This is a genomic window from Paraglaciecola sp. 2405UD69-4 (assembly GCF_047525415.1).
Taxonomy (GTDB): Bacteria; Pseudomonadota; Gammaproteobacteria; order Enterobacterales; family Alteromonadaceae; genus Paraglaciecola.
In genome coordinates this window covers 57,672-173,014 of record NZ_JBLIXM010000005.1, presented here as the reverse complement: position 1 = coordinate 173,014, position 115,343 = coordinate 57,672, and the positions used below count along the sequence as shown (strand labels likewise).

The 115,343-nt window shown below is 40.5% G+C and carries 94 protein-coding genes, 1 tRNA gene and 1 pseudogene (1 of these 96 only partly in view); 46 read left to right on the top strand and 50 right to left on the bottom strand.

What is annotated here, in order from left to right:
- The 7 genes from katG to ACMUMK_RS16085 all read left to right on the top strand — a co-directional run.
- A protein-coding gene (gene katG, locus ACMUMK_RS16115; protein WP_414702171.1) for a catalase/peroxidase HPI crosses the window boundary here: on the top strand, positions 1–1,926 show its 3' portion. Its footprint begins 234 nt before the window's first position; only the last 1,926 of its 2,160 coding nucleotides appear in the window; the start codon falls outside the window, past its left edge; the stop codon is at positions 1,924–1,926.
- Positions 1,927–2,460: 534 nt separating this feature from the next.
- Complete coding sequence (locus tag ACMUMK_RS16110; RefSeq protein WP_414702170.1) at positions 2,461–4,071, top strand: catalase; 1,611 nt, start codon at positions 2,461–2,463, stop codon at positions 4,069–4,071.
- Between the two features lie 172 nt (positions 4,072–4,243).
- Positions 4,244–4,825: an ankyrin repeat domain-containing protein gene (locus tag ACMUMK_RS16105; RefSeq protein ID WP_414702169.1), complete on the top strand. Its 582-nt coding sequence runs from the start codon at positions 4,244–4,246 to the stop codon at positions 4,823–4,825.
- A gap of 211 nt (positions 4,826–5,036) precedes the next feature.
- Positions 5,037–6,062 (top strand): HlyD family secretion protein, encoded by a 1,026-nt coding sequence (locus ACMUMK_RS16100; RefSeq protein ID WP_414702168.1) that lies wholly within the window; start codon positions 5,037–5,039, stop codon positions 6,060–6,062.
- A gap of 14 nt (positions 6,063–6,076) precedes the next feature.
- A complete protein-coding gene (rbbA, locus tag ACMUMK_RS16095) occupies positions 6,077–8,857 on the top strand; it encodes a ribosome-associated ATPase/putative transporter RbbA (RefSeq protein ID WP_414702167.1) in 2,781 nt (926 codons plus the stop codon).
- Positions 8,858–9,985: an ABC transporter permease gene (locus ACMUMK_RS16090; RefSeq protein WP_414702166.1), complete on the top strand. Its 1,128-nt coding sequence runs from the start codon at positions 8,858–8,860 to the stop codon at positions 9,983–9,985. It abuts the gene before it with no gap.
- Positions 9,986–10,301: 316 nt separating this feature from the next.
- Positions 10,302–10,508 carry a cold-shock protein gene (locus tag ACMUMK_RS16085; protein ID WP_414702165.1) on the top strand — a complete coding sequence of 69 codons (207 nt, stop codon included), beginning with the start codon at positions 10,302–10,304 and terminating at the stop codon, positions 10,506–10,508.
- Between the two features lie 234 nt (positions 10,509–10,742).
- Here ACMUMK_RS16085 and ACMUMK_RS16080 read toward each other — a convergent pair whose 3' ends face one another.
- The 3 genes from ACMUMK_RS16080 to arfA form a co-directional block, all read right to left on the bottom strand.
- Positions 10,743–12,503: a hypothetical protein gene (locus tag ACMUMK_RS16080; RefSeq protein ID WP_414702164.1), complete on the bottom strand. Its 1,761-nt coding sequence runs from the start codon at positions 12,501–12,503 to the stop codon at positions 10,743–10,745.
- A gap of 352 nt (positions 12,504–12,855) precedes the next feature.
- Positions 12,856–13,107 (bottom strand): hypothetical protein, encoded by a 252-nt coding sequence (locus ACMUMK_RS16075; RefSeq protein WP_414702163.1) that lies wholly within the window; start codon positions 13,105–13,107, stop codon positions 12,856–12,858.
- Positions 13,108–13,191: 84 nt separating this feature from the next.
- Positions 13,192–13,395: a ribosome alternative rescue factor ArfA gene (gene arfA / locus ACMUMK_RS16070; RefSeq protein ID WP_289027767.1), complete on the bottom strand. Its 204-nt coding sequence runs from the start codon at positions 13,393–13,395 to the stop codon at positions 13,192–13,194.
- A gap of 132 nt (positions 13,396–13,527) precedes the next feature.
- Here arfA and ACMUMK_RS16065 point away from each other — a divergent pair, with 132 nt between their 5' ends.
- Positions 13,528–13,935 (top strand): hypothetical protein, encoded by a 408-nt coding sequence (locus tag ACMUMK_RS16065; protein WP_414702162.1) that lies wholly within the window; start codon positions 13,528–13,530, stop codon positions 13,933–13,935.
- A gap of 33 nt (positions 13,936–13,968) precedes the next feature.
- Positions 13,969–14,751 carry a phytanoyl-CoA dioxygenase family protein gene (locus tag ACMUMK_RS16060; protein ID WP_414702161.1) on the top strand — a complete coding sequence of 261 codons (783 nt, stop codon included), beginning with the start codon at positions 13,969–13,971 and terminating at the stop codon, positions 14,749–14,751.
- A 15-nt stretch (positions 14,752–14,766) separates the two neighbouring features.
- Here the strand turns inward: ACMUMK_RS16060 and ACMUMK_RS16055 are convergent, their stop codons facing one another.
- Entirely contained in the window at positions 14,767–14,928 is a 162-nt protein-coding gene (locus ACMUMK_RS16055; protein WP_414702160.1) for a hypothetical protein, read from the bottom strand.
- A gap of 223 nt (positions 14,929–15,151) precedes the next feature.
- On the opposite strand from ACMUMK_RS16055, the gene ACMUMK_RS16050 reads away from it, so the two are divergent.
- On the top strand, positions 15,152–15,949 hold the full coding sequence (locus ACMUMK_RS16050) for a DUF1223 domain-containing protein (RefSeq protein ID WP_414702159.1): 798 nt from the start codon (positions 15,152–15,154) through the stop codon (positions 15,947–15,949).
- Here the strand turns inward: ACMUMK_RS16050 and ACMUMK_RS16045 are convergent.
- A complete protein-coding gene (locus ACMUMK_RS16045) occupies positions 15,946–16,539 on the bottom strand; it encodes a DUF6624 domain-containing protein (RefSeq protein WP_414702158.1) in 594 nt (197 codons plus the stop codon). The two genes, ACMUMK_RS16050 and ACMUMK_RS16045, sit on opposite strands and share 4 nt — an antisense overlap.
- 126 nt (positions 16,540–16,665) lie before the next feature.
- Here ACMUMK_RS16045 and ACMUMK_RS16040 point away from each other — a divergent pair, with 126 nt between their 5' ends.
- Positions 16,666–17,433: a substrate-binding periplasmic protein gene (locus tag ACMUMK_RS16040; protein ID WP_414702157.1), complete on the top strand. Its 768-nt coding sequence runs from the start codon at positions 16,666–16,668 to the stop codon at positions 17,431–17,433.
- Positions 17,434–17,520: 87 nt separating this feature from the next.
- Here the strand turns inward: ACMUMK_RS16040 and ACMUMK_RS16035 are convergent, their stop codons facing one another.
- From ACMUMK_RS16035 to ACMUMK_RS16025, 3 genes are all read right to left on the bottom strand, one after another.
- Positions 17,521–19,632 carry a S9 family peptidase gene (locus tag ACMUMK_RS16035; RefSeq protein WP_414702156.1) on the bottom strand — a complete coding sequence of 704 codons (2,112 nt, stop codon included), beginning with the start codon at positions 19,630–19,632 and terminating at the stop codon, positions 17,521–17,523.
- 365 nt (positions 19,633–19,997) lie between these two features.
- The gene (locus ACMUMK_RS16030; protein ID WP_414702155.1) at positions 19,998–20,651 is read right to left on the bottom strand and encodes a dUTP diphosphatase; all 654 of its coding nucleotides are present in this window, start codon (positions 20,649–20,651) and stop codon (positions 19,998–20,000) included.
- Positions 20,652–20,665: 14 nt separating this feature from the next.
- Positions 20,666–21,895: a multifunctional CCA addition/repair protein gene (locus tag ACMUMK_RS16025; protein ID WP_414702154.1), complete on the bottom strand. Its 1,230-nt coding sequence runs from the start codon at positions 21,893–21,895 to the stop codon at positions 20,666–20,668.
- Positions 21,896–22,075: 180 nt separating this feature from the next.
- Between ACMUMK_RS16025 and ACMUMK_RS16020 the strand changes: the two genes are divergently transcribed.
- From ACMUMK_RS16020 to ACMUMK_RS15995, 6 genes are all read left to right on the top strand, one after another.
- On the top strand, positions 22,076–22,987 hold the full coding sequence (locus ACMUMK_RS16020) for an ExeA family protein (RefSeq protein WP_414702153.1): 912 nt from the start codon (positions 22,076–22,078) through the stop codon (positions 22,985–22,987).
- Positions 22,980–24,014, top strand: a complete 1,035-nt coding sequence (locus ACMUMK_RS16015; protein ID WP_414702152.1) for a general secretion pathway protein GspB — start codon at positions 22,980–22,982, stop codon at positions 24,012–24,014. Before ACMUMK_RS16020 ends, ACMUMK_RS16015 begins: the two co-directional genes overlap by 8 nt.
- A gap of 176 nt (positions 24,015–24,190) precedes the next feature.
- Complete coding sequence (locus ACMUMK_RS16010; RefSeq protein WP_414702151.1) at positions 24,191–24,979, top strand: substrate-binding periplasmic protein; 789 nt, start codon at positions 24,191–24,193, stop codon at positions 24,977–24,979.
- Positions 24,980–25,090: 111 nt separating this feature from the next.
- A complete protein-coding gene (locus ACMUMK_RS16005) occupies positions 25,091–26,467 on the top strand; it encodes an MFS transporter (protein WP_414702150.1) in 1,377 nt (458 codons plus the stop codon).
- Positions 26,454–28,838: a GH36-type glycosyl hydrolase domain-containing protein gene (locus ACMUMK_RS16000; RefSeq protein ID WP_414702149.1), complete on the top strand. Its 2,385-nt coding sequence runs from the start codon at positions 26,454–26,456 to the stop codon at positions 28,836–28,838. The genes ACMUMK_RS16005 and ACMUMK_RS16000 overlap by 14 nt, the downstream gene beginning before the upstream one ends.
- A 365-nt stretch (positions 28,839–29,203) precedes the next feature.
- Complete coding sequence (locus tag ACMUMK_RS15995) at positions 29,204–29,974, top strand: substrate-binding periplasmic protein (RefSeq protein ID WP_414702148.1); 771 nt, start codon at positions 29,204–29,206, stop codon at positions 29,972–29,974.
- Positions 29,975–30,011: 37 nt separating this feature from the next.
- Here ACMUMK_RS15995 and leuD read toward each other — a convergent pair whose 3' ends face one another.
- The 4 genes from leuD to leuA form a co-directional block, all read right to left on the bottom strand.
- Complete coding sequence (leuD, locus tag ACMUMK_RS15990; RefSeq protein ID WP_414702147.1) at positions 30,012–30,635, bottom strand: 3-isopropylmalate dehydratase small subunit; 624 nt, start codon at positions 30,633–30,635, stop codon at positions 30,012–30,014.
- Positions 30,636–30,652: 17 nt separating this feature from the next.
- Entirely contained in the window at positions 30,653–32,065 is a 1,413-nt protein-coding gene (gene leuC, locus ACMUMK_RS15985; protein WP_414702146.1) for a 3-isopropylmalate dehydratase large subunit, read from the bottom strand.
- 77 nt (positions 32,066–32,142) lie between these two features.
- Positions 32,143–33,231, bottom strand: coding sequence for a 3-isopropylmalate dehydrogenase (gene leuB / locus ACMUMK_RS15980; RefSeq protein WP_414702145.1), 1,089 nt, complete (start codon positions 33,229–33,231; stop codon positions 32,143–32,145).
- Positions 33,232–33,237: 6 nt separating this feature from the next.
- Positions 33,238–34,812, bottom strand: coding sequence for a 2-isopropylmalate synthase (gene leuA / locus ACMUMK_RS15975; protein ID WP_414702144.1), 1,575 nt, complete (start codon positions 34,810–34,812; stop codon positions 33,238–33,240).
- Between the two features lie 381 nt (positions 34,813–35,193).
- Between leuA and ACMUMK_RS15970 the strand changes: the two genes are divergently transcribed.
- The 3 genes from ACMUMK_RS15970 to ACMUMK_RS15960 all read left to right on the top strand — a co-directional run bounded on the left by ACMUMK_RS15970 (position 35,194) and on the right by ACMUMK_RS15960 (position 38,616).
- Positions 35,194–37,080, top strand: a complete 1,887-nt coding sequence (locus ACMUMK_RS15970; protein ID WP_414702143.1) for a GNAT family N-acetyltransferase — start codon at positions 35,194–35,196, stop codon at positions 37,078–37,080.
- Positions 37,080–38,003, top strand: coding sequence for a histone deacetylase family protein (locus tag ACMUMK_RS15965; protein ID WP_414702142.1), 924 nt, complete (start codon positions 37,080–37,082; stop codon positions 38,001–38,003). The genes ACMUMK_RS15970 and ACMUMK_RS15965 overlap by 1 nt, the downstream gene beginning before the upstream one ends.
- A 145-nt stretch (positions 38,004–38,148) precedes the next feature.
- On the top strand, positions 38,149–38,616 hold the full coding sequence (locus ACMUMK_RS15960) for a YHS domain-containing (seleno)protein (RefSeq protein WP_414702141.1): 468 nt from the start codon (positions 38,149–38,151) through the stop codon (positions 38,614–38,616).
- 101 nt (positions 38,617–38,717) lie between these two features.
- On the opposite strand, the gene ACMUMK_RS15955 is transcribed toward ACMUMK_RS15960, so the two are convergent.
- Together ACMUMK_RS15955 and ACMUMK_RS15950 are read right to left on the bottom strand one after the other, a co-directional pair.
- Entirely contained in the window at positions 38,718–39,365 is a 648-nt protein-coding gene (locus ACMUMK_RS15955) for a GDSL-type esterase/lipase family protein (protein WP_414702140.1), read from the bottom strand.
- A complete protein-coding gene (locus ACMUMK_RS15950) occupies positions 39,362–41,086 on the bottom strand; it encodes a DUF885 domain-containing protein (RefSeq protein WP_414702139.1) in 1,725 nt (574 codons plus the stop codon). Before ACMUMK_RS15950 ends, ACMUMK_RS15955 begins: the two co-directional genes overlap by 4 nt.
- Before the next feature lie 208 nt (positions 41,087–41,294).
- On the opposite strand from ACMUMK_RS15950, the gene ACMUMK_RS15945 reads away from it, so the two are divergent.
- Entirely contained in the window at positions 41,295–41,651 is a 357-nt protein-coding gene (locus ACMUMK_RS15945) for a hypothetical protein (RefSeq protein ID WP_414702138.1), read from the top strand.
- 762 nt (positions 41,652–42,413) lie between these two features.
- Here the strand turns inward: ACMUMK_RS15945 and ACMUMK_RS15940 are convergent.
- Positions 42,414–42,605: a hypothetical protein gene (locus tag ACMUMK_RS15940; protein WP_414702240.1), complete on the bottom strand. Its 192-nt coding sequence runs from the start codon at positions 42,603–42,605 to the stop codon at positions 42,414–42,416.
- A 1,294-nt stretch (positions 42,606–43,899) separates the two neighbouring features.
- Between ACMUMK_RS15940 and ACMUMK_RS15935 the strand changes: the two genes are divergently transcribed.
- The 3 genes from ACMUMK_RS15935 to ACMUMK_RS15925 all read left to right on the top strand — a co-directional run bounded on the left by ACMUMK_RS15935 (position 43,900) and on the right by ACMUMK_RS15925 (position 50,049).
- Positions 43,900–46,716, top strand: coding sequence for a TonB-dependent receptor plug domain-containing protein (locus ACMUMK_RS15935; RefSeq protein ID WP_414702137.1), 2,817 nt, complete (start codon positions 43,900–43,902; stop codon positions 46,714–46,716).
- A 32-nt stretch (positions 46,717–46,748) separates the two neighbouring features.
- Positions 46,749–48,350, top strand: coding sequence for a peptidase dimerization domain-containing protein (locus ACMUMK_RS15930; protein ID WP_414702136.1), 1,602 nt, complete (start codon positions 46,749–46,751; stop codon positions 48,348–48,350).
- 100 nt (positions 48,351–48,450) lie between these two features.
- Complete coding sequence (locus ACMUMK_RS15925; protein WP_414702135.1) at positions 48,451–50,049, top strand: amidohydrolase; 1,599 nt, start codon at positions 48,451–48,453, stop codon at positions 50,047–50,049.
- Positions 50,050–50,142: 93 nt separating this feature from the next.
- Here the strand turns inward: ACMUMK_RS15925 and ACMUMK_RS15920 are convergent, their stop codons facing one another.
- Together ACMUMK_RS15920 and ACMUMK_RS15915 are read right to left on the bottom strand one after the other, a co-directional pair.
- Positions 50,143–50,997 (bottom strand): LysR family transcriptional regulator, encoded by an 855-nt coding sequence (locus ACMUMK_RS15920; RefSeq protein WP_414702134.1) that lies wholly within the window; start codon positions 50,995–50,997, stop codon positions 50,143–50,145.
- A gap of 575 nt (positions 50,998–51,572) precedes the next feature.
- Entirely contained in the window at positions 51,573–53,945 is a 2,373-nt protein-coding gene (locus tag ACMUMK_RS15915; protein WP_414702133.1) for a family 16 glycosylhydrolase, read from the bottom strand.
- Between the two features lie 810 nt (positions 53,946–54,755).
- On the opposite strand from ACMUMK_RS15915, the gene ACMUMK_RS15910 reads away from it, so the two are divergent.
- Complete coding sequence (locus ACMUMK_RS15910) at positions 54,756–55,673, top strand: LysR substrate-binding domain-containing protein (protein WP_414702132.1); 918 nt, start codon at positions 54,756–54,758, stop codon at positions 55,671–55,673.
- Positions 55,674–56,135: 462 nt separating this feature from the next.
- Here the strand turns inward: ACMUMK_RS15910 and ACMUMK_RS15905 are convergent, their stop codons facing one another.
- The gene (locus ACMUMK_RS15905; protein WP_414702131.1) at positions 56,136–56,750 is read right to left on the bottom strand and encodes a hypothetical protein; all 615 of its coding nucleotides are present in this window, start codon (positions 56,748–56,750) and stop codon (positions 56,136–56,138) included.
- Positions 56,751–56,948: 198 nt separating this feature from the next.
- Here ACMUMK_RS15905 and ACMUMK_RS15900 point away from each other — a divergent pair, with 198 nt between their 5' ends.
- Positions 56,949–57,506, top strand: a complete 558-nt coding sequence (locus ACMUMK_RS15900; protein ID WP_414702130.1) for a zf-TFIIB domain-containing protein — start codon at positions 56,949–56,951, stop codon at positions 57,504–57,506.
- Positions 57,507–57,568: 62 nt separating this feature from the next.
- On the opposite strand, the gene ACMUMK_RS15895 is transcribed toward ACMUMK_RS15900, so the two are convergent.
- The 3 genes from ACMUMK_RS15895 to ACMUMK_RS15885 form a co-directional block, all read right to left on the bottom strand.
- Entirely contained in the window at positions 57,569–58,510 is a 942-nt protein-coding gene (locus ACMUMK_RS15895; RefSeq protein ID WP_414702239.1) for an exopolyphosphatase, read from the bottom strand.
- A gap of 191 nt (positions 58,511–58,701) precedes the next feature.
- Complete coding sequence (locus ACMUMK_RS15890; RefSeq protein WP_414702129.1) at positions 58,702–59,214, bottom strand: shikimate kinase; 513 nt, start codon at positions 59,212–59,214, stop codon at positions 58,702–58,704.
- Between the two features lie 65 nt (positions 59,215–59,279).
- Entirely contained in the window at positions 59,280–59,903 is a 624-nt protein-coding gene (locus ACMUMK_RS15885; RefSeq protein WP_414702128.1) for a glycerol kinase, read from the bottom strand.
- A 364-nt stretch (positions 59,904–60,267) separates the two neighbouring features.
- Between ACMUMK_RS15885 and ACMUMK_RS15880 the strand changes: the two genes are divergently transcribed.
- Complete coding sequence (locus tag ACMUMK_RS15880) at positions 60,268–60,615, top strand: hypothetical protein (protein WP_414702127.1); 348 nt, start codon at positions 60,268–60,270, stop codon at positions 60,613–60,615.
- A 60-nt stretch (positions 60,616–60,675) separates the two neighbouring features.
- Here ACMUMK_RS15880 and ACMUMK_RS15875 read toward each other — a convergent pair whose 3' ends face one another.
- Together ACMUMK_RS15875 and ACMUMK_RS15870 are read right to left on the bottom strand one after the other, a co-directional pair.
- Positions 60,676–61,200, bottom strand: a complete 525-nt coding sequence (locus tag ACMUMK_RS15875; protein ID WP_414702126.1) for a hypothetical protein — start codon at positions 61,198–61,200, stop codon at positions 60,676–60,678.
- Positions 61,201–61,405: 205 nt separating this feature from the next.
- A tRNA-Ile gene (locus ACMUMK_RS15870) sits at positions 61,406–61,482 on the bottom strand.
- A 366-nt stretch (positions 61,483–61,848) separates the two neighbouring features.
- Here ACMUMK_RS15870 and ACMUMK_RS15865 point away from each other — a divergent pair.
- The 4 genes from ACMUMK_RS15865 to ruvX all read left to right on the top strand — a co-directional run bounded on the left by ACMUMK_RS15865 (position 61,849) and on the right by ruvX (position 64,652).
- Complete coding sequence (locus ACMUMK_RS15865; RefSeq protein ID WP_414702125.1) at positions 61,849–62,178, top strand: hypothetical protein; 330 nt, start codon at positions 61,849–61,851, stop codon at positions 62,176–62,178.
- 498 nt (positions 62,179–62,676) lie between these two features.
- Positions 62,677–63,636: a glutathione synthase gene (gshB, locus tag ACMUMK_RS15860; protein WP_414702124.1), complete on the top strand. Its 960-nt coding sequence runs from the start codon at positions 62,677–62,679 to the stop codon at positions 63,634–63,636.
- A gap of 6 nt (positions 63,637–63,642) precedes the next feature.
- Positions 63,643–64,200 (top strand): YqgE/AlgH family protein, encoded by a 558-nt coding sequence (locus ACMUMK_RS15855; RefSeq protein WP_414702123.1) that lies wholly within the window; start codon positions 63,643–63,645, stop codon positions 64,198–64,200.
- Positions 64,201–64,223: 23 nt separating this feature from the next.
- Positions 64,224–64,652 carry a Holliday junction resolvase RuvX gene (ruvX, locus tag ACMUMK_RS15850; protein WP_414702122.1) on the top strand — a complete coding sequence of 143 codons (429 nt, stop codon included), beginning with the start codon at positions 64,224–64,226 and terminating at the stop codon, positions 64,650–64,652.
- Positions 64,653–64,733: 81 nt separating this feature from the next.
- Here the strand turns inward: ruvX and ACMUMK_RS15845 are convergent, their stop codons facing one another.
- The 4 genes from ACMUMK_RS15845 to ACMUMK_RS15830 all read right to left on the bottom strand — a co-directional run bounded on the left by ACMUMK_RS15845 (position 64,734) and on the right by ACMUMK_RS15830 (position 69,815).
- Positions 64,734–65,630 (bottom strand): tetrahydrodipicolinate N-succinyltransferase N-terminal domain-containing protein, encoded by an 897-nt coding sequence (locus ACMUMK_RS15845; RefSeq protein ID WP_414702121.1) that lies wholly within the window; start codon positions 65,628–65,630, stop codon positions 64,734–64,736.
- A 100-nt stretch (positions 65,631–65,730) separates the two neighbouring features.
- Positions 65,731–66,891 carry a tetratricopeptide repeat protein gene (locus ACMUMK_RS15840; protein WP_414702120.1) on the bottom strand — a complete coding sequence of 387 codons (1,161 nt, stop codon included), beginning with the start codon at positions 66,889–66,891 and terminating at the stop codon, positions 65,731–65,733.
- 1 nt (position 66,892) lies between these two features.
- Positions 66,893–68,941: a DUF3857 domain-containing transglutaminase family protein gene (locus tag ACMUMK_RS15835; protein ID WP_414702119.1), complete on the bottom strand. Its 2,049-nt coding sequence runs from the start codon at positions 68,939–68,941 to the stop codon at positions 66,893–66,895.
- 58 nt (positions 68,942–68,999) lie between these two features.
- Positions 69,000–69,815: a hypothetical protein gene (locus tag ACMUMK_RS15830; protein ID WP_414702118.1), complete on the bottom strand. Its 816-nt coding sequence runs from the start codon at positions 69,813–69,815 to the stop codon at positions 69,000–69,002.
- A 194-nt stretch (positions 69,816–70,009) separates the two neighbouring features.
- Here ACMUMK_RS15830 and ACMUMK_RS15825 point away from each other — a divergent pair, with 194 nt between their 5' ends.
- Complete coding sequence (locus ACMUMK_RS15825) at positions 70,010–71,536, top strand: FG-GAP repeat domain-containing protein (RefSeq protein WP_414702117.1); 1,527 nt, start codon at positions 70,010–70,012, stop codon at positions 71,534–71,536.
- Positions 71,537–71,572: 36 nt separating this feature from the next.
- Here ACMUMK_RS15825 and ACMUMK_RS15820 read toward each other — a convergent pair whose 3' ends face one another.
- Together ACMUMK_RS15820 and ACMUMK_RS15815 are read right to left on the bottom strand one after the other, a co-directional pair.
- The gene (locus ACMUMK_RS15820; RefSeq protein WP_414702116.1) at positions 71,573–72,325 is read right to left on the bottom strand and encodes an SDR family oxidoreductase; all 753 of its coding nucleotides are present in this window, start codon (positions 72,323–72,325) and stop codon (positions 71,573–71,575) included.
- A gap of 1 nt (position 72,326) precedes the next feature.
- Positions 72,327–73,601 carry a nitrate- and nitrite sensing domain-containing protein gene (locus tag ACMUMK_RS15815; RefSeq protein WP_414702115.1) on the bottom strand — a complete coding sequence of 425 codons (1,275 nt, stop codon included), beginning with the start codon at positions 73,599–73,601 and terminating at the stop codon, positions 72,327–72,329.
- 256 nt (positions 73,602–73,857) lie between these two features.
- Here ACMUMK_RS15815 and ACMUMK_RS15810 point away from each other — a divergent pair, with 256 nt between their 5' ends.
- The 3 genes from ACMUMK_RS15810 (at position 73,858) to ACMUMK_RS15800 (ending at position 79,538) form a co-directional block, all read left to right on the top strand.
- On the top strand, positions 73,858–74,712 hold the full coding sequence (locus ACMUMK_RS15810) for a PA4780 family RIO1-like protein kinase (RefSeq protein WP_414702114.1): 855 nt from the start codon (positions 73,858–73,860) through the stop codon (positions 74,710–74,712).
- 467 nt (positions 74,713–75,179) lie between these two features.
- Positions 75,180–78,641, top strand: coding sequence for a chondroitinase-B domain-containing protein (locus tag ACMUMK_RS15805; protein WP_414702113.1), 3,462 nt, complete (start codon positions 75,180–75,182; stop codon positions 78,639–78,641).
- Positions 78,642–78,848: 207 nt separating this feature from the next.
- Positions 78,849–79,538, top strand: coding sequence for a hypothetical protein (locus ACMUMK_RS15800; protein WP_414702112.1), 690 nt, complete (start codon positions 78,849–78,851; stop codon positions 79,536–79,538).
- 31 nt (positions 79,539–79,569) lie between these two features.
- Here the strand turns inward: ACMUMK_RS15800 and ACMUMK_RS15795 are convergent, their stop codons facing one another.
- The 10 genes from ACMUMK_RS15795 to ACMUMK_RS15750 all read right to left on the bottom strand — a co-directional run bounded on the left by ACMUMK_RS15795 (position 79,570) and on the right by ACMUMK_RS15750 (position 88,265).
- A complete protein-coding gene (locus ACMUMK_RS15795) occupies positions 79,570–81,021 on the bottom strand; it encodes a sulfite reductase subunit alpha (protein ID WP_414702111.1) in 1,452 nt (483 codons plus the stop codon).
- A gap of 25 nt (positions 81,022–81,046) precedes the next feature.
- On the bottom strand, positions 81,047–81,871 hold the full coding sequence (locus ACMUMK_RS15790; protein ID WP_414702110.1) for a DUF4198 domain-containing protein: 825 nt from the start codon (positions 81,869–81,871) through the stop codon (positions 81,047–81,049).
- 74 nt (positions 81,872–81,945) lie between these two features.
- Positions 81,946–82,458, bottom strand: a complete 513-nt coding sequence (locus tag ACMUMK_RS15785) for a DUF2271 domain-containing protein (protein ID WP_414702109.1) — start codon at positions 82,456–82,458, stop codon at positions 81,946–81,948.
- A 21-nt stretch (positions 82,459–82,479) separates the two neighbouring features.
- Positions 82,480–83,187, bottom strand: coding sequence for a PepSY-associated TM helix domain-containing protein (locus ACMUMK_RS15780; RefSeq protein ID WP_414702108.1), 708 nt, complete (start codon positions 83,185–83,187; stop codon positions 82,480–82,482).
- Positions 83,177–84,667 (bottom strand): tetratricopeptide repeat protein, encoded by a 1,491-nt coding sequence (locus ACMUMK_RS15775; RefSeq protein WP_414702107.1) that lies wholly within the window; start codon positions 84,665–84,667, stop codon positions 83,177–83,179. Before ACMUMK_RS15775 ends, ACMUMK_RS15780 begins: the two co-directional genes overlap by 11 nt.
- A 9-nt stretch (positions 84,668–84,676) precedes the next feature.
- Positions 84,677–85,330, bottom strand: coding sequence for an energy transducer TonB (locus ACMUMK_RS15770; protein ID WP_414702106.1), 654 nt, complete (start codon positions 85,328–85,330; stop codon positions 84,677–84,679).
- Positions 85,330–85,737, bottom strand: coding sequence for an ExbD/TolR family protein (locus ACMUMK_RS15765; RefSeq protein WP_414702105.1), 408 nt, complete (start codon positions 85,735–85,737; stop codon positions 85,330–85,332). The genes ACMUMK_RS15770 and ACMUMK_RS15765 overlap by 1 nt, the downstream gene beginning before the upstream one ends.
- A 7-nt stretch (positions 85,738–85,744) precedes the next feature.
- The gene (locus ACMUMK_RS15760) at positions 85,745–86,134 is read right to left on the bottom strand and encodes a MotA/TolQ/ExbB proton channel family protein (RefSeq protein WP_414702104.1); all 390 of its coding nucleotides are present in this window, start codon (positions 86,132–86,134) and stop codon (positions 85,745–85,747) included.
- Positions 86,131–87,459 carry a MotA/TolQ/ExbB proton channel family protein gene (locus ACMUMK_RS15755; RefSeq protein ID WP_414702103.1) on the bottom strand — a complete coding sequence of 443 codons (1,329 nt, stop codon included), beginning with the start codon at positions 87,457–87,459 and terminating at the stop codon, positions 86,131–86,133. Before ACMUMK_RS15755 ends, ACMUMK_RS15760 begins: the two co-directional genes overlap by 4 nt.
- Positions 87,459–88,265 carry a DUF3450 family protein gene (locus tag ACMUMK_RS15750; protein WP_414702102.1) on the bottom strand — a complete coding sequence of 269 codons (807 nt, stop codon included), beginning with the start codon at positions 88,263–88,265 and terminating at the stop codon, positions 87,459–87,461. Before ACMUMK_RS15750 ends, ACMUMK_RS15755 begins: the two co-directional genes overlap by 1 nt.
- Positions 88,266–88,502: 237 nt before the next feature.
- Between ACMUMK_RS15750 and ACMUMK_RS15745 the strand changes: the two genes are divergently transcribed.
- Together ACMUMK_RS15745 and ACMUMK_RS15740 are read left to right on the top strand one after the other, a co-directional pair.
- Positions 88,503–90,707 (top strand): TonB-dependent receptor, encoded by a 2,205-nt coding sequence (locus ACMUMK_RS15745; protein ID WP_414702101.1) that lies wholly within the window; start codon positions 88,503–88,505, stop codon positions 90,705–90,707.
- A 135-nt stretch (positions 90,708–90,842) separates the two neighbouring features.
- Positions 90,843–91,523: a Fe2+-dependent dioxygenase gene (locus tag ACMUMK_RS15740; RefSeq protein ID WP_414702100.1), complete on the top strand. Its 681-nt coding sequence runs from the start codon at positions 90,843–90,845 to the stop codon at positions 91,521–91,523.
- Positions 91,524–92,323: 800 nt separating this feature from the next.
- Here ACMUMK_RS15740 and ACMUMK_RS15735 read toward each other — a convergent pair.
- The 3 genes from ACMUMK_RS15735 to ACMUMK_RS15725 form a co-directional block, all read right to left on the bottom strand.
- Positions 92,324–94,393: a S9 family peptidase gene (locus ACMUMK_RS15735; protein ID WP_414702099.1), complete on the bottom strand. Its 2,070-nt coding sequence runs from the start codon at positions 94,391–94,393 to the stop codon at positions 92,324–92,326.
- A gap of 413 nt (positions 94,394–94,806) precedes the next feature.
- A complete protein-coding gene (locus ACMUMK_RS15730) occupies positions 94,807–96,831 on the bottom strand; it encodes an amidohydrolase family protein (RefSeq protein WP_414702098.1) in 2,025 nt (674 codons plus the stop codon).
- Positions 96,832–96,871: 40 nt separating this feature from the next.
- Positions 96,872–98,002: a dipeptidase gene (locus ACMUMK_RS15725; RefSeq protein WP_414702097.1), complete on the bottom strand. Its 1,131-nt coding sequence runs from the start codon at positions 98,000–98,002 to the stop codon at positions 96,872–96,874.
- A 388-nt stretch (positions 98,003–98,390) separates the two neighbouring features.
- Between ACMUMK_RS15725 and ACMUMK_RS15720 the strand changes: the two are divergent.
- Positions 98,391–98,804, top strand: a pseudogene (locus tag ACMUMK_RS15720) (Fe2+-dependent dioxygenase); the annotation flags it as partial.
- Between the two features lie 31 nt (positions 98,805–98,835).
- Here ACMUMK_RS15720 and ACMUMK_RS15715 read toward each other — a convergent pair.
- Genes ACMUMK_RS15715 through ACMUMK_RS15705 form a run of 3 tightly spaced genes read right to left on the bottom strand, consistent with a single transcriptional unit; the run spans position 98,836 to position 101,152 of the window.
- Entirely contained in the window at positions 98,836–99,975 is a 1,140-nt protein-coding gene (locus tag ACMUMK_RS15715; RefSeq protein ID WP_414702096.1) for a TIGR02281 family clan AA aspartic protease, read from the bottom strand.
- 11 nt (positions 99,976–99,986) lie between these two features.
- The gene (locus ACMUMK_RS15710; protein ID WP_414702095.1) at positions 99,987–100,424 is read right to left on the bottom strand and encodes an acyl-CoA thioesterase; all 438 of its coding nucleotides are present in this window, start codon (positions 100,422–100,424) and stop codon (positions 99,987–99,989) included.
- A 5-nt stretch (positions 100,425–100,429) separates the two neighbouring features.
- Complete coding sequence (locus ACMUMK_RS15705) at positions 100,430–101,152, bottom strand: CBM9 family sugar-binding protein (protein ID WP_414702094.1); 723 nt, start codon at positions 101,150–101,152, stop codon at positions 100,430–100,432.
- A gap of 127 nt (positions 101,153–101,279) precedes the next feature.
- On the opposite strand from ACMUMK_RS15705, the gene ACMUMK_RS15700 reads away from it, so the two are divergent.
- From ACMUMK_RS15700 to ACMUMK_RS15690, 3 genes are read left to right on the top strand one after another with little or no spacing between them, the layout of a single operon-like run.
- Positions 101,280–101,879: an elongation factor P hydroxylase gene (locus ACMUMK_RS15700; protein WP_414702238.1), complete on the top strand. Its 600-nt coding sequence runs from the start codon at positions 101,280–101,282 to the stop codon at positions 101,877–101,879.
- Positions 101,866–103,038: an ATP-NAD kinase family protein gene (locus ACMUMK_RS15695; protein WP_414702093.1), complete on the top strand. Its 1,173-nt coding sequence runs from the start codon at positions 101,866–101,868 to the stop codon at positions 103,036–103,038. Before ACMUMK_RS15700 ends, ACMUMK_RS15695 begins: the two co-directional genes overlap by 14 nt.
- Positions 103,035–103,328: a YfcL family protein gene (locus ACMUMK_RS15690; protein ID WP_414702092.1), complete on the top strand. Its 294-nt coding sequence runs from the start codon at positions 103,035–103,037 to the stop codon at positions 103,326–103,328. The genes ACMUMK_RS15695 and ACMUMK_RS15690 overlap by 4 nt, the downstream gene beginning before the upstream one ends.
- Positions 103,329–103,390: 62 nt before the next feature.
- Here ACMUMK_RS15690 and mnmC read toward each other — a convergent pair whose 3' ends face one another.
- Positions 103,391–105,382, bottom strand: coding sequence for a bifunctional tRNA (5-methylaminomethyl-2-thiouridine)(34)-methyltransferase MnmD/FAD-dependent 5-carboxymethylaminomethyl-2-thiouridine(34) oxidoreductase MnmC (gene mnmC, locus ACMUMK_RS15685; RefSeq protein WP_414702091.1), 1,992 nt, complete (start codon positions 105,380–105,382; stop codon positions 103,391–103,393).
- A gap of 342 nt (positions 105,383–105,724) precedes the next feature.
- Here mnmC and fabB point away from each other — a divergent pair, with 342 nt between their 5' ends.
- The 4 genes from fabB (at position 105,725) to ACMUMK_RS15665 (ending at position 110,916) form a co-directional block, all read left to right on the top strand.
- A complete protein-coding gene (fabB, locus tag ACMUMK_RS15680) occupies positions 105,725–106,939 on the top strand; it encodes a beta-ketoacyl-ACP synthase I (protein ID WP_414702090.1) in 1,215 nt (404 codons plus the stop codon).
- A 328-nt stretch (positions 106,940–107,267) separates the two neighbouring features.
- Positions 107,268–108,326, top strand: a complete 1,059-nt coding sequence (locus ACMUMK_RS15675) for a hypothetical protein (protein ID WP_414702089.1) — start codon at positions 107,268–107,270, stop codon at positions 108,324–108,326.
- A gap of 17 nt (positions 108,327–108,343) precedes the next feature.
- Positions 108,344–108,871 carry a YfiR family protein gene (locus ACMUMK_RS15670; protein WP_414702088.1) on the top strand — a complete coding sequence of 176 codons (528 nt, stop codon included), beginning with the start codon at positions 108,344–108,346 and terminating at the stop codon, positions 108,869–108,871.
- The gene (locus ACMUMK_RS15665) at positions 108,868–110,916 is read left to right on the top strand and encodes an EAL domain-containing protein (RefSeq protein WP_414702087.1); all 2,049 of its coding nucleotides are present in this window, start codon (positions 108,868–108,870) and stop codon (positions 110,914–110,916) included. The genes ACMUMK_RS15670 and ACMUMK_RS15665 overlap by 4 nt, the downstream gene beginning before the upstream one ends.
- A gap of 56 nt (positions 110,917–110,972) precedes the next feature.
- Here the strand turns inward: ACMUMK_RS15665 and ACMUMK_RS15660 are convergent, their stop codons facing one another.
- Positions 110,973–111,452, bottom strand: a complete 480-nt coding sequence (locus ACMUMK_RS15660) for a hypothetical protein (RefSeq protein WP_414702086.1) — start codon at positions 111,450–111,452, stop codon at positions 110,973–110,975.
- A gap of 313 nt (positions 111,453–111,765) precedes the next feature.
- On the opposite strand from ACMUMK_RS15660, the gene ACMUMK_RS15655 reads away from it, so the two are divergent.
- On the top strand, positions 111,766–112,458 hold the full coding sequence (locus tag ACMUMK_RS15655; RefSeq protein ID WP_414702085.1) for a cupin domain-containing protein: 693 nt from the start codon (positions 111,766–111,768) through the stop codon (positions 112,456–112,458).
- A 52-nt stretch (positions 112,459–112,510) separates the two neighbouring features.
- Here the strand turns inward: ACMUMK_RS15655 and ACMUMK_RS15650 are convergent, their stop codons facing one another.
- The 3 genes from ACMUMK_RS15650 to ACMUMK_RS15640 all read right to left on the bottom strand — a co-directional run bounded on the left by ACMUMK_RS15650 (position 112,511) and on the right by ACMUMK_RS15640 (position 115,326).
- A complete protein-coding gene (locus ACMUMK_RS15650; protein WP_414702084.1) occupies positions 112,511–113,482 on the bottom strand; it encodes an HNH endonuclease in 972 nt (323 codons plus the stop codon).
- 260 nt (positions 113,483–113,742) lie between these two features.
- Entirely contained in the window at positions 113,743–114,612 is an 870-nt protein-coding gene (locus tag ACMUMK_RS15645) for a nuclease-related domain-containing protein (RefSeq protein ID WP_414702083.1), read from the bottom strand.
- 246 nt (positions 114,613–114,858) lie between these two features.
- On the bottom strand, positions 114,859–115,326 hold the full coding sequence (locus ACMUMK_RS15640; protein WP_414702082.1) for a MarR family winged helix-turn-helix transcriptional regulator: 468 nt from the start codon (positions 115,324–115,326) through the stop codon (positions 114,859–114,861).
- Positions 115,327–115,343: the final 17 nt, after the last annotated feature.

Here is a 115,343-nt window from a genome sequence, read left to right as displayed (position 1 = left end):
GACTGGGGGCACTATGGCGGCTTGATGATCAGAATGACATGGCATGCTGCTGGTTCGTACCGTATTGCCGACGGTCGTGGAGGAGCGGCAACCGGTAACCAAAGGTTTGCCCCACTAAATTCTTGGCCTGATAACGCTAACTTAGACAAAGCTCGCCGCTTGCTTTGGCCCATTAAGAAAAAATACGGCAATAAGTTAAGTTGGGCAGATTTAATTGCCTATGCCGGTACGATAGCATATGAATCTATGGGGCTGAAAACCTTTGGCTTCGCTTTTGGCCGTGAAGATATTTGGCACCCAGAGAAAGACATATATTGGGGTTCTGAAAAAGAATGGCTAGCGCCCAGCGGTAGTGAAGGTTCACGTTATTCAGGACAAAGAGATTTAGAGAACCCATTAGCAGCGGTAATGATGGGATTAATATATGTTAACCCAGAGGGAGTTGATGGTAATCCTGATCCACTTAAAACTGCCCAAGACATGCGAGCGACCTTTGAGCGTATGGCGATGGATGACGAAGAAACCGTTGCCTTAACAGCGGGTGGACACACAGTAGGTAAAACCCATGGTAATGGTGATGCTGCGCTATTAGAAGCTGATCCTGAAGGTGCGGGTATTGAAGAGCAGGGTTTTGGTTGGATGAATAATACCAAGCGTGGTATTGGTCGAAATACTGTAACCAGTGGTATTGAAGGGGCTTGGACTACCCATCCAACTCAATGGGATAATGGTTTCTTTAAAATTCTACTGAATCATGATTGGGAGTTAAGAAAAAGCCCCGCAGGTGCTTGGCAGTGGGAGCCTATCGATATTGCAGAGGAAGACAAGCCTGTTGATGTGGAAGACTTAACTACACGTTATAACCCCATCATGACAGATGCGGATATGGCTTTGAAGATGGATCCTACTTACCGTGAAATTTCAGAAAAATTCAGTAAGGATCAAGCTTATTTTTCAGAAGTGTTTGCGCGAGCTTGGTTTAAATTGACGCACCGTGATTTAGGGCCTAAAGCGAGATATATAGGTCCAGATGTGCCAGCAGAAGATTTAATTTGGCAAGATCCTATTCCAGAAGGAACAAGCGATTATGATATCGACGTGGTCAAAGAAAAAATCATTGAAAGTGGTTTAAGTGCCAGTGACATGATCTCTACCGCTTGGGATAGCGCCAGAACCTACAGGGACTCTGATAAGCGCGGTGGTGCAAATGGTGCCCGTATTCGCCTTGCTCCCCTTAATCAATGGGAAGGAAACGAGCCTGCTCGCCTTGGCACTGTATTAAGTGTACTTGAAACCATAGCCTCTGAAACCGGTGCAAGCGTGGCAGATGTAATTGTGCTCGCTGGTAATCTTGGTGTAGAGCAAGCCGCTAGAGCCGCCGGTTTTGATGTGCTTGTGCCCTTTACTCCAGGTCGTGGTGATGCTTCTTTGGAGATGACAGATGTAGAAGCATTTGAAGTGCTTGAGCCACTACATGATGGTTTCCGTAATTTCTTGAAAGGGGATTTTGTGGTTTCAGCTGAGGAGTTGTTACTTGAAAAAGCTCAGTTACTTGGTTTAACCGCACCAGAAATGACGGTATTAGTCGGTGGTATGCGAGTGTTAGGTACAAACTTTAATGGCACCAAACATGGCGTGTTTACCGATAACGAGGGGGCATTAACTAATGACTTTTTCGTTAACTTGACTGATATGAATTATTCGTGGAAACCAAGTGGTAAAAATACCTATGACATTTGCGACCGAGCAACGAACGCTTTTAAGTGGACTGCAACCCGAGTTGACTTAGTATTTGGTTCAAATTCAATCTTACGCTCATATGCAGAAGTTTATGCCCAAGACGATAATAAAGAAAAATTTATAAAAGACTTTATTGCTGCATGGACTAAAGTTATGAATGCTGACCGCTTTGATGTTTCAGCTTAGTTTCTAATTAGTGTCTTAGACGTATTGAATAGCCCCTTTGCTAAGGCAAAGGGGCTTTTTTATTTTAAAACTAATACCAATTCGTATGTAAAGCTCGCCTAAAGGAATGCCTCGGCGGTTCTTGCCCTGCGTTGCCGGTGTTTAAAAGAGTACAATTATTCCAGCACACAGGCGTCTTGTTCATAAACCGCTGGTTGAATTCTGATAGAGCAATTATCAATCTGGATTGCTATTAAATAGCTTCGCACTGCCTCTCTTACCTAATTCTATTTTTTTAAACCTTAGTTCATAAATCTAGAACATCACCTTCGATTTAATTCAATTTATCAATTTAATGTTTCTACGCATAATTCTTTCAAGCCACGGGATAGGCCGCAAAAAAATTACAACTAGATTAGTGAAAAATTCGAATTGTGAAATGTTTGCGACAAACGACAAAGTGAATTGTTGCAACTTATAACGAAAGAAATAGCTTAATTTCACTCGATTTTGTAGATGAACTTAGGCCACATAAAACTAAATTGGAGAAGTATTATGAAATTTAAAGCATCCATTATGATAGCCGCCACGCTTTTTAGCGTTGCAACTATGTCAAGTGCCGACACGCTTACCCGTCAAAACGGTGCGCCAGTGGGCGATAATCAAAATTCACAAACTGCAGGCCCTTGGGGACCTGTATTATTACAAGACAGCCATTTAATTGAAAAGTTAGCTGCCTTTGACCGTGAACGTATTCCTGAGCGTGTGGTTCACGCCCGTGGTGTTGGTATTTATGGTTACTACGAAAACTACGAAGATTTATCTGACGAAACCATTGCTGCACCTTTCCAAGAAAAAGGTAAGAAAACAGATGTATTCGTACGTTTCTCTTCAGTAGTACACGGACACCTTTCGCCAGAAACTTTACGTGATCCTCGTGGTTTCGCGGTTAAGTTCTACACAGAGCAAGGTAACTGGGATTTAGTGGGTAATAACTTCCCTGTTTTCTTTATTCGTGATGCGATTAAATTCCCAGACATGGTTCATGCTTTTAAACCATCTCCGGTAACGAATAAGCAAGATGCTAAGCGTGTATTTGATTTCTTCTCGCATGTTCCAGAAGCAACGCACACTTTAACTATGCTTTTCTCTGATTACGGTACGCCTGCAAGTTATCTAAACATGGACGGTTCTGGTGTTCACGCATTCAAATTTATCGATAAAGAAGGTAATCACAAATATGTGAAATTTACGTGGAAATCGAACCAGCCTATTAAAAACTTCACTGCTGAAGAAGCAATGAAAGTACAAGGCATGGACTTCCAGCCACATACTACTGACGTTTATACCCGTATAGGCGAAAAAGGTGAAACAGCTTCTTGGGATTTATATTTACAAGAACTTGAGCCAGAGCAATTAGATGACTTTGATTTCAACCCGTTAGATACAACAAAAATTTGGCCTGAGTCGTTAGTTTCTTCTCGTAAAATTGGTCGCATGGTACTAAACCGTGTTCCTGATAACTTCTTTGAAGAAACTGAGCAAGCTGCATTTGCACCAAGCAACTTGATCCCAGGTATTGAGCCGTCAGAAGACAGAATGCTACAAGGCCGTTTGTTCTCTTACGCTGATACGCAGCGCTACCGTTTAGGCGTTAATGCATACCGTATCCCAGTAAATGCACCTAAAAATGCTGAAATTAAAAACCATGAGCAACATGGCCAGTTACGTACAACATCGTCTAACAGTGATGTTAATTACCAGCCTAGCCGTCGCTTGGACTTGAATGAAGATCCTGCATTCCGTTACTCAAGCAAAATGCTTGCTGGAATGACGCAACAAATTCCTTTCTACAAGGAACAGAACTTCAAACAAGCGGGTGAGTTCTACCGTAACCTTGACAGAAAAGGTCGTAAGAACTTAATCAACAACATGGGGGGTGCGTTAGCATCGGTACCTGAAGAAGAGATTCGCGTCATCATCAGTGCTTTCATGTACAACGCTGATAAAGACTATGGTACTGGCGTAGCGAAACTAGCTAAGGTATCTATCTCTAAAGTACGTGCAGAAGCTAAAGCACTAATGGAAGAGCAAGCTGCCCGCGCTGCAAAAGCGAAGAAAGTAGCGGAAGAGTTTAGCCGTATTGCATCTAACACTAACTTTTAAGCCACTTATAGTAGCTAACGTTAGTACCGACAGTGTCTGACCGCATTCAGTTAACAATAACAGAGTAGCGGTTAGACCTAAATTTAAGAGCGGCGTGTGATACAAATTTTTAGTAAGCACGCCGAATTTTATTTCACAACTTTCATAGGTTTACTGTTAAGAGGATTCAACTATGACGAATATCATGCAATTACCGAAAAAAACGTTAATGACATTGTTGTTTCTAACCGTGGCATTTTTCAACCACGCAGAAACGGTGGACAATGAACAATTAAAAACGATTTACTTTGATGCCGCTAGAGAAGGCGATATCGATACCTTAAAAGCTTATTATGCTGCAGGGTTAAGCCCAAACGTAGCAGATAAAAAAGGCTACACAGCTTTGATACTAGCTGCTTATCACGGCGAAACTGATGCCGTTAACTATTTAATTGATGAAGCTAACGCCAATGCTTGCCAAGAAGATAATTCAGGTAATACAGCACTAATGGGGGCAATCTTTAAAGGTAACTTTGGTGCGATAAAATCATTAATTGGCGCTGATTGTGATATTGACCAAGCTAACCAAAATGGCCAGACCGCAGCTATGTTTGCCACTCTTTTCAATCGTACAGAGACCATTGCTGCTTTAACAGAAGCTGGCGCAGACTTAGATGCAAAAGATAGTTCAGGCAATAGCTTAGTGGATATTGCACTTAGCCAAGGTAATTATGAGTTGGCAGAAAAGTTAACTGAAAAACCTGAAACTAAATAAACGCATTTCTTTATCTATAAAGTACCAACAAAAATCCTTAATAGGGAGCTAGGCAGAGCCTTTTGGCTATGTGAATATGATACCTGCCAGCTCCGACACTTCTTTTTGTTATTTTAAATAGTATCAACCAACCTTTGCTTGACCCACATCAATGACTTTTTTTTAACCAGAATCATAATAGGCTTCAGTTATTACTGGAGAGTTTTCAATTATGGCGACTGGCTTAAAAAAATTATTGGTGGCCGTATTCGCCACTCTTGTTGTCATTGTGGGCTGGCAGTTGTGGCAAAAGATGCAAGCACCGGCTGTACCCGATGGCATAGCATTTGGTAATGGCAGTGTAGAGGCAGTACAAACCGATATTTCCACTAAAATTGCAGGGCGTGTCGACTCTATTTTGGTCCAAGAAGGTGACTTAGTGGAGGCAGGGCAAGTAGTTGCAACCATTGAAACCAGTCAATTACGGGCCATGTTACTCCAAGCTCAAGCCGCAGTGGCCAGTGCAGAAAGTTTAGTTGCATCCGCTCAGGCTGCTATAGCACAAAGCCAAGCGCAGCAAGTACTGGCAGAGCAAGAACTGGCTCGCTCCAAAGAGTTAATGAAAAAACAACTAACCAGCACTGAAGATTACGACACTAAAGTTAGTCAGCTGGCCGTCGCTAAGGCCAATGTGGCAGCAGCCGAAGCTATGTTAGTGTCTAAATTACGTAATGTGGATGCAGCAGAAGCTAACGTACTAGAAATTCAGACCCAAATAGATGACTCCACTTTAGTTTCGCCCAGCAAAGGGCGAGTCTTATATCGTCTCTCCGAACCAAGTGAAGTGTTAGGTAGTGGTGGCAAGGTATTAACCTTATTGAATTTGACAGATATCTACATGGAAGTGTATTTGCCATCCTCTGTGGTGCAGCGAATTTCAATTGGTGCGCCAGCGCGTATTCAGTTGGATTTTATGGACACTATCATTCCTGCAAGTGTTAGCTTTGTCTCACCTGAATCCCAATTTACCCCTAAATCCGTTGAAACCGCTACCGAGCGAGAAAAGCTGATGTTTCGCGTGAAAGTAAGAGTTCCCCAAGCTTTGGTGCAAGAACATATCGAGATAGTGAAAACGGGTGTACGAGGGGTGGCATATATTCAACTGGCTCCAGAAGCTGGAGAGTCAGCAACGCCTTGGCCAGAATTTTTACAAAACTTGCCATTAGGGTATCAGTCAGCCACAGATACATCACAATAGGGTAACCACAGCATATGGCTGATGATAAACAACCACTTGTATGTATTAACAACCTTTCTCATGGCTATAAAAAGGTACAAGCTCTAGATAAGGTGAATTTATCTATACCCAAAGGCTTAATGATAGGTTTACTTGGACCTGATGGCGTAGGTAAGTCTACCTTGCTAGGCCTTATTTCTGGGGCCCGCAAACTGCAAGAAGGTAAGCTTGAGGTTTTGGGGGGAGACATGACTTCCGCTAAACATAGAGAGCAAGTTAGGCATAAAATTTCTTATATGCCCCAGGGGTTAGGTAAAAACCTCTACGCTGATCTTAGCGTAAATGAGAACCTCGATTTTTTTGGAAAGCTGTTTGGCCAAGGTTCACCGGAGCGTAAAGAGCGAATTGAACGTCTAACTAAAGCCACGGGTTTGTATCCTTTTTTACCACGCCCAGCAGGAAAATTATCTGGGGGCATGAAACAAAAGCTTGGTTTATGTTGCTCACTTATCCACGACCCTGATTTACTTATTTTAGATGAGCCTACCACTGGGGTTGACCCATTATCCCGCCGTCAATTTTGGCAGTTAATTGATTCTATTCGCCAAGAAAAACCTGATTTAAGCGTGATTGTATCAACGGCTTACATGGATGAAGCTGACGGTTTTGATTGGTTGGTGGCTATGGATGCAGGGCAAGTTTTAGATACAGGTAGCCCCCAGGAATTAAAAAACAAAACAGCCACAGATAATCTTGAAAGTGCCTTTGTTAAGCTATTACCTAAAAGTAAGCGGGGCGACAGTCATTCACTAACTATTCCGCCATTAGCAAAAAGTAATGGGGTTCCAGCCATAGTTGCCAAGGGAATGACTCGAAGGTTTGATGAATTTGTTGCTGTGGATAATGTGAGCTTTGAAATACAGGCAGGGGAGATATTTGGCTTTTTAGGATCGAATGGTTGCGGTAAAACCACCACAATGAAAATGCTAACAGGTTTGTTACCTTTGTCTGAAGGTGAAGCTAAATTATTTGGTAAGCCATTGAATGCAGACGATTTAGACACCCGCAAGCGGGTGGGGTTTATGACTCAGGCATTCTCGCTTTACGGAGAGCTTACGGTAAAACAAAACCTAGTTTTGCATGGACGTTTGTTCCATATGAGTTCTAAAAAGTGCCAAGAGCGAATAGCAAGTTTAGTGGAGCGATTTGACTTACAGGCACAATTAGATGAAAAAGCTGATGAGCTGCCTTTGGGGATGCGACAACGTTTGTCTTTAGCTGTAGCTGTGATCCACGAGCCAGAAATGCTAATTCTTGATGAGCCAACCTCGGGTGTTGACCCTGTTGCTCGAGACGGTTTTTGGGAGCTGCTTATTGAGTTGTCCCGTAAAGATAAGGTCACTATTTTTATATCAACGCATTTTATGAATGAGGCTATGCGTTGTGATCGTATTTCTTTGATGCATGCAGGCCAGGTACTTGTCTATGACACTCCCCAACAAATCATTGAAGCTAAGCAGGCCGATTCACTTGAGCAGGCGTTTATTCATTACCTAGAAGATGCCAGTAATGCCTCAAAGCAACAATCAGAAACGCTAGATGCCACAACTGAAATTCAAGGGGCTTTGAAGGCACCGGCCCTTGAGTCTACTAATGCAGTGCATCCTTCATCTAAAAAGGCAGTACAAGGCTTTAGTTTTACGCGACTTTTGGCTTACAGTTATTTGGAAATTATGGAAGTAATGCGTGACCCAGTGCGTCTCGCCTTTGCCTTTTTCGGAAGTGCTATTTTGTTACTTGTGGTGGCTTACGGTATTTCATTAGATGTTGAAAATTTACGTTATGCGGCATTAGATAATGATCAATCCCCAGAGAGTCGCCAATATCTGAGTCACTATTCTGGCTCTTATTATTTTCTGGAACAAGCTGAGTTACATAGTGCCGCAGAAGTTGAGCGACGCTTAAAAGCCAATGATATATCCTTGGCTATTGAAATACCGTCAGGTTTTGGGCGTGATTTAAAAGCTGGCCACACGCCAGTAGTATCAGTGTGGATAGATGGTGCCAATACCTTGCGCTCAGGCACCATTGAAGGTTATGTGGAAGGAAGTCATTCTCGATACTTAACACAACTTGCAACAGATGCTGGTACTGATGCCAGTGCAGCACTGAAAGTCTCATTGCAGCCTAGGTATGTATATAACCCTTCTTTTGAGTCTATTTATTCTTTTGGTCCAAAAACGCCAGCTTTATTGCTGTTAATGTTCCCAGCCATTTTGATGGCAGTGAGTATTGCTAGAGAAAAAGAAATTGGCACCATTACTAACTTCTATGTAGCGCCAACACGGCCTTTAGAGTTTTTACTAGGTAAGCAGTTACCTTATTTAGGCATAGGTTTGGCTAACTTTTGTATTTTAACTTTATTAGTGGTGTTTGTGTTGCAGGTGCCCATTAAAGGTAGCTTAGCTGGATTGACGCTTGGGGCTTTTTTATATGTGTTTGCAGCGACTGGTTTTGGTTTATTAGTGTCTTCTATTACTAAGTCACAAGTGGCAGCTGTCTTTGCTACAACCATTCTTACCGCTATGCCGACTCTTTCTTTTTCTGGATTACTACAGCCAATTTCTACCTTAGAGGGAAGCGCTTATTTTATTGGTTCAATTTGGCCCGCCACTTATTACTTACATTTAAGTGTGGCAGCTTTCACTAAGGGCTTAAGTTTTTATGAATTGGGTTACGACTTAATTATTCTCGCTATTATGGGGCCCATATTAGTCACAATCGCCACCTTGTTTTTAAAGAAGCAGGAGACCTAAATGTTAAAAACATGGTTGAATATTTTTTGGCTAGGAACCAAAGAGCTGCGCAGTATTGTGAGTGACAAAGGTATGGTGGCACTGATTATTTACTCATTTACCTTAGCCATTTATGGTCAAGCTACTGCAACCAGTGAAACTGTCAATAATGCTTCGGTAGCTATAGTAGATGAAGATCATTCCGCACTGTCAGGTATTATTGCTAATGCCCTGTATCCACCTTATTTTAATGTGCCTGAATTGATTACAGCGGATCAAGTTAATGCTGCAATGGACCAAAGTAGGTTTATGTTTGTGGTTGAAATCCCGCCTAATTTTGAACGTGATGTGCGCGAAGGTCGTCAGCCAAATGTGCAAATTAATGTGGATGCTACGGCAGTGTCACAAGCGAGCCTTGGCAGTAGTTACATACAAAGCATTATCACCAAAGAGGTAAACCTGTTTGTCAATCGCACCGATACCAGTACCGAAAGCTCTGTTGAATTGGTTAAGCGGTTTGCGTTTAACCCTAATGCTACTGGCATGTGGTTTGGTGCTATTAATGCCTTAATTAATCAAATATCTATCATCACCATAATTTTAACCGGCTCGGCATTATTACGGGAGCGCGAGCACGGTACTATTGAACATTTAATGGTGATGCCGTTAACTGCATTTCAAATTGTCATGGCTAAAGTATGGGCTAATGGCTTAGTTATATTGTTGGCTTTTGGGGTGTCTTTGTATTTTGTGGTTAGTTGGGCATTAGATGTTCCGTTAGCTGGGTCTAGGTTATTGCTTATCACTGGAACGACTTTGTACCTGTTTGCGGCTGCCGCTATTGGAATATTTTTAGGGACGATTGCCAGAACCATGGCCCAATTTGGTTTATTGGTAATGATGGTTATTATTCCCTTGATGACTTTATCGGGAGGTATGTCGCCAATTGAAAGCCAGCCCCAATTAATACAGCCAGTCACTTGGTTTTTACCATCCCGGCATTTTGTGGCCTTTTCTCAGGCTGTTGTGTTTCGTGGTGCTGATTTTACTATTATCTGGCCCCAATTGGTGACTATGGTAAGTTTAGGAAGTTTATTTTTTGGGGGCAGTTTGTTGCTGTTTCGACGCTCTCTTGCAACAAGCAATTAAAGCAGTTGCTAGTAAAGCGTCATTTTTGAGCAATATTTTACCGTTTTTCGTTTATTTGTAGTATTTCTTAGTTTGTTTGCCTTGAATGTGTAGTTATCCTGTTAGATGTCTAGTTAATCTGTTAATCTCTGCGCACTTAATCAGACATTTAGTTAATGAGTTAGCTAAATACATGAACAATAAGCCGTTAAAACCTTATAAAAAATAAAGGTTTGGCTTACATATAAGGTCTGGTAGCTGCGATTCAAAAAACTAAGCACGTCATGGTGATAGCGAGTTTAGTCATTAAATTTCACCGATTAAAGAAGACATTAATATGAGTAAAGGTACAGTTAAGTGGTTTAACGCTGACAAAGGTTTTGGTTTTATAACTCCTGAAGATGGCGGCAAAGATTTGTTCGTACATCACTCAGAGATCCAAGCTGGTGGCGGATACGCTACTTTAGCCGACGGTCAAGCTGTTGAGTTTGAAATAGGCCAAGGTCAAAAAGGTCCATGCGCTAACAAAGTTATCGCCCTTTAAGTTAAATCTACATAACAAGATACTTAACCTGAAATTGGTTATCGTTATTTTTAAGTTTTAAACCTTAAAAGTCTAAACCGAACTCAATCTAGTACAAGGTTATGTACTTTAAGTTAAATTGAATATCCAGAGGCTGAGCTAACCATTAGGTTGCTCAGCCTCTTTCTTTTATAGCTTAAAAAAATATCCCACCCCTAAAATAGAAGTGGGTTCTTAGCCGCTTTTTATCTAAGGTTACTCGGTTTCATCGTCTTGTTCGTTTATGGTATCCACCATAGCTTTGAAGCGATTCTGCATATCCTCTAAATCTATATCTAATTCGGTTTGCCAGGTATCACCTAAGTCTTTAGTGCTGACAATTTCACCTTTGTCGCAAAGAAAGAATACAGTGGTGTTATTGGTTAGCTCAGGAAGAATAGTGTAACAGGTGTCTTGGGTTGCTCCGTGTGTCTTCCAGTTGGCTCTTTTGTCGCTTTTATCAGCTGCTGCAGAAACGATTCTGAGCTGGCTTTTTTTACTTCCTTTGGTTTTCACTCTGGCAACGGTAACTATAGTGTTATCGGCTAGCATTGTAGGAAGACTGGTATCACTTTTTGCATCACCGAATATACTTAAATTACGGTTTATATCATGCCATGTCTTACCATCATCTAAGCTGTATACTTGGTCGCCAATTCCATCCCATTGGCTTACTTCAAGGCCAACTAAAGCGCCGTGATGTAACTTAGCAAGCTTAACTAATGGGCTGGCTTTAGCTGAACTCCAACTAGCCGTTACAGTGTCATAATCATAAACTTTATTATCGTTAATAACCCTCAAAGCTCCACCTTGGGTAATCCAAGGAAAGAGACCGCCATTTTGGATTAACCAGTCATTTTTATCTTTCTTTTTAAATTGTCCAACTTGTGTCCATGGGGCTGATATGGATTCGAATTCATATACTTGATAATTTTTAGCTTCGCTGGTGAGTGCATAGTGTTTATTGTTACCTTTTCCAAACCACACGATAGCTTCTTTAGCGGATACAGGTTGCATCTCACGCCACTGTGTTGTGCCATTTTCTTGAACGAAAACTAGCCCTCTTTCGCTGCCTACTATTAGGGTATTGTCTAGTTCGATTGCCGATGAAAGCTGACCATTTGTAGGTAAGTTGTTTTGCACCCAATTTCCATCTTTTTGTAATCGCTTTAATTGTCCAAATCTAGAGGCGATTGCTCCTTGAGCATTGTCTTCTAAGTGCAGGGCTATTTCACCATATGCATTTTCACGTGATAGTTGGCTGAGTTTTTCTCGGAAGCTGTCTAGCACATCTGGGGTCCAGCCTATGGTTTCATTAAAATCAATATTGTCACTTAAGTTAGGGTAATGGCTGAGTATAAAGCGAGTAAAGTCTTGCTCATCATTGAGGCGAGTGACATAAGCCTTCAAAGAGGATCTATTGTTCCAGAATGATGTTTCTTTCACGTTTAAAAGTGGTTGAAATACCATGCTACCTAAGTTTGTTAGCCTGTTACTGTCTACTTCAAAGTTACCTGCCGCTTGAAATACAGGCATACTTAACCAAGAGCTAACATCTCCATTTGAAAAGAAACTATACAAACTGGAAATCATATAGGTGCCTTTGGGCATACTGCCAACAAATAATTGGCTATCTATTACACCCATGTCGTTAGGTGATAAAGAGTATATTTCTGGATCCCAGTCTAGTTTTTCAGGATCAAACACCTTTCCTTTCGCCTTGGCTTTTGCTTTGGCTCTCTCTATTGCCTTTTGTTTCATTTCTTCCATGTTATCGGTACGAACCACGATTATTTCGGTCCAACCTTTGTGCAAAGCAGCCAGTCTATCTGTGTTATTAATCATCTGCACAGCGACTATGCCGTGCCCAGCAGGCAGAGCGCTGGTAGCTGATATATTAGTGGATTTGATAGTGGTGGAACCACAACCAGTTAAGAATAAAAGGGTAACAATTATCTTGGCTATCAAGTAACGCATTGATATTCCTTGAGTTATAGAATTCTAATTAGGCTGCGATACTGACTGATAATGAAGTGAATTTCTAGTGCTTTAAGTCATAGTTGCACCATATGAGATTTACTCACAATAGGAAATTCCTTAACCTGATTTATGGATAAGAAGTATCGTTAAAGCTAATTTTAATGATATACATCAATGGCTTGCTGCTACCCACCTAAATCTCTTTACGTAAAGGTTCACTCGATGGCGAAATTTTTAGTGTATAGCGAGGCGGGTTGTTGTGCGTAATAAGGTGGTATTGCTAGACAATCCAACCTAGATAGGCACAAAAAGAGCCTTAGCGAGAGGTTCGGCTTATCCAGTATTCAGGTTATTTAGATATAACTTTGCCGCCAATCAATTTGAATGCAGGCGTGCCTCGAATTAAAGTATCTCTGGCGAAAACTGTATGGCAATGGGGGCAAGTGCATGGCGTGACAGTGTAGTCTTTAGTAATACGTTCTTTAAAGCATTTCACTAAAGCCCTTTTACCACCTTTGCGGTATTTAAATAGCTGGGTTTTACATTGGCGACAATGAATATTAACGGCAGTGTCTGGGGCTTTTTTATTAGGCTTAGCCATAGGAGCCCTGTGGGGATATGAGGGCTCGGTTAAAATTAATATTCATGTGTAAAAAGTCTTATTTAATGAAAGCTCAGATAAATACTAAGCAGCCATTAAATAAGACTCTTGTCTTAGATTTTTAGCTTTACGTTGATAAGAGCCTTTGCCTTTTTTAGGTTTGACTATCTGCATCTTGTATACTTTAGAGGTGACTAACGCAGCTAAAAAGTTGTCTTTAATCTCTCCTCGTCCTAGCTCGGTTTTGTTACCATTAGCTTTTGCTAATTGTTTTTTGGTTTTGCTCATTTTTATATCCTTAAAGGTTAGGTAAGCATTACTATGCATTAGCAATGCGTGGCTATTATATAGGCAAATTACTTTAATAAAATAGCGTTCTTTCATGCCTGCAACAAATTATTTTAAGGCAGTTATAAACACATGATTTCTAAAAAAGTCCGCGAGCTTTTTAGCTCAATGATGGAAGCTCAAGGGGAAGGTACGCCTGTAACCTATGATGTGGAAACCGAGCAATACACAGGATATTTTAACCATACTGTGGTGAATAAATTTATTGATGCTGGGTTACTTGAGCTGGTTGAAAATAATGATGGTTTGATTTGCGTTATCATGAACGAACGGGATGATTTTATCAGTAGTTTTGCCTCTGGAGTCAATGAAGCACGCCTTGGACGAGACCAGTATTATGCTGACTATAACGCTAACCCTTTTGCTTTTTCTGTTGGCTACGAGCACTTCTTACATGTAAGCAAAAAGCCTAAATTGTTAGTTGGGTATGTATGCCATGGATTTATAAACGATGAAACTGGTGAGTTACATGTCCAATAAGTGTAACCAAGCATATTTTTTGGTGAATGTTTAGTGAAAGCGCTGCAAACAAGTTGGGCAACCCAATATGAAGACCAGGGGTATTTTGTAATTCGCAACTATTTTTCTGAATCGGAAATGTCTGCTCTTAGAGATGTTATTTCGGTATTTCATGAAAAATGGAAGCAAGATAACGCCAAGTTCTATGAAGAGGTGGCATTTAACTCTTCTTTGGTTACTGGCAGCCAGTACCTTGGGGCAACAGATAGAATGACGCTATTTAACTTCATTAGCTCCCCCAAAATGATGCAGGTCATCGAGTCTTTGATCCCCACACAAGCTGCTTTTATGAATACCCAGTTATTTTTTAATCCAATAAACCCAGAGTTAAAGGATTTTTGGCATCGAGATTGTCAATATGATCACGATCTTGCTGGTCAAAAAAAGGCGATTGCAGAAACCCAAGTGGTGCACTTGCGAGTGCCTTTGTTCGATGAACTAGGGATGGAGTTAATACCTGGTACTCACAAACGTTGGGATACCCAAGAAGAGCTAGATGTCCGCGAAGAGGAAAATGGCAGACGCAGTAATGATAGTTTACCCGGTGCTACAAGCATTCCTCTTGCAGCTGGGGACGTATTGGTGTTTTCTGCTGATATGATTCATCGTGGTTTATACGGGTTAGACCGCCTAGCATGGGATATTTTGGTTTTCGATGCTACCGCCGATTTTGCAGACTATGTTGACCCTGACTGCTTACCCACTCCCGCTATGTTATCCAAAATCCATGACCCTCGTTTATTTGCTAAAACGCTCTCGTTAACGTCTGGCAACTAAAGTCTGTAGGTTATTTTAATCTTTAGATTGGGAGGTATTGAAGGACTGGGCGTACTGACGTTCGTGACGCTCGTTTTTATGGCCTGAGCCCTTATGTCCAAAAAAGGCACAAGAGCTAGTTAAAACCGCTATTACGGCTAGGGTTGCTACTAATTTTACACCTTGTATATTTTTCATCACTTACTCACTGGTTAATCTTGGATATCATTTTATCTTTATGGTCTTTCGAGGGAAAGACTGCAGATAAGTTCACTCAATCTAGCATGAACATGGCTAATATTTGGGTTTCACCTGCTTGTTTACCTGTCCACAATGACATGAAAATGTGATTTTTGTTGTGATGATACTGTGATACTTGGGTCTTATAGTTAGTTGATGATTTCGCTTTTGATGGTTAAGCATGAATAATTATTTTTTGATAGGTAGTGGAGCTAGGGGGGCGGCGTTACGTCAATTTATCTGGGTAATGTTAGTGGTTTTATCTAGTTTTACTGCCCATAGCTTTGAAAAAATTGAATTTACGTCTTCTTCACAGCGCCCTCTATTGTTAGAGCTATACTCTTCACAAGGTTGCAGTAGCTGTCCTCCAGCTCAAAAGTGGGTGAATAGTTTTACTGAGTCTCCTGATTTGTGGAGTAAGTTTATACCTATTGTTTTTCATGTGGATTATTGGGATTACATTGGGTGGAAAGACCCGTTTTCATCTGCTGAGTTTTCAAACAGGCAAAGGAGCTTTAAGAGTGCTGGGTTAATAAATTCGGTATACACCCCAGGGTTTGTGGTAAATAGCCATGAGTGGAAAGGATGGTTTACTGGCAATGCTATAGACACAAGTAAACTTGTACGAACATCTAATATCACTTTAACAGTAAGCGCGGATCAAGATAGGGTAAGAGTCAATTATGATTATATTGATCCAAAGAAAGCAGAAGAGGGGCGTATCCATGTTGCCGTTTTAGGTTTTGATGTTGAAACCCAAGTTAAAGCCGGTGAAAACGCCCACAGGACCTTGCGTGATAATTTTATGGTACTAGGTTACCAGCAGCAAAAAATGCACAGCGGTCAGCATGTCATTCAATATCCTAAACTATCTGCTACAGCTAAAAAATATGCCTTGGTAGTATGGACAAGCAAACCCAATGGGTTAGTGCCAACTCAAGCTGTAGGAGGGTATTTACCACAAGGTTTTAAGTTTTAGGGTAACTTGGTTAACTCCAGCTGCTTTTTAAACTCTGCGAATGGCGGTAGGTTCAGCTCAGCCCTTAATTGGTCTAAGGAGTGGACATTCTCAATAGGGCTAAAAACAAGCTTACCATGTGTAATTTGGTATTGAGTACCAAACACTTGCTTTTGCCCTTTTCTAATAGCCACTAAGTCTGTGATATCAGCGACACTTTGCCCTGTTACCCCTTGGCCGTTCATATAAGATTGAATAATAAGTGGCAGCATGTTTTGTTGAAACTTTAAGTCTTCAGAATACTTCACTATAGTCACAGCTGCATTTACCCCTTGGCTGCCTACTAAGGATTGGCTAGGCCAGCCGTGAAGAGATACGATTTCTTCAAGAGTTTGGGTGTGCAGATTCAATATATCCGTTTGTAATTGCTGTAGCACTTGGTTATCTATGGCGCTTTGCTGGGTTATTTCTAAGGCTTGCTGCGCCATTTGTATTAAGCGACTTTGTAAGCCTTGATTTAGCTCTGCGTGGGCTGTTTGACTGATAGTCAATAAACATGAAAAAACGAATATGTAGTGAAAAGAGAAGAGGTGTAAATAGTTTTTTAGCATAGGTCTCTATTTTTATAAGGTTGTAAAGGGTATCTTTATACTCATTACTGAGCATTTTACACCTTAACCTTAAAGCTTGGCTAACTCAAAGTGATAGTTGCTTGCTCCTTCGCTTAGGAACGAAAAATGAAAACAAAGAGATTACTAAAGGAGGTAAGTTTACAGTTTGAAATAAAGCTGGCCGTGTTCTTTTTCTGTAGTTTTAGTATTTCAGTGGCCGCATCAGATACTATTTCTATAGCCGTTGGCCTAAATAAACCTCCCTATGTTATTCAAGCTGAAGATAGTGGTTTTGAGGTAGAGATAATTCGTAGTGTTTTTTCAAAAATGGGAAAGCAGGCAAAATTTAACTACGTCAACTATGGCCGCGCTTCTAAAATGCTTACCATGCCAAATATTGATGCTGTTATGACCACAAACAGTAATGTTTTCACTGACACAACTGTGTTATCTGATAGTTATATTACTTATCAAAACGTGGCGATATCTCTTAAAGAAAACAATTTCGACATTACACAAATATCTGATTTATCACATTATTCCATAGCAAGTTTTCAGATTGCTCACAAAGTGCTAGGTCCTGAGTTTGAAGACGCAGCACTTAGCAGCCCACTGTATGTGCAAATTCCCCAGCAAAAAAATCAACACGTTTTGTTAATGAAAAAACGTATCGATACTTTGATTATGGAAAAAGAAATCTTCAAATACTTCCTACGAAACAGTGAATGGGCAGATCAAATCGACAAGATTCGTTTTCATGCTGTCTTTCCTGTTACTTACCTTAACGTGGCATTTAAAGACAAAAGTAATATTGAACCCTTTAATCAGGCGCTAAAAATATTTGTAAAGTCAGCTGAATATAAAGAGCTTAAACTCAGATTTAATATAGATTAAGTGAACTCGCTTGTTGCTACAGATCTAATAACCAAAAAAAGGGCATCAACAAGTGATGCCCTTATCAATATCATAGTGAGCGGTTAATTATTCGGTGTCGTCAGCCTCTTGTTTCGCTGGGTCGTATTTGGCAAACCAACCCATAATGTTATCGGTTTTGCTGACCAAACGACTGGGGCGAGAGGCTATGTAATGGGGGGCACTGGGTACCCGTATTAAGGCCGTATCTACCTTTAACATCTTTAATGCTGTGTAAAATTGCTCAGCTTCCCATGCTGGAGTTCGGTAGTCTTCTTCACCCACCATCAACAAAGTAGGTGTGGTGACTTTATCTACATAGCTGATGGGAGAGCGTTTTAAATATACCTCAGGTTCAGACCAAGGATCAGCTCGTACCCAATGTTTTCTAACAAACTGACCAATATCTGCTGCTAATGCCATAGTCATCCAGTTAATCACTGGTTTTATGGACGCAGCTGCGGCAAAGCGTTTGGTCTTGGTGGTGATCCAAGCTGTTAAAATTCCGCCTCCTGAGCCACCTGTTACAAACAAGCGTTCTGGGTCTGCATATTTCTTAGTTACTACTTCATCTACTACTGTCATAAGATCATCGTAGTCGTACCCTGGATAGGCTAAATCTATACTTAGTGCAAAGTCTTCACCATAACCTGTTGAGCCTCTAGGATTAACCCAAACTGTTACATAACCTTCAGCTGCATAACGTTGTATTTCGCTAGCAAAGAAAGGCCCATACATGGCATAAGGGCCGCCATGAATCTCCAAAATCATTGGGTAGCTTCCATCTGCTTTAAAGTTAGGAGGGAAAGCCACCCAAGCTTCTATCTCTAGCCCATCGTGGGAAGATTTAACTTTAATTTCTTCTACTGGTGCCATATCTAAGTAGGGCAGTACGTCGTCATTCAGCGCAGTGAGTATTTGTTGATCTTTACCCTTTATAGTGGCAACACCGACTTCAGCGGGGCGATCGCTAAAGCCGGCGGTATAGGCAACCATAGGCTTTTTATTGTGGCTAACTGAAAAGCTACCTGCTGCGTAGGGGCGGCCAATTGATGTACCACCTATATTGGTGATGAGCTTGGTGACTTTGCCTTTTAAACTAATATTAAACAGACTTAATACACCATGGTCTTCTGATAAAACTAATAAGCTTTTACCATCAGGAGCCCAAAGTGTTTGACCTATGCTACCAGCAAAGTCTGCAGCCAATGGTTTAACATTGCCGCCATCTGCATCCATTACATACAAGTCAGTTTGTTGATAAGACAAGACTTTATCGTCATAGCCTAAAAACGCGATAGTTTTGCCATTTGGTGAAACAAGGGGGGAGTGATCTGGCCCATCTCTACTGGTTAATGCCGTGATATCTAGCGTGCTTAAATCTAGTTTATAAATTTCACTTTCGATGAAATCTAGGTATCCGTCCTCAGCTAAATTTCCAGTGACTAGTAGGGTTTGATTGTCGAGCCATTCTGGGTTTGATAGTCCGGATTCTTCAAAGGTTACTTGTCTTGGGGTTCCGCCATTTACAGGGAGTGTAAAGGTTTGGTTTGCACCTTCTGGTAGGTAGCCTGCGCCATCAAAACGAAAAGTGAGTTCATCTATTACATTGAAAGGTTTATTCCACTGTGCGCCTTTGGGTTGTTTTGGTGGGTTAGCAAATGAGGTTTTCTTTGCTTCTACAAACATATTAAAGGCTAAGTGACTGCCATCTGGTGACCAAACTATGCCAGATGCGCCGGCAAACAATTGAGCCAATGAGTAGCTTATGCCCGTATCAATAAAAACACGCTTTAGTTCAGGTGTACCATTATGATAGCTGGTAAATACTAAGCTTTTTCCATCCGGAGACCACACTGGAGAAGAGGCGTATTGGTCTGCAATTAGAGGTCGATTTTGACCTGATTTAATATCTAATATCCATAATTTACCAGCGTCTTTGTCGGTGGTTTTATCCATGCTTTGACGCAAATAAACAATGGTTTTACCGTCTGGAGAAATTTGCGGGTCTTTTGCGTATTCCATATCGAATACACGTTCTGCGGTAAATCGCTTAGAAGGTGTTTTAGTATCACTGGCTGCCAATATTGAAGTTGGCAGTAGCGTAGCAGACACTACTGAACAGGTAATAACTGCCCGTAGCATTTTTATATTGACGAACTTTTCAAACAAGTTCTGCATAGTATTATCCCTTGTAATCATTATTGTAGTTTTATGAGGTGCCTATTATCAGAGCGAAACACCAGTCTAAACTGTATCACGATAACTAGAAGCTAGGTTAAGTCAGCTTGGTTTGCATAGGGGATTTGGTCAAATTATTTGTAAGAAAAAATGTGGTAAGTTGGCTGGTAGCAAAGGAGTGAATACTGCGTCTGAATTAGGATGCATTACTAGGTATAAGTATAGGCAGTCACAGCAAATAGAGGGGGTTGTAGCCAAAACAATCATTGCTGCCTTAGTGTTAAACTAAAAAACTGCACCAAGGTACAGTTTTTTAGGAATGAATTTCAATTCGTATAGGAATACTTTTTTAACTAAGGTTAGGTTTAACTAGGATAACGCTCACTGAGACCAGTATAAACTTGGTCGCTGTAGTCAGCTAAGCTGATATCCAAACTATTCAACACCTCTACTAAATGTTCATTGTCTTCTTGGCCATTCCACACCTTAATGTAACTGCCGTCTTTGTAGCCATGATCTTGGCGGAAAAAATTTAAAATGTTTTTCCCCACATATTGGCGATACAACTCGTCTGAGTCCATTTCAGCTTGTTCTACTATTTTGATAAATAGTGGTACATCAAAGCGTTTAGCTGCACATAAACCTGTCATCAGTTCTAAATTATCTAAAATATCCAAGGTACTGAAATCGTAATCTTTACCGTCAAAGGTCACGGCCGTTTTAGTTGATGTGAGCTGCTCCGCTATGGTATTTGCAGATAACTGTACGTCGCCTTTAAAACTAATGAGTATTTCTGACAGTGCAAAATGCCAAATATCCACTAACTCCATTTGCAATTGTGGTAAGTCTTTTTGCTGTGCTTTCCACCATTTCCAGCCGTGATGCTCAATGCCTTCAACTGACTCAATCATAGCGGCTCGTAAATATCCATAACCGGCGTTTAGCCAGTCAGGGTTTACTTTTGCATTCATATTGCCTTGTAACGTTAACATAGTGGCTAGTTGCGTGGGTGTAAGCATAATGGAGCGGATCCTTATTTGTTGTCGCTATTTTTAAGTTCGTTGATAATACGTATACGTTCTTGGTTTACTTGTTCTTTAATGGCAGGGCCCTTGTAGCCTTTGGCAACTATGGCTTTTACATCAACCTTAGCGGCTCGAGAGTATGCTTGCCAAATATAATCCGCATTTGCATAAGGGATATCTTCAAAGGTGGTTCTACCTCTAGCATCAGCCTTGCAGGCTAATAAAAAGTCTGCAAAGCGTTCTGGCTTACGCCAAGCATCACATGCGTTTAACATGGCTAAAATCGTACTGGCTTTAAGCTCATAAGCTTTATGCACATGGGTATGGTATTCACTTACCATCAAGCCTAGATCTCGGCATTCATTAGGCACTTTTAGGCGAGCGCTCAGGGCTTTGATTGCATCTAGTCCTAGTTTTTCATGGCCACGGTGTGAAGGCCACTTTTCAGAAGGGGTGAGGCCTTTTCCTAAATCGTGTACTAGCGCGGCGTAGCGTACTGATAATGTTTTTGAAAGCCGAGTTACTTGTTGCAAAACCATCATTATATGCACGCCCGTGTCTATTTCTGGGTGCCATCTAGGTGGATTGGGAATACCCCAAAGTTTATCTAATTCTGGAAACCAATGTGCTAGTGCGCCACATGATCTTAAGGTTTCAAAATACACTTCTGGATGATCTTCTAACAAGGCTCGAGCGGTTTCTTGCCAAACCCTTTCAGCACTAAGTGCCGTAAGCTCTCCTGATGATACTATGTCTTGCATCATAGTTAAGGTTTGCGGAGCAATAGTAAACCCTAAATAATGATATCGCGCAGCAAATCTAGCCACACGTAATACTCTTAAGGGATCTTCTATAAATGCATCGGAGACATGGCGTAGCAGTTTATTATTTAAGTCTTGTTGGCCGTTAAAGGGATCAACGATTTTTCCTTGTTCATCCATCGCCATAGCGTTAATGGTAAGGTCGCGTCGTAGTAAATCTTCTTCTAAGGTTACTTTGTTGGAAGCATCACAGCTAAAGCCTGTGTATCCGCTACCTATTTTGCGTTCTATACGGGCTAATGCGTATTCTTCTTTACTTTTAGGATGCAAAAACACAGGAAAGTCAGCCCCAACGGCCACAAACCCTTGCTGTAACATTTGTTCAGGCGTTGCGCCAACCACCACCCAATCTTTGTCTTTTATTGGGCGCTTTAATAGTTGGTCGCGAACCGCGCCACCCACTAAATAAGTTTGCATATTAAGCTCATTTTTTTCATTCTAGGTATTATGCCTTAGCCCAGTTAATTGCAGAAGCTAACTTTCACGAAAATACAATTAAAAACTACCATAGTGTCTTTGACAATATCTAGTTAACTGGTTAGTTTACGTGGGCTAATTTAATCCGTTATTTAAACACCACGAGCGCCTGCCGAACTTATGTATTTAAGCTATTTTGGATTAACCGATAATCCTTTTTCAATTGCACCTAACCCAGACTATTTATTTATGAGCCCTAGGCATAAAGAAGCCTTGGCCCATTTAATTTTTGGGCTCCGTGAAAGTGGTGGCTTTGTGATGTTAACCGGCGAAGTTGGCACGGGGAAAACTACGGTTTCTCGCAAGCTAATGCAGCAGTTGCCCGACAACACCCAAGTGGCAATGATTTTAAATCCTACTTTGTCGGCATTGGAGTTACTGGCCACTATCTGTGATGAACTTGGGATTGAATATTCAAGCGAACGGGCCAGCTTGAAGTATTTCACTGATAAAATTTTAAATAAGTTAGCAAGTAACCATCAGACTGGCATCAATACAGTGTTGATCGTTGATGAGGCGCAGCATCTTTTACCTGAAGTGTTGGAGCAGTTAAGGCTGTTGACCAACTTAGAGACTAATCGTGAAAAACTGTTGAAAGTGGTGCTAATTGGACAGCCTGAATTACAACAACTTTTAAAGCGTAATGAATTACGGCAATTGGCTCAACGTATTACCGCTCGTTACCACCTATTACCACTAACCTCATCGGAAGTTGGGGCCTATATAGGTCACAGGTTAGGGGTAGCAAATGGTGATGTTAGTGTTTTTTCAAAAGCCACCCTTAAAACTGCCTTTTTAATTAGTGGCGGGATCCCTAGAGTGATCAACCTGTTATGTGACAGAGCACTTACTCTTACTTTTACAAAGCAGCTCCCTGTTGTGCCACAACATTTATTTGTAGTGGCAGCAGAACAAATTCTTGGAGCTGATGTCGTTAAGCAAAGGCGCAGTAAACTTTGGACCTATGCCTTGTTGGCGATTTTTGCAGTCTCTCTGGCAGCAGGGTTTTGGGTGGGGTCTCTAAATGGGTAAAATAATTGATATTAATGGGTTAACCCCGGGTATGGTCATCATTCGGGTGACCCGTCAAAATGGTCCTGTTCGCATCAGAAAAACAGGGTTAGTCACTAGCCAGGCTATGGTTCAAGGCCTGATTGAAATGGGGATCCAAGAGGTTGAAATTGACCCAGAGCAAACCGTAGAAGTTGAACGTGAGAAAACCAACAAGTCAGCAACGCGGCAAATGCTTGAAAGCAATAATGTCACGAATACCCGAATCGATGATGGTCTATCAGATCATTTTCATCGCAGTTTATTTTTGCCTTCGGTACAAGATATTCCCTCAGCATGGCTATTTTATACAAAACGTTATGCCACAGCAGGCTTGATAGCAATTGCTGGTTTTGGTTTAGGCTGGGCACTGTCTCACTATAAAGAAATTCAGGCTACGTTTGTAGCTGCACCACTAGTCGAGATTCAACCAGAGCAAACTACCACAGAGGTTCAGCTTACTGATGTTGAAAATGAGGCGCTTGAAACTCCTAAAGATATCGAGACTGAAACCGAAACAAGTACAATTGATACTACTCAAACGGATGCAAAATCAGCTCAACCTGATACCCCTAAGCCTGAACAAATACCTGAGCAAGCGCCTCAAGTTGTTAGTAGTCAAGCACCAGAGCCAGAAATACAGCCTCAGCCGGTAGCCGCAGAGGAGCCTGCTATTTCAGCTGATTTACTGGCTCGATTTAGAGAAGCTGTGTCTGAGGTGGGAGATGAGCCTGTCGAGACAGAGGTACAGAAAAATACCGCTGCTAATGGCGTGTCAAGAATAGAGCAGTTGCCTGTGTGGGTTTTAACAGAGCTACCTAGTATGTCGTTTTCAGCACACATGTATGCATCCGATGATGCCGAGCGCTGGGTTAGAGTCAATGGTGCGCGAATGCAAGAAGGAGATATGATCGACGGTAAAGTTGAAATTATTAGCATTTCTCCGCAAATGGTGGTTCTAAGTTACCAAGGTCATGAGTTTTCAATGGATGCATTGACGGACTGGTAATAGCTTAATATTCGATAGCTTAAAGAGCTACGGGTTAATGTTCAGATGAAGCTTTGACTGACTAAATTAAGGATACTTAAGAGAGTGTCTAAATTCATATATCTGATATGTCATTATATTAATTTAAGGTGTGTTTTTAAAAACTGACCCATAAAGAAGGATTGAGAAGGGCCAAGATGTTTATTTTTGAACGACGCTTTGTAATTACATGTGTGTTGGTTATTTGGGCTGGGGTGGGCTTAGCTAATGGGCAAGCGCAAGAGTTACCTCAGACGGGCTCGGTAAAATTAGCAACAGGCAGAAATTACGCCCCTTTTGTAGACGATAGTTTGCCCGAAGGTGGCTGGTCTGTAGATGTTATCAAGCAGACTTTCAAACAACTAGATTTAAATATTGAACTTGATATTGTTCCTTGGGAGCGAGCTTTAAAGTGGACTAAAGACAATCAAGTATTGGCTGCGTTTCCTTTTGTTTACTCCGAGGCGCGCGCACAACAATTTATTTATTCAGATCCTATAAATTATGTACCTATACATATGTATGTTGCTCAAAATTCTGATTACTTATCTATAGAGCAACTTAAAGGAAAGCGTCTTTGTTATCCATTGGATTACAGCATTGGAGCAATTGAACAAGGTATTATTGATAGGTTTAATTTTGTTGTTAATCGTGCAAAAGATGGCTTTGCTTGTGTCAAACATGTCACCAAAGGCTGGAGTGACGCAGGTATCACTAATGGTTATATTGATGCCACGCGGATAAAAGTAGGTGATAAAAAACAACCAGCTATTAGAGTATTTGATGAGCTGCTGGGCAATATTCCACTTTATTTGGTTGTTGGTAAGCATCACCCCCATGCTCAAAATTGGATTGAAGAGTTCAATCATGGACTGAAATTGCTGGAAACCAGTGGTAAACGTTCGAGCATAGATCAGCATCACTTACACATCATTCAAAAACCCTAACAAAACCTCCTTATTTCTCTTACTATAAATAAAACTGTAAACGTTTTCATTTATGTAATAGCATTGTATTTATTATGTTTTAAAGTTGTTTAATTAACAGAGGTGTACTTTATGACCGATAAACCATCCAATCAAAAATTAACGGTTTTTGAGAAAGTCGGTTATGCCATGGGGGACGTAGCGTCTAATTTTTATTGGCGTGTATTTGATGTCTTCTTGTTTATTTTTTACACCGATGTATTCGGATTGTCACCCGCAGCTGTTGGTACCATGATGTTGGTGACTAGGCTTATTGATGCGTTTTCTGACCCTATTATGGGAGCGCTTGCTGACCGTACCCAGACTCGATTTGGAAAGTTTAGACCTTATCTGCTTTGGGGGATCATTCCAATTGCTGCCGCAGGTATTTTAACCTTTACTGTTCCAGATCTGGATGAAGGCGGTAAGTTAGTTTGGGCCTATTGTACCTATATATTTATGATGTTGGCTTATACCTTTATCAATGTGCCCTACGGTGCCTTGTTAGGAGTAGTTACTGCTGATAGCCAGCAACGTACTACCTTAACTAGTTTTAGATTTATTGGGGCGTTTTCTGGCGGGACCTTAGTGGCCTATATGACACCTAAGTTGGTGGAGTTGTTAGGTCAAGGTAATGAAGCTTTAGGCTGGCAGCTCACTATGTCTGTTTATGGATTTGTGGCCTTGGTTTTATTTACATTAACCTTCTTAGCTACAAAAGAGCGAATTGCTCCTCCTGTGGGACAAAAAACACCTGTCATTCAAGATATTAAAGATTTATTGGCGAATAAGCCTTGGATCGTACTTTTTACCTTAGCCCTAGTGATTATGATGACCATCTCATTACGAGGTAGTGTTGGAACTTTTTACTTTAAATATTATGTGGATCGCGAAGCCTTAATAGCAACGTTTTTGACTATCTACATGGTTTCTTTGGCAGTGGGTGCTGCAAGTACCCCCTTGTTAACGCGATTTTTAGATAAGAAAAAACTCTTGATGTTACTGATGGCATTAGTGGCGATATTATCTGTGGCATTTTATTTTGTGCCTAAAGATCAAATTTGGTTGATGTACACCTTGCAAGGGGCAATTGGTTTATGTCTTGGCCCTAAATCACCTTTGGTTTTTTCTATGTACGCAGACACGGCAGATTATTCCCAGTGGAAGACGGGTAGGCGAGCAACCGCCATGGTGTTTTCTGCTGCAGCTTTTGCACAAAAATTAGGTGGAGCCTTAGCTGGAGCCATGATTGGTTGGATGTTGAGCTCATTAGGTTATGTGGCCAACCAAAGTCAAAATGCTGGCTCTGAGCAGGGCATAGTGCTACTCATGACCCTTATTCCTGCTGGGTTTGCAATACTAGCTGTGTTTGTGGTGCGCTTTTACACCTTAGATGAAGCACAAATGAAAAACCTTCACAAAGAACTCAAATTTAATGAAACACGAGAGGTAGATAGTGTCAGTAATTAATTCATCTGTGCTTGAGCGCCATGAAAAGGGCGCGAAATACAGCTTAAAAAGTCCTACTGTGCTTCCAAATGCCAGTGCATTTTTGTGGAACAAAAAGATGCTGATCCAAGCTAATTGCCGAGGTTATGCAATCGCGCAATTTATGCAGCCAGAGGCAGGTAAATATGTATCTGGACCGGCATTAGAAGCTAAAACCTTTATGCAGCCCGAGCAACCTTATTATGCCCATCATCCAGGGCGTTTTGTGTATATCAAAGATAAGGCAGATGGCGCAATTTTTTCAGCTCCCTATGAGCCTGTTCGTGCTCCATTAACACATTTTGAATTTATCACTGAGCCCCATCAAATCAGCTGGGTGTCAGAATATAACCAAATAAGAGTGACTTTGTGCCTGCGCTTACCTACAGAAACCGCTGTAGAGTGTTGGCAAGTTAAGGTAGAAAACCTATCTGATAATGAGCGTGATATTAGTGTGTATCCCTATTTCCCTGTGGGGTATCGCTCGTGGATGAATCAATCAGGTCAATTTGACGAAAGCTTAAATGCTGTGGTTTGTAGAAGTATTGAACCTTACCAAAAAGTGCAAGATTATTTTAAAAACCAAGTTCTTCACGAGCTAACGTTTTTAACTGCAGATGTGAAAGTTGATGGCTGGGAAACCAGTCAACATGTTTTTGAAGGTGAAGGAGGGCTGCATCAACCTAGTGCTATTTCTGCAGAAAATTTAAGTAACAGTGTTGCAAATTACTGCACGCCTACTGCTGTGATGCAGTTCAATATGATTTTAGGCAAAGGACAGACTAAGAAAATTAATTTGTTGTTTGGCCCTGCTAAAGATCATCAACAAATTAGTGAATATAAAGCATCGCTTTTGGGAGCAAATTGTTTTGACTCTTTTGCGACTCAATACAAGGATTACCTACAAAAAGGGCAGGGCGTATTACAAATACAAACCCCTGATGTTGAGTTTGATGCTTATGTGAATCATTGGTTAGCACGACAACTTTATTACCACGGAGATGTAAACCGTTTAACCACAGATCCGCAAACCCGTAATTACTTACAAGACAATATGGGTATGAGCTATATTTTGCCCGAGGTTAGTCGTAGTGCATTTCTTTGTGCCTTGAGTCAACAAGCTGCCACGGGTGAAATGCCAGATGGAGTATTAATAGCTGAAGGGGCTGAGCTTAAATATATTAACCAAGTTCCTCACACAGACCATTGTGTATGGCTGCCAATTTGTTTGAAAGCTTACTTAGATGAAACTGCCGACTATGCTCTGTTAGATGAGATGCTTGGTTTCAGTGACAGCGAAGAACAAGCCAGCGTCGCTGAGCATATTATCCGCGCCATGCAGTGGTTAGAGCAAAGCCGAGATGAACGTGGCTTGAGTTATATCAATCAAGGTGATTGGTGTGACCCTATGAATATGGTGGGCTACAAAGGTAAGGGGGTATCTGCTTGGTTAACTTTAGCCTCAGCTTACGCAATCAATGTATGGGGTGAGATAGAACAAACAGCCAAGGGGGAGTATTCAGATAAAACTCGTACTTTGTTGGCTAAAGCTGAAGAAATGAACCAAAAAGTCAATCTCCATTGTTGGGCAGGTGATCGTTTTGCGCGTGGTATTACAGATGATGGAAGGGTATTTGGCACTGAAAAAGATGAGCAAGGTCAATTATTCCTTAACCCTCAAAGTTGGGCGTTTTTAAGTGGTGCGGTGAATTCTGAGCAAATCCCCTTGATGTTGAAAACAATTTCAGAAAACCTTGAAACCCCTTATGGCTGTATGATGTTAGCCCCGAGTTACACCAGTATGGTTGAGGATGTGGGCAGGGTAACCCAGAAGTTTGCAGGTACGGCTGAAAATGGCTCAGTATATAATCACGCAAATGCTTTTTATATTTATAGTCTTTACACCTTAGGTGAAGGGGATATGGCATTTAAGCAGCTAAAGAGCATGCTGCCCACCCGAGAGGATATGCATAAAAGAGGGCAACTGCCTTTGTTTATACCTAATTACTACCGAGGAGCCTACTATCAATACCCAGCTGAAGCAGGTAAATCGAGCCAGTTGTTTAATACGGGTACTATTTCTTGGTTTTATAGGTGTTTGATAGAAAACTTATTTGGAGTCTCTGGCTGTAAACAAGGTTTAAACATCAAACCTCAATTACCTAGTCTCTGGGAAAGCGCCACAATAACGCGAGAATTTAGAGGTGCAACCTTTGATATTAAGTTTACTCGAGAAAAGAGCTGTAACGAGCAACAGGTTTGGGTGAATGAAGTATTACTTGATGGTGATTGTATTGAAAATGTTGAGTCAGGGCAGACATATCAGGTGAAAGTGACCTTACCAACTCAGTAACCTTTACCTTTTGTTTTTTAAGATAAGGTGCAGCTAGTTTTGCTAGTCTGTGCCTTGCACCTAACTCCTCCCTCTTTTTCTATTTCGTACTTATTATTGATTAAAATAAGTGTCAAGCTAGACTATTAAAAAATAAGCTGCTGAACTAAACTTGTTTTTAGAATAGTTTTAAGCAATTGATTTTCTTTTTATTATTCTCATTCATATTAAAAGTGATCTCTTAGCGTGTATCCAGCGTTTCTTGTACTAAGTGTCGGTATGTAATTTTGAAGGACCAAAGCTTAGAGCAAGAATGTTTTAAATTGGCCTATTTAAGCTTTATGTGAGTGGGCGGTTATTATTTCAGGTTGGTGTTAATGCCTTTTATGACGTGCACGAAAAACTATATATCTAGTTTAACTTGGTTATGCTTGTTAATGATGGCCTTATGGGTAAATGTTGCCCATGCCAAGAACACTAAAATTCATGTTGTGACTGAATATTTTCAAAACTATCAGCTTAAAACCGAAAGCGGCCAATTGAGCGGTTTTGCTGTAGAAGTGGTTGAAGCTTTATTCGACAAAACTGAATATACCGCAAACATTAGTGCCTTACCTTGGAGCCGCGCCCTTAAAATAGCTAAAGAAGAAAATAACACTTTAATCTTTTCTATCGCTCGTACTAAAAGTCGCCAGAAGTATTTCACTTGGATTGGTATTTTAAGCAGTGAGCCACAGTTTGTTTGGGCTTTGAAAGAGAGGTTTCCAAATAAATTCTTGCAGCAAGAAGAGTTAACCCCCTATCACTTTGTTGTTATTCGAAACACTAACCCTGAAGATGTGTTGACCGACCGGGGCTTTACTAATCTTGTGAGAGTATCTACTGAGAGTCAGTTGGTTGGCATGTTATACAAGCACAGGGCCGACTTTATCGCGAGTGGCGAAAGCGTGATGCGTTATAGACTAGAGTCTCAAGGATATGAGTTTAGTGATATTAGGCCAGTTTTTAACTTTGAAAATCTCAGCTCAGATTTAGGGTTAGCTTTTAATATAAATACGGATCCTAAAATTATTACTGCTTTTCAAAAAGCATTTCTAGAGATGCAACAAAGCGGTGAGTTATCTAAGTTTAAAGAAAAGTGGAATATTAAATATTAAAGGTGACGCTCTTGGCGTCACCTTTAATCAGTGATACCTAAACTTGTTGCCAAGCTGGGCGGCTATTTTCAAAAGCAGTGATTTGTGCGTCTAACTCTAAGGTTTGACCAATGGCATCAAGGCCTTTTAACAAATTAGTTTTATGTTGCTCTGCAATTTCAAAACTAAAACTGTGATCTCCAACCACTACAGTTTGCTGTTCTAAATTAACTGTAATACTGGTAGTTGGGTCTTGTTCTACTAATGAGAATAATATATCCATTTGTTCACTTTTAAGCTGAACAGGCAGTAATTGGTTGTTGATGCAATTGCCATAAAATATATCTGCAAAACTCGTGGCAATAAGTACCTTAAAACCGTAATCATCTAAGGCCCAAGGGGCATGCTCACGGCTTGACCCACAACCAAAGTTTTCACGAACTAGTAAAATACTCGCGCCTTGGTGCTCGGGTTTATTTAAAGAAAATTCAGGGTTTAATTCCTGCTCATGTAAATCCAAATAACGCCAATCATGGAATAAATGTTTACCATAACCGCTACGAGTTACAGCAGTTAAAAACTGCTTAGGGATAATTTGGTCAGTATCGACATTCGCTTGATTTAATGGCGCTGCGGTACCTGTATGTATGTTTATCCCAGCAGGAGTGGTTTGAGTTGTCATAAGTCTATCCTCTTGGGTTATTGATAGTCGCGAACGTCAGCGAAACGGCCAGCCAATGCAGCAGCAGCTGCCATAGCAGGGCTAACTAAGTGAGTACGCGCACCACGGCCTTGGCGACCTTCAAAGTTACGGTTACTAGTTGATGCACAACGATCGCCACTTTGTAGAATGTCGTCATTCATACCTAAGCACATAGAGCAACCAGGTAAACGCCATTCAAACCCAGCTTCGATAAATATTTTATCTAACTGTTCTTCCTCTGCTTGTTGCTTAACCGATACTGAGCCAGGTACAACGATAGCGGTTACGCCTTCAGCCACTTTTCCTTTCTTAGCGATTGCTGCGGCTGCTCGCATATCTTCAATACGGCCATTGGTGCAAGAGCCAATAAATACGTTGTTTACAGCTAGGTCCGATAGTTTCTGACCTGGAGTTAAGTCCATGTACTTAAGGGCTTTAACTGCAGAGTCTTGATCAATAGGATCGCTAAAATCAGATACAGCCGGCACTGGCGTGTTAACACCAATTACTTGCCCTGGGTTTGTTCCCCATGTAACTTGCGGAGTAATATCTGCTGCGTTTAATTCGATTACCGAGTCAAAGCTTGCGCCTTCATCAGATACTAAACCTTTCCAGTAAGCTAGTGCTTGTGTCCAATCATCACCTTTAGGCGCGTATTCACGGCCTTCTAGGTAATCAAAGGTGGTTTGGTCAGGAGCGATAAGTCCTGCTTTAGCTCCGGCTTCGATACTCATGTTACACACAGTCATACGCTCTTCCATGGTTAGCGCAGAGATTGCCTCACCACTGTATTCGATTACATGTCCTGTGGCGCCTGCGTGACCAATTTCACCAATAATAGCCAAAATTATATCTTTAGCTGTAATACCGATAGGAAGCTTGCCGTTTACTTTCACCAACATGCTTTTAGCTTTGGTTTGCTTCAAGGTTTGCGTTGCAAACACATGTTCTACTTGTGAAGTACCAATACCAAACGCTAGCGCGCCAAATGCACCATGTGTTGCTGTGTGTGAGTCACCACAAACCACTGTCATTCCAGGTTGGATTAAACCAAGTTCAGGCCCCATTACATGGACAATACCTTGCTTTTGATGACCTATTGGAAATAATGAAATACCGTGCTTTTCGCAGTTGTTAGCAAGAGTTTGTAATTGCAATTGGTTAGTTGGGCCACAAGCATCAATGGCTAAAGAGCGAGTTGATATACTGTGATCCATAGTGGCAAAGGTACGCTGTGGGCAGCGTACTTTTCTGTTTTTGCTATCAAGGCCATCAAAGGCTTGAGGCGAAGTCACTTCGTGAATTAAGTGACGGTCGATATACATTATACCTTCACTGCCTACTGCAGATGAGGTGTTTTTATCGATGACATGATCTTGCCATATTTTATCATATAAGGTTGTCGCCATTATGCGTACTCTCTTCTTTATTTGTTACATTGCGCCCCATTATAGGAAGGGCACAATTTCATTAGGCATTAGGTTGTTTAAACAATCTGCGCTGCCACATAATCGCCTACTGCACTAGTGCTTTTGGCTTGGTCTTGTTTTTCTGGTGCTAATAATTCACCGGTTAATATGCCGTCACTTAAGGTTTTCATCACTGCTGCGTCAATGGCATCAGCGGCGGCTAATTCGTTTAAGCTGTATCTCAGTAGCATAGATAGCGAGAGGATCTGTGCAATTGGATTAGCTATACCTTTACCTGCAATGTCTGGAGCAGAGCCACCTGCAGGTTCAAACATTCCATAACCGTCACTATTGATACTCGCTGAGGGTAGTAATCCCATAGAGCCGGTGATCATGGCGCACTCGTCAGAGATAATGTCACCAAATAGGTTTGAACATAACATAACGTCGTATTGGCTTGGGTTACGTATAAGTTGCATCGCAGCATTGTCGATATAGATATGCTCTAGCTCAACTTCTGGATAGTCTTTAGCGACTTCTTCGGTTACTTCACGCCATAAGCGGCTACAAACTAATACATTGGCTTTATCAACAGAGGTAACTTTTTTGCCACGCTTCATGGCGGCTTCAAATGCAGTAATCGCGATACGGCGGATTTCTTTGCGGCTGTAACGCATGGTATCAAAAGCAAACTCTTCTTCGCCTTCGCCTTCTAAGCCTTTAGGTTGACCGAAATAAATACCACTCGTCAGCTCACGCATTACTAAAACATCAAAGCCTTTGGCGGCGATATCGGCACGTAAGGGTGATAAATTTTCAAGACCAGGGTAAATTCTGGCTGGGCGTAAATTACTAAACAAGTCAAAATGGCCACGCAAAGCTAATAATGCTGCGCGCTCAGGTCGCTCTTCTAATGGTAGGCTGTCCCACTTTGGGCCACCAATAGAGCCAAACAAAATGGCGTTGGCTTCTTCACAACCTTTTAACGTCGCTGGTGGAAGTGCTTGACCATGGTTGTCTATAGCAATACCACCTACATCAAATTCATTTAATTCAAAGTTAATGTCGAATTTTTTACTGACTGCTGCGATTACTTTTTTGGCTTCTACCATGACTTCTGGGCCAATACCGTCGCCAGCCAATACTGCTATTTTATAATCGGACATTGTACTTTATTCCTCTGAATTTTTAATGTGTTGTTGCTTTTGCTGATCGATTTGATCAGCCAAATGTGTGTTATTGAGTACGTAAATAAGGGCTTTTACTCCAGATTCAACTATATCAGTGGCCAAACCAATACCGTTGAAACGTCTGCCATTGTACTCAGCGATGACTGATACTTGAGCAAGGGCATTCGCTCCTTCGCCTTTTGAATCGAGTTTGAAATCTACAATATCTACATTTTCGTGACCAAGTACTTTAGTGATTGCATTGTATGCCGCATCTACTGGACCATTTCCGATAGCTGACTCGGTGATTTCAATTTCACCAACTTGCATACAAACTGTGGCACTAGGAATGATCTCTTTACCTGAGTTTGCTTGTAAGTACTTAAGCTTGTAATGCTCTTCATCTTGTTTTTGCTGACTAAAAAACAACAAGGCTTCTAAATCGTAATCAAATACTTGGCCTTTTTTATCCGCTAATTTCACGAATGCGTCGTAGACGGTTTCTAGATCAAAGTCTGACTCTTTGTAACCCAACTCTAGTAATCTGTGTTTGATAACATGACGGCCAGAACGAGAGGTTAGGTTTAGGTTGTTTTTGTTAATGCCGACACTTTCTGGTGTCATGATTTCGTAGGTGTTTTGACCTTTTAATACACCGTCTTGGTGAATACCTGATGAGTGGCTAAATGCATTCGCGCCAACTATGGCTTTATTGGCCTGTACTGGCATATTACAAAGGTTACTAACTAATTTTGAAGTTCTAGATATTTCTTCACTTTTTATATTGGTTTTTAAACCCAATATAGCTTCGCGAGTTTGTAATATCATGGCAATTTCTTCTAATGAACAGTTACCTGCTCGTTCACCTAAGCCGTTTATGGTGGCTTCTACTTGCCTAGCACCTTGTTCAACAGCTGCTAATGAGTTTGCTACAGCCAAACCTAAATCATTATGGCAATGAACTGAAATAGTCGCTTTGTCTATATTAGGGACACGGTTATAAAGGTTTTGGATGATACCGCCAAATTCAGTAGGCGTTGTGTACCCAACTGTATCTGGGATATTCACTGTACTTGCACCAGCGTTAATTGCAGCCTCAACCATACGGCATAAGTAGTCTATGTGTGTGCGGCCTGCATCCTCACAAGAAAACTCAACATCATCTGTGTATTGACGGGCATGTTTAACGGCTTTTACGGCCATCTCTACTACCTGATCCTGTGACTTACGTAACTTAGTGTTAACGTGGATATCAGAGGTCGCAATAAAAGTATGTATACGAAATTTTTCGGCAACCTTTAAAGATTCGCCACAGGCGTCTATATCTTTTGCTAACGCCCGTGATAATCCACAAACAGTGGCATGCTTAATTTCACGTGCAATAGTTTGTACAGATTTAAAATCACCAGGAGAAGATACTGGAAAACCAGCTTCGATAATATCCACACCTAAACGTTCTAGAGCAAAAGCAATCTTTAGCTTTTCTTTAACGCTTAAACTAGCGGGAAGTGCTTGTTCGCCGTCCCGCAAGGTGGTGTCGAAAATCTTGACTTGGTTAGTGTTAACCCCGTTAGACATACCTTTCTCCTAAATGCTCTGTAGTTGACTTTTATTCATTTTTTAAACACATACAAAAAACCCGTGCTGAGCACGGGTTTTGTAAACTGGTTACGCTTGCTTACTTCTTACCCGTGCAGTCTTGCTGCCAGCAGGAGTAGAGTAGAGAAAGTAGCGTTATTCATGTTTAAAATTCTTAAAAATTATTGATACTAAATTTTAGGATGTATTTGTAACGCGGAAGTCCCTTTAGGTCAACCGGAGTTTGCCCTAAAGCATATAACTTAAAAGTATAAATTCAAATTTTTCATGGGTTTGACCGAGAAATAACTGCTGTAGATCAAATTAATTACCCACTATTATTGTTAACATAGTGTTTAAATTTTTACATTAGGTGGTTTTATGGCTTTGGTTAAACATACATTTGATAATAAAGTTGATTGGCATAGCTTACTTGATTCAGGTAATCGAGTTTTTATCGGCTCTTACGCTGCTGTCCCTAATGCATTAATTGATAGCCTGATTGAAGATGGTAAAGCCTTAAATGATATTGAGCTTACCCATATGGGGACTCTGTCTGACGACAGGTGGGCTTTGCCTGAGTATACGTCTAGGTTTAAAGTGAATACCTTTTTTATTCATGGTGAAACCGTAAGACAAGCTGTAGATGAAGGCCGAGCTGACTACACTCCCTGTTTTTTGTCAGAGGTTTCTGGTTTATTCACTAATGATACCTTACCTCTTGATGCTGCCCTTATCATGGTTTCTCCTCCTGATGAGCTTGGGTATTGTTCATTAGGGGTTTCTGTTGACGTAGTGATGTCAGCGGCGCGGGCTGCAAAACACATAATTGCGCAAGTTAACCCACTTATGCCCAGAACATGCGGGCAAACGTTTTTACATATAAGTGAATTTAGTGCCTGCATTGAAGCAGAGCAAAGCTTACCTGAGGTTGATTTATCAGTTACCTCAAAGATTATTGACCGTATTGGCCAGTATACAGCGCTGCTAATAGAGGACGGCGCAACTATTCAATTAGGAATAGGCAAAATACCTGATGCTGTGACCCGTTATTTATACCAACATAAAAATTTAGGTATTCACTCAGAATTACTGTGTGATGGTTTGGTGGAGCTGATCCAAAGAGGTGTGGTGACAAATAGATACAAAACCTTTCACCCTGGAAAAACCGTAGTGAGTTTTTGTTTTGGCTCTCAAAAAGTGTATGACTTTGTTGACATGAACCCCCACGTTGAATTTTATCCTTCTGGGTATGTTAATAAACCTGCGAATATTGCTAAAAATGACAATATGGTATCTATCAACAGCGCCTTGCAAGTGGACTTGAGCGGTCAAATAGTAGCGGATTCTATTGGTTATGATTTTTATAGCGGCATTGGGGGGCAGGTTGATTTTGTCACTGGAGCCTCAAAAAGTAAAAACGGCAAACCTATTATCGTTTTACCCTCTACTGCCCAAAACGGTGAAGTTTCTCGAATTGTTGCCACATTATCTGAAGGCTCTGGTGTGGTTACATCTCGGGGGAACGTCCACTACGTGATAACCGAATTTGGGATTGCTAGCCTGCAAGGAAAAAGCGTACGTGAACGAGCGTTAGAACTTATCCGTGTGGCACACCCTAAATTTAGAGATGAGTTGTTAGCTAAAATTCGAGAGAAATACTGGGTGCCTGATTATCAAACTCGGACCCCAACAGACATTCCCGAGCTCGGGGAAGTACAAATGTCACGGATTCAATTTCAAAATCAGCAATTTTATATGCGCCCCCTGAATCCATCTGATGAACGTAGGCTGCAAGAGTTTTTCTATTCCCACACCAAAGAAACAATTCGTATGCGCTATAACTTCACTCCAGGGCAAATGACCCGTGAGAAGTCTTGTGATTTGGTCAGTGTTGATCAGAGTAAGGATGTGGCATTAACCATAGTTCAGGACGATGGTTCTAAAGTGAGAATTGAAGCCGTGGGCCGCTATTATCTGTATGAACAACAAAAATCATGTGAGGTTGCCTTTGTAACCAGAGAAACTAATCAAGGCAAAGGTATGGCAAGTCGCTTGTTACGAGCCATGATAGACATTGCTGAGAAGCGAGGTTTAACGAGTATGTTTGCCTTGGTAAAAACCAATAACTTACCCATGATTTCAGTATTTGAACAATTTGGTTTTGTGAGAAAGTTTGACTCAGAGCCTGGTGAAATTGAGTTAGTGAAACGTTTGAATATTGATAATGTCGAAATACCCTCTGATAACCCCCAAGGGGAGCTGTAATGACTGTCACCATAATGCGAAGCCCAAAATGTAACTTACATAATATGGGGCCTGAGCATCCAGAAGAGCCAGCTAGAATGCATTCAATTAATGATCAAATCATATCTTCAGGTCTGGAGCCTGTGGTGCATTTTGCTTACGCTAAACCGGCACCTTTGCAAGCGTTAGAACGAGCCCATGACAAAGACTTTGTTAAGAGCGTATTTGATAAGTCACCTCAAGAGCCAGATGAAAGAATTTGGCTCGATGAAGATACTATCATGATGCATAAAAGTTTAGATGCGGCCTTACATGCAGCTGGTGCGGCAGTTGACGCTGTAGACTTGGTGATGGCAGAGCAAACTAAAAGTGTGTTTTGTGCAATTCGGCCACCCGGGCATCATGCTGGTCGCAATAAATCCTCTGGCTTTTGTATTTTTAATAATGTTGCCATTGGGGCTATGCATGCGTTAGACGTTCACGGACTTGAGCGCGTAGCAATTATTGATTTTGATGTGCACCACGGTGATGGTACTCAAGACATAGTAAAAGATGACGAGCGAATATTCTTTGCGTCATCTTTTCAGCATCCATTTTTTCCTTTTTGTGGTGATGAACCTAGCCGCAAAGATATAGTTAATGTGCCTGTACCAGCAGGCACTAGCCCAGAAGATTATAGGGAGCTAATTAAGCACTGGTTTACTGCCATTGATGACTTTCAACCGCAAATGATTTTTATATCTGCAGGGTTTGATTCCCATGCTGAAGATGACATGGGGCACTTACGCTTAGTTGAAAGTGATTATGCATGGATAACTGAAAACTTAAAAAAATTAGCTGAAAAACACAGTAACGGACGCATTGTTTCCGTACTTGAAGGAGGCTATGCATTAAGTGCGTTAGCGAGAAGTGTGGTGGCTCATGTTAAAGCCTTGGCAACTTAATGCTTGGTAAATTCGCATTTTGAATACCTATTAACTAACTTTAGTAGGTGCTTTGGTAAAGAGATGAATCTTGCTGATTATTAATTGAAATTTGTTTCTCGCAAAGCCTTTCTTAATTCAAAACCCGCTAACGAGTATATTTAATATGATGAAGAGTTTGTTGTTCTATGTAAGTTTTTTGTTCCTGATGCCACTGGCGAATGCTGCTGAACCTGAAATTTGGATGCAGGATGATTGGGATTACGCCATTGATGGATACGATACAGTTGCATACTTTACTGAAAGTGACGCTGTGAAAGGTGATGACCGATTCGTCACTGAATATAAAGGTGTGAATTGGCGCTTTTCTAGCGCTGAAAATTTAGCCTTATTTAAAGCCGACCCTGTTAAATATAGTCCTCAATATGGTGGACATTGTGCTTATGGCTTAGGGAAGAACGGCGTGGTTGTTCATGGGGATCCTAAAAGGTGGACCATTCATGAAGGAAAGTTATATTTGAATTTGAATTTCTTTATTCAGAAAAGATGGCAGGGTGATAAAGAGTTTTATATTACTCACGCTGATGCAATCTGGCCCCGTGCTTTGTCAGAAGAAATTGACGTTGATTGGTAAATTCAAGCTTAATCCTACCTAGTAAAAGTTTATTGAATTTAAAAGCAGCTTAAGATACTTGAGAGCATCTTAAGCTGCTAAATTTCGTTTTATCATAGGTCTTAACCATCAGTTAATTTGATGATTTCCTTTGCCCAAATGCTATATTGCGCCGAATTAGGATGCAGTAAATCAGGCATCACAGACTCTAAAAGTACACCATCACTCGTTAGAAAATTATGGTTGATATTCAGCCACAAAACTTGTTGCCTATTGCAAAAGTGGCGGATCAATCCATTAGTTGCATCAACAGCTTTACGCATACGCTTTTTTTGATTGCGACTTCTTGGAAATATTGCCATCAAAATAATTTTACTGTTTGGTAAGCGTGTCGTAATTTCTTTTAAAATCAACTCAATCGCAGCTGCTGTGTGTTCTGGTGAGTCATGTCTATGGCCGGGGTTATTAGTGCCAATCAAGATTATAACCCAATCAGGTGATAACTCATCTAGCTCTCCATTTTGAATTCGCCACAACAAATGCTCGGTGCGATCCCCTGAAAACCCAAGATTTATAGCGTTTTTGGCGGCAAAGTGCTGTTGCCAAGCTTGCTCTCCTTCTACTTCCCAAGCGTGGGTAATAGAGTCGCCTAAAAACACAATTTTCGCAGCGTGATTAACCTGTTTTACTTCTTGGCATTTTTGCTGGTGGCGCAGTTGCCACCAGTCTTCTTGTCGCGCTACTGCTATGGTTGAAAGAGGTTGACTCATTTACTTTGCTGCGCGGTGATCCAGTCGTTGATCACGTCTTCTAATACCGCCATAGGTAACGAGCCTTGCCCAATAACAGTGTCGTGAAAACTACGAATATCGAATTTTTCCCCTAGTGTTGTTTCTGCTTTTGCTCTTAGTTCTCGAATTTTTATTTCGCCCATTTTGTAAGACAGAGCTTGCCCAGGCCAAGATATGTAGCGGTCGATTTGATCGGCAATGGATTTTTCGGTAAGGGCAGTATACGTAGACAAATAATCAATCCCTTGTTGGCGGCTCCAACCAAAGGCATGGATGCCAGTATCTACTACTAAGCGCACTGCGCGCCATATCTCGTAGCCTAAACGGCCAAAGTCGCTGTAGGGATCTTCATAAAAACCGGCTTCTTTACCTAAACGCTCTGAATATAAGCCCCAGCCTTCTCCAAAAGCAGAGTGACTTAAAGTCCGTCTAAAATTAGGCACATTCAACTCCATGGCAATGGCGTTTTGTAAATGGTGTCCGGGAACGGCTTCGTGCAAGCTAAGTGCTTCTAAGTTATACAAGGGTTGCTGCGCAGGTACAGAGGTTAAAAAATAAGTCCCAGGTGAGCGGCTATCTGGCGGTGGCATGTAAAAAGCGCCCCGAGTCGCAGAGCCCTTTATAGTAAAAGTGTTGCGGGGGAGGTGGCCAAAAAAGCTAGGTAGCTTGCCGTACATTTTTTGGGTTATAAAGGCTGTTTTTTCTAATACATCTTGTGGATCAGGTGCATAAAACTGCGGGTCGGTGGCAAGAAAGTTTAAGAACTCAGCATAGCTACCTTTGAATCCTACCTGGTCAATAATCACCTGCATTTCTTGACGAATACGTTTTACTTCACTTAGGCCCAGTTGATGGATTTCTTCTGGCGTGGCATCTGTGGTGGTGTAGTAATTTGCTGCATATTTGTAATAATCAGTACCACCTTTTACGCTGGCGATTCCCGCTTCTTTGCGGCAATTTGGCATGTATTCATTTACGAAAAAATCATAAAAGTCTTGATAGGCGGGGATAACTTTTTCTGCCAGTAAGTTAGCTGCTTGCTTACTATATTGGGATGTTTGTTTTTCGGTAAACTTGGCTGGGTAGCGAGTGAATGGCTCGTACATCGCGCTAGTTTTTACATCTTCTACAATATGTTTGCTTATGGTTTGATGATAGTTTTTAAAGCTTTCACAGTAGTGCACAAAACCTGCTGCGACACCTGCTTTCATTAGGTTAATGTTTTCTTGGTTAAAGCGAGGGTAATCACTAAGGCTTATAAGAAAATCGTCATAATCCTGAGTGCTTAAGAATGCCATGTTAGCCGGCGCTTCGGCAAAATAGGTGTGCCATCCACTTAGAAAATTAACCGGGAAATATTTGTCTTGGTACTGATAGCTTGAAGCTTCGGTCTCACGCTCGTATTTGAATAAGCGAAAATTCATTAATTGCTCAGCACTAAGATCTGTGGGATTTATTTCACTCAGTTGTTGTAATACATTTTGGTTGTATGTTTCACGGCGTTTAATGGCTTCAGGGGTAAATTCAGCCAGTTTTCCCTTTGGTTTCCAACCATCAGGATCAGTACGAAAAAATACTTTTTCTTGGGTGGCAAATTGCCAATGTTGATTAATTATTTTTGATAAATCTTCATCAGCACTAGCCAAGGATTGTGAACTTAGTAAAGCGAATAGGGATAAGGATAGTAATTTTTTTAGCATAAACTGCCTTTGAGTAAGAGCGACTTAATCCACCTTTACAGGTGTCATTGCAACGATTGTTGTGACTCAGATTAATACAAATTTCAGGAATATAATAGGGAGTGATTACACTGGGATGTTTGCTGGTAGACATTGTCTAACCAGCAAGAAAAGAAAAATAGCGCAAGTTAGAATTTTCTAAGCGCGCTTGTGATATCCCCTCAAAAAAGTGACACACATACCTAAGTGGGCGAACATAGCTGTAGAGTATGAGTTTGAATCAGGTGTGTTTACTAATATCAACGCACGCTATCAAGATAAGTCTACGGCTTATTTAGATCCTGAGCGCTCTTTGGGAGTCGCAGGGCTCGATCCTCACAACGATGGCAGAACGTTAATTAACGCTCAAGCTGGATATGATTTCGGCAACTTTTTAGTGAGAGTAGATGTACGTAACTTGCTTGATGAAGAATACATCAGCCAGTATTTCTCTGACGCAGTGGATTCAGATGCGGTGGATGCTTATGGAGACCATCAACTAGGTCGCTCTCGGCAGGTGAGTGTGACATTGCAAGCTAAGTTTTAATTATCTTGAGGGGAGTGGTAATGCCTCCCCTCAAATAAATTTTTGTAGATGAAACTTACTAGTAGACAAGGCGACAGATCGAATATAAATTAACCAATCAAGGTGTTTAATTTGTGAACAATTCAAAGAGCTTACAATTCTGTTGTTTCTTTTATTTTCTCACTTGAAAAGTGCATGCAGTATATGGAAGAAAGGATTTTTTATTACAAGGATATAGCAATGAAAAAATGTTTTTTAAAAGTAATCTACCTTCTCCCTCTAGTATTTTTAGCCGCATGTGGTGGCTCATCTAATAATAACTCCTCAAATTCGGTGGCAACCGCCGAAGGTGTATTTATTGATAGTCCAGTACAAGGGTTAAATTATGTATCTGGTAGTATTGAAGGCACAACCGATGAAAATGGAACCTTTACTTATGAAGTGGGTGAAGAAGTTACATTTAGCATAGGGGGTATTGTCATTGGAAGTGCCACTGGGGCAGCAATGTTGACCCCTTTGTCTTTAGTTGATGGTGCGTTAGATGAGACAGATCCTACCGTTGTTAACATAGCGACATTTTTACAAACCTTAGATGATGACGGCGACCCAGAAAATGGCATTACCATTACTGAGTTGCAACATGCCGAGGCCGCGGACTTAACTATTAACTTTCAACTTAGCACTTTCGATTTTGAATATGATCTAGATGTGCAAACCGCCGTGAGCCTCATGACATCTGTTAGTTTTGCAGGACCGCGAGCACTTATCTCTGCTGATGAAGCTTTAACTCACCTTCAAGGTAGTCTTGGCATCGAAGTAGAGGATGATGTGGCTGATGATGACGTTATAGAAGATGACGTCGTAGAAGATGACGTCGTAGAAGATGACGTCGTAGAAGATGACGTCGTAGAAGATGACGTCGTAGAAGATGACGTCGTAGAAGATGACGTCGTAGAAGATGACGTCGTGGAAGATGATGTCGTAGAAGATGACGTCGTGGAAGATGATGTCGTAGAAGATGACGTTGTAGAAGATGATATCGTAGAAGATGACGTCGTAGTGGATGATAGTGAGTATGGCAGCATTGCTATTACTGGCGACGATGCTGCCACCATAGGTTCTCCTTTAGTTGTCGAATCGGCGGTTTATGGTAGGGATGACTTAACCAATTTAGAGACATCTGTGATCTTGACTGGTTTAGGTTTAACTCTTACTGACCGTGGAAGTGATACTCCATTTGATATAAGCAGTGCGACTGAAGGGTTTGTCATTGTAATTGGCGACCTTAGCTCCTTTGGAGGCGGTATAGTGATTTCAATGACGATTTTGACTGGCTCTGCTGAGTACGATTATTTATGCGACCTTGCATGTAACACCAGTATAGACACTGCAAATCAAACTGTGACCTTTAATAATACAGTTGTAAGTTACGATACTAACCCAGCGCTAACGTTAAATGGCACAGTCAGCTGGGAGTATGAATAGCATTTAATTGTTAATCTGCAGCTTGGTCTTGGGCCTGATATCTCTAAGTTTCAGATTAAATTTCAAGTACATTTGAGTAATCATACCGTCTGCTCGGTATGATTACTTACTCTCCTCTATATAATGATTGCAATTTATTCCTCCGGCACTCACTTATTAGCCTTCAGCTCTTAAATGTAGCTTTTAAACAGTAAATAAATATTCATAAAAGTAGGGTTTTTATTAGATGGGTTATTGTTTTTCTAGAGTTCTCATATTTTTAATCCTTGCTAACAATAAAACATGATCGTTAATTTCATAATAAAAGTAAGAGCATTATGAAATTATTATCATGTTTTATCTCTCTAATTAGAATTAATGTCTGTTTATTTAACTGCAAGTATTGTGTGCTTCACAATTATGCATCTTATTAGTGCGATATTTGAAAGTGCATAAATGAAGTTTATTTTTGCATAAGTTTTTTTTATGAAATATTGAAATTATAAGTTTTCAATATTTTTTTTAAGTCAGCAATATAAAAAAAACTTATATGTTACAGCTTGTAAATATAATGTTTTTTATGATGTAACTAACTGAGTTTTAGTTTGTTTTCATTTGGCACGCTCTTCTAATCTTCTCGTTTATCGAAGCTCTCTCAATAATATTTTTTTAAATCAATGTTTTAGGTACGACTTGTGCTTTTGTTAATTGGCAACTGTAGAGACAGGAAATGCATTTGTATTTAAATCAGTGATATTCCGCAGATAAAAACAATTATTACATCCTTTGCACAGGAGAAGAGCACATGACAAAAACTATTGAATCAAAAACGCATAGAGTTACCTACTTAGCTATGTTGATTTCTAGCATGTTGGCAGCGAATACAGCGCTTGCTCAGGAGGCTGACAGTCTAAGTGAAGAAGAGGCTATAGAGTCTATTCAGGTTACGGGGTCACGGGTAGCAAGGGACGGCTACGATACTCCAGCTCCCGTCACTATAATGACTCAAGACGACATAAATGCTTACGCTCCAGGGAGTGTCGCGGAGTTTGTCAATACTCTACCATCAGTTACAGGTAGTAGCACAGCATCAACATCATCGGGATCACTTAGTAATGGTGCTTCAGGTATTGCAGCTTTGAACCTACGAGCGTTAGGAGTTGGGCGTACTTTGGTGTTATTTGATGGTCAACGTAATGTTGTGTCGGCATCTACTGGGCAGGTTGATACAAATACATTCCCACAATCACTAATTAAAAACGTTGAAGTGGTGACAGGAGGTGCTTCTTCAGTTTATGGCTCAGACGCTATTAGTGGCGTAGTTAACTTTATATTAGATAAAGAATATACAGGTTTTAAGTCTCACGTTGAGTATGGTGAAACAACCTACGCAGATAGAGAAAATGGCAAAGTGGTATTAACCTACGGTACTGAATTAGCAGAAGGCAATGGCCATCTATTATTGAGTGGCGAATATTATTCAGCTAACGGTATCCACTACACCACTCGAGATTGGGCTGAGAGAGGCTATGTTGGGATGATTAACCCCGATACTAGTGATGGCTCACCTTATTTCCTAGTAGACGAAAATATCGGTATTTCAAATTACACTCCAGGCGGTCTAATAGCTGATGGTCCTCTAGCTGGCACATATTTTGGAGTGGATGGTGCAGTCAATCAGCTAGCGTATGGCGATGTATCTGGTCAGTGGATGCAAGGCGGTGACTGGAAATACACCTCCTCTGGTATGCTTGGAACTAATTCTTTAGCAGCGGACGAAGAACGTAAAAACCTATTTGCTCGATTAAGCTATATGGTAGGTGAAACTGAAGTTTATTTACAAGGCTCTTATGCTGAATATGAAGGCTTGGGCTATTACATCAACCCAACCACTAAGGGCGTGACTATCTACGCCGATAATGCTTTCTTACCCAGTGAAGTGGCTACACAAATGGCCGAGCAGGGAATAGATAGTTTCAGCCTCAACACTAGTAATGTTGATATGCCTGCATCTGGTGCGAACAACAAACGTGATACTACTCGAATAGTTATCGGAGCAGATGGAGAGTTTTCACTATCTGGTAAATTCTTTGATTGGGATGCTTATTATCAATACGGTAAAACGAAAACTGATGAGCACATGACCCCAACCTATAATACAGCCCGCTTAACCTTAGCGACAGACGCAGTTTTAGATCCTGATACAGGAGAAGTTGTCTGTCGTTCAACTTTGACCGATCCTACTAACGGGTGTGTTGCACTTAACCGCTTTGGAGTAGGAGTTGCCAGTGATGAAGCTCTAGATTATGTTTTAGGACGTCCCCGTCGTGAGCAAGAGTTTATTCAAAACGTTGCGGCCATTAACTTTAGTACTGGCGACTTCGAAGGCTGGGCTGGTCCAATCTCCATAGCATTTGGTGCTGAATACCGCACAGAAGAAATGGATGGCTATGTTGAATCTCAATATCAGAGTGGTTGGAAGTACGGTAACTACAAGGTAACGAAAGGCGATTATGATGTAATTGAGGGGTACGTTGAAGCACTTGTTCCTATTACAGATGGTTTAGACTTTAATGGTGCAGTACGTTACACCGATTACAGTACTTCAGGTGGCGTGACAACATGGAAAGGTGGTCTGACATATCAGCCAATTGAAGACGCTACATTTCGTTTAACTAAATCTCGTGATATTCGAGCTCCTAATTTAAGTGAGCTTTATGCCGCTGGTACTGCCCGTAGTAACTCAGTGACTATCAATGGTGAATCAGTGCCTATGATTCAAAACCTGCAAGGTAATCCAAATGTTGCTCCAGAAGAAGCAGACTCTTGGGGGGTAGGTGTGATCTTACGTCCAAGGTTCTTAGAAAACTTCTCTGCTGCAATTGATTACTATGATGTTGAAATTGATGGGATTATTAGCTTTGTATCAGCTGACGATACGGCTGAATATTGTGTTGAGTTTGGTGTTCAAAAATACTGTGACAACATGATTTATGATGACGCTGGTACGTTACAAACAATCAACCTTTTATACGATAACCTCAACGTTATGACGGCACGTGGTATTGATTACGATTTAACCTACCGTCTTGGCTTAGGTGACGCTTTCGAGGGGGCTCTAGGAGATTTAAAACTTAGATTTTTAGCTACAAACTACTTAGAAAGCATTACTGATAATGGGGTAACCGCTATTGATTCTGCTGGTGCTAATACAACTAGTACACCTGATTGGAAGTACCGAGCCTCTGCTACTTATACCCTAGATGATATGACATTTGACTTATCTGCTCGTGGTGTAAGTGATGGCGTACTGAGTAACGCATATATTGAATGTAGCTCAAATTGCCCAGAGAGTTCTGCGCCTAATTATACAATTAATGATAACAGCGTAGATGGTGAAGTATATTTTGATTTTTATGCAGCTAAATCCTTTAGTTTCAGCGGTGATACAGAAGCCGAGTTTTTCTTGTCAATTCGCAACATGTTCAACACAGATCCGGCAGATGTTGCCTTCCCAGCATCTCAAGGTTCAGAAAACCGTCCTGGTTATTTAGAAACAAACCGTGGCTTGTACGATGTATTAGGTCGTCAGTTCAAAGTTGGTTTCCGAGTTGAAATGTAATGACAAGTAATAAAGTTTTGAAGGAAGGTAATATGTTTAAACGTAAAGTTTTAAATTTCACCATGATACTAACTATGTCATCAATCGTTAGTTCTACCAATGCATTTGAAGATATGTCGCAGGTAGAGCGAATGGAAGCAAAAATGACGATTATCGATGCAGTAGGCGCCAAAGCTAAGCAAGCTCAAGTTATGAATGACATGATATTTAGCTTTGGTGAGCTAGGGTTTCAAGAATTTGAAACCTCTGCTTATCTAACCAAAATACTGGAAGATAATGGCTTTACTATTGAGCGTGGCATATCTGGTGTACCAACCGCATGGATGGCAACTTGGGGGGATGGCGGACCGGTTATCGCCCTTGGTTCAGACATTGATGGCATACCTAAGGCCTCTCAGAAACCTGGTGTGGCTTATCATGATCCAATTATTGAAGGTGCTCCAGGGCATGGTGAAGGCCATAACTCTGGTCAGGTGGTTAATATTATAGCCGCATTAACCGTAAAAGAGTTCATGGAAGAAAATGACATCAGCGGCACAATTAAAATTTGGCCAGGGGTTGCTGAGGAGCAATTAGGAACCAAGGCCTATTATGTTCGCGATGGCTACTTTAAAGATGTTGACGCTGTTTTGTTTTCCCATGTATCAAATAGTTTTAGTACCAGTTGGGGAACAGGGCGAGGTAATGGATTAGTCTCGGTACAATATGACTTTTTTGGTGAGTCAGCTCACAGTGCCGGCTCTCCTTGGCGTGGCCGCAGTGCATTGGATGCTGTTGAACTAATGAGCGTTGGTATGAATTATCGACGTGAACATTTGCGGTTATCACAACGTATCCACTCTATTATTGTTGATGGAGGCGACCAACCAAATGTAGTGCCTTCTAAAGCAAGTATTTGGTATTTCTTCAGAGAAACGGATTTTCCTCATATTAAAGAGTTATGGGAAATTGGAGACAAAATGGCTGAAGGGGCATCTCTTATGAGTAATACTTCTTGGTCATCAACGGTTTTAGGGTCGGCATGGCCACAGCATATGAATAAAGCGATTGCTGAAGATGCTTATGAAAATATTAAAATCGTAGGTATGCCTGAGTGGTCTGAAGATGACATCGCTTTAGCAAAAGCGCTACAGTCTGAAATTGGTGTTGAACCTGAAGGCTTAAAAACAGAGTTGAACGAGTTGAGAGATCCTCCTGATCCCACAAAGCTTACAGGTGGCGGCTCTGATGATATTGGGGATATTTCATGGCAGGTACCTACCATCACTTTACGTTATCCGGCTAATATTCCTAATTTGCCGGGACACAACTGGTCTAATTCAGTTGCCATGGCAACACCCATTGCCCATAAAGGGGTTGTTGCAGGAGCAAAAGTTCAAGCACTGAATTTGTTCGACTTGTTGACTAACAGTACTTTAATGGATGAAGCTTGGGACTATTATAAAAATGTGCAAATTAAAGAAGAAAAGTACACGCCTTTATTACGTCCAGAAGATAAGCCTGCTATTCATTTAAACAAAGAAATTATGGCTACCTATAAATCTGAGCTCGAAAAGTATTACTACAATCCTAAAGAATACGATACTTATCTTGAGCAATTAGGTATCGATTATCCAACTATCAAAAAGCAATAAAAACAATCACTGGCAATAATTTCGTTGCCAGTTATTTCTGGATTTTAGAAGTAAAGATTTATAAGCGTTTCTACTCGTAAAGGCTTTGGAGTATATCAATATGTTAAATTTTAAGAAAAAGACAAGCATGGCTGTGCTTGGCTTTATTATTTCGTGCGCTGCAACAGCGACAACATTTACGGATTCACAACGAGAAGCAGCAAAAGAGCAAGTTGTAGCGGCAGTAGATAAGCAAGCAAAGCTTGCACAAGTCATGAACGACATGATTTTTTCGTTTGGCGAACTAGGTTTTCAAGAGGTTGAAACTTCTGCCTATTTAACCAAACATTTAGCTGAACAAGGTTTTAAAGTTGAAAAAGGAATTGCAGGGATCCCAACAGCATGGGTTGCCACTTGGGGCTCCGGTAAACCTGTTATTGCGCTTGGGACTGACCTAGACGGTATCCCAAAAGCATCACAAAAACCTGGGGTGGCTTACCATGATCCTATTGTTGAGGGCGCTCCCGGGCATGGAGAAGGTCATAATTCAGGGCAGGTAGTTAATATTATCGCTGCGATGGCCTTAAAAGAGTATATGGCAGAGAATGATATCGAGGGCACAATAATGTTGTGGCCAGGTGTAGCTGAAGAGCAATTGGCTACCAAAGCTTACTATGTCAGAGAAGGGTATTTCGACAATGTAGATGCGGTACTTTATTCCCACGTAGGGAATCGATTTGGTACCTTTTACGGTAATCCATTTTTTTCAGGCATGGTATCGATTCAGTACAATTTCTATGGAGAGTCAGCGCATAGTGCTGGGGCGCCATGGAGAGGAAAAAGTGCATTAGATGCTGTTGAGCTAATGAGTGTTGGGATGAACTATCGTCGAGAACACTTACGCATTGCTCAGCGAACTCATTCTGTGGTTGTTGATGGAGGAGACCAACCTAATGTTGTACCTTCTAAAGCAACCTCTTGGTACTTTTTTAGAGAGCTAGATTACCCACATGTAAAAGCATTGTGGGAGGTGGGAGACCAGATGGCTGAAGGTGCTGCCCTAATGACCAATACCACCTGGGACTCCACGGTAATGGGAACTGCATGGCCTGGTCACTATAACAAGCCAATGGCAATGCGAGCTTTTGAGAATATTAAAAAAGTGGGTATGCCCAAATGGTCTGAAGCCGATATAACCTTAGCCAAGTCGCTACAAAAAGAAATTGGTGCACCAGTAACAGGTTTACCAACAGAGGTGATGCCAGTTGTTGCACCACCTGATCCAAGTACTATGACAGGCGGTGGCTCTGATGATATGGGGGATATCTCTTGGGTAACACCCTCTATGTGGTTATCTTATCCTTCGAATATTCCTAATTTACCAGGACACCACTGGTCAAATGCAGTCGCTATGGCAACCCCTATTGCTCATAAGGGGATCGTGGCAGGTGCCAAAGCCCATGCTATGACCATGATTGACTTATTTACCGATCCTGAATTGATGTCTGAGGTGAAAGATTACTTTGATAATGTGCAAACCAAAGACATTAAGTATGAATCGTTTTTGCGAGACACAGATGTGCCGCAGATTCATCTAAACAAAGAGATAATGGGGGAGTTTCGTGAAAAAATGAGACCATTTTATTATGATCCTGAAAAATACGATACTTATATGCAGCAGTTGGGAGTGGAATACCCAAAGGTAAAAACTAACCCTTAGTCACTCTATATTTATCAGCAATATTGGCTTGCCCACTCTAAAAAATACACAGCACCTTAGATTAATCTAGAGGTGCTGTTGTTTTTTTTTTACTTATGAAGCTAGTTGGCTAATCATATCTTTTGCAAGTAACTCAATGGCTTCAGAACGTACTTTTTGAGGATTGAGTAAGCATACTCCTATATATCCTAAATCTGGTAGCTCAGCTTGCTGGGGTAATATGAACAATCCAGGTGGAACGGTACTTCTTGCTAATACAGTAATACCCAAGTCTTCATTAATAGCGGCTTGAATACCATTTAAATCTGCAATGGTATACACAACTTGCCACTGTCTTTTTAGTTTAGCTAAAAGGTTGGTCGCCCGCTTGCGGTAAATACAAGGTGCTGGAGCAGCTATTAAAGGCAGCTTATCGGGTACTTTATTGACAAACCTCTGACTACCTACCCAAACTAATTGATCGGTAATAATAAAACCTTCTTGCTCTGGATCTGCTTGCTCTTGTAAAGAAAGTATCAGATCAAACTGGTTTTTCAGTGGTTCGCAAACTAAATCTTTACTTAGAGCGCAATGTACTTCTAATGAAACCTCTGGATAGGTATGCGTAAAACGTCTGATAATTTTGGGCATGAGCGTAGTTGAGAACTCGCTAGGTATACCAAGTTTGATGTTGCCACTTACCTGAGGCTTCCCAAATTCAGCCATTGCTTGATCATTTAGCATGAGCATTTTCATGCCAAATTCCAGTAACTTACTGCCGGCTAAAGTTAAAGTGAGTCTATTGTTTTCCCGTAGAAAAAGTTTTTCACCTACCACCTCTTCAAGTTTTTTTATTTGCAAGCTAATAGCAGGTTGAGTCCGTTTTAGCCGCTCTGCACACAAGGTATAACTGCCAGTTTGCGCGATGGTTACAAATGAACGCAAAAAATCTACAGATAAATTCTTCATGGTTACACTCCAGTAAAGTGGCCAGGTAATTGTTGGTAAAAAACCTAGTCAAAACCATATTAAATTATTATGGGCTTACGATTATTATTAATTTTATTTATCGAGCATGTAGTTCTAGCATGAAGTTTTTGGAAAGACTATTGGTAAAATAACTTAGTAAAAATTTCTTTTAAAAAGTCTGCTTCAGTTTTGTAATCGTTTAGGGAGGCAAACTACAAGTTTGCATTAGTCTTAAATTTCCAAAGGTTAATTAATTTTAAATTAACCCCAACTTACAGTGACAAAGATGTTTTGTATTTTTTATCCATAGGGTTTTGTCACGGTTAAGTATTTGTTATTTCCCGTGTGTTGATGACAAATTAGCTTTAAGTTAAATGTGACTGGAACAATCAATACTAGCAATTAATGCAGTTTAAGCTTACCTATTGAAGCAGGTGGAATTAGGTCGTAGGAGCTTTTTACGTGCTTTTGTTTCTTAATGAATTTGAAGAGCGTTGTTAAGTTATATGTTTGTGCGGGTAATTAAAACTTAGCGAACACCAACACATGATTAGTGTTCGTCAATTAGTTAAAGCTTAAGGATGAGTGCCATATAGCTCATGCCACTCTATGTGAGCATCGCTATAGCACACACCTGTAGAAACACATGATTGGCCATTTTCATATCCCCAACCAGTATCTTGGCTCATACACATTGGAGTAGGCGTGCCATACCAATTACAACTTGTTGGAGGATCACTAGGTTCTGGCTCTACTGGATCTGGAGTGATAGCATCAGTATTTTCCGTAATTAATATGTAGTTAAAATTACTGTTGCCATCTTCAAAATAAATCCTTAACGTATGATTCCCATGAGTTAATTTTGTGCTGATGTTTCTATCAGCAAAGCTTTGCCAGCCAATATTAGGCGAGGTGACAGTATCTATAAGCTCTCCGTCTACAAGTACACTTACCTGCTGGCTTACTGAAGCTGAAGCTAATCGTAAGGTAATAACGAAGTATCCTTCTTGTTGAACATTAATGTTATATTCGAGCCACTCACCAGCTTTAGTCCATCCAATATTGCAGAAACCACCTGCTGAGTCTGTTGTTAGTTGAGCGTCAACAGAACCTGTCCTGCATGTTGATGAACCTAAATTATTAATTGTAGTATCATAATATGCATCAAAATCCTCAGCTTCAATCAGTGCTGGAACAGAAATTGCCGAGTCTGGCGCATCACTTGGTAGGTAGTCTAAGTATTGGAAAGAATCGATACCTAGTATTCCTGCAGTAACCTCAATATCCATTGAGAATATACTATCTGGTAAATCAATTTCATGGATGCTGGAGGTAAATTGCTTCTCGGAAAAACTTATATTGCTTAAAACTGTTTCACCATTAATTTTAATTGAATAAATTGTCGGAATATCACTTAAGTTTTGAAGTAAAAGTTCAATTGATTTTATATCCCCTAAGTCATTTTGGATGATAAATCCAATTGACTCATTTTCTTCAATGCTAACGAAACAGGTTTCATCAGTCATAACCGTGTCTGCATTCCCGCTAGAACCGCATTGCTCACCATTATTTCCAACTGTGTTATCTTTAGAATTATGATAGAACTCTGCTTGCAACGTTTCGCTGGTATATGGAATAAATTGAGTAGGGCTATAGTTAACACTGATATTTTTTAAATTTACAGCCCCTGTAGGAAAACCTAAACTCAAAGTGCTTTCATCAGCTAGATAAGTACTAATTGTTGAGTTTGAGAAAGTGGTCCATCCAAGACTATTAACTTCAATCTTACTTTGGATCAGTTCGTCATTGAGCGATGCTGTAAAATACCTGTTTGTTGCTTGAGTTGCGACCTCAAAACTAAAATTGTAAACACCAGGTAAATCAGGGGTTATTGTATATTCTAACCATTCTGTTGGAGTTAACCAGCCAACATAACACTCGTTGCCAATTTTACCTGCATCTGTTGGGCCACTACCACATTCTAAGTTACCTTTGTTATAGGTTTCATCATCTAATGATCGATGAAACTCTAAGGAATTGAACTCAGATGGTATTTCATAAGCAGGTATGTTGTTGTTTGTAAGGAGTGGGTTTGTCTCCTCAATAATATCCACCTCTTCAATACCTATTATCTCGTTATCGGGGGGAATGTTTGTTGGGAAAACTCCTTGGTTTTCTTCTGACGTAAATGCTATGACTAATTTACCATCAATTGCCGCTGCGTTATCTGCGACATAATCATTAATGGCAACATTGAATGTCCAATTGGCAAAATACCACCTTGAATTGTCGATATAATCGAACTCATCAACCCAATTTAGATCGAAGTCTTTAGTTTCATGATTGTAAGTATATGTTTTAACAAATTCTACAAAGGTTGCACCTGGAGCTGAGTCTTGATCAAAAAAACCTGTAAAGTCATAGTTGCCGGCCCATAAACTAATACGCAGTTCTGCTGGTTCTGCTCTAGATTCGTCGAGGAACTTCGAATATCTATTCGCATTTGTCTCTCGGCGTATTATTACACCATCAATGTAAAATGCTAGATACTCTGGCGTCCACTCCATTCTGTAGGTGTAATATTTCTCCCACGCTGGATATGGCAAGACAATGTGTTTAACTTTGTTTTCTGTTCTCGGGTTACCAGGTGTCATGAGCTGAGTTTGAAACTGCCCGTCTGCGCCAAAAATTTCAAAATCCTGCTCTTGCCATTCAGTCCCTGAAAGCTCAGAGTCATATTTCCATAAGAAAAACGGCACCACATATCCTGACCCTTTAGGACCTCTGATTCTAGCTTCGAATGCGCCGTATTTAAACTCTTCGTTTGTGATTATCTCTGCACCTTTCCAAGCTTTAGCTTGCACTGTGTTTGAAGCCAGTGAGGAAGTTAGAAACAAAAAAACTATCGTTATAAATAGCCGATAGTTTATTGTATTGTGTTGAAACATTTTTCTATCCTTTATACATTTTAATTTAATAGGGAGCTCCAAACTTCGAATTAATCTATGTATATAAATTAGGATTTAACTCATTAGAGTTCATGCTCTATAGTTTTAGATATATTTTGCTTAATCTTAAAACTAAACTGGTGCGTATTGTAATAGATAATAGACGTTAGGAGGGATTATACTTTAGGTGTAATAGAGCTATGACTTATTGCTTGGCTTCAATTGATTTCATATTGTTTTTATAGTTAGTGTTTAGTTGATTATTTAACCATTAAGCTTTTTAGAAATATGTTAATTTCTCTAAGTTTAACATTAATTAGGGCGTTATAATCGATAAAACGATCAGTCTAAAGTGCACTCAATACATTTATGTCTTGGGGCTTTATTAGTCCGAGTCGAATGGTCAATATAAATGCTTTTCCGTTGTGGTGCAGCCTCGACGACTATCTAATATAAAGTAATTAGAAATTAAGGCAAAAATTAGTTTAGTGTCGTAAGTAAGAACTCTTAGCGCCAAAATTATGCGATTATTTAATACATTTAGTATCCACGAAAGCTCAACCGTGTAAGTTAGCTTTTACTTATAATTTGATTGCTGCTCTGTATTTAAGGCCTTTCCAATTTTTGCTAACCATAAGTTTAACTTCTTGAACTTGGTGCTAGAGTCGCTTGTTTTCTTTGGGTTTTTAGTTCTAGTTGATTTGTCCGGTGCAATTAACATGTTTATTCTCCTGTTTGTGGAGTACATCTTGTCTTTTGTGTGGCAATATTACGAACAATCAATATTTACTTTTAATATAAGTTTAACTAATGGATAAGCGATTGAGACATATTGCATTATTACGCTGTTTTGATGCTGCGGCTCGGCATCAAAGTTACAGCTTGGCGGCTGAAGAGTTGTCAATTACACAGGCCGCTGTTAGTCAACAAATCAGAAACCTTGAGTCTTACTTTCAAGTTAAGTTGTTTAGCCGAGAAGGCAGAGCGATGCGTTTGACTAAGCAGGGTAAAACCCTTTCTGGATCTGTTGCTAAGGCTTTTAATGAGTTGTCTTACGGGTTTGACCGTATTCAAGCTGAGCCAGAAGAAGGAGTGTTAACGGTAACCGCGTCTCCTTCGTTTTGTTCTAGGTGGTTAGTGCCTAGGTTGTGGAAGTTTTCAGCTTTGTATCCAAAAGTACAAGTGAGGGCGTTAGCTTCTCCTCAGTATGAAGATGTGCGCCATTCAGATATTGATGTGGCTATTCGCCAAGGTGAGAAGCAAGTGGACAATGTACACCAAGAAGTGTTGTTTCTTGATCCCGTTTTTCCAATTTGTTCACCTAGGGTGTATCGGGATGAAATGTTAACTAGGCCAGATAGGATCAATCAATGCCGTTTAGTTGAAGCCATTGGCTCTGGGCAGCCTGGGTTTAGTTGGAAAGACTGGTTTAAGCTTGCGAATGTTGACATAGATCCAGCGTGTTTTAAGTGGATGGAGGTAACAACCTGGGAAATGGGGATTAATGCGGTGCTAAGTGGCCATGGAATTTTTTTGACAGCAGGAAGTATGGCGCAAGACTTAATTGATTCTGGAGCGTTAATAAAACCCTTTGATATTCAGATTGAGCCAGGGCTAAAGTTTTCTTTGTTATATGATGAGGAGTCACCTCGTATGAATCGTATCAGTGTATTTACGACTTGGTTACAAGAGGAGTTAGCTACTGAAAAAACTCAAAAAAAAGCCTGATTTAAAAAATCAGGCTTAAAGGAGCACACATAAAAACTATAGAAGTAGAGATCTAAAGGTAGCAGAAGTTCAAATTTGTGGTAATTATTATTCGCTTTTTTGCAATTAAAATAGTAGAGCTAGGTTATTTTCTGCTAAGCAAAAAAAAAGCCTGATCACAAATCAGGCTTCAAAGGGAACACACACATAAAACTATATATTCAGAGAATTAAAGTCAGCTTTAGTTCACTAGTGTTGTCATTATTTTTAGAGCAAAAAAAAGCCTGATTACAAATCAGGCTTCAAAGGGAACACACACATAAAAACTATATATTCAGAGAGCTAAAACCAGTTTTAGTTCACTTGTGTTGGCATTATTTTTTGAGCAAAAAAAAGCCTGATTACAAATCAGGCTTCAAAAGGAACACACACATAAAAACTATATATTCAGAGAGCTAAAGTCAGTTTTAGTTCAGTTTTGTGTTAATTAATTTCTAGCTCTTTTATACAGTAGGATGTTTTAGGTGAGTCTAGGTGCCAAGTTAGCTTAGGTTTTCTTTGTTCAAATCTACAAGTCAAATAACACTTAAGCTTTGGTTCTGGCTGCTGCAAATGGTGGTAATGAAGCAGAGCTGCTTGGTTGTCTTCTTTATAAGCATGAGAAAAGGTTAGTAACTCTTGTGAATGGGCCAAAGCAAGGTAGTTTGGGCATAGCCATTCAAATGCTCCCATTAGCCATTTATCTTGCAATATGGCTTTCACAACTTTTTTATTGATGGCGATATCTTCTTTTATTAATAGATTTGTCGTTTGCCCTGAACGTTGAATGTTTAAAGTAAAAGGTAAGGTGTGACTTAATTTTAAATTAGAGAGAATGCTGGCTACCCGTTCTAGAACTTGCTTGGTTTCTAGTAGCATGTATGAATCAATATTTTTTAAGTCTTGCTCTTGTTTAGGAGAAGGTTTTTGCCAAATTGACAATTCAGGGAGTAAAGAATCGAGCACTGCACTGTTGCCCAATAGGCTAGTTATTGGCCGCGTTGGCAGCCTAGTGGCTGGTTTATCAATAAATATATGTGTTGAGTTTTGAATGGCCAATTTAAGCATCCCTTGTGTATTATTTTTATCTATTGATTAATTGCACCATTTGTACCACCCATTCATTCTTTATAAATATCATGTAGTTACAGTGGCTTTTGTTTTAGGGCCAAGAGTCACGACAACTTTTTGACGAATAATGACTTACTAATGATTTGTTGATAGTCTGCAATTTAATTTAGGTGTTAAAGGATTGTTATGAAGTGCACTAGCTGTAAAGAGGGGAAGTTAACCCCTAGTTTTATTGAAGGCCAGTTTCGAGCGCATACTTGTTCAAACTGTGGTGGTAATTGGGTGTTGATTGAAGATTATGTATCTTGGAAAGAGCGTAACCCTAATTATCAGTTTTCTGAGAATATTGAGGTATCTGAATCAGACGTGTCTGATAGTAAAAATGCCTTACTTTGCCCGATTACCAGCACCATAATGCGCAAATTTAGGATCTCGGCTAAAAATGAACACAAACTCGATTACAGTGCGCTAGTTGGTGGACTGTGGCTAGATAAAGGTGAGTGGGAGTTACTAAAAAGCGAAGGGCTAGCGGGTTGTTTAAATGCTGTTGTTACTCAACATTGGCAAAGAAATATCCGTCATAATAATTCTAAGCAAAACTTTGCTGATATTTATGAGGCCAAATTTGGCTCTGAGAATTACCTTAAGATTAAAGAATTTCGCAACTGGTTGGTGTCTCAAGAACAAAAGTCTGACTTAAGAGCCTACCTGCTTGCTGAAGACCCGTACTCTGCTGAGAAGTAATTTGAATAAAAAAATAGCGGCTAAGGCCGCTATTTTTAAAGGTATTAAGCTATTTGGATAGATTAACCATCATTGGTGATTTTTTGTATTAGTGCTGCTTTGGTTTCATCAACCTGTGCTTCTAATACTTGGCAAGTACCCGCTGCGTTATGGCCACCGCCGCCAAATTGTAAACATAATTCACCTACATTGGTTTTAGAGCTTCTATCAAGAATAGATTTGCCAATAGCAAACACAACGTTTTGGCGTTGGAAGCCCCAAATTTGGTGGATTGAAATATTACATTCAGGGAATAACGCATAGATCATAAAGCGGTTTCCAGCGTAAATGGTATCTTCGTCTCGTAGGTCAAGTACTACAGCATTACCAAATACAGTGGCACAGCGCTTAATTTGGTCAGCAAAAAGTTCTGTATGTTCGTTATAAAGGTCTACACGCTCTTGAACATCTGGCAATGCGATGATTTCTTCGATTGTGTGATTACGGCAATAATCAATTAATTCCATCATTAATTGGTAGTTCGAGATCCTAAAATCTCTGAATCGGCCTAGTCCAGTACGACTGTCCATTAGGTAATTCAATAGTACCCACCCTTCAGGGTTGAGTATTTCATCTTTACTAAATTGAGCTGCATCCGCTTTATCAACTGCAGCCATCATGTCGTCCCAAGCTTCAGGGAAAACATCATGTCCACCATAGTAGTCATAAACCACTCTGGCCGCTGATGGGGCGTCTGGATTGATAATGTGATTACTTTTAGCGTTGTCGCCTCTTCGTGACATTTCGCTTAAGTGATGGTCAAAAGCAACATGACATCCATCTACATAGGGTAAGTTGGTAGTAATATCGTTAGCAGTAATATCAATTGCACCATCTTGCATATCTTTAGGGTGTACAAACTTTATGTCATCAATTAAATCTAATTCTTTCAATAATACGGCACAAACTAGTCCGTCAAAATCGCTACGGGTTACTAATCTAAATTTAGTTTCTAAAGCTGTCATGGTAGACAATGTCATTCTCCTAACTGGGTTTGTGGTGCACTTGGTGCACATATGAGATAGGACTAGAGTAATACTAGATGGTGGCTTTGTAGGTATGTTTTAAAATACTTATGTATTCAGTGCCCGTGTACAAATTGAGTGAGTTGAGGGAATGCTTAGGGGAGGTGAACCTTGTCTAGTTTGTTAGTTGCTTACAAAAGTTGAGCGTTTAACCAAGCGCTAGCCTCTGAATTATTACTAATCATGAATTTAGATTTAGAAAACGTTTCAAATAGGCCTTGATGTGCTGATTGAGAAAAGCCGTCGCTTCGATTTGTATATTGAGAAATCCACTCCACTAACATATTTAAATTAGCATCTTGAGCGGCTTTTGAGGGGTATTTATGTGGCTCCCAAGGTCTGCGTTTAGCGTTATCTATACAGTCTTCAATGGGTAAGTTCATAAAAACAATATCTGTGGCTGATGGGCTAGCCAATTCTAGTAAGTCTGTGTAGCAACCTTCTATTACCCAACCTTTATGGGTGCTTATAAAGGTATCTATTTCAATTTTAGAATCAGCTAAGGGTTTGCGTTGTGGCGGGGTGGAAGGTAACCAAGCTATTGTATCTAAGTCTAAATGGGCTAGGTTCTTTGCATCGCTATATTTTTTGGATAAGGTCGACTTTCCTGAGCCTGAGTTACCAAATATAAGTATTTTTTTCATCGCTGCTACCTCAGCATTGTTGGTATTAATTCTAATAACTAGATTGGGTATGAATATCTAAATGGTTAGTAAGCTTGAATTCCATATTTAAGAAGCTGGCGACGTAAAATGTCATCTAGGCTGTCTAAGTCTTTTTCTGAAAGCTCTATCAAATTAAAGCCATATTTTTTATATACCGCTAACTTTTTATCTTTTTGCGCTTGGGACTTAAGGTCAAGGTTGTCGCTCCAATACTCTATATAGACTTTACCTGCAGGAATATAAAAATCACTTAGTACTTCTTCATCTATGGGAAGTTTTCGTCTGTGTGCATGTGCTATTTCTGCAAAATAAAGCCAGTTGTCGATGAGCACTTCCTGCTTAGAATGTAAATAATGTCCATCAGCCCCTTGATATAGTGCCTTAGCGTTTTCGGTTGTTTCTGAAAGTGGGCGGGCGAATGGGCCTTGAGCGGTTATTCCCTTAAGGGTTTCTGTTAATACACTTGAGGTTAAAATGGTTGTGGGCCATTTAACATAGGGAATACCAGAACGAGAATCCTCACTTTGCACAGCCCCTAACTTTTTACCATGGGATGTTACCACCCAACCTTTCATATGCTTAGTGACCCAGCCAAGCTCAGAAAATATATAGTTTAATCTAGTTGCAGAAAGCCCCAATGTTTTACCTAGCTTTGATGAGGTTGTCATTTCTATTGGTACATCGGGAGTTGAATGCTCGGGGAGTGTTGCTAAATCAAAGCTCTCAGGCCACTCAATATACTGCCCGAGTTTGCTAGATGTCTTAATTCTTCCTCCTGCCAGTTTACCTTTTGCAGTGAGTTGCCATTTATCTGTATCACGAACAATGTAATTGACTTCAACTAATTTCGAAAAAAGTATCTTTGGCTCAAGGCTGTGCTTTTTAGCTAACGCTGTTGTTGAATAATATTTGATGTTCAGCCCCTTGTTGAAAAAGTCATATATCTACGGCTACTAGAAATAGGCGATCTTTAAAACGTATTTAAACCTAAAACTATATAAAAAACACCTATCAATAAATTTAGGATGATGAATGGCAAACGTATTTGGAGCGCCAAGAAAGAAAGTTAGAGAAAATGAAGTTTGTCGTTTATACCTAACAAAATCCTTACTTGTGTGTCGTTCTTGTAGTGGTGTGACATATGACAGCCCCCATTCTGAGGAAGTAAACAATATTATTAAAATGATTGATAAACAGCGGATAAAAACCCACGGGAAAGAACAGCTAGAACTTTATCAACCTAATTATCTTGAATATACCTCATGGATACCCAGGCCAAAATGGAAAAAGACGACAAAGCACCAAGAAGACATTACTAGATTAGAAACGTTAGAACGCAGATTAAAAACTATCAGCGAACAACGCTTTGGAAAGATTTAATATTTGGTCAACTTTATGATTAGCCGCTCTAGTTAGCTGTGTATAGTGGAAAATAACAAGTTAAACACAATAGCTTGCTATTTTTTTTACCATACCAAAACCATCGCTCCCCCTGAAAGGCTTAGATACATTGTAATCAACGAAACCATTAGAATACGTAATTCTAAGGTATACGTCTTTACTATTGGCTACCTTAACTAACTCCGAGCAACCAATCATAAACTCTTTTGAAGCTCTAACCCCATGTTTATCTGCCTTAAAATCTGTAAGGGCGGCTGAAGGTGTCATAAAGTAAGTTTCACCATCGGCTTTGAAAAATGCTTCTCTAAAACCATGATCCGTTGACGCATCAAAAATAATCGATGCCTCTTCCTTATCAAAGACTCTTCCGCCTTCCAAGCGTATTCCTAATCCCTCGTCGTTAGCAGGATAAATATAACTTAGCGAAAAAGCACTATCAGTGATTATGGTTGTTGATTTTCCATCTATTGGTGAGACAGATGTACGCACAGATGCGTTATTTGCAGAGCAGCCAATTAAAAGACCTAGAGAAGCGATACAGATTACAAACGTTGATGTTTTCATTGATTAATTCCTTTTATTTACTAATGAGTAATTAGTAAACCATACAAAACAGCATGAAGCTAAGTAAATTACTGATATGTATTCTAGGGCGTGGTTGCTAATTTAAACTTGGATGTGTTTTATCCCTAATCCGATCCGTTACCGTTCCGAAAATATAATATTTAAAATTAGTTAGTGAATACTATCGTAGGAAGTCTTTAAGAAATGGTGGCCCTTCCCTGACTCGAACAGGGGACCTGACGATTATGAGTCGTATGCTCTAACCAACTGAGCTAAAGGGCCACTTTTAAAAACTAGACTTTGAAAGGAAGAGGCTTATCAAAATCGAGGCGCAGTATAAGCAGTTTTTTTAGTGTTGTCATCTTACTTGTTATATAAAATAGTTTGGTTGCTGATTTTTTCAGCATCTTTACCTTGTGACAGTATTTTTAGGGTGTTAAAGCTACATATTTAAACGCATTTTTACTCACCTTTATAAAAATTACAGCTAAACTTAGCGGTAATTAACAAGTCGCAAACTTTATAAAACTAGCTATAAAGGTTTGTTTGCTAAAATATATTACCTAGTAACTAACAGGTGCAAGGCCAAATAAACTTTGGTATCTTCTTTACATTGAATGCACTGTAAGCATTAAGCCGGAGATAAACGTGACAGAGAGACCTTATTTAGTAAGTGGTCGTAATACCATTATCCATAAAGTAAGAAAGTTAGATTTGTTGGTAATGAATGGTGATGATCACCCCCCAGTAATTGTTAGTCATAAAGGTATTAAAGAATACACTGGGCAAATTCCAGAGAATAAGCGAGAAGCTAAATCTCTTGATATTGAAAAAATTGATATCAGTAGTAATGATGTGTTTGGTGAGGAAAAAACGTTAGTCTTTATTCAAACCATTAATGGTAAAGAGTACAAAGTTGATTACAGTAAATATGGCACTCCCTTATTTATAAAAATCCATCAAGAAAATGCCTTTTAAGTAACATTGTTACTTTGCACTTAAGCCCTATTTCTAGGGCTTTTTTATTGTTTTTTGTTCATTTAAAGACAATATCTCTTCCCTCCGTTTTTATAAAATATCTGAATACATTTAAATGTTTCCCTTGGCCTGGGGTAAGTAAGCAAATATTTCAAAGTGCCTTAATTGTGGGTATTTGTCTTAAGCTTAAGGTATTTCGTCACGTTTTCCTTTTTTCGTCATATTTGAGTTCTACACTTACAGTGTCGGAGTAGTGACCGATGAATACGTGATTATTTAGGGGAACCTGAAACATGTATTGTTCCTTGGATCAGAAGGGCTGTTGCTTGCTAGCACAGCCCTTTTTTATGCTTTATTAAAAAGGCGCTTTGGGATTAAGTGGTCCTTGAATGATTTAATCTTGGCTAAGACTTGAATTTTGCAATAAACACCGCCAAATTAAGGTCCTATAAGTTCGATTCGTGACTTAACACCTAAACGTTTTCCAGAGGATATATCTTGAGCATTAAACTCGGTATTGTGATGGATCCCATCACTTCTATTAATATTAAAAAAGATACTAGCTTTGCTATGTTATTGGATGCCCAACAACGGGGCTATGAGTTGTTTTATATGGAAATGGGCGACTTGTATTTGCAAAACGGCAAACCCATGGCTCGTATGCAAAGTTTAACTGTGCAACAAGATGCTAATGATTGGTTCACTCTGGAGCAAGAAGCGTATTTAGGTTTAGCTGAACTTGATGTTATTTTGATGCGCAAAGACCCGCCAGTAGATAATGAATTTATCTATGCTACTCATATGTTTGAACTAGCAGAGCAAAGCGGTACTTTGATTGTAAATAAAGCTCAGAGTTTACGTGACTTTAATGAAAAATTATTTACGTCTTGGTTTCCAGAGCTAGTCGCAGATACATTAGTTACGCGGGACGCTAAGCTCATTCGTGAATTTCATAAAAACCACAAAGACATTATTTGTAAACCTTTAGACGGTATGGGTGGTACCTCAATCTTTAGAGTTAAAGAAGACGGTAATAACCTAGGTGTCATTATTGAAACTTTGACTGAGTTGGGAACGCGTTACGCTATGTTTCAGAAGTTTTTACCTGAAATTAAAGATGGCGATAAGCGAATTTTAATAGTAGATGGCCAAGTGGTTCCCTATGCATTGGCGCGCTTACCCACTAAAGGTGAAAACCGTGGCAACTTAGCCGCTGGTGGTACGGGGCGTCCGCAGCCTTTGTCTGAGTCTGATTTAAAAATTGCAGAGACCATAGCGCCGTTATTGGTTGAAAAAGGCCTGATATTTGTTGGTCTTGATGTGATTGGAGATAGAGTGACAGAAATAAATGTAACCAGTCCTACTTGCGTACGAGAGATCGAAGCTGCCTATGATGTCAATATCACAGGTATGTTGTTTGATGCCATTGAAAAGCGCTTAGCCGCTAAAGAGGGTTAAGATTAGATGCAAAGTCTGCAAAACTATTTGTTAATTGCCACACCCACTATGGAAGATCCTTATTTTACGAGGACTGTGACGTATATTTGTGAGCACAACGAGAGTGGAGCAATGGGCTTGGTAATTAACCAACCTGTGGGTATGAAGCTAAAAGATTTGGTTAATCAAGTGGATGAAAATGCACAAGTACTTGATGAAAAAGCAAATGAAATAGTCCTCGCTGGTGGCCCTGTAAGCCAAGACCGAGGGTTTATTTTACATACTTCTCAGCCAGGTTGGAGTTCTAGTCTAACTATGACTTCTGAAATTATGGTGACTACCTCTAAGGATATTATTTCGTCTTTAGGAAATGAACAAGCTCCTGAAAAGTCGTTAGTTATTTTAGGGTATGCAGGCTGGTCTGCAGGTCAGTTAGAAGAAGAGATCCAAACCAACTCTTGGTTAATGGTTGAGGCTGATACAGAGTTACTTTTTGATGTTCCCATTCATAAAAAATGGGAGACAGCTGTCCATCGTTTAGGAATAGATGTTTGGCAATTAGGCCCTGATGTCGGTCATGCCTAATCTATTTATATGTGGGAAACAAATTGAGCAAACCTAAACAAAGAACTGTCCTTGCTTTTGATTTTGGAACCAAAAGTATAGGTGTAGCAGTGGGACAAGAGATCACAGGCACAGCGGCCCCTTTAGATGCATTAAAAGCGGTAGATGGCATTCCTAATTGGGATTTGGTGGCAAAAGTATTTGAGCAGTGGTCACCCCAATTAGCTGTTGTGGGCTTACCTCTTAATATGGATGGCACTAACCAGCAGGTTACATTTGCTGCTAAAAAGTTTGCGAATAGGTTAAATGCAAAATATCGGGTGCCAGTAGAAACCTGCGATGAACGTTTAACCACGGTTGATGCAAAAGCTAGATTATTTGAGCTAGGTGGCTATAAAAAATTAGATAAGCAAAAGGTAGACAGTGTGTCGGCTTGTTTGATTTTTGAAAGCTGGGTGGAATCTCAGTACTAAGATTAGCCTAAAGTAGATTAACTAAAAGTTAAGCCCTTTAGGCTAAGGGCTTAACTTTATCATTAAGCTTTTAAAGTAACACTAGTCGTTACTATGTAGGCTGGCGTTTAATCCACCCCATTTAGATGAATCAGCAACTACTGCTTCAACCACACCAGTTTGACTGTTACGGCGGAACAATAAGCCATTCATACCTGATAGTTGACGTGCTGCTACAACTTCTCCGTCTGGGGTTGTTACTTTTGTGCCAGCAGTAACGTATAAGCCTGCTTCAACAATACAGTCATCTCCTAATGAAATACCAATACCTGCATTGGCGCCAACCATACTGCTCTTACCGATAGAGTTAATGGTTTTACCACCACCTGATAGCGTACCCATAGTCGAGGCACCGCCACCGATATCAGAACCATCACCTACTACTACACCTTGTGATATACGTCCTTCAACCATAGAGCTACCTAATGTACCTGCATTGAAGTTTACAAAGCCTTCGTGCATAACTGTACTTCCAGAAGCCAAGTGAGCACCCATTCTTACTCTGTCTGCATCGCCAATGCGCACACCTTCAGGGATAACATAGTCTGTCATTCTTGGGAATTTATCGATAGAAGTTACGGCTAAGTGGTGCTCTTCTTCAGAAATAAGCTCTCTTAATACTTCTACTTTAGAAGGAAGAATTGGACCTGCAGATGTCCAAGCAACATTGGTCAGTAGGCCAAATACGCCTTCAAGATTGATTTGGTTAGGTTGTACCGCGCACTCTGACAAAAGGTGTAAACGTAAATAGGCGTCTTCTGCTGATTCTGGTTTTGCATCTATGTCGATAGTGACTTCAACAAACTCACCTTTAATAAGGCCAACTCTGTTAGCTAAGCAGTTACGTGAAATATATTTATTGCTGCGTGGGAACCATACGTCTAAGGTTTTTCCGCTTTCTACATCGATGTATCGATGACCATTACGAGTGATTGTCATGTTCGTGTCCTAAAAAGGGATTAAAATATGAGGTAATTATCCCTTTTATTGGCCTTGTTTACAGCCTATTTTTATTTATAGGTTATGCCAAAGCTATTTGCTAGATTTGCATATGTTTTTGGGCCCAAGCTGCAAATGTATCTGACTCTAAAAAAGCTTGGTGATTATCAAGCTCTACTATGACATCTTTATCAATTATGTAGTCAAATTTTGCTACCAAAACATCGATAATCTCGGTTGCTAACTGATGGTCTTCTGCATACAGTGCAACCTGTAATAGGCTGAAATAGGCTTCTTCATCTTGCGGGTTAGCTATGATTGCCGCACTGCCATGTTCAATGGCAAGGGAGTGGTTGTTATTGAGGCTATGTAATATCGAGAGCTCACTTTGCATTTTACTGTCGTTTAATGCGAATTTTTTAACGGCCTTAACCGCGTTAATCGCCTTTGAGAAATTACCTTGTTGATAATAATAACTTTCAAACATCAAGGATGATTTACTTTGCTTCTCAAAATCAGCAATTATGTTTTCAATTAAGGTTTCGTAGTTTTCGCTCGATGCAAACTGTCCTATAGAGCGCAATACAAAGTCATCTAGAACAGGCTCAGAAACCAAAGAGTCTTTGGCTTCTCGGTAGATGGGAATAATTTGCTCAATGTCTTGTGCCTGCACTGCTGCAATGAGTTTTCTAACTAACTGTTTGTTATCACCTTTGCTATTTTCAATCATCAAGCTACTAAACTTAACAAGAAAGTCTAAGCCAGATAGTTCAAAGGTTACTGGATGAAAATCAAATATTTGAAAGGTATTGGGGTTAACCCAAAATATAAAATAGTTATAGCCTTCTTCTGTTTCTTGGCGGTAATAACTGGCTACTTCAGCTAAGGAAAAGGTTTCAGAGTAGAGGTACTCCCAACTGATCACAGATGGGATGACAGAAACAGACTCTAACACTTTGTTTTTAAATTTTAAGGCTGTGGCATCTATCTGTTGCGGTGAGAAAAATATATCAGGAGCTTTCTCTGTTAATTTTTCAGAAATAGCACTCCTACTTATTTGGCTCGCAAAAAAATCAGAGTCTGCGGCGTTGAGTGCTTCTTCTAATCTGGTGTTGAATGTATAAATTGTGTCTTGTTTAAACTCAACTGAGTTTAAATCTAGGTTGGTAGTTGGGGCTTCAATATTGGTGGATTGACAGCTACATAAAACTACTAATAAAAAGCCTGTCCAAAATACATGTGGAATTTTTATGAGCTGCATATTAATTACCTGTGGTTGCACTTTGGCTTAATGTTTTGGTGTTTAAGGAATGAATAAGCCTGTTTAATTCTTGTCTTCCCAACTCTTCGGTCACATTTGTAATGCTATTGCTGTAACTCATGCGGTTTTGGATCTTGTCTAATAAAGCAATGTGTTCGGAAACGTTTTCCACATGGACGCGATTTTGTTTTGTTAGGTACTGATTTCTAAATCTAAAGCGTCTTCTGTCGTAAGAAATATCCGAAATGAACTTGATATACTGGTCTTCTAACACTAGGTGTTCAGTTTCAGAGGTAAAATCAATATGCTCTGGAAGCTGAAAAATCACATCATGATCAATCGAGATGTTTTCTGCTATCGCAAGGGGATGTTCCCGCTTGATGGAGCTAGGCTTTTCTACATACTGACCAGAGTAATTTGCTCTAATGCTAAATTCAGCACTTTTTTGAGCGTTTAAAAACCAAAAATCCGGTACTAGATATTGTTCAGTAATAGTCACCACATTGGTTGAAGTATTATCATCTATGGTGAGCGGCGTCAGTACCTCTATGTTGGGAAATTGCTTAGCGTAAAAATTTAAATATTGTTTACTCAAGTAATCTTTACCTTGAGACTTGATACGGTAGCGAAGGTTTTCTGCTTCTTTAAAGGTAAAAGTAGAGCGTATTGTCCATTGTACCGGCGACATGTAATCAGCGCTTACAATGAGCTCTTTGAGCTCAATATGAGATTGTTTGCTGCGAGAAGGTGTCGCATCTAACAGTTGTGTTGTGGTGTCACTAACTAGCAATGCTAGCTCATAATTAGTTTGATACTTTGATTGATAAGACTTCCCCTGATGGGTAATAGTGGGGTCAATCCAATATTGCTCTCCAGCTACTGTAAATTCCACAATGGCATGATCAAAAAAGCTATGACTTGGCAGATAGTCATTTAAAGAACCTTTTAGAGAGGTGGAAACCAAAGCAGGGTGAGCTTGTATGCCTAGTTGCCCCAAAAGGAAGGCCAATAAGTAAGACTTGTCTTTACAATCTCCAGACCTGTTCTCAAATGTATCTGATGGCCTGTGAGGGCGGTGGGAGTTTTCGCCCAGCTCTAAGCCTAAGTATCTGATTTGGTCTTGGGTAAAATTGATGGCAGCACTAATGGCTTTGTCTTGGCTCATGGCTTTCAATTCTACAATGAAATCAGCCAGCTCTTTGGATGGGGTGTAGTTGCTGCTAAACAATTCGTTAGCCCAAGCTGCCACATCGCTCCAATCCTTATATTCGGAGAATTGCACAAAAGGGTATGGATCATAAGAAGAGGGCATATTGTCTTCTTCATATAATGCTGGGGTTTTATTAATAGTCAAAGAGTAGCTTAGGAGCTCAGAGGTAACCTGGGTCTTTACTTCTTCTTTGGCATTAAAAACTTTGTAATTTAACGGTCTGTCTTTTGGCATATTTGCCATAAGATTCACTTTATCAACCGGCACTGACCAACCTAGGTAGGAGCCATAGGTGATGCGATTTCCAAACACAGGATTTGAACCTACCACTGTATAGCTATAGTCGATAACATCGCCCACTCGAGTATCTTTAAGGAGTAGTAGGGCATCTACTAGCCCAGAGTAAATGTTTTTATTTTGACTGTCTTCAGCATTAATCACTTCTATGTCTTGAATATCAAAGCTATTGACTAGTTTGCCCCTACGGTGAACGCCAATATCGTGTATTACGACTGTTTCATAGGCCGGATTAAAGCGAATTCGAATATCGGAATTTGACTCCACCCCAGAGATATCTGTTAGTGAATATACATAGCGGGAATAAGATTGCTTTTTATCTACACCAGAGACTTGATTGTCCACTAAATGATAGTGGGTAGGGCTATTAAGTGAAGCAAGTTCACCAACTTGATAAGATTGCAATCTTACCCAGGAGGCGGGCGCAGCCTTAGTTACTTTGGCTAAGTCTGTATTTGCCTCTGTGGCGCCATGGCTAAATTGCACTATGCTCAAAGCAATCAATCCCCAAAGCAAGGGCTTGAGTTTTTGTATTATCGGCATCCTTAACTGAATCCTTTTCTTAGTGAATATTGAATTGGCTTTGAGCCTGTCACTTCCTTTATAGCGTTAAAGGAAGAGGAGTATTTGGAGTGGGAGTTTCTGCAATCAAATCAGCAATTTCAAAATTGTATAAGTCTAATTCTATGCCTCGTCCGTTTACGTTTGCGCCACTTTTGTCAAAAAAACAAAAGCTCAACACTTGATTAAATGTGTCTTTTTGCCACAAGTAGCAACGGTCAAAGCCTGTATGCATGAGTGCATAACCTTCTTCATCTTTTACAAGTTTTGCACTTCTAGAAATATTCTTTTCTCGCAAATAGGCAAGGGCAGTGGGGCTGACAGTATTATTTTCGAGTAACCCATTAATGAAACGCTCTAATGACAAGTTGCCTTTTTGCTTACTCATTGAGTAAGCGTCGTCCATAGTTAGGGGAGCGCCATACTTTAAAACAGCAGCATTGAAAGTTTGTTGCTTAATTGGGGCAATGTCAAAGTAGCTGTCTTTTAGTAGGTACTTGATATTTATACGATTAATGAAGCCACTGTCTTTATTGAAGTAAAGTGCTAGCTTTTGGTTGAGGCTAGTATCTTTATAGGCTTGAGTAAAATCAAACTGGATTTTATCACTGCGATAGCCGCCTCTTATTCTGCCTAATTCACCCCCTTGAGCATCAAGTTGTATGGCTTGAGCTAAAACATTATCCCCGACTTTTACCCCTTTGATATCAAATTGGTTAGTCAGCTTACTAGCTTGTTGTGGCAGTGTGGCGGATTTATCGAAACGCTTTAAGCCACTTAAGTTTTCAAATGGGTGTACTGCGGCAATGGCTGTTAGCGTATGCATAGCTGATATCAATAAAAGTAGTCTTAACAAGGTTCTAAACCTACATTCGCAAATTTAAACTAGAGTAACATTAAATTCACTGAGTTTTGAATATAGACCTTATGGTTTTGTGCAATAGCAGATTTAACTTTGAATCATACGCTTACAGTTTTGTCTTATAACTGGGATTGGAGTTTGATACATTGTTAAATCATTAACGTGCAAACATGGAGTTACATGGGTTTATGCCTAGAGTGAAGTTGTCCAACCTACTATATGCTGTGGTATTTTTTCTTTGCAGTTTGCCCAGTCAGGCAAAATACACGGAGATATTTAGCACTCAGGTTATTCCCTTAGAGATAACAGTTACCCAACCGGTTTTGCCGGCCAATGTTTTACACGATGACGGCCTAGAGTTACTGGTTGTTGGAGTAGATGATCAATACCAGCGTATTCTCGCTATTTTAAAGTTAAACCCAGAAACAGGTCAGTATATACATCATGATAGTGTTGTTATTGGCAAGGACGTATTTGCGTTTGACGTGGGAGTGAACAACGAAAGTGGGCTTCAAAATATCTACTTACTATCCAATAAATGGGTGACAAGGTATGTGCCTGCTCATTTGTCTCATCCTGCTAGCATGATAGAAGAAGAGCAAGTGTCCTCTTTGTTTTTAGCTGATTCTTCAGACGTATTTATCCATCAAGATTTTATCCAAGATCTTAACCAAGATGGTCTCAACGATATTATTCTACAGGGGTTTGAGACCCTTAATTTATGGTTGTCAGATTGCTGTGGGCTGCGCCATTCGCAAACATTACCAATTCGAGCAAGACAAGAAGCCAAAGAAGACGGCGTGTCTTTTTATGAAAATAAGTTGTTTTTTGAAGATTTGAATTTTGATCACAAAGATGATCTAGTCATAGCAGAGCAAGGCAGATTAACAGTGTTTTTCCAAAAGCCTGATTTGCAGTTTTCAAGTGAGCCTGCCTCAATAGTGGTTGCTGAAACAATCCATGGTTTAGACTGGTGGGATGTAAAAGACACAAATGGTAGGGATTTAGACCAAAGTAATTTAGAGCATCGCACTGTTAAAAATATTACCGACCTTAACGGTGATGGCATTCCTGATTTAGCAGTGCAATTTACCCAAAGCTCAGGGGTGTTGGATAAAAACATCGAGTTTGAATTCTATTTAGGTCAGCAAGTTGAGCAACAGCTAAAGTATTCAAAAGAGGCTGATACTAGGGTTAAGTGGCACGAGACCTTATCAGGTTTAGAGTTTGTTGATTTACAAGGTGATGGAGTACAAGAGGTATTTGTATCTTCATTTGATATTGGTATTTCTCAAATTATAGGTGCGCTCCTGTCTGGGGGGATTGATCAGGATGTGTTGATCTTTGCTATGGACGAAAACGGAAAATATAGCGAAAAACCACTTGTTAGCCAGGAAGTAGAAATGACTTTTAGTTTGTCTCAAGGGGCAACCGGTGAGCCGCTCACTAAAGTGGTTGATGTGAACGGAGATAATGCCAAAGATATTGTCTTCTCTGATGGAGATTCTGTAATTCGCGTGTTGTACGCAACCCCCAATGATAAAAAGCCTTATGCTAGACGTTCTTTAAGGCAAAAAATGACTATGCCTCAAAACGCTTCATCAATAGAAGTGGTAGATTTAAATATGGATGGTAAGTCAGATTTAGTGCTGCACTATGGACAACTAGATGCTGAAGCTCTTCACAAGCAAATTGTGGTGTTGCTGGCTAAATAGTTAGGCTTTTACTACTGGGTTTAGCAGGCAAGCTGGTTACAAGCCACCTGCTAAATCTAAAAAGTTGCCCGTTGCAAAAGATGACTTGTCTGATGCTAACCAATAAATTGCTTCGGCAACCTCATTGGGTTGGCCGCCCCGCTTCATGGGAATGGCATTTTTTAAACGTTCTATTCTTTTGGGCTCGCCACCGTCACTATGCATGTCGGTGTAAATAAGGCCCGGTCGTACGCAGTTTACCCGAATCCCTTCTGCAGCCACTTCTAATGCCAGTCCTTTGGTTAAGGTATCAATTGCTCCTTTGGATGCTGCGTAATCAATATATTCATTGGGGGAGCCAGTTCTGGCTGCTGCCGATGATACGTTCACAATAACCCCGCCACTACCACCATCAGCGGTAGACATTCTTTTTACAGCTTCGCGGCAGCATAAAAAATATCCTGTGATGTTGGTTGTCAGTACTTCATTGATACGGGCAGCTGTCATGTTTTCTAGGCGAGATTGTGTTTTTAACATTGCAGCATTATTGACTAAAACCGAAACCTTACCTAAAGCCTTGTCTACTGATTCGAACATATTTACTACGTCTTTCTCACAAGAGACATCGGCCTGCACTATGATACATTTTCCGCCATCAGAGGTGATTGCCCGAGCTACTTCTTCAGCCGCGTCTTTGTTAGATTTATAGTTAATGCATACAGCATAACCTTGCTTGGCAAATAACTTAGCCGTTACTGCGCCTATTCCACGGCTAGCTCCAGTAATAACAGCTACTTTTTGTGTTGCCATATTATTTTGAACCACTGGCTTTAATAACTAACCTTGCCATTTCAGCTAGGCTAACTTTTTGATCCATTGCCTGTTTTTGTAATGCTCTGTGGGCTTGAGATTCGTTGTATTTTAGCTGTTGCATAAGTAATAGCTTGGCTCGGTTAATGGTTTTTTGTTCTGCAATGGCTTGTTTGGCGAGCTCAAGTTCGCTTGTCATCTTTTTAATATTTTCAGATTGCTCACGAAGTAAGTCGTACAAAGAATTATCTGCTAGATCATTTAACTGGGAGTTATAGGCCTTAGGGATATTGTCAGCAGATACATCGAGCACCATATCTAAGGTGAGCTCGGTGGAAAGGGGAGAGGTGGCTGCTAACTTATTAACCCGTTTTTTATGCTCCGATAACTCTTTATCTGCTTGCTCAACGCGCTGTTGCGCCACTTCTAGTAGTCTAGAGGTAAGCTTCTCTTCAATGGCTCGCATGGCATCGATTCGATGGGTGGTGAGTTCGTACCATACTTCGCTAATCTCTGAAGAAATGGCGGAGCCATCAGCAAGCTGCTGCATCATAGTGCGCATTTGTTGCAATTGCTTGTTTGTGTCTTTGCCTTGTAATGAGTGCCATAAGGTATTTTCTTGATTCGAAGCAAATTCTTCAAAGGTTGTAAAACTGTCGGTTTGCGCTTGTTGCAGTTGACTTAAACTCTCGCACAAAGCTTGGTCGAACATGCTTTTTGAAAACCCTAAAGCGCCACAAGCTCGCTCTTGTCCTGCGTATTCTTTACCTTGAATAAAGTTAAATAGGGCCACTAATATCTTGGTAATACTCGGATCGCTGCCCACGTCGGCCGCTTCAAATACTACCGACAACAAGCCTTTAATAAGTTGGCTGTAGGCTTGCATTGACTCTAGTGCCGTCAGCTCTTGTTTTTGTACCTTGTATCTTAGGGTGGAAATATAATCTAACCCTTGCAGGGCTAAGGTAATGGTGTTTAACAAACGCATGTTGTTTGTTATGTCGTCGGAGTGTAGATACTTAGCTTTTAATTGGCTTCGCAATAGCTCTTCTGCTTGAATTCCCCTATCAATTTGATCTTTATGCTCTTGTTCAAACCTTCTATTTGCACTGCTTAAAAAGATATTACTGATCCCTCTTTCTTTTTGCAGTTGATGGATGAGTTCAGAAACCGTAGTTACCACCTGGCAATTAGAGGCGACTAATTGCAGGGCATTAATTTCAGCTCGCTTGGTGGCTAATAAAAATCGTTTAGTGACGTCGCTATGGGCGCTCATTACTGTTAGGCCTGTGGTTGAGTTAAATCTAATGTGCTTACTATAAAGGAATATTTGATTTTGGTTTATCTCACTTACTAAATTAATCCAAATATCTAAAATAATTAATGACTAAAAGTAAGGTTAAGTTATTTTGCCAATTAGTCTGTTGATTTTGCTATGATAATGAATATAGAGTGACAGGGTTTAAAGCATGACACTCAACGTATAAACAAACAGAGTTAAAGTGATATATGTCACTTAACTATAGGAACAAATGAAAATACCTAAAAGACTACAACCTTTGGTTGCTGATGGCTTAATTGATGAGGTTTTATATCAATTGATGAGCGGTAAAGAAGCGACTGTTTATGCGGTACGTTGTGGTAAAGAAGTGCGGTGTGCCAAGGTCTATAAAGAAGCAATGAAGCGTAGCTTCAAAAAAGCTGCTCAGTATCAAGAAGGCAGAAAAGTACGTAATACTCGCCGAGCTCGAGCCATGGAGAAGGGCTCTAAATTTGGTCGCAAACAACAAGAAGAAGCCTGGCAAAATACCGAGGTTGATGCGCTTTTTAAATTGGCCAAAGCCGATGTAAGAGTACCCGAGCCATATGGCTGCTATGACGGGGTACTCTTGATGGAGCTGGTGACCGATGATGAAGGCGAAGTCGCGCCAAGATTAAACGATGTTTCTATGGATGCAGAGCAAGCCATCGAAGATCATACTCTTATGATGGTCTACGTCATGAGAATGTTATGCGCAGGCTTAGTCCATGGCGATTTGTCAGAGTTTAATGTGTTAGTTGATGATTACGGCCCCGTGATTATTGATTTACCACAGGTAGTAGATGCTGCTGCAAATAATAATGCTTTTAGTATGTTGCAACGTGATGTTCGTAATATGAATGAATATTACGGTCAGTATGCCCCTGAATTAATTAACACCCGTTACGCCGATGAAATGTGGGCCTTATTTGAAGCGGGAGAGCTTACCCCTGAAACTCAACTAACTGGACACTTTGAAGACTCTGGTGAAGCTGCTAATGTGGACTCAGTACTTGAAGAAATCAAAGCCGCTTTTGCTGAAGAGCAAGCTCGCCAAGAGCGCATTAAAGAAGCAGACCAACTGTAGTTTTTTGTTAAAACGCCCTACACCTAAGGGCGTTTAACACAAGTCTTATAGAATATACCTAGTTAAGCCGTTACTTGTTTTATCCTGTTTTCCCTCAAACGTAATTCACTTAGTTTATGCCTTTTATTTTTAGGTGTGCCTACACTGTCAAAGTCACAAATTTACTAAATTGGTCATATAGGTTTCGTCTTGTTTATTAAGGACTTAAATAACCAAAAAATGATTTTTATCCGTGAAGTCAAATACTCAACCAATAGCTTATGCTCTTGTTTTCATTAATTATTTAATGCTACTTAAAATTGGTATTACCAATTTGTATAAAAGTTGTTTAATAATTGTTATTTTATTGTGTGTTTTTGGTAATGTCTTTTGTTATGGTACTGGCCACTGATATCTGAATAGCGATTATCTGCAGTATTTTTGGGTCTCAGAACTGACGCTTTAAATAGCAAATAAAGGAATAAATCATGAAACAGAAAATTTTAGCTTTAGCTATTGTCTCAGCTCTTTCTGCGTGCGGCAGTAGTAATGATGATGACTCTACAGATAACACCAGTGCCTCTTTTTCTGGGGACTTGAATGGCGCACTAACATCTGCTGATACCAGTACTTCTGGTACCTTGTCTGTATCAGACCCTGACGATGGTGAAGATGCTGCCCTTGCTCAAACTGATACAGCTACTTCATATGGAACCTTTACTATCAGTGCTGCAGGTCAATGGACTTATACCCTAGATGCCACTAATGCAGATGTGCTAGCCCTAGTTGGCACTGCTAGTTCCTTATCTGACGCTATTACCGTTACCTCGGTAGATGGCACCACTACAAGTATTTCTATTACTATTTCTGGGGTAGCTGGTACGAATACACCCGCAGTGTTTTCTGGTGATAGCACTGGCAGCCTTAGTGCTGACGGAACCACAGCCACAGGAACCCTAGTAGTAACCGACCTAGACACTGGCGAAGATGCAACAGTGGCGCAAACCGCCGCCAATACATCTTTTGGTAGTTTTACAATAGACACTGATGGGCAATGGACCTACACAGTAGATAACACTAACGCCCTCATAATTGCTTTAGGCGCCAACGACAGTGTTGAAGATACGGTGACAGTAACCTCTGTTGACGGTACGGCCATCACCTTGATCATTACCATTAATGGTGTAAATGAAGACCCTACATTTGGAACAGGGAATGGCGTGGATAGCTCTGCTATAAGCAATGATCAAAGCTCTGATGTTAGTGGTGTATTAACCATTACCGATTTGGATTTAGGTGAAGATGTTTTTGTGGCGCAAAGCTCAGTGGCTACCAGTTATGGTACGTTTTCTATTGCTACCGATGGCATGTGGACCTACACCTTAGACACCACCAATACCACAGTTTTAGGTTTGGCATCTGAATCCGACAGCATAGTAGATGAAATAACAGTAAGCTCAGCTGATGGCAGCGATGCCACTATATCGATTACCATTTCTGTTATTAGCACTGCAACTGCTGGGTTAACCAAAGGAAGTATTGGTGACAACGACAGCGTTCCAACAGTTAATTGTACTGTCACCGTTAGCTCTACTAGTGAGTTAGAAGATGCCGTTGGTTACGATATGACACCTGGCGAAACTGTGTGTTTAGCTTCTGGCACCTACGGTGATTTTGAACTGAGCTTTGGTGGTGCAGGCACAGAAGCCTTGCCAATTACTGTGGCTGCCGCAGTGCCAGGTGAAGTTATCATTAATGGTGAGTCGTCAATTGGAATGACGGGCTCGTATGTTGTTTTCCAAGGCTTTGTGTTTAAAGATGGCAACATGGATAGCAGTTTGTTGCAAACGCGTGCCAACAGTAATACAGCGTGTAACAATTGCCGTATTACAGAAAACACCTTTGTGAATATGGATGCTGGCCAAGACAACAGCACCAAATGGTTCCAAATCTATGGCAGTGGTAACCGTTTTGACCATAACTGGGTATCAGGTAAAGAAACCCGCGGAGCACTCTTTGTTGTAGAGCGAGGTGATGAGCCTGGCACAGAAGACAGAACACAAATCGACCACAACTATTTTGCAGACCGCCCACCTTTTGGCGGCGTAGCTTATGCTGATAATAGCGATAACGAATATGAAGGTATTCGAATTGGCTCCAGCTCTACCCATACCAGTGATTCATTTGCGGTGGTTGAACACAACTATTTTGAACGTATAGATGGGGAAGCTGAGGTTATCTCTGTGAAAGCTGGTGGCGTAACCGTTGCACACAACACTATTCGTAATAGTCGCGGTTCAATCGTTAGTCGCCACGGTGAAGGTACCACTATCGATAATAATTATATTATTGGTGATGGAAACCCATTCGCTGGTGGCGTAAGAATCGTCGACGCTAACCACAGCGTAACCAATAATTATATTCAAGGTGCCCGTAATCCAAGTTCAGGCTTTTATGGCGGTATTTTGATAAGTGCATCAGATGGCTCAACCTCAAATGGTTATCAAGATGTCGAAAATGTATTAGTTGCCAACAACACTGTGGTAGACAGTGTGAATAGTATTAACCTGTTTGCTGGCAACGAAGATGACAATCCCGAAGAGGTTTATTTTGTCAATAACCTGGTGGCTGACGCTATTGGCCCAGTATTTAGAAACTCTGACGAAATGCCTAACAACTCGGTATTTGCTGGTAACTATATTTATGGCCAGAGCCTAGCCGATGATGAAACTTTAGTAAGCGTTGACGGATTTACCTTTGCTGACCCAATGTTAAGCGCAGACAGTGATGGTTTGTATCGCCCAACGGAAAATAGCGCTGACTTGTCTGCCGATTTAACAGCAGATACTGGCGGATTTTCACTACCTACAAAAGATATGGACGGGCAGACTCGTTCTGACAGTACCGTATCTGGGGCTGATGAAATACTAACAGAAGTGCTAGCTGCAACAGAAATGCGGGGCTTGCTAACGCCTGATTTAGTTGGGCCGTTAAGTTATACCGCACCAGTAGGCACGCCTTATATTGCTCAAGTAACCATTAGTAATGATGACTTTGATTCTGAAAACTTTAATGGTTGGACTAATACAGGCGCAGAAATAACCACAGAAACTGACGAAGTGTTCTCAAGGGGAAGCAGTGTCAAATTTGACAGTGCCTCAGACTCAATATCACAAACCCTCACAGTTGCAGAAAACACCAATTATACCTTGTCTGCCTATATTTCTGGCCCAGGTAAATTGAGTGCTGATGTGGGTGGTGTCATGTATTCGGCTGAATCAAACTCCGATGGTTATAACTTCACTACCGTTAGTTTTAACTCAGGTACGGCTACCAGTGTGGATATTTCTGCTTCAATTGATGACTCAGTGTTATTGAGCACAGATATTGAAAACGATAACTTCGATGACGACCAAGATGGTTGGGTAGTGAATGAAGGCACGGGTATTGGTCAGGTGCAAGATTCAGACAATTCAGCATCGGGCAACGATGGCTCTATCAAGTTCAAATACAATGATGATGACAGTGGAACCCCCTATGACCCATACATAGCTCAGACTATTGCAGTTGAACCCAACACAGATTACACACTAACTATGTATATATTGCTTAAAAGCAGTGACGAACAAGATGCCACAGTATTGTTTGGTGTTCATACAGGTGATGCTGTTATAGATGGAGATTTTGATAGCGGTGACGTTATTGCCTCTAAAGACTCTATTTATGGCAACTTATCATCAGAAGAGGAGGGCGATGATGACTTTAGGCCTGACACCCTAACCTTTAATTCTGGGGCGAATACTAGCCTAACGATCTTTGCAAAATATCAATCAACCTTAGGTGACGATATCCGCATAGATGACTTTAGTTTAACCTCACAAGGGACACCAGAAGACGGCACAGAAGTATATGTTGATAGCTTTAGATTAGTATCACATCCGTCTTTGTAAGAAGGCATCTTAAATGTAACTTAATGTTTGTAGAACGTATGTTAAGAAGGGCCGAAAGGCCCTTTTCTCTGGATGCTTAGCGATAATTTAGGTTATAATTGTGCCCTATTTAACTCTAATACTTTACGTGTGAGCAATAACAGCACTAATAGCTTTTATTATTTACAAGTATATTGAGTGCTAGTCATGATTACTTTTAAGGTGTTATTGTTTTTAAGCTTTATGTGTTTTGCATTAAATTGCAAGGCCCAGTCAAACCTTGCGCTCCTCCAAAAAGGAGAGGCAAAAACCATTCTTTTACCTGGCAAACAAAGCGGCCCGTCTAACCCATTAGCAATCTTCGTACGAAAAATTATAGATACATCCTATGTGAATCTTGGTTTTAAGGTTGAGCACTTAGGTTACCCAATGGCTCGAAGCATAGTTGAAGCCAATGCTGGCCGTCTTGATGGTGTGCTGATAAGAACTGACACCGTCACTAATGATTATCCTAATTTAATTAAAGTGCCTTATGCGCTGGCTGAATTTGAGATAATGCTGGTAACCGATCCCGCTAGGTGTCATCCATGTAATGTGGAAAATCTGGATATTGTGGCTACGGTACGCGGCTTTAAAGCCTTTGATTATTATTTGGCTAAAAATCAATTTACGCCCCATGTAACCGAAGTTTTAAATATGAGTCACCTACTGGAGATGCTTTCATCAGGCAGAGTAAATGGCATTGTAATACCTTATCATAAAGATGTTGGTATCGAGTTGAATGAGAAGTGGGCTACAAAAGTATTAGATGTCTACTCAAGCTATCATTTTGTTCATAAAAAACATGCCGCGCTAGTGCCATTATTAGTAGAAGAGTTCAAAGCCCTTGATAAAGCGTTTAGCCAATCTCAGGGGTAAATAATCCAATCAAAAGGTGTAAGGCTGAGGGTTAATAAACATCTCTACGGTATAAACCTTGTTCTCGTACTTGCTGGTAAAGCTCATTTCCCAAGATTGTTTGTAAAGCATCATCAACACCTTTAGCCATGCCAGTTAAACTGCCGCAAACATAAATGGCTGCGCCCTGTTGCACCCAGTTGTTAACGTCATTGGCGTTAGCCATTAGGCAGTCTTGAACATACTTTTGTTGATTACCATCTCTAGAAAACACTCTGTCTACGCGTTCTAGGGCGCCGCTGCTTTTAAGATCTTGCATTTCGCTGTCTAAAATATTATCGAATTGACGCTGTCTTTCACCATAAATAAGCCAGTTTTTGCTGGCTTGGATAACAGCTCGTGCTTTTAAATGTGAGCGCAATCCGGCAAGGCCGCTACCACTACCTATCAATATCATGGGGCGTTTTAGGGCTGGCCCATGGAATGATTTATTGCTAACTAAATCGAGTGTGAGGGTGCTCAGTAAATCTAAGCCTTGGGTGAGCGCACCAGAGCCAATACCCAACTCCCCATCTGGGGCAAACTGCTGGCGTACTATTAGCTCTATACGTCCATCTTCGGGGATGGATGCAATGCTGTATTTACGTTTATGGTTTGTTGTTGCTATGCCTTGGGATGTGGATTGTAATTCTGTTTGTTCAAAATGAATGTCAACTAAGTCACCTGCTTGCCAAGTTAGGCTAGGGTTATCGGTTGCCACTAGCCCTATTTTGTATAAAGGCGCCCCTGAACTATTAGGGTTGAGTAGCTCTCGGTGAGCTAATTGCCAGGTGCTTGAGTTGGTTTGGACTGCGCTGTCTTCCGTAAGTTTTACATCGCTTATGCCTACAGATGCACGCCATTTATCTATGAATGGCTCGTAGGGTATGGATTCTGCTGCTTGCGCCGTTGCACAGGCTTCTAAAGTTGGTATTAGCGGCGTAGCGCCCAATTGACATAGGCCTTGATATACTTGATGTCCAAAGGCACAGAACTTGTCATACATTTGATCGCCTAGGGCCAATACCGAAAATTCTAAATGGGCTAAATCAAGTGCTGGATTAGCTTTTACGGACCTTGCTTGTAGGTAGCGGCGCTTAAAACTAATTGCGTTGTCTGGTGGTTCCCCCTCGCCATAGGTGCTTACAACAAAAAAAGCCCGTTGGGAATTGGCAAGAACCTCATTGGTGACTTGATTTAGAGGTAATAAAAGGGGGGTAAATCGCTCTGCTAGGTAAGTGGCACTGCGTTTGGCAATTGCCTCAGCCGTTCCACTTTGACTTGCATAAGCGACTAAAAAAGGCATGTCTCCTGATGACTCACCGCTGGCCAGTGGCACTTTAGCCTTGTTACTAACGGTAGCGCCTTGATGCTTAGACTTATGTCGCCAAAATGCATAACCGCATACAAGTAAGTATGCGAATAACACTAAGGTAACTAGGATAGTCCGTTCAACTGGAGACATAGTTTATATCTGTTCTTTTTTAATACTACTGAGGTAATACTTCAAAGCTTGCAGAGTAGCCACCTTGGCGTTTGGTCGCAGGTTTGCTGGCTTTATCATCTTCATAAGAAGCACTCATCCAATACATGCCTGCACTAGGCCAAGTGATAGAGAACTTACCTTCTTTATCTGTGGTAGCTGTTATTTGATCTTGGCTGTCACGGTAGCGCATACCACCTGCTAACACTTCAACTTTTGCACCAACTGCTACTTCACCATCAATGAGTAATTTGAACTCTGCAGTCTCTTCGCTGTAAAGGTCATTTGGATGTGTAATAGGTACTAGCTCTAAGCCAACATTACTAGGCTCAAATACTTGGTTGCTCGGCGTGCCAGATGTAACAAAGGTTTCAACCCTACGAGAAGTTTCAGATACAACTAAGTCTTTGGCGTTTTTAGGCACCATTTTATCAAAATCTTTGATGTTTGCTTTTTGGCCACGCTTAGGCCATGAACCACGCTTTCCATCTTCTGTTTTCCAGCGAGCACGTAGGCCACTGCTTGCTCTTTCTATTTTATAAGTACCGTCTTGCTTAAGTTGTAAATCAAAGGTACTGCGATGTTTGCCTGTATGGCTATTTAAAAGCTCTACGGTTTTTCCATTTGGAGCTTTTACTACTACACCATCTAAGCGAAGCGGTGCGTGGTCAGCATGAAATATATCGTTTGATGCTGCTGCATCAAAGGTAACCCAAGGCTCGTCACCAGATAAAACGGTTGCCGCTGGCACAATCCAAGCTCTATGTGCATTTGCTGCAGGTATTGTGGCCATTAGTGAGCCAAGTAGTAAAATTGATATTGAACGTTTCATAAATTTTCTCTTAATTGTGTAATGTTAAATATAAAGGGTGTTGTTTGAGCCTTGTTGCATCTTATTTTTGTAGCTTACGGCGCTAAAGATGCTGTTACTTTGCCTAGCTCTTTTTTGCCTTGTACCGATAAATCTTGGTTAGAGGTAATGGGCAGAGTTAGTGGAAGCTTCAGCATTTCACGGCCACCTACTTCTCTAACGGCTTCTACTAAAATGCGATATTCCCCATCTGGAAGCGAGTCCAGATCAAGCTGACTTTTATCAAAGCTAAGTGAATACTTACCCGCTTTTCGAGTTGCACCACTAAAGCCATCTACCGGAAACTCTAAACTTCTGCCGCTATGACGCCACCACTGACGAATATCTTTAAGCCACTCTTCACCTTTGCCATTTTTCATTTCTAGGTCGTACCACAGAGCTAAGTTAGTCAGTTGTTTTCTGTCTTTGCTTTGCAACCAAACTGCTACATAAGGCGCGTGATATTCAGCAACATCTAATTGGGGGATTTCAATGTCTAATGTAAGGCTGCTGGCTTGACCTAAAAAACTGGGTAAAACAAGCGCTAATGCAGGTAATAGTTTTTTCATTTTCTCTCTCAGTGCTCTTAGTTAGGGATGTACAAATAAAATAATCAGTAATAAAGGAACAACCACTCCTAGGCCTACCATGGGCCAAGTGCTAGGGCGTGGGTTGGCTTGGCGGTATAATAAAATTAAGCCCGTCACACAAAACACCACACAGGCAATGGCAAATACATCAATAAACCAAAACCAAGCTTGACCTGTGTTGCGGCCTTTATGTAAATCATTCAAATAGGCAATGGCTCCTCGCTGAGTAAGCTCATAAAGTAGTTCACCAGACATTAAGTCGATACTCATCCAGGCATCGCCGCCAGGGCGGGGGATCTGCAAGTATATTTCGTCTTCGCTCCATTCTGGTGTAACAGTGGCGCTAACATGTAAGTCGTGATGTTGACGTAACCAGCGTCTTAGCGGTACAGGTAAGGGACCTTCTTGAATCTCCGCTAGTGATGCAATGAGTTCTTGGGGAAGCTCAGCTTCAATAGTGACGACTTGTATATCTGCGCTAATATCGGCGGCATGATTTAAGGTAAATCCAGTGAAGGCAAACAGCAGCATGGCAAATAAACTTATGGCTGAGCTAACCCAATGCCATTGACGAATTGTTCCTAAGATCAGCTTCCCAGACAGTTTGCTAGCCATGGCGGTTATTCCGCCATTGGCACTGAAAGCCTGCTGAATTTGGCCCTTTTCATGGGCGCTTTCACTATGCATAGGACAAGACTTAAGATTCATACTGCCCCTGCTTTATAATGGTTTGCAGGGCATGAACATTGTTGCGAATATCTTGACGATTAGGGGCAACCTTTAGGGCTTGCAACAGTAAGTCTAGGGCTTGAGGATAGGTTTTTTGTTCTATTTGTAATTGAGCATGGGACAATAAAGCTCTGACTTTTAAGCCCGGCAAGGTGCTTGCTCTAACAAAGTATCTTTGTGCTTGCTGCACTTGGCCTTGCTTTTGATAGGCATTGGCTAAAGATAGTATCGCTTCTCCTAACCTTGGGTCTTTGGCAACAGCTTTTGACAAGTGTTGAATAGCGCTTTTGGTTTTACCTTGCTGAAATGCTAATTGGCCGCGGTACATATTCATTTTTGCTTGAAACAGCACAGGTACATCAATGGACTCAGCTATGGAAAGTAAAGCCGCTGCTTTTTGATCTTCTCCTTGGTTGAAAAGCCAAGGCAAAATTTGCGCTAAGGCACTGAGGATTTCTTGTTGAACAGCGTCATTTTGGGTACTAGCTAGCGATGAGTATTTTCCAAGGCTAGAGGTTAATAATTCGACGGCTCGACTTACGCTTCCATGTTGAACATGAAGCTTAGCTGCAAGTACTTGATTTTGTGTGTGCTTAGCTAAAGAGGCTTCATCTGTTTGACCAGACTCGGCTAAGTGTAAGGCTATCTCCATACTGGATAAAGCATGCTTAGGTTTATGCATTTGTAGTGCAATTTGACTACGCAGTAACCATAACTCCACAGGGTTAGCGTGCTGTCCTTGCTCTAACATATCATCAACTAAGCGCTGCGCTGCGCCGTAGTTATGGCTGTTTAACCAAGCGTACAGTAAACCTTGTTGCCATTGAGTATTTTCTGGTTGTAAATATAAGGCTTGTTGGTATCCAACAATGGCGCTTGCAGCATGGTGATTATTAAGGTTTATAAAGGCAAGTTGTCCATACAGCTGGGCGTCAGCAACCCCTAATTCAATGCTTTTAGTTAAATGTTCACTGGCTTTGCCATACTCTTTTTTTAACATGTAAAGCATACTTAAACTGCGATGAGCTAAGGCTAGGTTAGGCATAATGTCTATGGCTGCTTGAAGTGCCTGCTCAGCCTCATCAAAACGTTTTAGGCTAAGTAAAACCTGGCCCCGCAACTGGCGCAGTGCTGCACTATCGTGGGCAATATCTCGGGCTGCAAATAAAGCCGCCGCTTCTGCATAGTTTTTTTCATTCAGTAATGGTCTAACTCTTTGTGCAAATCTGCCTTCACTGGCGTCGAGCTTTGCACTTGTCATTTCAATAGGGCGGCTATCTAATAAAAATTCCCAGTCTGGCTCTGCTAACACGACATCAATGGCGGCGTTAGCGATAAAGGTAAAGCTGGTTAACGTTATGAATAATGCAGCGCTTAGGCTGGTCAATGGTTTACAAGGTAACAATAGCGAGCGAAATATCATCTTGTTTAGTCTTCTTATCAATATTTTATGTTTCATTTGAATGTCTTAGGCTTTGATATTAATTGGCCAAATAAAGCGCGCCCGAGTAGGTTGGTTATCTTTTTGGGGGGCAGTAAAACGGCTTTTTCTGGCAAGTTTACGTAGTTCGGTTTCAAGCTCTGGATAAGGGTTGCTGGTAACAGCCATAAGATTGACTTGGCCGGTTTCATCAATCATCACATCGAGTTTTACCAAGGCTTGGGTTATGCCGCGGCGCGTTAAGCTTTTTGGAAAGGTTACACGTAAAGGCGTTAACAACTGAGGCAAGTTATCTAGGGCATCGATGTCTAGTACTTGCCAGTCTACATCTAAAGATTGCCACGTGCTTTGCACTGGATTGATTGGCATATCGGGTGGCAAAAAGTCATCTAGGGGCGGCGGATCAATATTGATCGTCTGCATTACGGCGCCTTGTCCTTGAACGTTTAAACTTAAACTTGTTGGTTGCGCAACTTGCTGTTGCCTAGGCGGCGGTGGCGGCGGAGGAGGCAAGGCCAAAGTGGATACTTCTCGAACCATTAATTCTGGCTCTACGCTCGATTTCAACCATTGGCTTAACCAAAGTAATGCTAAAACCAGACTCAAAATGAGTATGCCCACTAGCATAGATAGTGAACGAGCAGTTAAACGTAAAGGGGCTGTTGATTTAGCTGTGTTCATTAGGGGATAAGGGCCGCTAAGTTGACAGTTTTTGACCCTGCTAATTTGGCTTCGTCAATAACTTCAAGTAGTAATTGGGTTCGCACATTTTTATCAGTTTGAATAACCACAGGCTTAGGATCAGCTTTTTGTAATTGCTCTAAGGTGCCTCTTATTCCTGCCACGCCAATTTGGTTACCATCAAAAAAGACTTCGCCATTATCGGTTATAGCAAGCAAAATCACATTTTGTTCCAATTGTGCAGCTGAGATCGCTTGAGGTTTATCTACCTCAACCCCTGTTTCACGGACAAATACTGTGGTGACAATAAAGAAGATGAGTAATATGAACACTACATCAAGTAGTGGCGACATATCTATACCTTGCTCAGTTTGTTGTTCAAGGCGCTGTTGTAATCGTGAAGCCATATACTTGTTAAGCTCCTTCTAGCAATGCATAACGTTTACTGCGAGCGCGTATGCTGCCTTGAAATATCCACGCAGGAATAGCACACACTAGCCCCAACTGAGTGGTAAATAAGGCATCGCCTATACCTGCACTCATGAGTTGAGAGTCTGCACCTTGTTGCGAAATAGCCGCAAAGCAATCAAGTAAACCAATTATGGTGCCAAGCAAACCTAATAAAGGTAAGGCAGCAATAAGTACGCTAGAAAAATATTGTTCGTCCGCAAGTTCCTGGTGCTTAGAAGGGGAGCTGGCAATAGATTTAGCGTTAAAAAATTGCAGGCTAAGCTGCTGATAGCAAAAAATGGCTAACAGTAAAATGCTGTAGCAAACCCAATTGTCGGTTATCTGGGCGATCATGCTGCTACCTGCTGTAAGTTATCCTGAGTATCATGCTGTGGTTGACTCAGTAAAATTCCAAAGTTTTCTAATTGCTGATAATAGGTTCTAACTTTTTTAGATAATATGGCGCTTAGCACGAGTGCCGGTATGGCGACTACTAGGCCTAATTCTGTGGTTATTAGCGCTTGAGCTATTCCCCCTGAGACTACTTCAGGATCGCCACTGCCAAACAGGGTCATCATTTTAAAGGTTTCTATCATGCCGCTAACTGTGCCGAGTAAACCAAGTAATGGCGCTACCGAAGCTGTCATGCCAATAACCATTAACCAGCGTTCTAGGCCATGTTTGTCCTGTTGTAGCTGTACAAATAATTGGTCATCTCGTGCTTGGTCAGATGGGGCTTGCTTAGCAATATCTAACAATTTAACTTGCTTGCCTTTAACACTTTTAAGCAAAGGTGAGTTGTGTTGAGTTAACAAACTGTGAATATTGCTAGGGGTAAACTGCACGACTTTTGGTAAACGTAACAGCTGCCATGTTTTAAGTAAGGCTATTGTTAACGCCAGTAAGGCGAACGCCATGATAGGGATCACCCAAACGCCACCTTTTAGCAGATGTTGCCAAGGGGTTTCAGTGTGTTGTTGTCTAGCAAGGGCGCGGTCCATAGTTGGGTCAAAGGTTAACTCGCCACTATTTTGTTGTATCAGGTTTTTTATGCCTTCGCTGGCACTTCCGCCTAGTAGAAGTGCAGAGTGAAACTCGCCATTTTCAAGACGAGCTAAGCCAGCTTGTTGCTCTGAATCCAGCCAGTACCAATGTACTGGACCTACTGATAGTGTATCTAAGCTTTGCTGTTTACCGTTTGTCATAATGACATTATTTTTTTGCCAGCTTGGGGTAAGGTTTTGCTGTAACTGTTTGGCATAGTTTTGAATTAATAGCATTTGCTCGCCAGTATTAAGCTTGGTGCCGCCAGTCGAAAGATTATGCTGCTGGATAAAGCGCTGGATCATATTTTGCTGATAAGTTTGCTGATCTCGCCATTCTTTTAATCGAGACTCTAACTGGCCTAAACTTAGGGTTTTTTCATCACTCAAGCGCCTTGCTGCTGCGGTTTTTTGCTTTAGGGCAATGACTTCTTGCTCCAAAGTATTAAGTTGTTTTGCAAGTGCAGCACTTTGCTTGGCAATGCGATTCTCGGTGTTACTCAAGTTCTGTTGTGCTGCTGTAATTTTGTCGAGTAATGCATTATTAACATCATCATTTGCCCAGCTCGAAGCGGCTGTAAATAAGCCTAAAAAGCAAATGAATAAAGTTTTACGTAGCAATTGTTTAGATGACATTATTCTGCTCCTTGGCTGTTTAGTTCTAGGGGCAAGCTAATGAAGTCAGCCTCGGTTGCTTTTTCGAACATAGCTATGGCATTACTAATTTCTTGATGATTAATCTTGTCGTCAAAGGTCCATTGCCAGCCCGTATCTGTGACTTGTCCAGTGCCAGCTATGCTGCCATCTAAACTGACAAACCAAGCCAAGCTCGCACCTAAAAACAATTGTTTAACTAAAATACTTTCACCATTGGCATTGTTGATAGGTGCCTGGACAACGCTAATACGGGAATTGAACTCAGCTAAACTGTTTAGCTTAGCTAGGCTTTGTTGTAACTGAATGCTGGTATCGGGCTCTGCTTCTAATTGGTTTGCCTCTTGCTGCCAAGATTGCTCGATAGGGGGAGCTAAGTTTTGTTGTAAATCCCCAATATACTGATTAAGTGCCGCTAGTGATTGCTCTACTTGGTGCTGAGATGCCTCTAAGCTAGATTGCTCTTCTATTAAGCTTGTACGCTTTTGCTCTACGGCCCCTGTATCTGTGGATTTTTCATTGAGTAGGGCGGTAAGTTGCTGCTTTTCTGCTTGTAGTAACAAGATTCTTTGTTCAAGCATAGGCTTTTGGGTTAGCCAGTTGGCTTCTAAAGCACTTGCTTGTCGTTCGGTAGCCAACCATTGTTCTACCATCTTTTGCGAGGTTTCGACCTCACTCTGCGCAGATTTAGATTGCGCCATACTTGTGTTTATCAAGGCTACTGAAACGCCCATTGATAAAGCTAAACAGACCTTAGACGCTAACCTGTTATGGTTTTTTGTTGTCATTACAAACTCTTTCTAAAAATTCAATGTATTCGTTTTACTGGGCCAAGAGGCTTAAACAACTATCCCAATTTAAGGCGGCTGATTTTGTCAGAAAACAATACAAAAGTAAAGGTGTATGCAAATGATAATTACTTGCATTTAGATTTGATCGTCAATATACTCCGGCTCGAATTCAAGGCATCAACTCGCAGAAAGTTGAGAGCTTGATTGTCAATAAAACGCTATTGGAGAGACATAATGACCGCAAAGAATGCAGGTTTAACAAAGCAAAAATTTACCCGTAATGCACTTGGTTTAGCTATAAGTGCCGTATTACCTTTGGGCTGCATAAATGCGCAAGAAGTGAAAGAATTATCAGTTTCAGAGGCAAGTGCTGAATCTCAAGACAACTATAAAGTTGATGAGTCAAATTCTGTTAAATACACACAGCCATTATTAAACACAGCTAAGACTATTACTGTTGTGTCACAGGCAGTTATGAAAGACCGTAACGTTGACAGCCTTCAAGATGCTCTGCGTAATGTGCCTGGTATTTCCTTAGTGGCAGGTGAAGGTGGTGCGCCTCCTGGTGACAGCATGTATATCCGTGGCTTTAGTGCTAGCAACAGTATTTTGATAGACGGTGTACGTGATATCTCTGGTTATTCTCGCGATACTTATAACATTGAGTCTGTAGAAGTAGCTAAAGGTCCAAGTTCTGCAGTGGCTGGTCGTGGTTCTGCTGGCGGAACCATTAATTTACAAAGTAAAACGGCAAAGTTAGAAGATTTTACTGATGTGAGCTTACGCCTTGGAAGTGAAGGTGATTACCGAGCTCAAGTTGATACTAACTTAGCCATAGGTGATAACACTGCGCTAAGGGTTAACTTGTTGTCAGACGATGGTGATGTGCCAGGTCGTGACCAAGTAAATAACTCTAAAAACTCTATTGCTGGGTCCTTAGCTACCGGTATTAATACTGACTCTCGTTTAACCGTATATGCAGAATACCAAAAGCAAGATAACCTTCCAGACTATGGTATTGCTTGGGTTTCTAATGGCTCGACTCCAGTTGACGAGTTGGTTGATTATGTTGGAACTGCGCCACCTGTTGATTTTGATAACTTCTACGGTAACGTTTATCGTGATTTTGAGGACATTACAGCTAAGTCTCTTACTGCTAAGTATGAGTATGATTTAAACTCAAGCACAACCTTAAGAGCACTAGCACGTACAGGTTCAATTGAGCGTTTGAATATAGTAACTGCTCCGCGTTTTCTTGATAACTCTGTTAGCACAGACATTCGTTTGAGCGATGAAAAAACCCGTGATACTGAAAACTCACTTAATGTATTTCAATTTGATGTATTAGGTACGTATCAGTTGGGAGACACCACGCATGATGTGGTAGCGGGGGTAGAAATTGCAAAAGAAAAGTTTGCCCGTTGGAATTACACTCCTATTGTCGCTGACAACCTAAATGATACGCCTGAACTGGTAGACCTATACAACCCAGACTCATTTGTTGAATACACTGGTGAATACGCTAGAACCGGTAAAAATAGTGAATCTACTGGTGATACTACTGCTCTGTATATATTTGACACCATTAGCCTAAACACTCAGTGGGAAATCACAGCTGGTTTACGTTATGACATATTTGAAACTGAATATTTCTATGACCAAGACGGTGCGGATCCAACTGTAAAATTAGATGCAGAAGAGAAAGAGCTGACTTGGAACTTAGGCGTGGTATACAAACCATCTAAAAACGGCAGCATTTACTTTGGTGCTGGCACGTCTTTCTCTCCATCGGCTGAAAACCTAACCGCTTCGACTCGTACTAACGCCTCTGACTTAGATCCTGAGAAAAATGTTAGTTATGAAGTGGGAACTAAGTGGGAATTATTCGACGGTAAAGTGTACGCAAATGCGGCTATTTTCCGTAACGAAAAAACTAATGCTCAAACTGATGACTTGTTTGCTGAAGATACTAACTTTAATACCCTAAACGGTGAGCAACGAGTAGATGGCCTTGAATTAGGATTGACTGGACAAGTAACTGATGCACTGCAAATTGTTGCTGCTTATACTTTCCAAGATAGTGAAGTTGTTTCAGCTGACGGTGATGATGCAGAGCAGGTTGGTTTTGAGCTTGCAAATACTCCTGACCACTCTTTCAGTTTATGGGGAACTTACCAAGTGTCAGATGATATGGCATTTGGATTAGGTGCTCAATACATGGGAGAGCGTTTCAATAGCTCTAGCCCAACTGGCCGTGAAGTAGCTGATGACTATATTATTTTTGATATGATGTTGTCTTATCAAATTACTGATAAGTTTAGTGCCCAGTTAAACGGTAGTAACTTAACAGACGAAGATTACATAGATCAGCTAGGTGGTGGCCACTTTATACCTGGTCAAGGGCGCTATGTTAGTGTGACTGCAACTTACTCTTTCTAAAGGGTATAAAGCACACTTAAATATAAGGTGAGATGAATACAGGGACGTATTCTAATTTTACATTGTATAAAATTACTAACCTAAACCGGATACTTATCCGGTTTTGTCTTTTTTGTGATTTATGGGGATATAGTTTTGTTAATAAAAGTGCCAAATGTATTAAGCCCTGAGCAAGTACAACACGCCAAACAGATCATGCTTGATGCCGATTGGACCGATGGTAATGTAACTGCGGGTTATCAAAGCTCACAGGCAAAGAATAATCTGCAATTACCAGAAAACTCAGAAGCCGCACGAAGTCTTGGGGATATGATTTTGCTAGCACTATCGAAGAGTAGCGTGTTTATGTCGGCTGCATTACCCAACAAAATATTTCCGCCTTTGTTCAATTGTTATCAAGGGGGGCAGTCTTTTGGAACCCATGTTGATAATGCCATTCGCCAAGTTCCGGGGACGCCAGTAAAAGTTCGAACAGATATATCTATGACGCTGTTTATTTCAGAGCCTGAAGAGTACGAAGGGGGAGAGTTAGTTATAGAGGACACCTATGGGTCACAAAAGGTGAAATTTGCAGCAGGTGATATGGTCTTGTATCCCTCAACAAGTTTGCATCATGTTACCCCGGTAACCAAAGGTAGACGATTAGCATCCTTTTTTTGGTTACAAAGTATGATAGCCAGCGATGAAAAACGCAGAATATTATTTGATATGGATACCGCTATTCAGGGTTTAAGGCAAAGCGTTCAAGATAGCCCAGAGATTGTGCAGTTAACTGGGGTGTATCATAATTTATTGCGCCAGTGGGCACAGACTTAGCTAAAGAACACCAATTTATGATAAGCAGAATATTCAGCTTTTTCAGTAATCTACAACAGTCGGTTATTAATATGTATAGTTATGATGGCAGGGGTTCGCTTTAAGTATAATTTACTGATGGCGAATATGCCTATTATCAATTAGTTAAAACTGGCTGGTATATTCTTTTATACAGCTACTTCTTAGATTTCTTTCTTACTCTTCTAAGATACTGCCTTCAGGTCGTTTGCCAGTGGTCTAAAGGGTGAAATTGAACAGGTATTTGAGAAAGTGCTGTTGGTATGTCATGAGCAAGGATTATTGGGTAATGAGTTGTTTGCAATTGATGCCGAAGCCCGTAAGTAGCGAGCAGAGCAAGCCACTGAGTCATTGACCATCGTTATCCGCAATGCCATCTAGAAACGGAAAATCATCCCAAGCGACGATTCTGCGAAAAGCATATTAACTAAATGGCAGTTACACAGAATCTGTTACATGCTCTTGTAACCGTGTAGGAACTATCTAATATCTTTATCCAACAAATCAGTTGTAGCCATTTCTAAACTATCTGCTGCTAAAATTATCTTGCCATTGTTATCAATCGTCCTAACAGGCTGCAGTTATATTTAAAGCGCCTGTGAGATCTAAGTTAGCAAGTTAGTTGATTACATTGCAGCACTATTAGATTTTATGGTTTATCTGATCGAGCTTATTCAACTTTTTATATATTATTGTTAATGATATTCGAGTCATAAAAAGTAGCATAAGAACATACTTGGCTTATTATTGTCATGTTCCTATGCAACTGTTATTCACCACTCCTAATCGTCCATATGCTCTGGTTTCGTTGTATAACGTTCAAACCACGCCAATATATTTCCTACTTTTTGTATTAATCGAGAGGGTCTTGAAGCGATGCCGTGGGAGGCTCCTGGAAGCCTTACCATTGCAGCGTCTACGCCCTGAAGCTTTAACGCTTGATAAAATTGCTCAGACTCGCTTATTGGCGTGCGATGATCAGCTTCACCAGTTAAGAGTAATGTAGGCGTTGTAACATTGCCGACTAATGAAAGTGGAGAATGAGACCAAAGGTAATCTTGTATTTTCCAAGGTAAATCTGGCATCCAATTACGGGTAAAGTACGGATAAGAGTCAGCGGTTAACGCAAAGCTCATCCAGTTTATAACTGGCTTAGCTACAACTGCTGCCGCAAATCTGTTAGTTTTTCCAACTGCCCAAGATGATAGAAGTCCTCCGCCTGAGCCACCTGTTATAAATAGGTTTTTAGTATCAATAAAGCCCTTGGCTATAACTGCATCAACCGAGTCCATGAGATCGTCGTAATCATTCGATGGGAAGTTGTGATGGATGAGATTACCAAAATTTTCTCCATAGGATGAACTTCCGCGAGGGTTGGCCCAAACGACTACATACCCTTGAGCTGCCATTAACTGTATTTCAGCACTAAAATGAGGGCCGTAAGCTGTGTGAGGACCACCGTGGATCTCAAGGATCAATGGGTATTTCTTAGTCTTGTCAAAATCAGGAGGTACTACCATCCATGCCTGAATCTCTCGCTGGTCTACAGAAGATTTTACTGCGACCTCTTGTGCTTCAGATAGGGTTAGATGACCTAATACATCTTCATTGAGTTGTGTGATTTGTGAAATTTTACCTCGCTTTGTTATTAAGCTCAGGTCGGCTGGACGTGTACTCGAACCTTGAGTAAATACAATGGAATCACTTTTTGATATTGCGAAGGAGCCGGACGTATAGGGGCGGCCAAGTTGTTGGCCACCCAATTCAACCTTGACGTTTTTCTTCTTCCCTGAAAGACTAATTTCTGAGATTCGTTTTTTTCCGTGATCGACATATGAAACAAAGAGAGAGTCACTATCACTGGCCCATTCAGATTGACCTACTGAGCGATCAAAGGTTGCGGTGAGGTTGTTCAATTTACCGGATTTTAATTCTAATACCCATAAATCTTGATGTTGAAACCCTAGCTTTCGGTCGTTTATGTGATGAAATGCTAGGTATTTTCCATCAGGGCTTAATTGTGGCAAGCGTTCAGGCCCCTCCATAGATGTTAATTGACTAAGCTCCGTTGAAGCTACATCTAACAGGTATAAGTCACCATGAAAAGGTTCTAATTCGTGGTTCTCACTAGGGTTAATGGCAATTATTAACCCTGTGCCTTCAGCATTCCACGCCAAACTTCCAACTATTGGGTATTCTTTAAAGGTCAACTGTCGTGGCGTGCCACCCTCGATTGGAAGTACATACACTTGAGAATTGCCTGCAGGCAATAAGCCGGTCCCATCTTTACGGTATCTCACATTGTCAATGAATTTCCCCTTAGCTGCCCATTGAGCATTTTTGGGTTTTGTGGGCATGCCCTTAAACAAGGCTGGTTTAGCTTTTGGGGTAAATTGTTTGAATGCAAGCTGCGAACTATCGGGTGACCAAACGACATTGTTAGGCTTGTATTGACTGTTTGTAAGCAGAGCGTCTTCGTTAGTATCTAAGTAGCGTACATAGAGTTGTTGGCTACCAGAGCGATTAGAAATATATGCTAACTTCTTACCATCTGGTGATATCACAGGTTGAGTTACATTGCTTGCCTCGGCTATTAATGGCCTGTGGAGCTTATTCTTTATGTCGTAACGCCAAAATGAAGAATGCGTGCGATCATTCATAATGTTATTACTTTTACGCTCATAAATAATTTGTTGGCTATCTGGTGTAAACAGTGGGGATGTCGCGTATTCGAGCTCGAAGATATCCTTGTAGCTAAGAGACTTAACCTTGGATTTGATAGCCTCAGCATGGATTAAAAAAGGCTGACAAATCAGTGTTGATAACAATACTAGTTTAGATAATTTATTCACAATGTTCCTAAATGAGTTTTTGTTTGTAAAGATGATGTATTGGTCGCTTAAAGTAGATTTACGCAGTCGTTAAATTACCACTCCTATACGAAAATATTTGCGTGATTTTTAATCCTTCACCTTACTATGGGGTTAAGTTTAAGGCCTTACATATAGCTTTGAATCACTTAATTGGAACAGCAGAGGTAAGTGGTATTTTCAATAGGGTAAAGTACCCGGTATTGCTATATCTTGTAACGGCTTCGAAACTTTACGCCATTGGGTGCGGCGTAAAGTCTGTGCCAGCTTAGCCTGCTATTTAATCACCAACAGGTACTATAGCAATCACTACAATTCTGGTTACGTTATCAGTATCACTATTACTTAAAGACTGGTAGGTAAACATTTTTTGGCGCCAAAATTAGTTTTAATGACTATTTAAAATGCTTAATACCCACAGCATTATATAAAGCTTTTGCTTCGTATAAGTAACCACCTTTAAAAGTGAGCTCTACTTTTCTTATATCACTGAGATTTTTGAGGGGATTGCCATCAATTAAGATAACATCAGCATCTTTGCCAACCTCAATACTACCTAAATGATCTGCTTGTTGACTAATTTCTGCGGCATCTATGGTTGCCATTTTTAATATATCTTTATTTGAAATTCCTGATTTCCCGTAAAGTTCTAATTCTCGATGTAATAAAAAACCAGGCAGTCCATCAGTTCCTGCAACAAGTGATACCCCTTTCTGATGAAGGTCATGGATGACATCAAGCATTTTTTGAAAGCTCTTTCGATAGAGTGGAGCTGTTACTTCGGTGGTTGGAAAGCCACCAGTGAAGTAGGTTCTTTGATTGACAATAGGCAAGCGATACACGATATCTTCATAAGTGGGGCTCGGTAAGCCTTTTTCTGACGTAAGCATATTTTCAAATAATGCAACGGTTGGGTCTATCACAACATTTTTTTCAATGAGTAGCTTAACGAAATCAGTATATTGTTTGTCGTTTAAATCTAATTGATAACCATGCAATGCAGGCATGGTATGGCGAAGTGGTGTTCTAGTATCAATGCTTTTGGACAGAAAGTTTAAAAACACCATGTTAATGTGTTGAATTTCGTTATATCCCAGCTCAACGGCTTTTTGTGTCGACATAAACGCTGGAATATGACCGCTAACACGCATACCGTATTCTTTGGCTCTGTTGATAAGCGGAGCAACCCAATCTGTTTTAATGGCGCTATAAAGTTTAATTTGCTCGTAACCTAACGCGTGGTAATCATCAATTTCAGCTAATGCTTGTTCGAGAGTACTAACAGAGTTGCGTTTGTTTGCCAATACACCTGGCCCATCAATGATGCCAGCGTATACAACAATTCTTGGACCAATTATCTGGTTCTCATCAAATTGTCGACCAAGGTTTTTCAATTGTTTGTTATTGGCTAAATCCCTAACGGAAGTTACTCCTGCGGCAATATGTAATAGACCTCTTGCTTTAGTGTTATGCGTATGCATATCGAAAAGCCCGGGAAGTAAAGTTTTGCCAGTGCCATCAATAACTTCCATGTCATTGTTGTCAGATTTATCAGTTTCCTTTATTGCAGTAATTTTGTCATTGACTATAAACACATCTTGATGAGGGGAAAGGCTTCCGTTGGGAAGAAAAACAGACACGTTCTCTATCTTAATTTTTTCAATTTTATTCGATAAGTTTTTAGCGAGAGAAAACAAATACTGTTCTTCTTCTTTGTCTTGCAGCGCCTTGATTGCTAACCGAGAGTTGGCAAAATCTTCTCTAATAATGTGTCGATTACCCGCTATTCTTGCAACCATACTGCTACCTTGCATCCAAAGGTATACGGGGTTCATATCAACGCCACGTATGGTCAGTAGGGTTAGTGCTTGACCAGACTCTAAGGTCACCAGCTTTTTATCAACCAAAGAAAACTCACCTCCGCCGAATACTTTAACGGATTTCCCCTGGTTGCTTAAAAACAAATTACCTAAGATTTCATAGACTGCTGGACTACCGTTAAACCTGAAATAAAACTCATCGCTTTCAACTGGGGTTTTACCCATGCCTAACGTATTGGCATATGTTGCTTTACCATCTTTAATTTCAAAGTAGTCTTCAAAGGGTAACTTGAGATAATTAACACCAGTTACTCGTTGTCTAGTGATGTAGTGTTCATCATTAACGGTAATGGCTTCTTGAATTTTTGGACCTCGTCCTCTGTCGGTAAAGCCATAAGTGTAAGTATATGTGTTATTACCAAGTACATTTTTGACATAACTACCGGCAATACTTTCACGAAAAACCACTTGATAATTGATCGATTTTCCAGCGCTAGTAACATCATTTACCTTGGCATCAGAGGTGATTTTTGTACAACTGAGTAATATGCTTAAAAGCAGCAATGTCATGCATCTTTGAATGGTTATTTTTATTATCATTTTTATCCACTAATGTAGTTTTTAAGAAATAGGTAAAGCTTTAAAGGGTATCTTGGTAGTAACGAATCCAATTTAGGCCTAATAGTTTTTCTATTTCACGAGCCTTAAATTTACGTTTTTCTAAAACTTGAATTACGTTTCTGAATCTATCCGTTGTGTCTAGTTCAGGAATATGAGCGGGCCATCTAACTTGATATGAGGGTTTAAACCGCGTAAGTCTAGGGGTATACCAATTTTCTTTGGTAGCACCATTGGCCATCATTCCTTGTATAGGAAAGTCCGATGCCAGAGCAACATGATCGATACCACCGACATTGATGGCGTGTTCGATATGATCAACATAATTTTCTAAGGTGGTTTTTCCTCCTGGATCCGGTCCCACCATATACCCTAAACCAATAATCCCAATTACTCCGCCTTTGTTTGCCATCGCTTTGATTTGTTCATCAGTTTTAGCCCTAGGATGGTTCCTATATAGAGCTTCGCACATAGAGTGGTTGATGGTAACTGCTTTTTTACTGTAGGTAATACCATCCATTGTGGTTTGTCGGCCACAATGTGAAAGGTCGATGGCAATGCCTAAATCGTTCATACGTTCGACAGCTTTGATACCGAAATCAGATAATCCTGCATTAGTGCGCTCGGTAGAACCATCGCCTAATAAATTTCTTTCGTTATATGTCAGTTGCATCCATCGGGTACCTAATTCGTATAGAACATCGATGTTGTCGATTGAGTTGCCAATCATAGAAGAGTTCTGGAAACCACAAAAAATGGCGATTTTACCTTGTTTTTTTGCAGTTAAAAAATCATTTGCTGAGGTTGCAAAAAGCATAGTGTCAGGGTTTGCATCAACCTTTTTACGCCATTCAATTAATGAGGCTTTTGCAATAGATAAGGTATTGCCGATTAATGAGTTGTGGAAGCCGGTATACCCAGTCTCTAGCATTGCAGCAAAAGCGTCTTTGTTCCAGTCTCTAGTTATAATCATGCCATCGATTACCACTGCGTTGTCATAGAGTGTTTTTAAGTCAAGTGACTTAGGCAAAGAAGCACTATTGCCACCCGTTAGGTTATTAACCGAAGAAGTACTAAATGCTGACACAACTTGAGTGGGTAACAGCAGGCTGACTGATAATAGTTTGGTTAGGTTTCTTCTAAATTGCTGCATAGGATCCTTTGTTACTAATCATTGAATATTTCTACCGCTGAGGAGGAGTTACATTGTCGTGCCTGTATCGTGCCTGTATAAAGACAGTCACTTTGTTTAAAATATTAAAATAGCTGTTGATAAGTAAGCAACGGCTATGCGACTAATGGCATATTTTATCTACGAGTTGCTGTAAACCATTGAAAATCGAGACTAATAAACACTTCTTTTTTACTTCGATAAAGAAAAATCATGCATTGTTTAATGCATAAGAGAGCTGATTTGAATTTGTCTTGGTAGAGACCTACTGAGTTTTGGAAAGAGGCCAGTTTTCTACTCTATTTTTGGGGGATATTGTGCTTTCACAATTCAATTTTCTATTTTTTCATTGAGAACGTTTAACTGAACTGGTCCGTCTTTTGGAACCCATGTTGATAATGCCATTCGCCAAGTTCCGGGGACGCCAGTAAAAGTTCGAACAGATATATCTATGACGCTGTTTATTTCAGAGCCTGAAGAATACGAAGGGGGAGAGTTAGTTATAGAGGACACCTATGGGTCACAAAAGGTGAAATTTGCCGCAGGGGATATGGTCTTGTATCCCTCAACAAGTTTGCATCATGTTACTCCGGTAACCAAAGGTAGACGATTAGCATCCTTTTTTTGGTTACAAAGTATGATAGCCAGCGATGAAAAACGCAGAATATTATTTGATATGGATACCGCTATTCAGGGATTAAGACAAAGTGTTCAAGATAGCCCTGAAATTGTGCAGTTAACTGGGGTGTATCATAATTTATTGCGCCAGTGGGCACAGACTTAGTTTTACTGGTAACGAATTAGAAACTAATCTGTTATTGAATAAGTAACACGGCTTGTTGTTGGTCTATTTTAAAATCAAATTCACGTAGGAAATTCATACCTAGTAGGCCATCGGCATTGTCCATGCTATCCATGGGCAACACTACTACAGGTAGATTTTGTACTGTGATGTGCTGCAAGGTGAGTTCTCGAAACTCGTAAATACTCGCCATCACGCTGCCAGCTGCGGTGCCAATAGTAAAGCGGCCTATATGGTTCCTTTTGTAGCGGTTGCTTAACCTATCAAAATACTGCTGTGATATAGCCGTGATAGAAGCCCCTGTATCAATCAACAAGCTTACCGGGTTGCCACTTAAGTTACCGCTAACCAAAAATTGATCGCCAACCTGCTTAAGAGGGATGCCGTTAGTAAGTATTTGGTCTGTGGTGTCTAGTGGTGATTCTGGCTCTGTATCTGATTCGGGGCTAGGTAGTTGGGCAAGTAAAATGTCTCTGACCTTTTGAGCGTCAGGGTCATTATATTCTAATGCGGCTAACACGTTCTCCATTAATGTGCCTTGTAACTGTTCAGCATAGGCAGAGGCTAAAGACAAAATGTAAAGCCGGTTAGTTGGCTCTAACTGTAGTAATGGCTCTACAAACATGGCCAATATATCCCATGAATAAGTACGCTCTAGTTGGGATATGGTGCCTTGACTTAATTGGGAAATTTGTTGTTCTATCTCACTTTGCTGAGCAGATGTAATGGGATAACGGAGTAGGTCGTAATAGTAAGATATGGCGTCACTCAGTAGTTCGGTTTCTACTTTCATTTTGGCTTCAATCAGTAGAAAGTCCATATCTTGTGGATACTGCTTTAAATAGTTTTGTAAAAATGGCGCCAAAGATGAAAATGCCTGGCTCTGTAACCATTGATTGGCTTGTTCTAATAGTTGCTCTCTATTTGCTCCTTCACTACTGTTAATTGGTGCACTTTCTAAGTTTTCGAAAAGCTTAACAGCGTGTCTTTGGCTAGTATCAGCTTGGGTAATTGTAGGTGGTGATTCGGTGGTTTCTGGTAAACTTGATGTGTGAGCTAAGGTGCGCTGTGCAGGTTCAAACAAAACTAAATAGACGTTTAGACTAACCGAGAGTGTCAGTAATATCAGTAGTATTGTTAGCCACCTATTCATATGCCCTTTTCCTAATCACAATTGATACAAGCAGGACCGTAAACAGCAGAAAATGCTTTCGGCATGCGTTTTGGTAAGCCTGTTGATAAGGCAATACACACAAAATCTGTTTGGGCGGTGAGTAAGGTGACTTTGTCGTGACGTCTGATAAATTGAAACTGCCGAGATAATTTAATTTTACTATCACAAGACACTATCCAAGTTGCGCAGTCTATAACATCGCCTTCACGGGCAGCGGCCAAATAGTTTATCTCGTGCCGGCTAATGGCCATCCCTCTGTCTAGGCTTTGATATTGTTCTATGGTCAGGCCTAATTGATTTGAGTGGGCCCAAGATGTGATCTCTAGCTGTTTAACATAGGCAACATTATTAACATGATGGTAGTGATCAATATACTCTGGACCAATCTGCCATGGGAGTATAAACGGATTAGGATGCAGCCAGTTCATCAGGGTTATTGATGTTTTAGTGTATATTGGCCGAAAACTCCTGCGTCAATCCAGCCTCGATTTTTATCGCCCTTAACCGGCTTAATTTCATGGGAGCCTACAAAATGCTCTCTTGTGTCACTGCCATCGTTGTCACAATAAGCCAGCATAAATCCTATTTTTTGCCCAGCTTGTAACTGTATTGCTTCTAGAGGTTTAGCATCTGTAAAGTCGTTAGGGTAAAGCTTTATGGCTACCTCCCAAATAATATGATTGGGCGCTGCGCTGCTTCGTTTCCACTGGCTAACAAGATGATCATTGAAATCTCGGGGGCTTTTGTTTTCTGCTATATCAATGGCTTGGTTATCTAGGGCGATGTGATAAGCCATGGCTGTATGATTGAATTGATGGTTGCCACCCGATGCATCACTATCAATAAACACTTCTAGAGCATCATCATCCCAGTAGCGATCCAATGGATCGGCAATTTTATCAATAAGCACATCGTCTGTTAGCTCAGCTTGCAGGTATAAATATTGTTCGTCCCATAACACTTTATAGCGCCCAGAAAAATCTTCTGAGCTTGGTTGATCGCCTTGAATTAGGTGGGATATATCATGCCACTTAGCCTTATCCCAGGCAGAGTCAGCGATACCGTCTACCTGAATTTTAGTAGGCGTGTAGGTGATCTCGTTTGCGGCAATAGGGGTACATATTAAGCTGGTTAACACTAGATATTTACTAAACAAGGTAAGCTCTCGAATGATAATGGATTATTGACAATAGCTTGTCGTAAACAGCCAGTGAAAACAACAATAAAGTTAGTTATGCATATTACACTTTGTATGCATTTACGGTTAAAATGCACCACATATGATGCAAAACGCCCCCACACAATTAAGTCCCTCTGATGCCATGCCCGAATCCAAGCTAAAAGAAGCTAAATGCCACCTTTATCAAGATTTGATTCGTTTGTTTAATGATAGCTTTGCTGAAAGCGAGCAAACTGTACTAGTTAAAGGCAAAGATGAGCCTATTTATATTCCAGCCAGCAAGACCTGCGAAAAACATCAAATTGTCTTTGCCCATGGTTACTTTGCTAGTGCATTACACGAAATCGCTCACTGGTGCATAGCAGGCAAAGCTAGGCGCTTGTTAGAAGATTATGGCTACTGGTATTGTCCCGATGGCCGAAATGAACAAGAGCAAGCTGAGTTTGAAAAGGTTGAAGTAAAGCCACAGGCAATAGAGTGGGCGTTTTCTTTGGCCTGTGGAAAATCATTTCGGGTCAGTACGGATAATTTAAATGGTGCACCAGTTGACTCTGAAGCATTTCAGGCAGCGGTAAAGCAGCAATTAGCATGGTACTTACAACATGGGTTTCCGCCACGAGCACAACACTTCATCGAGGTATTACAAAGGTTTTATGATATGCCAGATCTCAAGGCGCAAGGGGTGATTGATGTCATTAACTAGTATTCAAGCTCCCTTTAAATTAGGCCTATTGATCAACCCTTTTGCAGGGATAGGGGGAGCGGTTGCTTTAAAAGGCAGTGATGGAAAAGAAGTTCGAGAACGTGCTTTAGCCTTAGGGGCAGAGAAAAAAGCCATGTTCAAAACCCGCTTGGCCCTTGAGGCTTTATTGCCACTAAAAGATAGAGTGGTTTTGTATGTGGCCAGTGGTGAAATGGGTGAGCAAGTAGCCAAAGATTTGGGATTTAATTACAAACTTATCTATCAAGCTGCGCAACAGCAAACCGAAAGCCAAGATACAGAAGCCGCCGCTGCAGAGCTGGTAGCCCATAAAGTGGACTTAATTTTATTTGCTGGTGGTGATGGTACTGCACGTAATTTGTGTGCTGTGGTGGGGAATAAAATACCTGTATTAGGGGTGCCCGCCGGCTGTAAAATCCACTCGGCCGTATATGCGGTTACTCCACAAGCTGCGGGGCGTGTATTAAAGCAGGTGGTAGCTGGTGATTTGGTAAGTGTGAGTGACTCAGAAGTGATGGACATCGACGAAGAGCTCTTTCGAAAAGGCAGGGTAAACGCCCGCCAATATGGCGAAATGTTAGTGCCAACAGAGTTACGTTATATCCAAGCCGTTAAAATGGGCGGTAAAGAGTCTGATGAATTAGTACTTGCAGATATTGCTGCACATCTAATTGAGATAATGGAAGATAACCCCGAGCATATATTTGTAATGGGGTCTGGCTCTACTGTAAATGCCATTATGGAAGAGCTACACCTAGACAATACCTTGTTAGGGGTGGACCTTATTAAAAATCAACAGCTAATTGTCCAAGATGTCACTGCAAAAGAGTTGCTAACTCTGACTGCAAATACTCCCTGTAAACTAGTGATCACCCTAATTGGTGGCCAAGGGCATATTATTGGCCGCGGTAATCAGCAGCTTAGCCCGCAGTTTTTAAGCTTATTAGGCAAAGAAAATATCATCTTAGTTGCGACAAAAAATAAGCTGAATAACTTGTCTGGTCGCCCTTTATTTGTTGATTCTGGAGACCCGAATTTAGACCTGCAGTTGTCAGGATTAATCTCTATCGTCACTGGTTATCATGATCAAGTTTTATACCCGGTCGCTAATTTAAAAAATGAAAATAAGGAAGGCGTGTGAGCCAAGTAATAACAAATTTCAGTAAAGACTTATCCGAGTTTACGGATCAGGTTGAACAATACCTAGATAACGTGGTGCAACACGGCACAGACGAGCAGCTTTTTATCGCCAGTTATTTGCAGGGGCATTTTGCTGTGGTGGCAGGTCAAAGCTCATTGGAGCAATTCACAGAAATTAGCCAGTTTAATGAGCTGATGGAGCAAAGCTTACATAAAGCGTTTACTGCCAAAGAGCTTGAAGAAGACGACCAAAAGCAAGTGTGGGATTTATGGCAGTCTTTTCTTCCATAAGGCAGTACAGCTAATGATAATACTCACTCATAATACTGGCGCTTAACGATTCGCTAGGTGAGTTAAATCAATCTACGTTTTAAATCTCTTACTAAAAAGCGGTTCGGATTAAGTGCATCTAATAAGTGGGTCGCCAGAGGTAAGGGCTCGTTTAAAATTTGACTGACCAATAGCTCTGCACATAAAGGGGCGGTGGTGAGCCCTCTAGAGCCTAATCCACACAATACAAAACTGTTGGGCTGGTCTATTGGTGCTGGATAACGGCTCGCAGGCAGAGCTTTGTATAAATCTTGATATTGCTGAGTTTGTTCAGTGATATTGGGCACAGCCCCTACCATAGGCAGGTGATCCGGCGTGCTACATCTTATACCTGCTCTACCTTCTTGGCCGACTGTTAGCGAGTCTATCCATTGGCAGTTTTGCAACGCCTTTTGTTGTTTTTCAAGGTTTTGTAGTTGCTCTGATAATCTATATTCGCAGCTTGTATCTTCTTTTACATAGGTTGAACCTATGGTGTTAAGCTGGTTAAAACTTGGGGTCATGTAACCCTTATGACAAAGCACAGTTGCTAGTTTTGCCAGTTCATTTTCACTTTTTAACTGCTCTACCTGACCGCGAACTAACCTAAAGGGTAACTGCTGTAGTGGCGCTAACTGGCTGCTTTCACTACCCGTTGCATAGATGACAATATCTGCTTCAGTTTGATGTCCGTTGTGCCAATTTAGTTGCCAGCTATTGCCCTTTTGCTTTACAGATACAAGCTGATGATTTGTATTTACAACAGCATTTGCTTGCGTTACTAAGGCTGTGATTAATTCGGGTAAGTGTATCCAGCCGCCGAGTTCAATAAAAAGCCCAGGGTAGGGCAAAGGTACGTTTGCCAGCTGACTAGCAGCTTTGGAGTCTACCCAGCGAATTAGCGATTCTGGCCAGGTTTTGTTGTCTGCTAGGGTTTGATAACGCTGCTGCACTTTGTCATTAAAGGCTAATTGGATAGTGCCGCACCACTGATGAGTAAATTTGGCTCCTGACTTAAGTAATGAACTATACAAACGACTCGCATAGGTAAATGCCGTTGCGTGAATTTGACTAGGGTGGCCAGCTGTAGCATTTAAGTGGGGGTAAAATCCACCTTGGGTATTGCCCGACGCCCCTTGTGCTAATGCGTTATCTTTGCAATATAGGTTAGCTTTTATGCCACGCTTACTCAGGGCGTAAGCACAATTGGCTGCTGCCAATCCTCCACCAATAATTGCGACCTTAGGGCTTGAGGTGTTAGTGGCGTTACCTCTTTTAAAATAAGGTAATCTTAACGTTTTGGGCTCTTGGCTATTAAAAACACCCGCTAGCATTTCTCGTTTTTTGCCATGACCTTTACACTTTTGTACATCAAAGCCTGCAGCTATTAGGCCTCGTCTAACAAAGCCTGCTGCAGTAAAGGTAGCAAAACTCCCTTGGTTTTTGGCTAATAAGGCCATGTGCTGGAATAAAAACTCATTCCACATTTCAGGATTTTTACTGGGTGCAAAGCCATCAAGATACCAAGCGTCAACTAAGCCTTGCGGCGGGACGTCAATTTGAGGCAAAACTTGCTGCACGTCTCCAAACCATAAATCTAGGGTAACTGCACCATCTAAAAAAGTGAGTCTATGGCAACCAGATATTAACAAAGGATACTGGCGCAGCAGTTCTTCACAGTACTTTCTTAACTGGGGATAAAAGGATAACGCTTGCGTTAAATCGGCAACATTTATTGGAAATTTTTCAATGGACAAAAAGTGCAGACGTAACGGACTCTCTGGGTGTGCTTGTCGAAATAAATCAAAGTGTAAAACAGTGACTAAAAAATTTAAGCCTGTACCAAAACCGGTTTCTGCAATGACAAAATTTTGCTCTTGGCTGCTGTGCCAACGCTCTATAATTCTATTGCTTTTTAAAAAGACATGTTCGGTTTCATCAAGGCCTTTGGCATCAGAGAAATACAAGTCATCAAATTGAGTTGCGTAAGGTGTACCATTTTCATTGAAGTGGATGTCGGCATGGGAAATGGTCAAGGTGAAGAATGTCCTAAAGCTGCAATGAGGGATGTAAATAGATAGTTTAAGGTAGTCTCGCCAAAGCAACAATCCTTGATAGAAAATATAAGTCGCTGTTTATAATCACCTGTTGAAAAACTCATACTTTTGATGCCGATTGCCCCTCTTAATTGGTAGAAATACTGCCCTATAAAAAGATTTTTGAACCTCGGTAATATTCGTAGGTCACATACAAAAATCTACGCTTACAGCTAGCTATATGGCTGTTTTTTATTTAAGCTAACACTTGTACGCTGAAAGCAGACCACTTTGTTAGTGAAAATCATTAACATATACGAAAATTTCCTTGAAGGGTTGATCATGAGAAGAGCGGTAATTACTGGGCTTGGTATAGTCTCTAGTATTGGTAATAATGCACAAGAAGTCACTGAATCTCTAAGAGAAGGGCGTTCGGGCATTACATTTTCAGAAGAATTTGAACAAGCTGGCATGCGTAGCCAAGTTTGGGGCAAAGTTGATTTAGATATAAAAGATTATATTGATCGTAAAACTTTGCGTTTTATGGGTGAAGCCGCTGGATATGCCTACATTGCTATGGAACAAGCCATAGCTGACTCTGGGTTAACAGAAGATATGGTATCTAACCTTAGAACGGGCATTATTGCAGGTTCGGGCGGAGCGTCATCGAAAAACCAAGTTGAAGCTATTGATATTCTTCGCAGCAAAGGCGTGAAGCGTATTGGGCCATACATGGTAACGCGTTGTATGGGTAGTACAGTATCTGCGTGTTTAGCAACGCCTTTTAAAATTAAAGGTGTCAACTATTCAATTAGTTCTGCGTGTTCAACTAGTGCGCACTGTATTGGTAACGCCTTAGAGCAAATACAGCTTGGTAAGCAAGATATTATATTTGCTGGTGGTGGTGAAGAATTACACTACACCTTATCTGCTGAGTTTGATGCAATGGGTGCTATGTCTACTAAGTACAATGATGATCCTACTAAAGCATCTCGTACTTACGACGCCGATCGTGACGGGTTTGTGGGTGCTGGCGGCGGCGGTATGGTAGTTGTTGAAGAGCTAGAGCACGCTTTAGCTCGTGGCGCTAAAATCTACGCTGAAATCGTCGGCTATGGTGCTACTTCAGATGGTGCTGATATGGTTGCTCCATCTGGTGAAGGTGCTGTACGTTGTATGCAACAAGCTATGCAAGGTGTTGATAAGCCAATCGATTATATCAATACTCACGGTACATCTACCCCTGTAGGTGATGTAAAAGAGCTTTACGCAATACGTGAAGTATTTGGTGATACTACTCCTGCTCTTAGTGCAACTAAGTCACTTACTGGCCATGCATTAGGCGCTGCTGGTGTAAATGAAGCTATTTACAGTATTTTAATGATGGAAAATGACTTTATTGCGCCATCTATTAATGTTGAAAACTTAGATGAGCAAGCCAAAGGTATGGATGTAGTTACTGAGACTCGTAATTGTGAGTTAACTACTGTTATGTCTAATAGCTTTGGTTTTGGTGGCACTAACGCAACTTTGGTTATGCAAAAATACCAAGGCTAATTATTAGCTGTTGTTATTGTTTAGTTTTAAAAATGCCGTTGCTTGCAAGAGTAACGGCATTTTTATTGAAGAAACTCACATCGAATAAGTATTTTCTAAAATACTCAAAATCTTTTCATTCACACCAAATATTTCGAGGTAGGTGTTTTAGTTATACAGGTAATACTTGCCATTTTTCTCTTAACTTATTGAAACTTATCTACTTAACAATAGCTGAGTTAGGACATTACTCATATAAGCCTATACAGTCGGATAAATTTTGATACATTATCACCAACAATTTACGTATATATTCCCATGAAGTTATGTGTGCTCGGTAATTTAAAATATGCCTGTTCTTATTTATTTCATTATGTTTTTTGCTTTATTGGCCGTCTCGGTAAAGGGATATAGCCAAAGCACCCCGACCGAATTTGCTGAAATGAGCCTGCAAGCCCTTTTGAATGTATCTATTGAAGACGATAAGGAGCAAGCGGAGCAACAAAAATGGAGCTTTGCTGTTCAGCTTAAAGCCGCTGAATTTGAAGGTTACAGGCAGGGGAGCCGGGATCTTAGTTTTGATCAGGTACTTTACACCCCCGGTGAAGAAGAGCGCACTGATAGTAATTTTCCAGTTGTGCCTACTGTTATTAATCAGTATGTAAAGCTAGTGCGGTTAGGTTATCAAGTAAACCCAAAATTACAGATTGCAGCTGTGGTACCTATTATTAGGCAAGAAACTGATCATATTAGTTCGGTACCTGGCTATTCGGAGTTTCTACTCACATCTGATGGGGTTGGTGATGTCGGCCTGATGGCTAGTTATCGTTTGACTGATTCACCTTATAAAAACTGGTGGTTAACCACTGGAATAAGTTTACCTACCGGCTCAATTGATCAAAAGGGTGATACTCCAAGAGGGCCAGGTGATCAGCAATTACCTTATACTATGCAGTTGGGTTCGGGTACTTTCGATTTTCCAGTGGAGTTGAGTTATCAATCAATTGGAGAACACGAATATAACCTAAATGTGTCAGCCACAATTCGCACAGGTAGAAATGATAGAAATTACCGTTTGGGTAATAATTATGAGTTACTAGCTAAGTATCATTATAGATTACTGGAGAGTTATAAATTGTTTGGTGCCATAGAGTTTAGTTACTCTGAATCCATTCATGGTCAAGACGATGAAATTGTATCTAATACAGCTTTTCCGTATGCAGCTGGAATAGTTAATCCAGACCTATATGGCGGTAAAAAACTTAGCGTTACTGCTGGAGGAGTCTGGAGTTATAAAGATAGCTTTAGTTTTACTTCGCACGTAAGTAAGCCAGTTTATCAGCACCTTAACGGTCCTCAGCCAAAAGAAAAGTGGCGAGTTGGCTTACAGTTAGCCTATTTTTTGTGATGTGTTAGATAAACTCGATGCGGACATTGATACTTACTTTTTTACTTTTGGTTTTCTCCCATAATGGGTTTGCGAATGATCAAGTGAGTAAGCTTGATAAACTAAAAGCAGCTTACATGTTTAATTTTGTAAAATTCATCACTTGGCCTGCAGATAATACAAACGAGGTTGAGGCGACTCAAAGTAATAACTCTGAGCCCCTTACTTTTTGTTTGCAAACTTCTGCTGAGTTTAAAGGCTTTTTTGAAGCCCTTGCTAATACCCAAGTTATTGGTCCTCAACAAAAAAGTATAAAAAGTATACTATTAGAAGAGGCAGTCGAATGTGATTTGGTTTACTTAACCGCAAAGTATGATGATGCATATTCGAAACTTTCTCGTGCGGTAGTGATCCAAAACTCTGAATTGGTCGAATCAAGATTGAGCGTTTTTACATTTTTTAAGCAAAACAATCGTTTGAGGTTTGAGATAGACTTGCAGCGAGCAAAGCAATTGAAGATTGATATTAGCTCCGAGTTATTAAAATTGGCGAAAGTTAAGCAATGAAATTTAATCTTAAAAATACATCGTTTTTTAGTAAACAGTTATTTGCCACGCTCGGGGTTAATTTTTTGTCGCTTGCAGTTGTGGTATCTCTGCTCTACTCCAATGTGGTAGATGATTATAAAAACGACTTGGTAAATATGTTACAAAGCCAGTCAACCTTGTTGGCTGAAGCTAGCAGCTCTTCATTACTGTTTGATGATGTCAAAAGTGCCAATGAGCTACTCAATTCTATTAATAACTTATCTGGTACTAGGTTCGCGAGCTTGTATAAAAGTGACTTTACACTTTTTGCTAGCTTTCAAAAAGATGACTCTATAGATGTGCCTGAAATCAATAAAAATAGTAAGTTCGGAGCCATTTTTGTTGATGATAATTTGTTTTACCTCATGCCAGTGGAGTTTTATAAAGACACGATCGGATATCTGTTGTTGTCTTCAGATACTAAGCATTTAGAAGAGCAGCAAGCTCGATTTGTAGAAACATTGTTAGTGGTGCTAGTGATAAGCATGGTCGTGTCTTACTTATTGCTTTGGCGTTTACAGAAAACAATATCCAAGCCAATTAGTAAGCTGGTGTCTTTGGTGCGTTATGTATCAAGTACTCGCACTTACAACAGGCGCTTAGATATTTCTAGCGGTGATGAACTAGGCGAGCTAGGAAAGGGGGTGAACAGTATTTTAGATACAGTAGAAACCCACCAAGAACAGTTAAATCAACATAACCAAGAACTTGAAGAGCTAGTAAGGTTACGTACCACTCAGCTTTATCAAAGGGCTAACTTTGACGGGTTGACATCTTTATCGAATCGACACACCTTTATTGAGCGCTTAGAGAAAGAAATGCTCGTTGCTGGTAATGAAAAGTGTGAATTGGCTGTGATGTTTTTAGACTTAGATCGTTTTAAGATCATAAACGATAGCCTTGGTCATGCTATGGGTGACAGAGTTTTAATTGAAGTGGCAGACCGTCTAACTAAAATTATAACCAACACCCAAAACGTATGCCGTTGGGGTGGTGATGAATTTGTCATTCTTATCACTAATATATGCGACAGAAATCAGGTCAATATCTTAGCCACTCGCATCATTGAATCTTTGAGCCAAACTATTTTTATCGACAGCCAAGCTTTGCATGTTTCTACCTGTATTGGTATTGCTATGTACCCAGAGCACGATACAGATGCATCAGCTCTGTTAAAATATGCAGACACCAGCATGTACGATGCTAAGAGCAAAGGCCATGGCAAGTTCAGTTTCTTTGATAATCATATGTTGGTGACATCACGCCGCAAATTGTCAATGGAAAACAAAATTCGAAGTGCCATAGAGAACGACTCGTTTACTATGGTGTATCAACCACAATTTGCTGCTAAAACAGGTGAATTACATGGTGTTGAGGCTCTTATTCGCTGGAAAGATGAAGGTAAATATATTTCTCCTGCTGAGTTTATCCCTACTGCTGAAGAAGCTGGTTTAATTAATCAGTTAAGCATGTGGGTTATTAAGCATGTATGTATGCAAATTTCAGAGTGGAAACGTTTGGGATTAAAACCAGTCACAGTGGCTATTAACTTGCCCGGCTCACTAATTGGGCAGCAAGATTGCTTAGATATCTTAAAAAGTGTTTTAACTTATTATGATATTTCACCGAGTTTGCTAGAAATCGAAATAACCGAAAATATGTTTATCGCCTCAACGGATTTAGCAGTAGATAACCTATTAGCCTTGAAGCAATTTGGGTTTGTTATTTCAATTGATGACTTTGGTACAGGTTACTCTTGTATGAGTTATTTGAGCAACTTACCAATTGATAAGTTGAAAATAGACGGTGGCTTTATTCGTAAGCTAGGTAAAGAAAAGGCCAACGACGGTATAGTTCAAGCGATTATGACCTTAGCGAAAAGTCTAAACCTAATCACTGTCGCTGAGTGTGTTGAAACCCAGCAAGAATTGGAAACCCTCAAAGCTTTAGATTGCGATATTATCCAAGGTTACCTGTTCAGTAAGCCTTTACCACCAGATGAAGTTAGTACTCACTTTAAATAAGAGTCTTTTAATTTAAGAATAGTAAAGTGGAAAGTATGTGAGTTCCATCTTTATTACTAGTGATTAGCTTTGGGGTTTTCTATGTTCCACAAAGCCTCAAATTCTTTAAGGCTTTGCTTTCGTTTTTTAGCGCAAGCCACAAATAACGCCATGTCATTTTTGTTGTTTAGGCAGCTTTCAGACTCTATGAAATACTGAGCCCATGCTTGTCTTTTTTCACCTTTAAAGTTTACATAGCTAGACACAGTAACATTGCCAATATTAGGCAAGGGCAAGGAAGGAATGGCTTCAGCTGTATTAGCGGGTGTGTTTATTTTAAGCGTTACAACTTGCTCTTTGGGGGCTGTATTTGGGGGATTTCGAAGGCAGTCTAAAAATGTACGCTTAGCCGCTCGGTGCTTTTTTCGGGCGAACTCCGTGACTTTGTATTGAAGCTGTTTATTCCACTTATCGACTAAAGCTTCTTCTTGATTACACTGGCTACTAGCTGCTTTGCTAAAAACAGCCATTGTAATTATCAGCAGTAACCGCAACATTAGTCATCTCCCATCCATGGTAAAAGCAAAGGTGTACTTTGATTCTAGCTATAAATTTAGACTAGCGAATAAAGATTAAGCAATGCTGAATTTGCTGCTTATTTAAAAGAGGACTAAAAAGCCTTAGATAAACTATATGAAAAGTTACAATTGCTTGAAAATGTGGAGATAGAGTTTGCTCCAGAGCTTGCGTTTGGTGGGCCAGCTAAACATATGATGATACGTGAGCCTAGTGGTAATCGACTCGAATTTATTCACAAACCTTAACATCCACAGTAATAAAAGTGAGTGGCTAAACACCCAAGGGGAAGTTATGAAAATAACAGCAGATTTTAACAAGCGAGAAGTTGTACACTGTGAATCTTTGCCTTGGCTTAAGTCGCCAATGCAAGGAGTTGAAAGACGTTTGATAGAACGCATTGGCGACGAAGTTGCTCGTGCCACCAGTATTGTAAAATATGCCCCTAAAAGTAGTTTTTCAGAACACGTGCATACTGGAGGAGAAGAATTTATTGTCCTTGATGGAGTATTTCAAGATGAGCATGGTGATTTTCCGGCAGGCTCTTACGTGCGAAACCCTCCTCAATCACACCATCAACCAGGTTCAGAAAAAGGCTGCATAATATTTGTGAAGCTTTGGCAGTTTCAGCCAAGCGACAGAACCCATGTCAATGTTCAAATGGATCATGCTGCTACCCAAGTAGATAAGCACAACCCTGGAGTGACCATAGCCCCTTTGTTTAAAGATGAGTTTGAAGAAGTTAGCATGTTGCACATACCGCCTAACACTAGGTTTAAAGCTGAAGTAGCAAACGGAGCGGAATTATTTATCCTTAATGGTAGCTTTGTAGAAGCCGCCGATTTGCTACAAAAACACAGCTGGTTGCGCCTGCCATTAGGCTCAACAATAGATGGGCAGGCAGGACAAGAAGGGGCCAAAGTTTGGATTAAAACAGGGCACTTGTCAGACATCAACAAGCAAATCGATAGACTGCAAAATGCCTAAAGGGGATTAGCCTTAATTGCTAATTAAACAACTAGGTTGATTAAGGCCCCTTTTATTTTCTGCTGTCTAATAAGATAAATTCTCTATGGAAATCTAAATAGTGTTTTTGTCCTGACGTAAATGAACCCACATTTGTGAGCTTGTCTGTGCTAATACCCATACGATTTATGGTTTCTGCATGGCTTACAGGCGAAATAATTAATGTGCCATTGTTTTCAAAGCTGATAAAACCTTTGTCAAAGAGGTGGTCAATGTTAGGTGTTAGCATAAAACCGTTTTCAGGATCTAAACGTTCTTCATTTGAGCAATCACGCCAAGGTTTTGTGTGGCTCGCCACAAGATGCCTAGCTCGATTTACACGTGTAACACGACAACTATTTTCTATCTTCATTAAATCCTTTCGATAGCGACCCTGTCCTCGCCTAGAGCTGACAAGGGCGAATTTTTCAGTTTCGGGAATTGTTACATCTTTTGTAATTCTGTCCTCCACTCGATTTTCCCACTCCGTTATATTCTCTAAAGATCGATCAGGCATTGCATCAAATACCATATTCCCCTTAACTAAATCTACCGCCACATTGTCAATTAAATGAGCTAAAGCCAAAGCGAAATTTTTTGATATATCAAATAGGTAACTTTGATTTGCTCCTCCATTATCAATTTTGATAGGAGAGTGCAATTTGGGTAATAACGGGCGAAGAGTATCAATATGATTCATCGTTCTTAGTGGATGTGACACTTCTTTAAAACTGACATCTACACGCCAACCTATATTGGACCAATTAGAACCAGCTGCACCAAATTCAGAAGGTTTGGGAAATTCATAACAATGAGATTGAACGACGCCTAAAGCTTTAATAGCTGCATTTGCATAAGAAAAAACTACATCACCAGGCGAAAGTTTTCGCATCAAATCATACGGCCTAATGTGTTGCCCTGCAGAATTAAGCTTTGGGGACCACATATAGCCACCAGAAACTTCGTACTTATAGGTTTGCTTTTGGTTTACCCACCAATAATTCATTGTGTACCCATTTTTAAAAGAACTAACAATTAAACTCAGGTGACTTATAAAACTGATAACACGTTGAATTTACACGCCCTAATTTATTATCAAGCACTATAAATAAACTGAGGCCAACACTAAAAAATAGGTTTTAGAGTAAAATTTAAATTAAATAAAATCAATGGCTTGATTAAAAAACTCTGAAGATGATTAATGATGTTTTTGAACAGCTTTAGTGCCAGATTCGTTGAAACTTTATTCTTTTCTAAATATTAATACTAAATCAAATCATTAATTCGCAATGTCTTCTGCTTCACTTGATGGGCGACTCGTTTTATTTGCTCAAGGCTGAGTGGTTGCCCATATAGTTTAGGTATTTGTTTGCTCAGTATTTTAGTGGCTATAACAGGGACTATTGGTTTAGATATTATTTTAATGAACCAACCAGGAATGGTGACAACTGGGCACACTAGTATTTGCTCGCCTGTGGCTTCGCTCAACCAAGTGCCAGCCCATTTAGCTTGCCTTGTGGCTTGTTCGATAATGCTGGTGTCTGTGAAGTTAGGGAATTCTAGAATTTTACCTTTAACATTCACAATGTGTTCTTGGGATTTTTCCTTTGCAGTTTTAGAGTTGTTGGGTTTTCTTCTACCTTTGGTTTCGATTGCGAATATGCCATTGGGGCCAACGACTAGATGATCTATGTTGAATTTGTCACATTGAATGTCATGGAATACTTTATAGTTTGCGGCTTCAATATCGTGAAGTTCAGAAGATACTGCCCATTCTGCTTCTAAACCGAGTCTAAGGTTGTTTCTGCTTTTTGTGGTTCTTATTGTTTTAACTAAAATGTAGATAATCCCTGCGGCATAAAAGGGTACTAATAACCAAGGCAACACTTTTTCTATCCCTAAAAGTTTATATGCTCCGATATAAATAAATGGCAAATTAAATAAGAAAGTTAGCATAATTAAGTGCCCGAAAAGATCGGCTGACTTGTCATTGAAGTCCGAGAGCACGCTTTGTCCGGCAATCCGTCGGCTGACTTTTATATCAAAAGGTAATCTAGATTTACGACCCACAAATACTAAAACTAGTTTTATTGCCCCCACAAAAATTAGCATCGGTAGTAAAACTGATGCAGGCATTATTAATCCATCAAAAATATTCAAAGAAACTTATCCAAATGTATTTGCAGAATATAAAAATGATACAGCGAGCTAAAGGCTGTAATAAATATTTCTTTATATAACAACGATTAAAATACAATCCGTTTTAAATCGTCTTGATGGAACACTAAGGGTTTACTTCGATAATATTGACAAAGAAGCTAACTACTTACTTTTAGTGTCCGTAAAGCCAATGACTTTGCTTTATCCAATGAGGTTTGTTTATTAGCTATTTGGCTTACTAGCTGGCCTTTCGCCTGGTTTATGTCCACCTAGTGAGTCTCTTAATTCTTGGGTTAATTCTGCGAGTGTGTGTTGTTTTTCTTTGCCAATCAGTTCTTCTATGTATTCGTCTACACTTGCCCATGCTATTTCTATGTCATCAATTATTGCTGTTCCTTTAGGAGTCAGGCTGAGTAGGTTTCGTTTGGCGTTAGCTGGGTCTTTTTGAGTGGTGATGAAGCCTAACGCAGTTAAGCGACTTGTCATGGTGCTCATGCTGGCGGCGGTAATATCAAATTCTCTGGCTAGGTCTATTTGCGATATTTTTCCTAGACGATTCAATGCCTTAATAACTCGCGCTTGAGATGAGGTAATGCCTAATGCTAATAGTTTTACACTTAAATACTCTTGGAGTAAGTCGGCGGAGTGTAGTAACAGATGAAACTTATGTTTAGATGATTTAATAGTCATAGTTAGGTATTTCTTTG

Coding starts and splice junctions, on each gene's coding strand:
- ACMUMK_RS15960 (WP_414702141.1), top strand. CDS start 38,149: ATGATGAAGAGTTTGTTGTTCTATGTAAGTTTTTTGTTCCTGATGCCA.
- ACMUMK_RS15900 (WP_414702130.1), top strand. CDS start 56,949: ATGAAGTGCACTAGCTGTAAAGAGGGGAAGTTAACCCCTAGTTTTATT.
- leuD (WP_414702147.1), bottom strand. CDS start 30,635: ATGACAACTCAAACCACTCCTGCTGGGATAAACATACATACAGGTACC.
- ACMUMK_RS16015 (WP_414702152.1), top strand. CDS start 22,980: ATGGGTAAAATAATTGATATTAATGGGTTAACCCCGGGTATGGTCATC.
- ACMUMK_RS15725 (WP_414702097.1), bottom strand. CDS start 98,002: ATGCAGCAATTTAGAAGAAACCTAACCAAACTATTATCAGTCAGCCTG.
- ACMUMK_RS15645 (WP_414702083.1), bottom strand. CDS start 114,612: ATGCCTGCATCAGTTTTACTACCGATGCTAATTTTTGTGGGGGCAATA.
- ACMUMK_RS16105 (WP_414702169.1), top strand. CDS start 4,244: ATGACGAATATCATGCAATTACCGAAAAAAACGTTAATGACATTGTTG.
- ACMUMK_RS15915 (WP_414702133.1), bottom strand. CDS start 53,945: ATGTTTCAACACAATACAATAAACTATCGGCTATTTATAACGATAGTT.
- ACMUMK_RS16045 (WP_414702158.1), bottom strand. CDS start 16,539: ATGCTAAAAAACTATTTACACCTCTTCTCTTTTCACTACATATTCGTT.
- ACMUMK_RS15805 (WP_414702113.1), top strand. CDS start 75,180: ATGAAACAGAAAATTTTAGCTTTAGCTATTGTCTCAGCTCTTTCTGCG.
- ACMUMK_RS15965 (WP_414702142.1), top strand. CDS start 37,080: ATGACTGTCACCATAATGCGAAGCCCAAAATGTAACTTACATAATATG.
- fabB (WP_414702090.1), top strand. CDS start 105,725: ATGAGAAGAGCGGTAATTACTGGGCTTGGTATAGTCTCTAGTATTGGT.
- ACMUMK_RS15880 (WP_414702127.1), top strand. CDS start 60,268: ATGGCAAACGTATTTGGAGCGCCAAGAAAGAAAGTTAGAGAAAATGAA.
- ACMUMK_RS15835 (WP_414702119.1), bottom strand. CDS start 68,941: ATGCCGATAATACAAAAACTCAAGCCCTTGCTTTGGGGATTGATTGCT.
- ACMUMK_RS16035 (WP_414702156.1), bottom strand. CDS start 19,632: ATGCAGAACTTGTTTGAAAAGTTCGTCAATATAAAAATGCTACGGGCA.
- ACMUMK_RS15780 (WP_414702108.1), bottom strand. CDS start 83,187: ATGAATCTTAAGTCTTGTCCTATGCATAGTGAAAGCGCCCATGAAAAG.
- ACMUMK_RS15750 (WP_414702102.1), bottom strand. CDS start 88,265: ATGACAACAAAAAACCATAACAGGTTAGCGTCTAAGGTCTGTTTAGCT.
- ACMUMK_RS15745 (WP_414702101.1), top strand. CDS start 88,503: ATGACCGCAAAGAATGCAGGTTTAACAAAGCAAAAATTTACCCGTAAT.
- ACMUMK_RS15650 (WP_414702084.1), bottom strand. CDS start 113,482: ATGAATTATTGGTGGGTAAACCAAAAGCAAACCTATAAGTACGAAGTT.
- rbbA (WP_414702167.1), top strand. CDS start 6,077: ATGGCTGATGATAAACAACCACTTGTATGTATTAACAACCTTTCTCAT.
- ACMUMK_RS15665 (WP_414702087.1), top strand. CDS start 108,868: ATGAAATTTAATCTTAAAAATACATCGTTTTTTAGTAAACAGTTATTT.
- ACMUMK_RS15890 (WP_414702129.1), bottom strand. CDS start 59,214: ATGAAAAAAATACTTATATTTGGTAACTCAGGCTCAGGAAAGTCGACC.
- ACMUMK_RS15675 (WP_414702089.1), top strand. CDS start 107,268: ATGCCTGTTCTTATTTATTTCATTATGTTTTTTGCTTTATTGGCCGTC.
- ACMUMK_RS15785 (WP_414702109.1), bottom strand. CDS start 82,458: ATGAAAAAACTATTACCTGCATTAGCGCTTGTTTTACCCAGTTTTTTA.
- ACMUMK_RS15855 (WP_414702123.1), top strand. CDS start 63,643: ATGCAAAGTCTGCAAAACTATTTGTTAATTGCCACACCCACTATGGAA.
- ACMUMK_RS16055 (WP_414702160.1), bottom strand. CDS start 14,928: ATGAAAAATATACAAGGTGTAAAATTAGTAGCAACCCTAGCCGTAATA.
- ACMUMK_RS15950 (WP_414702139.1), bottom strand. CDS start 41,086: ATGCTAAAAAAATTACTATCCTTATCCCTATTCGCTTTACTAAGTTCA.
- ACMUMK_RS15825 (WP_414702117.1), top strand. CDS start 70,010: ATGCCTAGAGTGAAGTTGTCCAACCTACTATATGCTGTGGTATTTTTT.
- ACMUMK_RS15755 (WP_414702103.1), bottom strand. CDS start 87,459: ATGTCATCTAAACAATTGCTACGTAAAACTTTATTCATTTGCTTTTTA.
- leuA (WP_414702144.1), bottom strand. CDS start 34,812: ATGTCTAACGGGGTTAACACTAACCAAGTCAAGATTTTCGACACCACC.
- ACMUMK_RS15995 (WP_414702148.1), top strand. CDS start 29,204: ATGACGTGCACGAAAAACTATATATCTAGTTTAACTTGGTTATGCTTG.
- ACMUMK_RS15795 (WP_414702111.1), bottom strand. CDS start 81,021: ATGTCTCCAGTTGAACGGACTATCCTAGTTACCTTAGTGTTATTCGCA.
- ACMUMK_RS15820 (WP_414702116.1), bottom strand. CDS start 72,325: ATGGCAACACAAAAAGTAGCTGTTATTACTGGAGCTAGCCGTGGAATA.
- ACMUMK_RS15910 (WP_414702132.1), top strand. CDS start 54,756: ATGGATAAGCGATTGAGACATATTGCATTATTACGCTGTTTTGATGCT.
- ACMUMK_RS16085 (WP_414702165.1), top strand. CDS start 10,302: ATGAGTAAAGGTACAGTTAAGTGGTTTAACGCTGACAAAGGTTTTGGT.
- ACMUMK_RS16020 (WP_414702153.1), top strand. CDS start 22,076: ATGTATTTAAGCTATTTTGGATTAACCGATAATCCTTTTTCAATTGCA.
- ACMUMK_RS16030 (WP_414702155.1), bottom strand. CDS start 20,651: ATGCTTACACCCACGCAACTAGCCACTATGTTAACGTTACAAGGCAAT.
- ACMUMK_RS15670 (WP_414702088.1), top strand. CDS start 108,344: ATGCGGACATTGATACTTACTTTTTTACTTTTGGTTTTCTCCCATAAT.
- ACMUMK_RS16040 (WP_414702157.1), top strand. CDS start 16,666: ATGAAAACAAAGAGATTACTAAAGGAGGTAAGTTTACAGTTTGAAATA.
- ACMUMK_RS15775 (WP_414702107.1), bottom strand. CDS start 84,667: ATGAAACATAAAATATTGATAAGAAGACTAAACAAGATGATATTTCGC.
- ACMUMK_RS15815 (WP_414702115.1), bottom strand. CDS start 73,601: ATGAGCGCCCATAGCGACGTCACTAAACGATTTTTATTAGCCACCAAG.
- ACMUMK_RS15875 (WP_414702126.1), bottom strand. CDS start 61,200: ATGAAAACATCAACGTTTGTAATCTGTATCGCTTCTCTAGGTCTTTTA.
- ACMUMK_RS16005 (WP_414702150.1), top strand. CDS start 25,091: ATGACCGATAAACCATCCAATCAAAAATTAACGGTTTTTGAGAAAGTC.
- ACMUMK_RS15840 (WP_414702120.1), bottom strand. CDS start 66,891: ATGCAGCTCATAAAAATTCCACATGTATTTTGGACAGGCTTTTTATTA.
- ACMUMK_RS15895 (WP_414702239.1), bottom strand. CDS start 58,510: ATGACAGCTTTAGAAACTAAATTTAGATTAGTAACCCGTAGCGATTTT.
- ACMUMK_RS15930 (WP_414702136.1), top strand. CDS start 46,749: ATGTTTAAACGTAAAGTTTTAAATTTCACCATGATACTAACTATGTCA.
- ACMUMK_RS16025 (WP_414702154.1), bottom strand. CDS start 21,895: ATGCAAACTTATTTAGTGGGTGGCGCGGTTCGCGACCAACTATTAAAG.
- ACMUMK_RS15655 (WP_414702085.1), top strand. CDS start 111,766: ATGAAAATAACAGCAGATTTTAACAAGCGAGAAGTTGTACACTGTGAA.
- ACMUMK_RS15885 (WP_414702128.1), bottom strand. CDS start 59,903: ATGACAACCTCATCAAAGCTAGGTAAAACATTGGGGCTTTCTGCAACT.
- ACMUMK_RS16100 (WP_414702168.1), top strand. CDS start 5,037: ATGGCGACTGGCTTAAAAAAATTATTGGTGGCCGTATTCGCCACTCTT.
- ACMUMK_RS16110 (WP_414702170.1), top strand. CDS start 2,461: ATGAAATTTAAAGCATCCATTATGATAGCCGCCACGCTTTTTAGCGTT.
- ACMUMK_RS16090 (WP_414702166.1), top strand. CDS start 8,858: ATGTTAAAAACATGGTTGAATATTTTTTGGCTAGGAACCAAAGAGCTG.
- ACMUMK_RS15710 (WP_414702095.1), bottom strand. CDS start 100,424: ATGAACTGGCTGCATCCTAATCCGTTTATACTCCCATGGCAGATTGGT.
- leuC (WP_414702146.1), bottom strand. CDS start 32,065: ATGGCGACAACCTTATATGATAAAATATGGCAAGATCATGTCATCGAT.
- ACMUMK_RS15730 (WP_414702098.1), bottom strand. CDS start 96,831: ATGATAATAAAAATAACCATTCAAAGATGCATGACATTGCTGCTTTTA.
- ACMUMK_RS15955 (WP_414702140.1), bottom strand. CDS start 39,365: ATGAGTCAACCTCTTTCAACCATAGCAGTAGCGCGACAAGAAGACTGG.
- ACMUMK_RS15700 (WP_414702238.1), top strand. CDS start 101,280: ATGCAAAACGCCCCCACACAATTAAGTCCCTCTGATGCCATGCCCGAA.
- ACMUMK_RS15660 (WP_414702086.1), bottom strand. CDS start 111,452: ATGTTGCGGTTACTGCTGATAATTACAATGGCTGTTTTTAGCAAAGCA.
- ACMUMK_RS15920 (WP_414702134.1), bottom strand. CDS start 50,997: ATGAAGAATTTATCTGTAGATTTTTTGCGTTCATTTGTAACCATCGCG.
- ACMUMK_RS15765 (WP_414702105.1), bottom strand. CDS start 85,737: ATGGCTTCACGATTACAACAGCGCCTTGAACAACAAACTGAGCAAGGT.
- ACMUMK_RS15715 (WP_414702096.1), bottom strand. CDS start 99,975: ATGAATAGGTGGCTAACAATACTACTGATATTACTGACACTCTCGGTT.
- ACMUMK_RS16065 (WP_414702162.1), top strand. CDS start 13,528: ATGATTTCTAAAAAAGTCCGCGAGCTTTTTAGCTCAATGATGGAAGCT.
- ACMUMK_RS16050 (WP_414702159.1), top strand. CDS start 15,152: ATGAATAATTATTTTTTGATAGGTAGTGGAGCTAGGGGGGCGGCGTTA.
- ACMUMK_RS15770 (WP_414702106.1), bottom strand. CDS start 85,330: ATGAACACAGCTAAATCAACAGCCCCTTTACGTTTAACTGCTCGTTCA.
- ACMUMK_RS15695 (WP_414702093.1), top strand. CDS start 101,866: ATGTCATTAACTAGTATTCAAGCTCCCTTTAAATTAGGCCTATTGATC.
- ACMUMK_RS16010 (WP_414702151.1), top strand. CDS start 24,191: ATGTTTATTTTTGAACGACGCTTTGTAATTACATGTGTGTTGGTTATT.
- ACMUMK_RS15925 (WP_414702135.1), top strand. CDS start 48,451: ATGTTAAATTTTAAGAAAAAGACAAGCATGGCTGTGCTTGGCTTTATT.
- ACMUMK_RS15760 (WP_414702104.1), bottom strand. CDS start 86,134: ATGATCGCCCAGATAACCGACAATTGGGTTTGCTACAGCATTTTACTG.
- ACMUMK_RS15845 (WP_414702121.1), bottom strand. CDS start 65,630: ATGACAATCACTCGTAATGGTCATCGATACATCGATGTAGAAAGCGGA.
- ACMUMK_RS16080 (WP_414702164.1), bottom strand. CDS start 12,503: ATGCGTTACTTGATAGCCAAGATAATTGTTACCCTTTTATTCTTAACT.
- leuB (WP_414702145.1), bottom strand. CDS start 33,231: ATGTCCGATTATAAAATAGCAGTATTGGCTGGCGACGGTATTGGCCCA.
- ACMUMK_RS15790 (WP_414702110.1), bottom strand. CDS start 81,871: ATGAAACGTTCAATATCAATTTTACTACTTGGCTCACTAATGGCCACA.
- ACMUMK_RS15935 (WP_414702137.1), top strand. CDS start 43,900: ATGACAAAAACTATTGAATCAAAAACGCATAGAGTTACCTACTTAGCT.
- ACMUMK_RS16075 (WP_414702163.1), bottom strand. CDS start 13,107: ATGGCTAAGCCTAATAAAAAAGCCCCAGACACTGCCGTTAATATTCAT.
- ACMUMK_RS15810 (WP_414702114.1), top strand. CDS start 73,858: ATGAAAATACCTAAAAGACTACAACCTTTGGTTGCTGATGGCTTAATT.
- ACMUMK_RS15970 (WP_414702143.1), top strand. CDS start 35,194: ATGGCTTTGGTTAAACATACATTTGATAATAAAGTTGATTGGCATAGC.
- arfA (WP_289027767.1), bottom strand. CDS start 13,395: ATGAGCAAAACCAAAAAACAATTAGCAAAAGCTAATGGTAACAAAACC.
- ACMUMK_RS15640 (WP_414702082.1), bottom strand. CDS start 115,326: ATGACTATTAAATCATCTAAACATAAGTTTCATCTGTTACTACACTCC.